Annotated in this window: 118 protein-coding genes, 1 tRNA gene and 2 pseudogenes (2 of these 121 cut by a window edge); 71 read left to right on the top strand and 50 right to left on the bottom strand. The window is 65.1% G+C overall.

Annotation, left to right across the window (positions count from 1 at the left end):
• The 3 genes from FSZ31_RS11980 to FSZ31_RS11970 all read left to right on the top strand — a co-directional run.
• Window positions 1-755: the 3' portion of a DUF5694 domain-containing protein gene (locus tag FSZ31_RS11980; RefSeq protein WP_236643805.1), read on the top strand. The gene continues 379 nt to the left of window position 1, outside the view; 755 of the gene's 1,134 nt are visible here — the last part of the coding sequence; the start codon falls outside the window, past its left edge; the stop codon is at window positions 753-755.
• A 229-nt stretch (window positions 756-984) separates the two neighbouring features.
• Complete coding sequence (locus tag FSZ31_RS11975; RefSeq protein WP_147123614.1) at window positions 985-1,437, top strand: DUF4279 domain-containing protein; 453 nt, start codon at window positions 985-987, stop codon at window positions 1,435-1,437.
• 99 nt (window positions 1,438-1,536) lie between these two features.
• Window positions 1,537-1,716: a hypothetical protein gene (locus tag FSZ31_RS11970; RefSeq protein WP_147123613.1), complete on the top strand. Its 180-nt coding sequence runs from the start codon at window positions 1,537-1,539 to the stop codon at window positions 1,714-1,716.
• On the opposite strand, the gene ubiA is transcribed toward FSZ31_RS11970, so the two are convergent.
• Window positions 1,713-2,621, bottom strand: coding sequence for a 4-hydroxybenzoate octaprenyltransferase (gene ubiA / locus FSZ31_RS11965; protein WP_147123612.1), 909 nt, complete (start codon window positions 2,619-2,621; stop codon window positions 1,713-1,715). The two genes, FSZ31_RS11970 and ubiA, sit on opposite strands and share 4 nt — an antisense overlap.
• 103 nt (window positions 2,622-2,724) lie before the next feature.
• Between ubiA and FSZ31_RS11960 the strand changes: the two genes are divergently transcribed.
• Both FSZ31_RS11960 and FSZ31_RS11955 read left to right on the top strand, forming a co-directional pair.
• On the top strand, window positions 2,725-3,468 hold the full coding sequence (locus tag FSZ31_RS11960; protein WP_147123611.1) for a 16S rRNA (uracil(1498)-N(3))-methyltransferase: 744 nt from the start codon (window positions 2,725-2,727) through the stop codon (window positions 3,466-3,468).
• 63 nt (window positions 3,469-3,531) lie between these two features.
• Window positions 3,532-4,920 (top strand): glutamate--cysteine ligase, encoded by a 1,389-nt coding sequence (locus FSZ31_RS11955; protein WP_147123610.1) that lies wholly within the window; start codon window positions 3,532-3,534, stop codon window positions 4,918-4,920.
• On the opposite strand, the gene FSZ31_RS11950 is transcribed toward FSZ31_RS11955, so the two are convergent.
• A complete protein-coding gene (locus FSZ31_RS11950; protein WP_236643804.1) occupies window positions 4,917-6,245 on the bottom strand; it encodes a methyltransferase family protein in 1,329 nt (442 codons plus the stop codon). The two genes, FSZ31_RS11955 and FSZ31_RS11950, sit on opposite strands and share 4 nt — an antisense overlap.
• A 331-nt stretch (window positions 6,246-6,576) precedes the next feature.
• On the opposite strand from FSZ31_RS11950, the gene FSZ31_RS11945 reads away from it, so the two are divergent.
• Both FSZ31_RS11945 and FSZ31_RS11940 read left to right on the top strand, forming a co-directional pair.
• Window positions 6,577-7,758 carry a M23 family metallopeptidase gene (locus FSZ31_RS11945; protein ID WP_236643803.1) on the top strand — a complete coding sequence of 394 codons (1,182 nt, stop codon included), beginning with the start codon at window positions 6,577-6,579 and terminating at the stop codon, window positions 7,756-7,758.
• Window position 7,759: 1 nt separating this feature from the next.
• Window positions 7,760-8,167 carry a bactofilin family protein gene (locus FSZ31_RS11940; RefSeq protein ID WP_147123608.1) on the top strand — a complete coding sequence of 136 codons (408 nt, stop codon included), beginning with the start codon at window positions 7,760-7,762 and terminating at the stop codon, window positions 8,165-8,167.
• Window positions 8,168-8,494: 327 nt separating this feature from the next.
• On the opposite strand, the gene FSZ31_RS11935 is transcribed toward FSZ31_RS11940, so the two are convergent.
• From FSZ31_RS11935 to FSZ31_RS11920, 4 genes and pseudogenes are all read right to left on the bottom strand, one after another.
• A complete protein-coding gene (locus FSZ31_RS11935; RefSeq protein WP_147123607.1) occupies window positions 8,495-8,827 on the bottom strand; it encodes a hypothetical protein in 333 nt (110 codons plus the stop codon).
• A gap of 113 nt (window positions 8,828-8,940) precedes the next feature.
• Complete coding sequence (locus FSZ31_RS11930; protein WP_236643802.1) at window positions 8,941-9,291, bottom strand: type II toxin-antitoxin system HicB family antitoxin; 351 nt, start codon at window positions 9,289-9,291, stop codon at window positions 8,941-8,943.
• A 25-nt stretch (window positions 9,292-9,316) separates the two neighbouring features.
• Window positions 9,317-9,508, bottom strand: coding sequence for a type II toxin-antitoxin system HicA family toxin (locus FSZ31_RS11925; RefSeq protein WP_147123605.1), 192 nt, complete (start codon window positions 9,506-9,508; stop codon window positions 9,317-9,319).
• Window positions 9,509-9,560: 52 nt separating this feature from the next.
• Window positions 9,561-10,442: pseudogene (locus FSZ31_RS11920) on the bottom strand (YifB family Mg chelatase-like AAA ATPase); the annotation flags it as partial.
• 49 nt (window positions 10,443-10,491) lie between these two features.
• Between FSZ31_RS11920 and FSZ31_RS11915 the strand changes: the two are divergent.
• From FSZ31_RS11915 to FSZ31_RS11905, 3 genes are all read left to right on the top strand, one after another.
• Window positions 10,492-12,045, top strand: a complete 1,554-nt coding sequence (locus FSZ31_RS11915; RefSeq protein ID WP_147123604.1) for a recombinase family protein — start codon at window positions 10,492-10,494, stop codon at window positions 12,043-12,045.
• A 595-nt stretch (window positions 12,046-12,640) separates the two neighbouring features.
• On the top strand, window positions 12,641-13,246 hold the full coding sequence (locus FSZ31_RS11910; protein ID WP_147123603.1) for a hypothetical protein: 606 nt from the start codon (window positions 12,641-12,643) through the stop codon (window positions 13,244-13,246).
• 693 nt (window positions 13,247-13,939) lie between these two features.
• Window positions 13,940-14,668 carry a recombinase family protein gene (locus tag FSZ31_RS11905; RefSeq protein WP_147123602.1) on the top strand — a complete coding sequence of 243 codons (729 nt, stop codon included), beginning with the start codon at window positions 13,940-13,942 and terminating at the stop codon, window positions 14,666-14,668.
• A 747-nt stretch (window positions 14,669-15,415) separates the two neighbouring features.
• Here FSZ31_RS11905 and FSZ31_RS11900 read toward each other — a convergent pair.
• A pseudogene (locus FSZ31_RS11900) lies at window positions 15,416-16,060 on the bottom strand (magnesium chelatase domain-containing protein); the annotation flags it as partial.
• Window positions 16,061-16,138: 78 nt separating this feature from the next.
• Complete coding sequence (locus tag FSZ31_RS11895; RefSeq protein ID WP_147123600.1) at window positions 16,139-16,825, bottom strand: winged helix-turn-helix transcriptional regulator; 687 nt, start codon at window positions 16,823-16,825, stop codon at window positions 16,139-16,141.
• A 106-nt stretch (window positions 16,826-16,931) separates the two neighbouring features.
• Here FSZ31_RS11895 and FSZ31_RS11890 point away from each other — a divergent pair, with 106 nt between their 5' ends.
• The 13 genes from FSZ31_RS11890 to FSZ31_RS11830 all read left to right on the top strand — a co-directional run bounded on the left by FSZ31_RS11890 (window position 16,932) and on the right by FSZ31_RS11830 (window position 24,863).
• Entirely contained in the window at window positions 16,932-17,360 is a 429-nt protein-coding gene (locus FSZ31_RS11890) for a VOC family protein (RefSeq protein ID WP_408021663.1), read from the top strand.
• A gap of 43 nt (window positions 17,361-17,403) precedes the next feature.
• Entirely contained in the window at window positions 17,404-17,763 is a 360-nt protein-coding gene (locus FSZ31_RS11885; RefSeq protein WP_147123598.1) for a DUF1428 domain-containing protein, read from the top strand.
• Window positions 17,764-17,767: 4 nt separating this feature from the next.
• Window positions 17,768-18,247 (top strand): VOC family protein, encoded by a 480-nt coding sequence (locus FSZ31_RS11880; protein ID WP_147123597.1) that lies wholly within the window; start codon window positions 17,768-17,770, stop codon window positions 18,245-18,247.
• Window position 18,248: 1 nt separating this feature from the next.
• Window positions 18,249-18,923, top strand: coding sequence for a dihydrofolate reductase family protein (locus FSZ31_RS11875; protein ID WP_147123596.1), 675 nt, complete (start codon window positions 18,249-18,251; stop codon window positions 18,921-18,923).
• Window positions 18,923-19,573, top strand: coding sequence for a glutathione S-transferase family protein (locus FSZ31_RS11870; RefSeq protein WP_147123595.1), 651 nt, complete (start codon window positions 18,923-18,925; stop codon window positions 19,571-19,573). The genes FSZ31_RS11875 and FSZ31_RS11870 overlap by 1 nt, the downstream gene beginning before the upstream one ends.
• A gap of 103 nt (window positions 19,574-19,676) precedes the next feature.
• On the top strand, window positions 19,677-20,384 hold the full coding sequence (locus FSZ31_RS11865) for an alpha/beta hydrolase (RefSeq protein WP_147123594.1): 708 nt from the start codon (window positions 19,677-19,679) through the stop codon (window positions 20,382-20,384).
• 62 nt (window positions 20,385-20,446) lie between these two features.
• Complete coding sequence (locus FSZ31_RS11860; RefSeq protein ID WP_147123593.1) at window positions 20,447-20,803, top strand: PGPGW domain-containing protein; 357 nt, start codon at window positions 20,447-20,449, stop codon at window positions 20,801-20,803.
• A gap of 98 nt (window positions 20,804-20,901) precedes the next feature.
• Complete coding sequence (gene rpmH, locus FSZ31_RS11855; RefSeq protein ID WP_147123592.1) at window positions 20,902-21,036, top strand: 50S ribosomal protein L34; 135 nt, start codon at window positions 20,902-20,904, stop codon at window positions 21,034-21,036.
• A 35-nt stretch (window positions 21,037-21,071) separates the two neighbouring features.
• Complete coding sequence (rnpA, locus tag FSZ31_RS11850; RefSeq protein ID WP_147123591.1) at window positions 21,072-21,518, top strand: ribonuclease P protein component; 447 nt, start codon at window positions 21,072-21,074, stop codon at window positions 21,516-21,518.
• The gene (gene yidD / locus FSZ31_RS11845; protein WP_147123590.1) at window positions 21,515-21,724 is read left to right on the top strand and encodes a membrane protein insertion efficiency factor YidD; all 210 of its coding nucleotides are present in this window, start codon (window positions 21,515-21,517) and stop codon (window positions 21,722-21,724) included. Before rnpA ends, yidD begins: the two co-directional genes overlap by 4 nt.
• A 46-nt stretch (window positions 21,725-21,770) precedes the next feature.
• Window positions 21,771-23,489, top strand: coding sequence for a membrane protein insertase YidC (gene yidC, locus FSZ31_RS11840; RefSeq protein ID WP_147123589.1), 1,719 nt, complete (start codon window positions 21,771-21,773; stop codon window positions 23,487-23,489).
• 59 nt (window positions 23,490-23,548) lie between these two features.
• Window positions 23,549-24,133 carry a ribosome biogenesis GTP-binding protein YihA/YsxC gene (yihA, locus tag FSZ31_RS11835; RefSeq protein WP_236643812.1) on the top strand — a complete coding sequence of 195 codons (585 nt, stop codon included), beginning with the start codon at window positions 23,549-23,551 and terminating at the stop codon, window positions 24,131-24,133.
• Window positions 24,134-24,182: 49 nt separating this feature from the next.
• On the top strand, window positions 24,183-24,863 hold the full coding sequence (locus tag FSZ31_RS11830; RefSeq protein ID WP_147123587.1) for a glutathione S-transferase: 681 nt from the start codon (window positions 24,183-24,185) through the stop codon (window positions 24,861-24,863).
• A gap of 6 nt (window positions 24,864-24,869) precedes the next feature.
• On the opposite strand, the gene FSZ31_RS11825 is transcribed toward FSZ31_RS11830, so the two are convergent.
• On the bottom strand, window positions 24,870-25,334 hold the full coding sequence (locus tag FSZ31_RS11825; RefSeq protein ID WP_201739180.1) for a cupin domain-containing protein: 465 nt from the start codon (window positions 25,332-25,334) through the stop codon (window positions 24,870-24,872).
• 122 nt (window positions 25,335-25,456) lie between these two features.
• Here FSZ31_RS11825 and dapE point away from each other — a divergent pair, with 122 nt between their 5' ends.
• Window positions 25,457-26,596 (top strand): succinyl-diaminopimelate desuccinylase, encoded by a 1,140-nt coding sequence (dapE, locus tag FSZ31_RS11820; RefSeq protein ID WP_147123585.1) that lies wholly within the window; start codon window positions 25,457-25,459, stop codon window positions 26,594-26,596.
• On the opposite strand, the gene FSZ31_RS11815 is transcribed toward dapE, so the two are convergent.
• From FSZ31_RS11815 to FSZ31_RS11805, 3 genes are all read right to left on the bottom strand, one after another.
• Window positions 26,577-27,161, bottom strand: a complete 585-nt coding sequence (locus FSZ31_RS11815; RefSeq protein WP_147123584.1) for a Smr/MutS family protein — start codon at window positions 27,159-27,161, stop codon at window positions 26,577-26,579. The two genes, dapE and FSZ31_RS11815, sit on opposite strands and share 20 nt — an antisense overlap.
• Window positions 27,158-28,309, bottom strand: a complete 1,152-nt coding sequence (mltA, locus tag FSZ31_RS11810; protein WP_147123658.1) for a murein transglycosylase A — start codon at window positions 28,307-28,309, stop codon at window positions 27,158-27,160. Before mltA ends, FSZ31_RS11815 begins: the two co-directional genes overlap by 4 nt.
• Window positions 28,310-28,409: 100 nt before the next feature.
• Window positions 28,410-29,045 carry a Tim44/TimA family putative adaptor protein gene (locus FSZ31_RS11805; RefSeq protein WP_236643811.1) on the bottom strand — a complete coding sequence of 212 codons (636 nt, stop codon included), beginning with the start codon at window positions 29,043-29,045 and terminating at the stop codon, window positions 28,410-28,412.
• A 253-nt stretch (window positions 29,046-29,298) separates the two neighbouring features.
• Between FSZ31_RS11805 and secB the strand changes: the two genes are divergently transcribed.
• The 4 genes from secB (at window position 29,299) to FSZ31_RS11785 (ending at window position 33,246) form a co-directional block, all read left to right on the top strand.
• Window positions 29,299-29,817 (top strand): protein-export chaperone SecB, encoded by a 519-nt coding sequence (gene secB, locus FSZ31_RS11800; protein WP_147123582.1) that lies wholly within the window; start codon window positions 29,299-29,301, stop codon window positions 29,815-29,817.
• A 19-nt stretch (window positions 29,818-29,836) separates the two neighbouring features.
• Window positions 29,837-31,423 carry a murein biosynthesis integral membrane protein MurJ gene (gene murJ / locus FSZ31_RS11795; RefSeq protein WP_147123581.1) on the top strand — a complete coding sequence of 529 codons (1,587 nt, stop codon included), beginning with the start codon at window positions 29,837-29,839 and terminating at the stop codon, window positions 31,421-31,423.
• 11 nt (window positions 31,424-31,434) lie between these two features.
• On the top strand, window positions 31,435-32,445 hold the full coding sequence (gene trpS / locus FSZ31_RS11790; protein ID WP_147123580.1) for a tryptophan--tRNA ligase: 1,011 nt from the start codon (window positions 31,435-31,437) through the stop codon (window positions 32,443-32,445).
• A gap of 117 nt (window positions 32,446-32,562) precedes the next feature.
• Window positions 32,563-33,246, top strand: a complete 684-nt coding sequence (locus FSZ31_RS11785; protein ID WP_147123579.1) for a DUF4136 domain-containing protein — start codon at window positions 32,563-32,565, stop codon at window positions 33,244-33,246.
• A gap of 79 nt (window positions 33,247-33,325) precedes the next feature.
• Here FSZ31_RS11785 and dnaA read toward each other — a convergent pair whose 3' ends face one another.
• From dnaA to mutM, 3 genes are all read right to left on the bottom strand, one after another.
• Window positions 33,326-34,687, bottom strand: coding sequence for a chromosomal replication initiator protein DnaA (dnaA, locus tag FSZ31_RS11780; protein WP_147123578.1), 1,362 nt, complete (start codon window positions 34,685-34,687; stop codon window positions 33,326-33,328).
• 543 nt (window positions 34,688-35,230) lie between these two features.
• Window positions 35,231-35,491, bottom strand: a complete 261-nt coding sequence (rpsT, locus tag FSZ31_RS11775; protein ID WP_147123577.1) for a 30S ribosomal protein S20 — start codon at window positions 35,489-35,491, stop codon at window positions 35,231-35,233.
• Between the two features lie 104 nt (window positions 35,492-35,595).
• Window positions 35,596-36,411, bottom strand: coding sequence for a bifunctional DNA-formamidopyrimidine glycosylase/DNA-(apurinic or apyrimidinic site) lyase (gene mutM / locus FSZ31_RS11770; RefSeq protein ID WP_147123576.1), 816 nt, complete (start codon window positions 36,409-36,411; stop codon window positions 35,596-35,598).
• 80 nt (window positions 36,412-36,491) lie between these two features.
• On the opposite strand from mutM, the gene FSZ31_RS11765 reads away from it, so the two are divergent.
• From FSZ31_RS11765 to FSZ31_RS11735, 7 genes are read left to right on the top strand one after another with little or no spacing between them, the layout of a single operon-like run.
• Window positions 36,492-37,223, top strand: coding sequence for a class I SAM-dependent methyltransferase (locus FSZ31_RS11765; RefSeq protein ID WP_147123575.1), 732 nt, complete (start codon window positions 36,492-36,494; stop codon window positions 37,221-37,223).
• Window positions 37,224-37,232: 9 nt separating this feature from the next.
• Window positions 37,233-38,780, top strand: a complete 1,548-nt coding sequence (gene ubiB / locus FSZ31_RS11760; protein ID WP_147123574.1) for a 2-polyprenylphenol 6-hydroxylase — start codon at window positions 37,233-37,235, stop codon at window positions 38,778-38,780.
• 46 nt (window positions 38,781-38,826) lie between these two features.
• Window positions 38,827-39,084, top strand: coding sequence for a type II toxin-antitoxin system CcdA family antitoxin (locus FSZ31_RS11755; RefSeq protein WP_236643800.1), 258 nt, complete (start codon window positions 38,827-38,829; stop codon window positions 39,082-39,084).
• Window positions 39,084-39,383 carry a CcdB family protein gene (locus FSZ31_RS11750; protein WP_147123573.1) on the top strand — a complete coding sequence of 100 codons (300 nt, stop codon included), beginning with the start codon at window positions 39,084-39,086 and terminating at the stop codon, window positions 39,381-39,383. Before FSZ31_RS11755 ends, FSZ31_RS11750 begins: the two co-directional genes overlap by 1 nt.
• Complete coding sequence (gene coaBC, locus FSZ31_RS11745) at window positions 39,383-40,666, top strand: bifunctional phosphopantothenoylcysteine decarboxylase/phosphopantothenate--cysteine ligase CoaBC (protein ID WP_147123572.1); 1,284 nt, start codon at window positions 39,383-39,385, stop codon at window positions 40,664-40,666. The genes FSZ31_RS11750 and coaBC overlap by 1 nt, the downstream gene beginning before the upstream one ends.
• Window positions 40,656-41,102 (top strand): dUTP diphosphatase, encoded by a 447-nt coding sequence (gene dut, locus FSZ31_RS11740; RefSeq protein WP_147123571.1) that lies wholly within the window; start codon window positions 40,656-40,658, stop codon window positions 41,100-41,102. The genes coaBC and dut overlap by 11 nt, the downstream gene beginning before the upstream one ends.
• The gene (locus FSZ31_RS11735; protein WP_147123570.1) at window positions 41,102-41,863 is read left to right on the top strand and encodes a HesA/MoeB/ThiF family protein; all 762 of its coding nucleotides are present in this window, start codon (window positions 41,102-41,104) and stop codon (window positions 41,861-41,863) included. The genes dut and FSZ31_RS11735 overlap by 1 nt, the downstream gene beginning before the upstream one ends.
• A 10-nt stretch (window positions 41,864-41,873) precedes the next feature.
• Here the strand turns inward: FSZ31_RS11735 and FSZ31_RS11730 are convergent, their stop codons facing one another.
• Window positions 41,874-42,218: a GFA family protein gene (locus FSZ31_RS11730; protein ID WP_147123569.1), complete on the bottom strand. Its 345-nt coding sequence runs from the start codon at window positions 42,216-42,218 to the stop codon at window positions 41,874-41,876.
• On the bottom strand, window positions 42,215-42,958 hold the full coding sequence (locus FSZ31_RS11725; protein ID WP_147123568.1) for an NAD-dependent deacylase: 744 nt from the start codon (window positions 42,956-42,958) through the stop codon (window positions 42,215-42,217). The genes FSZ31_RS11730 and FSZ31_RS11725 overlap by 4 nt, the downstream gene beginning before the upstream one ends.
• A 53-nt stretch (window positions 42,959-43,011) precedes the next feature.
• Here FSZ31_RS11725 and dapB point away from each other — a divergent pair, with 53 nt between their 5' ends.
• The 3 genes from dapB to nth are packed head-to-tail and all read left to right on the top strand — an operon-like array spanning window position 43,012 to window position 44,923.
• A complete protein-coding gene (gene dapB, locus FSZ31_RS11720) occupies window positions 43,012-43,740 on the top strand; it encodes a 4-hydroxy-tetrahydrodipicolinate reductase (protein WP_147123567.1) in 729 nt (242 codons plus the stop codon).
• On the top strand, window positions 43,737-44,261 hold the full coding sequence (locus tag FSZ31_RS11715) for a hypothetical protein (protein WP_147123566.1): 525 nt from the start codon (window positions 43,737-43,739) through the stop codon (window positions 44,259-44,261). The genes dapB and FSZ31_RS11715 overlap by 4 nt, the downstream gene beginning before the upstream one ends.
• A complete protein-coding gene (gene nth, locus FSZ31_RS11710; RefSeq protein ID WP_147123565.1) occupies window positions 44,258-44,923 on the top strand; it encodes an endonuclease III in 666 nt (221 codons plus the stop codon). Before FSZ31_RS11715 ends, nth begins: the two co-directional genes overlap by 4 nt.
• Here the strand turns inward: nth and FSZ31_RS11705 are convergent.
• Window positions 44,920-45,516, bottom strand: coding sequence for a TetR/AcrR family transcriptional regulator (locus FSZ31_RS11705; RefSeq protein WP_161596022.1), 597 nt, complete (start codon window positions 45,514-45,516; stop codon window positions 44,920-44,922). The genes nth and FSZ31_RS11705 overlap by 4 nt on opposite strands.
• Before the next feature lie 178 nt (window positions 45,517-45,694).
• On the opposite strand from FSZ31_RS11705, the gene FSZ31_RS11700 reads away from it, so the two are divergent.
• The 4 genes from FSZ31_RS11700 (at window position 45,695) to FSZ31_RS11685 (ending at window position 48,366) form a co-directional block, all read left to right on the top strand.
• A complete protein-coding gene (locus FSZ31_RS11700) occupies window positions 45,695-46,681 on the top strand; it encodes a hypothetical protein (RefSeq protein WP_147123563.1) in 987 nt (328 codons plus the stop codon).
• A gap of 22 nt (window positions 46,682-46,703) precedes the next feature.
• A complete protein-coding gene (locus FSZ31_RS13115; RefSeq protein WP_147123656.1) occupies window positions 46,704-46,862 on the top strand; it encodes a hypothetical protein in 159 nt (52 codons plus the stop codon).
• A 62-nt stretch (window positions 46,863-46,924) separates the two neighbouring features.
• Window positions 46,925-47,001: transfer RNA gene (locus tag FSZ31_RS11690), tRNA-Arg, on the top strand.
• A gap of 270 nt (window positions 47,002-47,271) precedes the next feature.
• The gene (locus tag FSZ31_RS11685) at window positions 47,272-48,366 is read left to right on the top strand and encodes an acyltransferase family protein (RefSeq protein ID WP_147123562.1); all 1,095 of its coding nucleotides are present in this window, start codon (window positions 47,272-47,274) and stop codon (window positions 48,364-48,366) included.
• Window positions 48,367-48,718: 352 nt separating this feature from the next.
• On the opposite strand, the gene FSZ31_RS13110 is transcribed toward FSZ31_RS11685, so the two are convergent.
• Together FSZ31_RS13110 and FSZ31_RS11680 are read right to left on the bottom strand one after the other, a co-directional pair.
• Window positions 48,719-48,877: a hypothetical protein gene (locus FSZ31_RS13110; protein ID WP_408021661.1), complete on the bottom strand. Its 159-nt coding sequence runs from the start codon at window positions 48,875-48,877 to the stop codon at window positions 48,719-48,721.
• A complete protein-coding gene (locus FSZ31_RS11680; protein WP_236643799.1) occupies window positions 48,822-49,349 on the bottom strand; it encodes a hypothetical protein in 528 nt (175 codons plus the stop codon). The genes FSZ31_RS13110 and FSZ31_RS11680 overlap by 56 nt, the downstream gene beginning before the upstream one ends.
• Window positions 49,350-49,712: 363 nt before the next feature.
• Here FSZ31_RS11680 and FSZ31_RS11675 point away from each other — a divergent pair, with 363 nt between their 5' ends.
• The 9 genes from FSZ31_RS11675 to FSZ31_RS11635 all read left to right on the top strand — a co-directional run bounded on the left by FSZ31_RS11675 (window position 49,713) and on the right by FSZ31_RS11635 (window position 58,915).
• Window positions 49,713-52,085: a VirB4 family type IV secretion/conjugal transfer ATPase gene (locus tag FSZ31_RS11675; RefSeq protein ID WP_147123560.1), complete on the top strand. Its 2,373-nt coding sequence runs from the start codon at window positions 49,713-49,715 to the stop codon at window positions 52,083-52,085.
• Complete coding sequence (locus FSZ31_RS11670; RefSeq protein ID WP_147123559.1) at window positions 52,085-53,305, top strand: type IV secretion system protein; 1,221 nt, start codon at window positions 52,085-52,087, stop codon at window positions 53,303-53,305. Before FSZ31_RS11675 ends, FSZ31_RS11670 begins: the two co-directional genes overlap by 1 nt.
• Window positions 53,306-53,390: 85 nt before the next feature.
• On the top strand, window positions 53,391-53,714 hold the full coding sequence (locus tag FSZ31_RS11665; RefSeq protein ID WP_147123558.1) for a TrbC/VirB2 family protein: 324 nt from the start codon (window positions 53,391-53,393) through the stop codon (window positions 53,712-53,714).
• A gap of 6 nt (window positions 53,715-53,720) precedes the next feature.
• The gene (locus tag FSZ31_RS11660; protein WP_147123557.1) at window positions 53,721-54,005 is read left to right on the top strand and encodes a type IV secretion system protein VirB3; all 285 of its coding nucleotides are present in this window, start codon (window positions 53,721-53,723) and stop codon (window positions 54,003-54,005) included.
• A 9-nt stretch (window positions 54,006-54,014) separates the two neighbouring features.
• Window positions 54,015-54,836, top strand: coding sequence for a virB8 family protein (locus FSZ31_RS11655; protein ID WP_236643798.1), 822 nt, complete (start codon window positions 54,015-54,017; stop codon window positions 54,834-54,836).
• Entirely contained in the window at window positions 54,833-55,513 is a 681-nt protein-coding gene (locus FSZ31_RS11650; protein WP_147123556.1) for a TrbG/VirB9 family P-type conjugative transfer protein, read from the top strand. The genes FSZ31_RS11655 and FSZ31_RS11650 overlap by 4 nt, the downstream gene beginning before the upstream one ends.
• Window positions 55,510-56,595, top strand: coding sequence for a TrbI/VirB10 family protein (locus FSZ31_RS11645; RefSeq protein WP_236643797.1), 1,086 nt, complete (start codon window positions 55,510-55,512; stop codon window positions 56,593-56,595). The genes FSZ31_RS11650 and FSZ31_RS11645 overlap by 4 nt, the downstream gene beginning before the upstream one ends.
• Window positions 56,592-57,587 carry a P-type DNA transfer ATPase VirB11 gene (virB11, locus tag FSZ31_RS11640; RefSeq protein ID WP_236643796.1) on the top strand — a complete coding sequence of 332 codons (996 nt, stop codon included), beginning with the start codon at window positions 56,592-56,594 and terminating at the stop codon, window positions 57,585-57,587. The genes FSZ31_RS11645 and virB11 overlap by 4 nt, the downstream gene beginning before the upstream one ends.
• Before the next feature lie 113 nt (window positions 57,588-57,700).
• Entirely contained in the window at window positions 57,701-58,915 is a 1,215-nt protein-coding gene (locus FSZ31_RS11635) for an amino acid aminotransferase (RefSeq protein WP_161596020.1), read from the top strand.
• Here FSZ31_RS11635 and FSZ31_RS11630 read toward each other — a convergent pair whose 3' ends face one another.
• From FSZ31_RS11630 to paaA, 7 genes are read right to left on the bottom strand one after another with little or no spacing between them, the layout of a single operon-like run.
• The gene (locus FSZ31_RS11630) at window positions 58,916-60,127 is read right to left on the bottom strand and encodes a dihydrolipoamide acetyltransferase family protein (protein ID WP_147123554.1); all 1,212 of its coding nucleotides are present in this window, start codon (window positions 60,125-60,127) and stop codon (window positions 58,916-58,918) included.
• Window positions 60,127-62,250: an alpha-ketoacid dehydrogenase subunit alpha/beta gene (locus tag FSZ31_RS11625; RefSeq protein ID WP_236643795.1), complete on the bottom strand. Its 2,124-nt coding sequence runs from the start codon at window positions 62,248-62,250 to the stop codon at window positions 60,127-60,129. Before FSZ31_RS11625 ends, FSZ31_RS11630 begins: the two co-directional genes overlap by 1 nt.
• An 18-nt stretch (window positions 62,251-62,268) precedes the next feature.
• The gene (paaE, locus tag FSZ31_RS11620; RefSeq protein WP_147123552.1) at window positions 62,269-63,387 is read right to left on the bottom strand and encodes a 1,2-phenylacetyl-CoA epoxidase subunit PaaE; all 1,119 of its coding nucleotides are present in this window, start codon (window positions 63,385-63,387) and stop codon (window positions 62,269-62,271) included.
• Window positions 63,388-63,401: 14 nt separating this feature from the next.
• A complete protein-coding gene (gene paaD / locus FSZ31_RS11615) occupies window positions 63,402-63,923 on the bottom strand; it encodes a 1,2-phenylacetyl-CoA epoxidase subunit PaaD (RefSeq protein ID WP_236643794.1) in 522 nt (173 codons plus the stop codon).
• Window positions 63,917-64,711, bottom strand: a complete 795-nt coding sequence (paaC, locus tag FSZ31_RS11610; protein ID WP_147123550.1) for a 1,2-phenylacetyl-CoA epoxidase subunit PaaC — start codon at window positions 64,709-64,711, stop codon at window positions 63,917-63,919. Before paaC ends, paaD begins: the two co-directional genes overlap by 7 nt.
• Entirely contained in the window at window positions 64,711-65,007 is a 297-nt protein-coding gene (paaB, locus tag FSZ31_RS11605) for a 1,2-phenylacetyl-CoA epoxidase subunit PaaB (RefSeq protein WP_147123549.1), read from the bottom strand. The genes paaC and paaB overlap by 1 nt, the downstream gene beginning before the upstream one ends.
• Complete coding sequence (gene paaA, locus FSZ31_RS11600) at window positions 65,004-66,005, bottom strand: 1,2-phenylacetyl-CoA epoxidase subunit PaaA (RefSeq protein ID WP_147123548.1); 1,002 nt, start codon at window positions 66,003-66,005, stop codon at window positions 65,004-65,006. Before paaA ends, paaB begins: the two co-directional genes overlap by 4 nt.
• Before the next feature lie 116 nt (window positions 66,006-66,121).
• Here paaA and paaG point away from each other — a divergent pair, with 116 nt between their 5' ends.
• The 9 genes from paaG (at window position 66,122) to FSZ31_RS11555 (ending at window position 75,523) form a co-directional block, all read left to right on the top strand.
• A complete protein-coding gene (gene paaG / locus FSZ31_RS11595) occupies window positions 66,122-66,913 on the top strand; it encodes a 2-(1,2-epoxy-1,2-dihydrophenyl)acetyl-CoA isomerase PaaG (RefSeq protein ID WP_147123547.1) in 792 nt (263 codons plus the stop codon).
• Between the two features lie 3 nt (window positions 66,914-66,916).
• Window positions 66,917-68,938, top strand: a complete 2,022-nt coding sequence (gene paaZ / locus FSZ31_RS11590) for a phenylacetic acid degradation bifunctional protein PaaZ (protein ID WP_147123546.1) — start codon at window positions 66,917-66,919, stop codon at window positions 68,936-68,938.
• A gap of 16 nt (window positions 68,939-68,954) precedes the next feature.
• Complete coding sequence (locus FSZ31_RS11585; RefSeq protein ID WP_147123545.1) at window positions 68,955-69,551, top strand: TetR/AcrR family transcriptional regulator; 597 nt, start codon at window positions 68,955-68,957, stop codon at window positions 69,549-69,551.
• Between the two features lie 83 nt (window positions 69,552-69,634).
• On the top strand, window positions 69,635-70,273 hold the full coding sequence (locus FSZ31_RS11580; protein ID WP_147123544.1) for a DUF4129 domain-containing protein: 639 nt from the start codon (window positions 69,635-69,637) through the stop codon (window positions 70,271-70,273).
• The gene (locus FSZ31_RS11575; protein WP_147123543.1) at window positions 70,270-71,355 is read left to right on the top strand and encodes a DUF4350 domain-containing protein; all 1,086 of its coding nucleotides are present in this window, start codon (window positions 70,270-70,272) and stop codon (window positions 71,353-71,355) included. Before FSZ31_RS11580 ends, FSZ31_RS11575 begins: the two co-directional genes overlap by 4 nt.
• Window positions 71,345-72,301 (top strand): AAA family ATPase, encoded by a 957-nt coding sequence (locus FSZ31_RS11570; RefSeq protein WP_147123542.1) that lies wholly within the window; start codon window positions 71,345-71,347, stop codon window positions 72,299-72,301. The genes FSZ31_RS11575 and FSZ31_RS11570 overlap by 11 nt, the downstream gene beginning before the upstream one ends.
• Window positions 72,298-73,605: a DUF58 domain-containing protein gene (locus tag FSZ31_RS11565; RefSeq protein ID WP_147123541.1), complete on the top strand. Its 1,308-nt coding sequence runs from the start codon at window positions 72,298-72,300 to the stop codon at window positions 73,603-73,605. Before FSZ31_RS11570 ends, FSZ31_RS11565 begins: the two co-directional genes overlap by 4 nt.
• Window positions 73,602-74,630, top strand: a complete 1,029-nt coding sequence (locus FSZ31_RS11560) for a stage II sporulation protein M (RefSeq protein ID WP_236643793.1) — start codon at window positions 73,602-73,604, stop codon at window positions 74,628-74,630. The genes FSZ31_RS11565 and FSZ31_RS11560 overlap by 4 nt, the downstream gene beginning before the upstream one ends.
• A complete protein-coding gene (locus tag FSZ31_RS11555) occupies window positions 74,627-75,523 on the top strand; it encodes an RDD family protein (RefSeq protein WP_147123540.1) in 897 nt (298 codons plus the stop codon). Before FSZ31_RS11560 ends, FSZ31_RS11555 begins: the two co-directional genes overlap by 4 nt.
• 66 nt (window positions 75,524-75,589) lie before the next feature.
• Here FSZ31_RS11555 and FSZ31_RS11550 read toward each other — a convergent pair whose 3' ends face one another.
• From FSZ31_RS11550 to FSZ31_RS11540, 3 genes are all read right to left on the bottom strand, one after another.
• A complete protein-coding gene (locus FSZ31_RS11550) occupies window positions 75,590-75,811 on the bottom strand; it encodes a hypothetical protein (RefSeq protein WP_147123539.1) in 222 nt (73 codons plus the stop codon).
• A gap of 118 nt (window positions 75,812-75,929) precedes the next feature.
• Window positions 75,930-76,379, bottom strand: a complete 450-nt coding sequence (locus FSZ31_RS11545) for a hypothetical protein (RefSeq protein WP_147123538.1) — start codon at window positions 76,377-76,379, stop codon at window positions 75,930-75,932.
• A gap of 104 nt (window positions 76,380-76,483) precedes the next feature.
• The gene (locus tag FSZ31_RS11540; protein ID WP_147123537.1) at window positions 76,484-77,362 is read right to left on the bottom strand and encodes an alpha/beta fold hydrolase; all 879 of its coding nucleotides are present in this window, start codon (window positions 77,360-77,362) and stop codon (window positions 76,484-76,486) included.
• A gap of 55 nt (window positions 77,363-77,417) precedes the next feature.
• Here FSZ31_RS11540 and glpD point away from each other — a divergent pair, with 55 nt between their 5' ends.
• Entirely contained in the window at window positions 77,418-78,956 is a 1,539-nt protein-coding gene (gene glpD / locus FSZ31_RS11535) for a glycerol-3-phosphate dehydrogenase (protein WP_147123536.1), read from the top strand.
• Here glpD and FSZ31_RS11530 read toward each other — a convergent pair.
• The gene (locus tag FSZ31_RS11530) at window positions 78,934-79,737 is read right to left on the bottom strand and encodes an arginyltransferase (protein ID WP_147123535.1); all 804 of its coding nucleotides are present in this window, start codon (window positions 79,735-79,737) and stop codon (window positions 78,934-78,936) included. The genes glpD and FSZ31_RS11530 overlap by 23 nt on opposite strands.
• A gap of 253 nt (window positions 79,738-79,990) precedes the next feature.
• Between FSZ31_RS11530 and FSZ31_RS11525 the strand changes: the two genes are divergently transcribed.
• Together FSZ31_RS11525 and FSZ31_RS11520 are read left to right on the top strand one after the other, a co-directional pair.
• Window positions 79,991-80,857, top strand: coding sequence for an NAD(P)-dependent oxidoreductase (locus FSZ31_RS11525; RefSeq protein ID WP_147123534.1), 867 nt, complete (start codon window positions 79,991-79,993; stop codon window positions 80,855-80,857).
• Complete coding sequence (locus tag FSZ31_RS11520) at window positions 80,854-82,596, top strand: amidohydrolase (RefSeq protein WP_147123533.1); 1,743 nt, start codon at window positions 80,854-80,856, stop codon at window positions 82,594-82,596. The genes FSZ31_RS11525 and FSZ31_RS11520 overlap by 4 nt, the downstream gene beginning before the upstream one ends.
• Here FSZ31_RS11520 and FSZ31_RS11515 read toward each other — a convergent pair whose 3' ends face one another.
• Window positions 82,597-83,517 carry a 1-phosphofructokinase family hexose kinase gene (locus tag FSZ31_RS11515; protein WP_147123532.1) on the bottom strand — a complete coding sequence of 307 codons (921 nt, stop codon included), beginning with the start codon at window positions 83,515-83,517 and terminating at the stop codon, window positions 82,597-82,599.
• A gap of 86 nt (window positions 83,518-83,603) precedes the next feature.
• Here FSZ31_RS11515 and FSZ31_RS11510 point away from each other — a divergent pair, with 86 nt between their 5' ends.
• Complete coding sequence (locus FSZ31_RS11510; RefSeq protein ID WP_147123531.1) at window positions 83,604-84,605, top strand: LLM class flavin-dependent oxidoreductase; 1,002 nt, start codon at window positions 83,604-83,606, stop codon at window positions 84,603-84,605.
• 105 nt (window positions 84,606-84,710) lie between these two features.
• Window positions 84,711-85,355, top strand: coding sequence for a PilZ domain-containing protein (locus FSZ31_RS11505; RefSeq protein WP_147123530.1), 645 nt, complete (start codon window positions 84,711-84,713; stop codon window positions 85,353-85,355).
• 30 nt (window positions 85,356-85,385) lie between these two features.
• On the opposite strand, the gene sdhA is transcribed toward FSZ31_RS11505, so the two are convergent.
• The 5 genes from sdhA to ald all read right to left on the bottom strand — a co-directional run bounded on the left by sdhA (window position 85,386) and on the right by ald (window position 89,517).
• Window positions 85,386-87,206 carry a succinate dehydrogenase flavoprotein subunit gene (gene sdhA / locus FSZ31_RS11500; protein WP_147123529.1) on the bottom strand — a complete coding sequence of 607 codons (1,821 nt, stop codon included), beginning with the start codon at window positions 87,204-87,206 and terminating at the stop codon, window positions 85,386-85,388.
• Window positions 87,206-87,643: a succinate dehydrogenase, hydrophobic membrane anchor protein gene (sdhD, locus tag FSZ31_RS11495; protein WP_147123528.1), complete on the bottom strand. Its 438-nt coding sequence runs from the start codon at window positions 87,641-87,643 to the stop codon at window positions 87,206-87,208. Before sdhD ends, sdhA begins: the two co-directional genes overlap by 1 nt.
• Window positions 87,643-88,038 carry a succinate dehydrogenase, cytochrome b556 subunit gene (sdhC, locus tag FSZ31_RS11490; RefSeq protein WP_147123527.1) on the bottom strand — a complete coding sequence of 132 codons (396 nt, stop codon included), beginning with the start codon at window positions 88,036-88,038 and terminating at the stop codon, window positions 87,643-87,645. The genes sdhD and sdhC overlap by 1 nt, the downstream gene beginning before the upstream one ends.
• A gap of 90 nt (window positions 88,039-88,128) precedes the next feature.
• Window positions 88,129-88,371, bottom strand: a complete 243-nt coding sequence (locus tag FSZ31_RS11485) for a hypothetical protein (RefSeq protein ID WP_236643792.1) — start codon at window positions 88,369-88,371, stop codon at window positions 88,129-88,131.
• Between the two features lie 30 nt (window positions 88,372-88,401).
• Window positions 88,402-89,517 carry an alanine dehydrogenase gene (gene ald, locus FSZ31_RS11480; protein WP_147123526.1) on the bottom strand — a complete coding sequence of 372 codons (1,116 nt, stop codon included), beginning with the start codon at window positions 89,515-89,517 and terminating at the stop codon, window positions 88,402-88,404.
• Between the two features lie 248 nt (window positions 89,518-89,765).
• Between ald and FSZ31_RS11475 the strand changes: the two genes are divergently transcribed.
• The 6 genes from FSZ31_RS11475 (at window position 89,766) to FSZ31_RS11450 (ending at window position 95,816) form a co-directional block, all read left to right on the top strand.
• Complete coding sequence (locus FSZ31_RS11475) at window positions 89,766-91,139, top strand: methyl-accepting chemotaxis protein (RefSeq protein ID WP_236643791.1); 1,374 nt, start codon at window positions 89,766-89,768, stop codon at window positions 91,137-91,139.
• A gap of 31 nt (window positions 91,140-91,170) precedes the next feature.
• On the top strand, window positions 91,171-92,502 hold the full coding sequence (locus FSZ31_RS11470; protein WP_201739176.1) for a methyl-accepting chemotaxis protein: 1,332 nt from the start codon (window positions 91,171-91,173) through the stop codon (window positions 92,500-92,502).
• 72 nt (window positions 92,503-92,574) lie between these two features.
• The gene (locus FSZ31_RS11465) at window positions 92,575-93,270 is read left to right on the top strand and encodes an SDR family NAD(P)-dependent oxidoreductase (protein WP_147123525.1); all 696 of its coding nucleotides are present in this window, start codon (window positions 92,575-92,577) and stop codon (window positions 93,268-93,270) included.
• Window positions 93,260-94,165 (top strand): subclass B3 metallo-beta-lactamase, encoded by a 906-nt coding sequence (gene bla / locus FSZ31_RS11460; protein WP_236643790.1) that lies wholly within the window; start codon window positions 93,260-93,262, stop codon window positions 94,163-94,165. Before FSZ31_RS11465 ends, bla begins: the two co-directional genes overlap by 11 nt.
• An 8-nt stretch (window positions 94,166-94,173) precedes the next feature.
• Window positions 94,174-95,133, top strand: coding sequence for a 50S ribosomal protein L11 methyltransferase (locus FSZ31_RS11455; RefSeq protein WP_328592399.1), 960 nt, complete (start codon window positions 94,174-94,176; stop codon window positions 95,131-95,133).
• Window positions 95,134-95,153: 20 nt separating this feature from the next.
• Window positions 95,154-95,816 carry a TIGR02117 family protein gene (locus tag FSZ31_RS11450; protein ID WP_147123523.1) on the top strand — a complete coding sequence of 221 codons (663 nt, stop codon included), beginning with the start codon at window positions 95,154-95,156 and terminating at the stop codon, window positions 95,814-95,816.
• 12 nt (window positions 95,817-95,828) lie between these two features.
• Here FSZ31_RS11450 and ligA read toward each other — a convergent pair whose 3' ends face one another.
• From ligA to nusA, 13 genes are all read right to left on the bottom strand, one after another.
• Entirely contained in the window at window positions 95,829-97,886 is a 2,058-nt protein-coding gene (gene ligA, locus FSZ31_RS11445; protein WP_147123522.1) for an NAD-dependent DNA ligase LigA, read from the bottom strand.
• A complete protein-coding gene (locus FSZ31_RS11440; protein ID WP_236643789.1) occupies window positions 97,883-98,362 on the bottom strand; it encodes an endonuclease domain-containing protein in 480 nt (159 codons plus the stop codon). Before FSZ31_RS11440 ends, ligA begins: the two co-directional genes overlap by 4 nt.
• Window positions 98,362-100,026 carry a DNA repair protein RecN gene (gene recN / locus FSZ31_RS11435; protein ID WP_147123521.1) on the bottom strand — a complete coding sequence of 555 codons (1,665 nt, stop codon included), beginning with the start codon at window positions 100,024-100,026 and terminating at the stop codon, window positions 98,362-98,364. Before recN ends, FSZ31_RS11440 begins: the two co-directional genes overlap by 1 nt.
• 72 nt (window positions 100,027-100,098) lie before the next feature.
• Window positions 100,099-100,887 carry an outer membrane protein assembly factor BamD gene (locus tag FSZ31_RS11430; protein WP_147123520.1) on the bottom strand — a complete coding sequence of 263 codons (789 nt, stop codon included), beginning with the start codon at window positions 100,885-100,887 and terminating at the stop codon, window positions 100,099-100,101.
• 63 nt (window positions 100,888-100,950) lie between these two features.
• On the bottom strand, window positions 100,951-101,607 hold the full coding sequence (locus FSZ31_RS11425) for a peptidylprolyl isomerase (RefSeq protein ID WP_147123519.1): 657 nt from the start codon (window positions 101,605-101,607) through the stop codon (window positions 100,951-100,953).
• 110 nt (window positions 101,608-101,717) lie between these two features.
• Entirely contained in the window at window positions 101,718-104,042 is a 2,325-nt protein-coding gene (gene pnp, locus FSZ31_RS11420) for a polyribonucleotide nucleotidyltransferase (RefSeq protein WP_147123518.1), read from the bottom strand.
• A gap of 183 nt (window positions 104,043-104,225) precedes the next feature.
• Window positions 104,226-104,495 carry a 30S ribosomal protein S15 gene (gene rpsO, locus FSZ31_RS11415; RefSeq protein ID WP_147123517.1) on the bottom strand — a complete coding sequence of 90 codons (270 nt, stop codon included), beginning with the start codon at window positions 104,493-104,495 and terminating at the stop codon, window positions 104,226-104,228.
• A 24-nt stretch (window positions 104,496-104,519) separates the two neighbouring features.
• Window positions 104,520-105,458, bottom strand: coding sequence for a tRNA pseudouridine(55) synthase TruB (gene truB, locus FSZ31_RS11410; RefSeq protein WP_147123516.1), 939 nt, complete (start codon window positions 105,456-105,458; stop codon window positions 104,520-104,522).
• Window positions 105,455-106,045, bottom strand: coding sequence for a thymidine kinase (locus tag FSZ31_RS11405; protein ID WP_147123515.1), 591 nt, complete (start codon window positions 106,043-106,045; stop codon window positions 105,455-105,457). The genes truB and FSZ31_RS11405 overlap by 4 nt, the downstream gene beginning before the upstream one ends.
• A 32-nt stretch (window positions 106,046-106,077) precedes the next feature.
• The gene (gene rbfA / locus FSZ31_RS11400) at window positions 106,078-106,479 is read right to left on the bottom strand and encodes a 30S ribosome-binding factor RbfA (RefSeq protein ID WP_147123514.1); all 402 of its coding nucleotides are present in this window, start codon (window positions 106,477-106,479) and stop codon (window positions 106,078-106,080) included.
• A gap of 50 nt (window positions 106,480-106,529) precedes the next feature.
• A complete protein-coding gene (gene infB / locus FSZ31_RS11395; RefSeq protein WP_147123513.1) occupies window positions 106,530-109,064 on the bottom strand; it encodes a translation initiation factor IF-2 in 2,535 nt (844 codons plus the stop codon).
• A 2-nt stretch (window positions 109,065-109,066) separates the two neighbouring features.
• Window positions 109,067-109,840, bottom strand: coding sequence for a DUF448 domain-containing protein (locus FSZ31_RS11390; protein WP_408021660.1), 774 nt, complete (start codon window positions 109,838-109,840; stop codon window positions 109,067-109,069).
• On the bottom strand, window positions 109,821-110,011 hold the final stretch of the coding sequence (gene nusA / locus FSZ31_RS11385; RefSeq protein WP_147123512.1) for a transcription termination factor NusA. Its footprint extends 1,441 nt past the window's final position; only the last 191 of its 1,632 coding nucleotides appear in the window; its start codon lies off the right edge, out of view — the gene reads right to left on this strand; its stop codon occupies window positions 109,821-109,823. Before nusA ends, FSZ31_RS11390 begins: the two co-directional genes overlap by 20 nt.

Below are 110,011 nucleotides of genomic sequence, written 5' to 3'. Positions count from 1 at the left end.
CATTTCGGACCACTGGGTTGGACGTTCCCGCGGCCAATGCCGAAGCCGAACGGCTACTTTCTGCGTGGCCTGTCACGCCATTGCCCGCTGATCGACGCCATCTGGCAGCGGTCTTTTTGGCAGCCGGAGAACGTGGCTCGGCGCTGGTCCAGTGGCTCAGGCTCACCGCGTCGGAACGACGCGCTGGCGAAGGCCTGGACGACGATTTGGTTGCTTTGCTCGATAAATACGCCAAGCGACGCAACGAGACGTCACTCCTGTCCGCCGTGCTCGCGGCCCGTCTGGGTTTGGAGCGGTTGTGGAGCGTCGACGATCATTCGGCCGACACGCCCGATAGCTCCGACCCAGCTGAGCGGGAGGCTGCCGCCAAGGCGATCGCACAGGCATGGGACAATCCTGCTACGCATGCCCGACAGACCGAATCCGACCGGTTAACGGAAGGATTGTCGAAACCGGATGGGCTGATGGCTATGTACCGCGCATATAATGCGCCGAGCGCGCCCGCCCTTACCTACCGATCCGATTTCGGTGCAGCTCTGGAAGAGCCGTCTCGTAAACGATACGGGAGAGGTTATGTCGGATATTGGGAGACCCGCAACTTGCGCATGGTCGCCAACATCCGGGACGTATTGGGCCAGCAACCCGGCATGCGCCTACTGGCGATCGTCGGTGCTTCGCACAAGGGATATTACGAGGCCTACCTCAACCAGATGCATGACGCGCGGCTTGTCGATCCCGCCACCGTTCTCGAATAACACGCGCTTCGGACAGTTAGTATCGCCGCCCCTCTCGGCGCGAGCCGCCGTTGCGCATGCAACTGATGCGCGATTAGAGTGACGATGGTCGAACAGGGCGTCAGCCGACTGGTGTCGGTCGATCTCGAAGCGGCGGAGGAGCTGGTCGCAGCGTGAGGACCTAGGTAGGTGGAGTTCGAGTGTCCGCTTTTGGGTGGAAAGCGGACACTCGGGCGCGCTATCTAAGGCTATGGCATTTTCCGAGTCAGAAGACGAACCCTCATACTTCGCTTACAGCGCAACGCTCCGTATCCACGGCAAGGACTTGCCATTCGAAGACATCGAGAGCGCACTGGTCGTAGCTCCTAGCCATAAACATAGGGCCGGTGATCGACGCCGCCCCGGCGCCCGTCCATACAAAGACGACGCTTGGCACTTCACTGCTCCGGTCGCCGAGGAAGCTGAGTTAACCGAGCACCTTCGAAGGCTATGGCAGACAGTAGAGCCTGCCGTTCACTATCTTAATCAACTCGACGCCACCGTGGATGTCTTTTGCGGCTATCGATCAAACCATGGCGCGGCTGGCTTGGCCGTCGAACCGGACGCGCTCCAGATTTTCACAGCGCTCAACGTGCCCTTTGGGCTGTCAGTGATTGTTGATAGCTGGCTCGGAGAGCGTCTATCGGAGCCAACGGCGCACTGAGCCAATGTCCGCAATTGGGTCGCTAGCGGTCACTTTTGCCGCCAAGATATAAAATTTCGCGTGGTTGAAATTTTCGGCTGACCATGCTACACAATGGCCATGACCAAACTCGACAACACCAAATTCTACATTTTCGACAAGTCGCAGGAAACCGCTTTGCGCGGCGGACTGCTCGACGACATCAAGACCGCCGGTCCTGTCGTCCCGACCGATTGCGGCCCGATGGTCCGCATCGAGGACGAGGCCGACGCGGCCTTCCTCGAAAAAGCGCTCGCTTAAGCGCTTCCCACCGCAAGGCAGGCCAATGCGATCAGCAGGCCCGCCGTCCGGTTCGAGCGAAATTTGGCCAGGGCATCGTCCCCGCTTGCGGGGTCGAGCGACGCTGTCTGCCAGAAAAGGTGCAGCGCGGCGGGGATGAGCGCGACGAGTGCGATCCAGTCGCTGCGAATCTGCCAGAACGCCAACAGCCAGAACGCCAGCGCGGCGGCGTAGCACGATGTGACGCCGAAGCGGACGTTATCGCCCAGCGCGCGTGCGCTTGATCGGATGCCGGCCAGCGCGTCGTCTTCGCGATCCTGCAGCGCATAGATCGTGTCGTAACCGATCACCCAGAAGATGCTGCCGGCATAAAGCAGGATCGCCGCGCGCGGCACACTGCCCGTGATCGCCGCCCAGCCGACCAGCGCCCCCCACGAAAATACCAGCCCGAGCCACGCCTGCGGCCACCAGGTGATCCGTTTCATGAACGGATAGGCGGCCACGAGCGCAAGGCTGCCCAGCGCGACGATCTGGGCAAAGCCGCGCAGCTGCAGCAGCACGACGAGGCCGATCGCGCACAATAACGCGAGCCAGATCCACGCATTCCTGACCCGCACCGCACCGCTCGCCAGCGGCCGGTTCGCGGTGCGCGCAACGCGCGCGTCGAGGTCGCGATCGACGATATCGTTATAGACGCAGCCCGCGCCGCGCATGGCAATCGCACCGAGCAGCATCCAGCCGAACAGCGGCCAATGCTCGTGCACGCCGCCCGCCAGCGCCAGCCCCCAGGCGCACGGCCAGTACAATAGCCACCAGCCGATCGGCCGGTCGAACCGGGCTAGCGAGGCATAGGGACGCGCGGCGCGCGGCAACAGGCCGATCAGCCCCTTGTGCTCGCTGTCGGGAAGGTCGGTATCTGCTGCCATGGCGCCTTCGTAGCCGCGCGCGCGACCTTGTCCAGCGTGGCATGCCCTGCACCGCCTATCGAGCGCGCTTGGATCGCGCGCGCAGCCGCGTTAGAGCGTCGCCATGCCCGCAACCCCCGCCTGGCCCCCGCTCAGCGCCCCGCGCCTGTTCGTCGATTCGGACCTGTCGGCGACGGCGAGCCTGACGATCGACGGCGCGCAGGCGCATTATCTGATCAACGTCATGCGCGTGAAGGCGGGCGATGCAATCAAGCTGTTCGACGATATTTCGGGCGAATATGCCGCGCGCGTCGTCGCCACCGGCCGGCGCGACCTGTCGCTCGCCATCGAGAGCAAGTTGCGGCCCCGCGAACCCGTCCCCGACCTGTGGCTGTGCGCTGCGCCGATCAAGCGCGCGCGATACGATTCGATGGCGGAAAAGGCGTGCGAGCTTGGCGTCGCGCGCTTCGTCCCCGTCGCGACCGCACGCGCCGTCGTCGACAAGATCAAGCCCGAACGGCTGCGGGCACGGATGATCGAGGCAGCCGAGCAATGCGAGCGCACCGCGCTGCCCGCACTCGACGATCTGACGAAGCTCGACGCGCTGCTCACCGGCTGGCCTGCGGCGCGCATATTGTTCTTCGCCGACGAACGCGGCGGTGCGAACTTTGCCGACGCCCTCGCCGCCCATTCCGGCCCCGCGGCGATCCTGATCGGCCCCGAAGGTGGCTTTACCGACGAAGAGAACGCCGCGATCCGCGCCTGTTCGGCAGCAGTGCCGATCTCGCTCGGCCCGCGCATCCTGCGCGCCGAAACCGCAGCAATCGCATCAATCGCGGTATGGATGGCGCACGCTGGCGACTGGTGAGCCTGCAGTCCTCGCACGCGAATGGGGCTGGTCGCTGCCCGTTTCGCATCCTAAAGCCTCGCCATGAGCACACGTGGCGCAGCAAGCGAATCCGACCCCGTCATCGAAACGCGCGAGCAACTGCTGGCGCCAATGATCGGCGGCGAAAAGCCCCCGATCGACTGGCGCATCGGCACCGAACACGAGAAGTTCGTCTATGACGTGAAGACGCATGCCGCGCCGAGCCACGGCGAGCCCGGCGGGATCCGCGACCTGCTCGTGGCGCTGACCGATTTCGGCTGGCAGCCGGTCGAGGAACGCGGCCCCGATGGCGCGTTCAACATCATCGCGATGAGCGGCCCCGACGGCACCGTCAGCCTTGAACCCGCAGGACAGCTGGAGCTATCCGGCGCACCGCTCGAGACACTGCACCAGACGTGCGCCGAGACGGGCCGCCATCTCGACCAGGTCAAGACGATCGGCGCGGCGACGGGCAAGGGCTTTCTCGGCCTCGGCATGTGGCCCGACAAGGCGCGCAGCGACCTGCCGATGATGCCCAAGGGGCGGTACAAGATCATGGCCGATCACATGCCGCGCGTCGGCACGCTCGGCCTCGACATGATGCTCAGGACCTGCACGATCCAGGTCAATCTCGACTATCAATCCGAAGCCGACATGGTGAAGAAATTCCGCGTTGGCCTCGCGCTGCAGCCGCTCGCCACAGCCCTGTTCGCCAATTCACCGTTCACCGAGGGCAAGCCCAACGGTTACCTTTCGTACCGCAGCCACATCTGGTCGGACACCGATCCGCAGCGCACGGGCATGCTGCCCTTCGTCTTTGAAGACGGCTTCGGCTATGATCGTTACGTCGATTACATGCTCGACGTGCCGATGTATTTCGTCTTTCGCGACGGTGTCTATCTCGATGCCGCGGGCCTCAGCTTCCGCGATTTCCTCGCCGGCAAGCTGTCGATCCTGCCCGGCGAATTGCCGACCGAGAGCGACTGGATCGACCATCTCTCGACCGCCTTCCCCGAGGTTCGCCTGAAGAGCTTCCTCGAAATGCGCGGCGCCGACGGCGGGCCGTGGAACAAGATCTGCGCGCTGCCCGCTTTGTGGGTCGGCCTGCTCTACGACCAGGGCGCGCTCGATGCGGCATGGGATCTCGTCAAGAACTGGAACATCGACGAGCGCGAGAACCTGCGCAACGCAGTGCCCAGGCTTGCGCTCGATGCCGACGTTCCGGGCGGGCGCAAATTGGGCGAGTTGGCCCGCGAAGTGCTCGCCATCGCCGACCGCGGTCTTGCCGCACGCAATCGCCTCAATTCGATGGGCGACAATGAAACCGGCTTCCTCAATCCGCTGCACGAGATCGTCGCCAGCGGCAAAGTCCCCGCGCAGCGCCTGCTCGATCGCTACCACGGCGAATGGAATGGCGATGTTTCGCGGATCTATGCCGAGGAAAGCTTCTAGCGTTCGGGGATTGCGGGCACCGTCGGTGCCAGCGCGACCAGCGGGCGCGGACGCCGCGTAATCCATGCAAACAGCCGCGGGACCGCCCCGTGCGCCTGCATCCATTCGTAATATTCGCGGTAGACCGGGTCGCCGAGCAGGTGTTTTTCCTCGGTCTTGGCGCGCCAGTAATAGATCGCGTTGACGCCGAGCAGCAGCACCGCGTTGCGCGCGCCATCGGCCCAGCTGCCCGTTACCGTCAGGAACGGGATCGTCGCCAGCCACCAGTACAGATTCTTCGACACGTAAGCGGGGTGGCGGCTGACGCTGTAGGGCCCGTGCGTCAGAATGCCGCGATGCGTCAGGTTCGAAAAGCGGATGCCGAATGACACCGTCGCCCAGCCGTAAACGCCGGTGAGAAATACCAGCGCGGCACCGACGCTCCACAGCAAGACGGGATAATTGGCGAACCAGAACGCCCAGTCGCGCGTATCGACCTGGTAGAACAGGGGATCGGTTGTCGCGACCATGATCTGGAACGGCGGATAGCACATCAGCGCCGCGACCCAGCCGACCAGATAGGGGTTGGCGGTGCGGATATGCGCGTCGAGCGGACGCATCGTCAAAAGGTATCCGACGGTGGCGAAGTGGACGTCGCACAGGAACATCAGCAGGATCGAATAATGCGCCAGCTCAACCGGGCCGCGCAGGACCTGGTCCATCGGCAGCTCGACGAGCTCCATGAAGCCCCACGGCACGATCGAAATCATGAACGCGAGGAAGAAGCCCTTGACCGCCCAGGCACGCAGGTGCCGCGCGATCGCCTGACGGTCGGCCTTGGCCGCCTGTCCGGTGAACAGCTGGCCGAACGACCAGGCGCCGTCGCGCGGATGGACGAGATAGCGGTCGAGCCATATGACATAGGGGATCGATGCGATCAGCAGCACCGGCGCGAGATGCGCGAAAATTTCCATCGAGACGAGATAGGCGCCGCTCCAGTACCAGCGACCGATCGCATAAATCAGTGCGATGATCCCCCAGGTGGCCCACAGGCCGGCGAGCTTGACGATGCTGATGTCGAGGATCTCGTGAACCGGGCGCGGGTTCGACCAGTCGATACCGGTCGAGGCGCGCAGATGGACCTTGTCGACCAATAGCGACCACAAGATCATCGGCAGGCCGCAGGCGATCAGGCTCCAATAGGCCGCGACCATCGCCGGGTCGGCATTGCCGATCGCCAGCATCGGCGCGATCGGCGACGTCGCGAGGTCGGTGCCGACGGTGCGCGCGAAGACGAGCCAGCCGAGCAGTCCGACCAATCCCGCAAGCCCGACGCCATGGCTCACCGCCGATCGGGGTCGAGCGGGCGGGACTGTCGGTGAAGGGGCGGTTTCAGGAAGCGTCGAACGGGTCACGCCCGACGCCATAGCCAAAAATGGTAAGCGGGTCGTAAACTTTAACGCACGTGTTCAGACCGCGTCAGAAGGGGATTACGACGAGAAATCGGCCAATAATATTACGCCAGATGAACCGCGACCAACGAAGCCGACTCACAAACGTTCCATCGACTCATCGCAAACTTGCTTCGACTCGTCATAATATTGCGGGTGCCGATTCGATATAACCCCCTTCACCTGCTACCCCCCGAGTCGAATTTCATCGGGTGGGTAGCAAAACGTGGCATTTTCCTTACGCGACACGGCGTTTCGCGAACGCTGGTCTGCGATGTTCCAGGATCGCGAGATTTTCGTGCGCACTGGCGGTCACGTCAAATTCGTCAAGCTGTCGGCAAAGCTGCAGCGCCGCATTGCAACCGCGTTCGCAGCGGCATTTCTCGTCCTTCTGACGATCACCGGTGTTGCCGTCGTGCGCGACATGCTCGGCGCGTCCGAGCGCGCCGAGCTGGCGCAGCAACAGGCGCAGGTCGATGCGGCGCAGGCACGGGTCGCGGCCTATCGTAACCGCGTCGGCGAAGTCGCCGCCGAGCTCGACGCGCGCCAGACCTATCTCGAACGACTGACCAGCGAAATTCGCGGCACGAGGGTCGCCGCGCCCAAGCCCGATGCCACCGCCGAGCAGACCGCCCCGCGCAAGATCGGCGCGCTCGGTGTCAAAGGTGTGCTCCGGAACCTCTTTACGCTGCGCGATCGCCAGAACGACTATGCCGTCGCGCTGACCGAGACGGTCGATCGCCGCGCGGCGCGCGCCGAGGCGGCGATCCGCAATTTCGGTATCGATCCGCAACGCCTGACGAAACAGCCCGCAGCACTCGGCGGTCCGTTTGTTGCGTTCCGCAGCGAAGGCCGCACGGTCGGCCAGATGGGCGCTTCGATCGTCCGCCTCGACACCGCTCTCATCCGCATGGAGCGACTTGAACGCGCACTCGTCGCGATGCCCTCGGCGCGACCGGCCAATGTCGACATGGTCACGTCGAGCTACGGCTATCGCCGCGATCCGTTTACCGGCGCCGCCGCGTTCCATTCGGGGCTCGATTTTCCCGGTGCACGCGGCACGCCGATCCATGCCGCCGCCGCCGGCCGCGTATCGTTCGTCGGACGCAAGTCGGGCTATGGCAATGTCGTCGAGATCGACCACGGCCAGGGCATCATCACCCGCTACGCGCATTTGTCGCGCTTCGATGTTAAGGTGGGCCAGCGAGTCGCGACCGGCTTCACGATTGCGGCAATGGGATCGACCGGCCGCTCGACCGGTCCGCACCTCCATTTCGAAGTCCGGTTGAACGGAACTGCCATGAACCCCCGCATTTTCCTGGAGGCAAAAAAAGATGTTCTCGAAACCAAAGCCGTCGCCGCACGCAGGATCGCCGAACTTGCCGGAACCCAGAACGGACAATCGTAAGATGGCGAGCAACACCACCACCTTCTCGGTTCTCGGCGCCGACGTCGTCGTCACCGGCAATATCAGCTCGACGGTCGACCTGCACATCGACGGTTGCGTCGAAGGCGACCTCAAATGCGCCAATTTCGTCCAGGGCGAAGGCAGCGCGATCAAGGGCGCGATCGTCGCCGAGACGGCGCGGATCGCAGGCACGGTCGAAGGATCGATCGAGGCACGCGACCTCGTCATCCAGCGCACCGCGCGGATCACCGGCGACGTCGTCTACCAGAACCTGACGATCGAGAATGGCGGCAAGGTCGAAGGCAAGTTCAGCCACAAGCGCAACGCGGGCGAACGCCGTGCCGAAAACGCCGCGGGCAAGACGCCGCTCGAACTCGTCGCCGACAAGCCACAGGGCATGGCCGGCTGACGCCAGACAGAGATACCGGACATCAGGTTCGGGAGAGGATGGGCGGCCTGCGGGTCGCCCTTTTTCTGTACGGAGGCATCGCAGATTCGCAGATCTACAAGAAAACTGTGACCTACGTGACCTATTCGCGTGGCATTGTGGCGTGGCTGCCGGTGGCGCGCGGAGGTCGGTTAGCGCTGCCGCACGAGCGGGCGAAATTGTCGATTGAGCGATCATCGCGCGAAAAGGCTAGCGGCGAACGATAAATGTAGGACAGCCCGAAATGGATAGGCGCGGTATAATTCGCGAGGAGATGCGTCCTATCGGCAACAGCGGCACCGGGCACGATCAGCGTTTCTTCTTCGCCGTAGTCGCGGTGAAATCGGGTTCCTTGTTGGCGACCCAGTCGACGAACTTGCGCACGTCAGGATTGGCGAGCAGCGCCTCGACGTCCATCGCGTGGCGCTGCAGCTCGGCATTGGTGAAATTCGCGATCAGCGTCTGCTGGCAGATCGGGTGCATCGGCACGACGTCGCGCCCGCCGCGACTCTTGGGGACGGGATGATGCCAGATGATCGTCTTGCCCGTCGGCCGCCCGCACAGCCAGCACGGCACCGCGACCTCCGCGGGCTCATCGGCGGCATCGAGGTCTCGATAGGGATCACGTTTCTTGCGCGCCATGGGCCTGCCTGACTTGTGAGAAGTTGCGCGGACCTCCGTAGGGCGGCGCGCACCGCAATGCCACAACGCGGTGATATTGTTGCGGGACGTTTGCGGAGCGGTTTGTCGATCGATCAGTCAGCCGCCAACTCATGCCGCGCGGCGCGCTCAAGAAAACCCGAGCGGTTATCGGTGACGGCGTCGATCGCGGCGAGCAGACCTTCGTCCAGCGACACATTAACCCGGCGTTTCCTGCCGGGGAGCGTGACGGGGACCATGGCGACCGCCACGATCGCGGGATCGCGCTGCGCGGGAAGCTTGCTCGCGGACGGGATGCGTTCCCCGTCCTCGATCATGCCCGAAATATGCAATGCCAGCGCTTCGCGTGCGGCCAACAGCGCATCGTCGATCGTCGTGCCCGCGCTGACGCAACCGGACAGGTCAGGAAACCAGACGCCAAAGCCGGTTTCGCTGTTTTCGATCATCGCGGGATAAAAGCGTTCCTGCATATCAAGATCCCAATGTCAGGCCGCTTTGGCGTTCGATGCTCTTGAGCGTGCCGGTCGGCAAATCGTGCTTCGGATGCGGAACGGTCACGCGGCCTTTGCGCGCCGGATGTTTGAATTGAACATGGCTACCCTTTTGGCCGACCTGTTCCCATCCTGCCGCTTTGAGCGCCCTGATAACGTCTCGACTTCTCATGCTTTATATACACACGGTTGTGTATATGTCAAGAATTTGCAAGTCCGCACGATCAATTCCGCGGCGCTTGTCGCCGATAACTCAACGCCTCGGCGACATGGATTCGACCGACGCCTTCGGCACCCGCGAGGTCGGCGATGGTGCGGGCGACGCGCAGCACTCTCGTATAGCCCCGCGCGCTGAGCCGCATTGCCTCGGCCGCCTGCGCGAGGAGCGCCCTGCCCGGCTCGTCGGGCGTCGCGTGCGCCTCGAGGATATCGCCGTCGATTTCGCTGTTGGTGCGCGGGCCGCCGTCGCCATAGCGCTCGGTCTGCCGTTGGCGCGCCGCCGCGACGCGCGCGGCGACGTCGGCCGATCCTTCGGCGGGTGGCGGCAGCGACAGGTCCGACGCGCTGACCGCCTGGACCTCGACATGCAGGTCGATCCGGTCGAGCAGCGGTCCCGACACCTTTGCCTGGTAATCGGCGGCGCAGCGCGGCGCGCGGCTGCATGCCAGCGCGGGGTCGCCGAGATGCCCGCAGCGGCACGGGTTCATCGCGGCGATCAGCTGGACCCGCGCGGGAAAGGTGACGTGCGCATTGGCGCGCGCGACGCTGACCTCGCCGGTCTCGAGCGGCTGGCGCAGGCTGTCGAGCACCGGGCGCTGGAATTCGGGCAGCTCGTCGAGGAACAGGACGCCGAGATGCGCCAGGCTGATCTCGCCCGGGCGGACGCGCAGGCCGCCGCCGACGAGCGCGGGCATCGAGGCCGAATGGTGCGGATCGCGAAACGGGCGCGTGCGGATCAGCCGCCCGCCCTCGAGCTGGCCCGCGACGCTCGCCACCATCGACACTTCGAGCGCCTCGCCCGGCGTCAGGTCGGGGAGTATCCCCGGCAGGCAGCTCGCCAGCAGCGACTTGCCTGCGCCCGGCGGCCCGATCATCAGGATGTAGTGCTCTTAGGGACCCCTTGAAGGAGCCCCTACAGTGCGCCATAACTTCCCCATGCCAAAGGTGTATAGCTACACTCGTTTCTCAACGCCCGAACAGGCGAAAGGCGATAGTTTTCGCCGCCAAACCGAGGCGGCCGAAGATTATGCAAAGCGACATGGCCTAGAGCTGGATGCAAACCTTGCGATACACGATGCGGGGGTGTCGGCTTTCAAAGGAGCGAACCTCGCCCCGGAAGCCGGACTGGGTCGCTTCATAACAGCAATAAAGGAAGGTTTGGTCGAGCCCGGGTCTATTCTGCTGCTGGAAAGCTTGGATCGGCTTAGCAGGGGCGTCCCGCGCCGAACCACCCGGTTATTGGAGGAGATAGTCGACGCAGGGGTCGTGGTCGTTACGCTTAGCGATAATCAACGTTACGATCAGGAACGCTTAGATAACGATCCGACCGGGTTGATTGTCGCGCTTCTAGTTGCCCAGCGCGGCAACGAAGAGAGCAAAACCAAAGCTGACCGCGTGGCTAATGGATGGGCTGAAAAACGGCGCAGGGTGCGTACAGGGGAAACCGCTAGGTTAACCCGGAGGGGTCCGGCTTGGCTGGTCGCCGCTGGCGATGGCTGGCAGATCGACGAGGCGAAGGCGGAGGTCGTGCGCCGAGTGTATTCACTCACCCTTGAAGGCGTGGGCGAGCATAAGATTGCGGAAACGCTCAACCGTGAAGGGGTCCCCCCGCTTGGGCGGGCTAACCTCTGGCACCGTTCCTCAATCGCCAAGTTGCTCTCCAATCGCGCTGTGATCGGAGACCTAACGCCGGGCCGGATCGTGTATGTTGGCGAAAGGAGGCGCCGGGAACTTGAAGAGCCAATCCCGGGCGCATTCCCCTCCATAATCTCGGAAGCCGATTGGCTCGCCGTAAGGTCACTTAAAGACGGACAAAGCGGGGCCGTTAGGGGCCGGGCGGCTGCCGCCCCGTTGGCCAATCTGCTAGCGGGCCTAGCGCGCTGTCCGCTCTGCGCGTCTGCCATGACACGGGTGAATAAGGGAAGCGGCCCCAAAGGCGGGCGGCCAAAGCTAGTCTGCACCAAAGCCAAGGCAGGGGCGGGCTGCCACTATCATTCCGTTCCGCTCGATGAGGTGGAAGGTGCGCTGGTACGCGGCGCGAGCCGCATAGTCGAAAACATACCCGCTGGCGAAGGCTCGGCGGGTCTCGATAGGCAGATACAAACTTTGGAGGGTAGCATCGCCGGGGCAACTCTGCACCTTGAGGACCTTGCGGACGCCTTAGAGGCGAGCCCCTCTGCCTCGGGCGCGAAGCGGCTGACAAAGCTTGAATGTGAGATCGACACTATGCGGGCTGAACTAGAGGCCCTTCAGGAGCGGAGTAGACAGCTTGACGGCGGCCTTATCCAAGCCCGTACGGTGAACCTTGCGGAGGCTCTTGAGGGAGCCTCTGAGATCGACCCGGAGGCGCTAGACAGGGGGCCAATCAATGCCGCCTTGCGTATATTGTTCTCAGGGATAACCGTTGATTATCGGACAGGGAATTTGCTGCTTCACTGGAAGCAAGGAGGGGAAACAGGCTTGCTCTATGCATGGGTCAAAACAGGCTGATTTGCGTGCCTTGCCCCCGTGTCCGTAAGTCTCTGATTTTACGGCAGGATAATATAAGCGGCACTCTTAGAGAAATTCAGACCTAAGAGGTCCCTTAGGGATGCTCTGAGAGAGGCCCAATGATTTTCGCTGAAGGTAAGAAGCAGAGAAAGATAAATCCTTCAGGATATCTTTAGGGTCACCTTGAAGGGTGAGCCCGTGGAAGTTTTCCTTCGCTGCTGCTGCCCTATGGGAGGTGGTCTCAACGCCTTAGGCGTTGGCTGGTCTGCCCGCCCTTGGGCCGGCCTTAGGGTTCCCTAACGTGTCCGCACGGCTGCCGCTAGCGAACAGCCAGCGAGCTTGCGGCGCACCGCTCCCGAGTCTCGAAACATATCCTATTTTGCCCTAAATGGCCCCTTAGAGCGCGAAGACGCATTCTAGGCCAGTCGGGTAGCCCAATTGCTCAGATGCCTCTTAGAGAGCGTCTCCGGGGCAAATTGGCAATCACTGCATTGTGCGGGCTGCCTGCCTTCGCACATGGCCGCTCCCCTGTTTGTCGGTTTCGTGGGGGAGCGGCCCCTCTTAACCGAAACCGCAATCTAATGGAAACCTACACATGAACGAAACCAACGACGAATTTACCGGCATTCCCGACATGCCGAGCGCCGATGCGATGCGCTCCGAACTGCTGCGGACCGGCGGTCCAAGTTTTTGGCGGCCCCATGGGACCCCTGACGGGACCGCCTCCAATCTCTCCGAGGCGGACCCCACGTTGGCCTATAAGGCGATGGAAGCGCGAATTGCGATAGGTCCGGGGCCGCATGGAAATCATTACCAATGGGCATTGTGGCACCACCACCAAGCGGTCGACAAGCTTGAGACCGAGCAGGATGCGCTACTCGCAAAAATCTCTGAGGTCCGGTACGATGCCGAGACAGGAGAGCCCGCCCCGGTTCTTACCCCCCAAGAGCGCGAGCGCATTGCCGTTCGGATAGCGGCATTGACCGGCGAACTTGAACGCAAGCAAGGCGAGCCCGGCAAAAAGGCTATGGCCGGGAAGCTGGAAGAAGCGGTCCGTAAGGAGCGGCAGAAGTATGCTGAGGTGTACATGCTGCGCGAAGCCGAGCGTCGCGCCGCTGCCAACGCAATGGAAGACAGGATCAATGACCTTGCCGAAACTGTCTTCAAGCAAGGCGCGGCCAAGCTGACGAACCGCAAGTGACGATCAAACGTCTCCGCAATGGGGCCCGGGTTTTTAGTCCGGGCTCCTTTGGCGGGGGTTCCCCCGTCCCGGCGTTCGACCCTTGGCAGGGAGTGCCAGCAAGCGCGCGCCTGACAGAGACAGAGAACCTTGGGAATGGCACCGTGCTGACGACCTACATCGGCACCCCTGAGTCCGATGGAGCGCATCGGAAACAAGCATCGGCTGCCCCTGCCGCGCCCGCTCCTATGCCGCCGCCTCTCGAACCGCTGAAGGTCCCTGAGGGCGGGATAGATCGTCTGGGGCGTTGGCGGCCAGTTGAGCTGCGGGTGCACTAGGATCAAATTCGCTACAAAATTCCGAGGCCCTAACACGTCCGTTTCTTCGGCCGCCTTCCCCCCATGGGGTAGGCCCTAGAGGGAGCCGAAGAGGGTTGAGCCGGGCCGCTATTCTCTCTTGGGTCGGCCCGGCTCCCCGCGCCGTGCCTTGCTCCAATTGCCGCGCACCCCATCTTGACAATACCGTTCCATATCGCCTAACGCTCGTTACGCCGTATGATACGGCAGGGAGAGCTGACGTGGTTAAAGAGGCAAACAACGTGATCGACGCGGCGGATCGCTTCCGGGCGCGGGCTGCTGCCCGGCGTGTCGATGCTGAGGAAGCGCGGGCGATTAAGATGCTCCGGCGGGTAGAAGAAGCGTTGGAGGGACGGCCATGAAGGCCGTTGCCTACTATCGGGTCTCCACGGCCTCACAGGGGCGGTCCGGTCTAGGTCTAGAAGCGCAGCGGCGAGACGTAGAGGCACTTTGCACCGCACGGGGTTTCGACATTATCGCGGACTTCACTGAGGTCGAGAGCGGCAAGCGAAATGACAGGCCGCAACTGACTGAGGCTTTGCGCCGCGCCAAGCTGACTGGCGCAACCCTTGTAGTGGCAAAGCTGGACCGCCTCTCGCGGTCACTCGCCTTCGTGTCGGCATTACAAGAGAGCGGTGCGCGTTTCATTGCGGCGGATATGCCTGAGGCTAACGAACTGACCGTCGGAGTGCTTGCGGCGGTCGCCAGACAGGAAGGCAAAGCTATCTCTCAGCGAACGCGGGATGGCCTTGCGATTGCCCGCGAACGGGCGGCGTCAGGTGGCACTAACAAGTGGGGCCAACCATACAAGGTTGCGCGGCTAGGCAATCCCAACGGAGCCGCTCCCCTCCGCCGTGCCGGTAAAGGTAACGCTGCTGCTATTGCAGCGAAGGCAGCCGCCGTGGATGCTAAGTGTGTCGAACTTGCGGGAGAGGTCGCTTCGCTCAGGAAGGCGGGAGCGGTGAGCCTCAGGGACCTAGCGGGCGGACTTAATGAGCGCCGCATCGAAGCGCCTCGCGGGGGTAATTGGCATCCGTCGGGGGTGAAGCGGCTCCTCTTCCGTTTAGATCGTTTGCGTTTGTCTTAGGCTCTGCTTTTTTTGGTTGATTAGGCCACTAGACTTGTTTGGTTAGACCCGGCAGGTTGGCAACTATGCCTGCCATTCCTCAATTTTGCTCGCAGTGCGGCCGCGCCAGTCCCGGGCCTATATTTGTAGGGACCGGCTCTAAAGTCATAATCAGAAATGCCACTTTAGAGTCACTTTGCCCATTTTGCGGAGGTCCTGCTTTCGTTCTTGAGGGCAGTTATACAAATCTTGTCGCTGGCGTGGTCTCCGCGATACGCGAAGGGGCCTCCAAAGCGAACCTTTTGGAGCTTCGCGATATCGCCGTAAGCGTCCGGAAGGGCCAAACGACGCCGCGTGAAGCTAAGGCTGAATCCGCAGCAATAAATCCGGCACTCGGAGCAATATGGTCCGGACTTGGAGCGCCACAGGCTGTGCTTCTGGTCGGCATTCTGACCATTATTCTCACGTTTTATTACGGGCAGTCCGGATCGGAAGAGGCGGCCCGGCAGACGCTTTTGGGCGAAAAATCTCTGCAAGTTCAGGAGAGAATTCTCAAGGAACTGCAAAAGGCCGTGCCCCCAGTGCCCAGTGGCGATGCGAATTCCGGGCGAGCACCTGACAGCGCCGCAGTTCTCCCTCCTAAGTCGATCCGCGGTCCCAGCACAGGAAAATCAAATCGCAAGGAGCGGCGGAAGCAGGCCGCGCTAAAACGCAGGTCAGGAACGGTAGTCGAATTACCCTAGCCTCGTCTCAGGGTCTTTACGTATCAACCATCAGCAGATTATGCCCGCCAGCCGCGGCGATTTCGAGCGCACGCTTGGCGGTCTCCTGCCCCTTGACCATCCTGAGGTCGGTCGCCCGTGCGGGTTCGCTCACCTCGCCCGGTTGCGGCGGCGACAGCAGCGCTGTTCCCTTGAAGTGGTTGAGCAGCGCGAGCAGGTCGGGCGCGGCGATCACCTCGACGCTGCCCGCCCATGCCGCTTCTGGTCCCTGAGCGGCAGGGCAGACCAGTCCTTTCCCTTCGCCGCCCGCATGGAGCGCGGCGAGCAGCACACCGGGCGACGACGCGACGCGTCCGTCGAGCCCCAGCTCGCCGACGACGACGTACTCGCTCAGCGTCTCGGCATCGATCACCCCCATCGCGCCCAGCAAGGCGAGCGCGATCGGCAGGTCGTAATGCGATCCTTCCTTGGGCAGGTCGGCGGGCGACAGGTTGACGGTGATGCGCTTGGGCGGCAGCGACAGGCCGATCGCGGCTATCGCGGCGCGGACGCGTTCGCGGCTTTCGGCGACCGCCTTGTCGGGCAGGCCGACGACGATGAAGGCCGGCACGCCCGGCGCGACCTGGCACTGGACCTCGATGACGCGCGCCTCGAGCCCCAGATAGGCCACCGTCGATACGATCGCGACCATGCCGCCCCCTTTCGTCCTGCCCCCCTTTTGTTCTGGACGAAAGCTTGCCGAATCAACGCGGAAGAGTCGAGCAGAGAATTATCGTGGGCGCGGCATCGGTGCCTTGGGCGGCAGCGTGAACATCGCATTGAACGCCGCAAACGCCTCGCGCGGTCCGGTCAGCGTCAGCAGCCCCGCCGCGGCGAGATCGTCGAGCGGCACGTCGCCATAGATCGCGGCGGCGAGGCCCGCGGGGTCGCCCGCCAGGACGATGTCGCCCGCGCCTGCATCGCCGCGCGCGATATCGATCGCGCCATCGGCGACATGCGCGACATATTCGTCCTCACCGAAGCGGAAACCGACGCGCAGATCCATGTCCCTAGCCAGCGTGCGATCGATCATCGTGCGAAACGACAGCAGGATCGATACCCCCGATATCGGCAGCGTCGCGTCGTGCATTGGCGATCGTGCAGCCCATCGGCCGAGCACCTGGACGATCTCCTCCGCCTCGTACCCCCATGGCGTCAACTCGTAGACCTGGACCGACGCGGGCGGCGCCAGCTTGCGCTTGACCAGCAATCCGCGCGCTTCGAGCTCGCCGAGCCGCTGCGTCAGGACATTCGCGCTGATTCCCGGCAGGTCGCTGCGCAGTTGCGAAAATCGCCGCGGTCCGAGCATCAGCTCGCGCAGCACGAGCAGCGCCCAGCGGTCGCCGACGAGCTCGAGCCCATGGGCGGTTCCGCAAGCATCGTCATAGCGTTTGGGGGTTGATCCGGTACTGGTCATATTTTTTGTGACTGCATGGTTGTTTTTTCTAACCAATAACGGCAGGATTGTCAAATCCCGAGTCGCGGCAAGCGGCCGTACCCCAGGAGACATTCCCGTGACCCAGATGATTTTCGTGAACCTGCCCGTTAACGACCTTGCTCGCTCGGTCGCCTTTTACGAAGCGATCGGCCTGCACAAGGAAACCAAGTTCAGCGACGACACCGCCGCGGCAATGAAATTGTCCGACACCATCAACGTGATGCTGCTGACCCACGACAAATGGCGCAGCTTCACCAGCAAGGCGATCGTCGATGCGAAAACCAGCGCCCAGGTGGCGCTGTGCATTTCGCGCGACAGCCGCGCCGGCGTCGATGCCATCACCGAGGCGGCGGCCAGGGCGGGCGGCGTCGCCGACGTCAGCCCGCCACAGGACCATGGCTTCATGTACGGACGCAGCTTCGAGGATCCCGATGGCCATGTCTGGGAACCGATGTGGATGGACCCCGTCGCCGCCGAACAGGGGCCCGGAGCCTTCGCGCAGCAGGACGCATGAGCGCGAACCAAGCTGCGCCAGCCGATCATCAAGGAGAACCGACATGAGCTATATCGATGGATTCCTGATCCCCGTGCCGCGCGACAAGCGGGCCGAGTACGAGGAACAGGCGCGCAAGGCGGCGCCGATCTTCATGGAGCTCGGCGCCACGCGCATCGTCGAGACGTGGAGCGACGATATCAAGCACGGCACCACCACCGACTTCTATCGCGCGGTCAAGGCCGAGGACGGCGAGGACGTCGTGTTCAGCTGGATCGAATATCCTGACAAGGCGACGCGCGATACGGCCAACGAAAAAATGATGAGTGATCCGCGTTTCGAGGAAATGGGCGAAATGCCATTCGACGGCAAACGCATGATCTTTGGTGGTTTCTCGCCGATCCTGGACACGGCGAAGGACTGAAACCATGGCCCGCAACACGATCTGCCTGTGGTACGACGGCACCGCCGAAGACGCCGCGCAATTCTACGCCGACACCTTCCCCGACAGCAGCATAGAGGCGGTCCACCGCGCGCCGGGCGACTATCCCTCGGGCAAGAAGGGCGAGGTCCTGACCGTCGCATTCACCGTCGTCGGCGTGCCGTGCCTCGGCCTCAATGGCGGGCCGGCCTTCCCGCAGACACAGGCGTTTTCGTTCCAGGTCGAAACCGCCGACCAGGACGAGACCGATCGCTATTGGAATGCCATCCTGGACAATGGCGGCGAAGCGAGCGCGTGCGGCTGGTGCAAGGACAAATGGGGGGTCAACTGGCAGATCACGCCCAAACAGCTGACCGATGCGATCAGCGACCCCGATCCGGCGGCCGCCGGGCGCGCGTTCGAGGCGATGATGGACATGGTCAAGATCGACATCGCGGCAATCGAAGCCGCGCGGCGGGGAGCCTGATATGGCACGCAAGATTACCGGCGCCGCCTTCGTCTCGCTCGACGGCGTGATCCAGGCCCCCGGGGGCCCGACCGAGGACCCGACCGGCGGCTTCGATCAGGGCGGCTGGGTCTTCAAGCTGTGGGACGAGGGCATCAACGAGACGCTCGGCACGCTGTTCGCAGGGGATTACGGCCTGCTGCTCGGGCGGCGGACCTACGACATTTTTGCCGCCTACTGGCCCTATGTCGAAGGCGAAGAGGCGGCGATGGGCGAAGCCTTCACCCGCGCGGACAAATATGTCCTGACGCGCTCGGACGCTTCGCTCGACTGGGACAACAGCCACCGCCTCGGCGATATCGATGCGGTCGCTGCACTCAAGCAGACCGACGACCCAGATCTCGTCATCCAGGGGTCGAGCACGCTTTACCCGCCGCTGCTCGCCGCGGGCCTGATCGACCGGCTGATCCTGATGACCTATCCGGTCGTGCTCGGATCGGGCAAGCGCCTGTTCGGCGACGACACGCGTGCGGGCCAACTGGAAATGACCGATCACCGGGTCACCGACAAGGGCACCGTGATCGCGACCTATCGACCCGGCGGCGCGCTGCCGCCCTATCCCCCCTTCGGCCCCAAACCGAGCACCAGCGATCGCGAAGCCGAACGCCAGCGCCGGATGAAACAAGGGACATGGTAATGCTGAAACTCTACGGCCACCCGTTCTCGTCGTACACGTGGAAGGCGCTGATCGCGCTCTACGCCAACGACACGCCGTTCACCTTCCATACGCTCGACGGCGACCAGCCCGAGGCGGCGGCGATCGTCGCGGCGGCAAGCCCGCTCGGCAAATTTCCGTTGCTCGTCGATGGCGACATCAAGATTTTCGAAGCAACCGCGATCATCGAATATCTCGCCGCGCTCAATCCGGGCTCCGCGTCGCTGATCCCCGCCGGCCTGCTGGCGGCCACGCAGGCGCGCATGTGGGACCGCGTGTTCGACAATTACGTCATGAACATCATGCAGATCGCAGTGAATGAGGCGATCCATTCGCCCGGCAATCTCGACGAAGTGCGGATTGCCGCGATGGAAGGCCAACTCGACCGCGTCTACGACTGGCTCGAGGCCTGGCTCGCCGATTACGAGCGCCCCGATCACATCACGATCGTCGAATGCGCTGCTGCGCCGTCGCTGTTCTACGCCGACTGGGTCTATCCGATCGGCCCGACACGCCCGCGCCTCATGGCATGGCGCGCGCATCTTCTCGCGCTCCCCGAAGTCTCGCGCTGCGTCGAGGATGCGCGCCCGTTCCGCCATTATTTCCCGCTCGGCGCGCCCGATCGCGACTGAACCCCAGACAAGGTAAACGATTCCCTAACTGCATCCGAACACCGCTGCGAAAGGCGGCGACGCGCAAGACCGTACCGGTATCTTCCGGAACGATCGGCATCGCATGGCCTTACGTCCTCAGTTTTCAACGATCATCGGCAGCGTCGCGACGCTGGCGCTGCTCTTCGCCGCGCCCGCCGGCGCCGATACCACCGTCGAAATCTATGTCGAAAACGGCGTTACCGTCACCGTCGAAACGACGTGGGAGACCGTCCCCGCAGCGACCGCACCCGAATTCGCGTCCGTTCCGGGCAACTACCTCGCCCGCTTCGGCCCGTTTTATGTCACCGCGCCCGATCGTGCCGCGATGGCGGGCATCGTCGACACGCCGACCCCGCGTCAGTTCGCCGCGATGATGAAGGCCTATCCGGGCATCCACACGCTCGATCTCATCGACCTGCCCGGCACCTATGACAGCGACGCCAACCTCGTCCTCGCGCGCATGGTCCGCAAGGCGGGCATCGATACGCACGTCCCCGCCGGCGGATCGGTCCGTTCGGGCGGCGTCGAGCTGTGGCTCGCGGGCGCGCACCGCAGCGCCGACGAAGGTTCGGAGTTCGCGGTCCATAGCTGGGAAGACGAAACCGGCCGCGAGGCAACCGATTACGCCGCCGACGCGCCCGAGCATCAGCCCTTCCTCGCTTTCTATCGCGATGTCGGGATGAGCGCGCTCGAGGCGAAGACCTTCTACGCGATGACCAACAGCGTGCCGTTCGAACAGGCGCGCTATCTCGGTCGCGCTGACATGGCCGCGCTGCACCTGCTCAACTGACCTCCAACAAAGCAAATAGCGCGGGCCGTCTTGCAGCGGCAATACAGTTTCCCCATATTGCCATGATGGACGAACCGCCCAAGACCTTGCTGTGGAAACACCCGGTTACGCGCGGCATTCTCGTTGCGACCGGCGTGTTGCTGATGATCGGCGGGGTCGTGATCGGCCCGCTGCCCGGCCCGGGCTTTCTCGTCCTGTTCCCGATCGGCCTTGCGCTGGTCCTCAAGAACGCAACGTGGAGCAAGCGCATTTACCTGCGCCTGCGCCGCCGCTATCCCGATTACGGCCGCTGGACCGACTGGGCGCTGCGCCGGCCGCGCCATCGCGCGATGCCGCCGCCGCCGCCGTGGCGCGAAGGCCTCGTTTCCTTGTGGCGCGGGATCAGGAAACCGCCCGAAAATCGCCCCCGCGATGATTGACATGCCGGGCCCCTTGGCCTATCGGGCCTGCCATACGGCGGCCGCCCAGCGATGGCGGCCCTTTTTATTCGAACCAGTTCATATTCGGGATATCAGCGATGAAGCGCACCTTCCAGCCAAGCAACCTCGTCCGCGCACGGCGCCACGGGTTTTTCGCCCGCAAGGCGACTCCGGGCGGCCGCAACATCCTGCGTGCCCGCCGCGCCCGCGGCCGCAAGAAGCTTTCGGCCTAACGCCGCCGCGCCCCCACCCGGGCGCGACTTCAGCCATGGCCGAAACCGAATCGGCATCCCCGACCCCCGCCCTTCGCAATCGAAGCGGCGGGGTTCGTGCGTCTGGTCCCGAATCGGTCGCCGTGTCGTCCGATGGGGACAAGCCCTCGGTTCGAAAGCTCCACGTCCGGCGCGAATTTCTCGCCGCCAATCGCGGCAAGCGCGCGCACGGTCCCGCCTTCGTCCTGCTCATCCATGACCGCCGCGACGATGACCCGGCGATCGGCATCGGCATCACCGTGACCAAGAAGGTCGGCAACGCGGTCGTGCGCAACCGGATCAAGCGCCGCTTTCGCGCGCTCGCCCGCGACGTCCTTCCCGACCACGGCATCGCCGGCGCCGATCACGTTCTGATCGGGCGCAAGGACGCGCTGACGCGCGATTTCGCGCATCTGCGCACCGACCTCGTCAAGGCGATCGCCAAGGCGAAGGGGCCGCGATGAAGCGCCTCCTCATCCTCATCGCGCGCGGCTGGCAGCTCGGTCCGTCGCGTATCCTGCCGCCCAGCTGCCGCTATGCGCCGAGCTGTTCGGAATATGCCATACAAGCGCTCGAACGCCATGGTGCGATCAAGGGTGGCTGGATCGCGGCAAAACGGCTAATGCGCTGCCATCCATGGGGTGGGCACGGATACGATCCGGTGCCCTGACGCGCTCCGACCTCCTCTTCACGCAGACAAACGGGAACTTTCAACGGTGGATGACAAACGCAACATGGTGCTGGCGGTGGTTTTCGCCGGCCTGATTCTGCTCGGCTGGCCGTACGTCGCCAACCATTTCTTCCCCACTGCGACCCCGCCATCGACGCAGATTTCGGGCGGCAAGCAGACCGCCCTGCCTGCGCCCGAAGCCGATCCCGCCGCCGACAGCCCGAAGGCGATCCGCGATCGCGCCGTGGTCATCGCCGAAACGCCGCGCATCCCGATCCAGACGCCGCGCATGACCGGCTCGATCAACCTCAAGGGCGCGCGCATCGATGACGTGGTCCTGACCGGGTACAAGGAAACCATCGCGCCCGATTCGCCGCCGATCCACCTGTTCTCGCCTGCCGGGACCAAGAACGCCTATTATGCCGGCCTCGGCTGGACCGGACAGGGGCTCAACGCACCCGACACCAACACCGTGTGGAAAGCGAGCGGCGCCAAGCTGACGCCCGAAACGCCGGTCACGCTGTTCCACGACAACGACCAGGGGCAGACCTTCACGATCGAGCTGTCGATCGACAAGAACTACATGATCAGCGCCAAGCAGACCGTGACCAACCGGGGCACGTCCTCGGTCGGGGTTGCGCCCTATGCGCTGGTCAACCGGATCGGCGCACCGACCGACAAATCGACCTGGACCAATCATTCGGGACCGATGGGTGTCATCGACGATGCCGCCGATTACAAATGGAACTACAAGGACCTGGCCGAACAGATGGGCACGCCCGAAACGCGTGCAACGACCGGCGGCTGGGTCGGCTTTACCGACAAATACTGGCTGAGCGCGGTCATTCCCGATCAGAAGACGCGCGTCGATGCAACGCTGCGCGCTGCCAAGGGCGACCTGTTCCAGGCCAACTGGGCGGCCAAGCAGGAAGTGCTCGCACCGGGCAAGTCGCTGACCACGACGAGCCGCATCTTTGCCGGCGCCAAGGAAACCTCGCTGCTCGAAGATTATGCCGACAGCGGCATCGTCAAGTTCGACCGGGCGATCGACTGGGGCTGGTTCCGCTGGTTCGAAAAGCCGATTTTCTACCTGCTCGACTGGCTGTTCAAACTGTTCGGCAATTTCGGCGTCGCGATCATCGCGCTGACCTTCATCATCCGCGGGCTGATGTTCCCGATCGCCCAGAAGGGCTTTCGCTCGATGGCGCAAATGCGCGTCGTCCAGCCCAAGATGAAGGCGATCCAGGACAAGCACAAGGACGACAAGCCGCGCATGCAGCAGGAGATCATGGAGCTCTACAAGCGCGAAAAGGTCAATCCGATGGCCGGCTGCCTGCCGATCTTCCTGCAGATTCCCGTCTTCTATGCGCTCTACAAGGTGTTGATGCTGACGATCGAGATGCGCCACCAGCCGTTCTTCGGCTGGCTCAAGGATCTGAGCGCGCCCGATCCCTTGCACGTCCTCAACCTGTTCGGCCTGCTGCCGTATCAGGTGCCGGGCTTCCTCGGCATCGGCGTCCTCGCGATCCTGCTTGGCGCCTCGATGTGGCTCCAGTTCCGCCTCAACCCGCAGCCGATGGACGACGTCCAGAAACAGATTTTCGGCTTCATGCCGTGGGTCCTGATGTTCGTCATGGCGCCGTTCGCGGCCGGGCTGCTGCTCTACTGGATCACCTCGAACGTGCTCACGATCGCGCAGCAGAAGTTCCTCTACAGCCGCTATCCGGGGCTGAAGGCGGAACCCAAGACCGCAGACGCGAAGTGACCGAGGAAGAAGCCCAGGCCGACCTGATCGAGCGCGCGCGCAAGCTGTTCGCGGGGCCGATGGCATTCCTGCTCTCGGCGCCCAAGCTCGAGTTCCTGCCCGAACCGACCGTCCCCGAGGTCGCCTTTGCCGGCCGCTCCAACGTCGGCAAGTCGTCGCTGCTCAACGCGCTGACCGGGCGCAAGTCGCTCGCGCGCACCTCGGTCACGCCGGGACGCACGCAGGAATTGAACTTCTTCGACATCGGCGATCCGGTCTCGTGCCGCCTCGTCGACATGCCCGGCTACGGCTTTGCCAAGGCGCCCAAGGATGTCGTCAAGAAATGGCGTTTCCTGATCAACGACTATCTGCGCGGCCGCGCGGTGCTCAAACGCTCGCTGGTGCTGATCGACGCGCGTCACGGGATCAAGGATATCGACCGCGAAGTGATGACGATGCTCGACGAGGCGGCGGTCGGCTATCGTCTCGTCATCACCAAGGCCGACAAGATCAAGGCGAGCGCGCTCGCCGAAGTCCAGGCGCGGACCGAGGCCGAGGCGCGCAAGCACCCCGCCGCGCATCCAGAGATCCTCGTCACCTCGAGCGAAAAGGGCATGGGCATCGCCGAGCTGCGCGCGGTCGTCCTCGACGCCTTCGAAAGCTAGATCGCCCCCTTGCGCTCGCGCCCGAGCGGAAACAGGATGAGATGATACGATGAAACTGTTTATCGGCAACAAGGCCTATTCGAGCTGGTCGATGCGCGGCTGGCTGGCGTGCAAGCAATCCGGCCTGCCATTCGAAGAGGTCGTCGTGCCGTTGTATTCGGACGAATGGGACCGGCGCCGCGAAGGCAACGAGTTCGCGCCCGGCGGCGGCAAGGTGCCGATATTGTGGGATGGCGAGGATTGCGTCATCTGGGACAGCCTGGCGATCATCGAGTATCTCAACGAAAAGACCGACAACAAACTCTTCTGGCCCGACGACGTCCACGCCCGCGCGATGGCGCGCTCGATGGCGGCCGAAATGCATTCGAGCTATGCCGCGCTGCGCCGCGAATGCACGATGAACATCCGCCGCATCTATCCCGACGCGAAGATCGGTCCCGAGGCGCAGGCCGACGTTGCACGCATCCTCCAGATCTGGGCCGAGGCGCGCGCGCGTTTCGGCGGCCTGGGCGGCGGCGACGGCGATTTCCTGTTCGGCGCGTTCGGCGCGGTCGACATCATGTTCGCGCCGGTCGTCACGCGCTTCATCAGCTATTCGATCCCCGTTCCGCCCTTTGCCGCTGCCTATATGAAAGCGGTCATCGAACACCGCTTCGTCCAGGACTGGATCGCATCGGCGCAGGAAGAGGAATGGGTCATCGACCAGTATGAGATCGCGCCCGAAGGCTGATCCCGCCTAGGCGATCCGGTTGGTCGGATAGGGCGTGCCGTCATTGTGGACATAGCCGTCCTTGGTGAAGCGCATGTCGATGTCCGAATAGCTCCCGCCGCCATCGCGGTCGCCCGCGCTGATCGCGACAAACGTGCAGTCGGCATCGCTCCGGTTGATCAGATGATGACCGTTCGGCGCGCCCTTGGCCCAGGCCGCGATGTCACCCGCGCGCATGATCGTTTCGCCCGTATCCTCGACCAGCACTGCTTCGCCGGCGATCATGATCACCATCTCGTCTTCGCCCTCGTGCCAGTGGCGCTGCGAGGACCAGGCGCCGGGCTTGAGCACGACGTGGCTCGCGCCCATTTCGCTGAGTCCTGCTGCCGGGGCGAGGCGGCGATGCCAGCGTCCCTGCACCGGCCCGTTAAAGGGCGGCGGATAGCCCGTCGTGTTGGTCTGTTCGATAGCGTCCAGTTCGATCTTGGGCACGGTCATTCCCCTCTTCGTCGTCACCCTGAACTTGTTTCAGGGTCGATATCCTCATAGGTCCGCCCGAACGCGCGGCGCCAGTGTCTTTAGCGTCGAGACGCGCTCAGATTGACGAGATTAGTATGACCCAGAGCACCGACCCCATCGACCTCGCCACCCGCCTCATCGCCGCAAAAAGCGTCACCCCCGCGACCGGCGCGGTGTTCGATGCGATTACGCCGATGCTCGAAGCGGCGGGCTTTGCCGTGACGCGCTTCATCGATGGCAGCGACGACCCCGATCCCGAAAACGGCGGCCCGGTCGAAAACCTGCTCGCCACGCGCGGCAGCGGCGGCCGTCACTTCGCCTTTGCCGGCCATCTCGACGTCGTCCCGCCAGGCGAAGGCTGGGAAAGCGACGCGTTCGCGCCCGAAATCCGCGGCGGCCTGCTCTACGGGCGCGGCGCGGTCGACATGAAGGGCGCGATCGCCTGCTTCATCGCCGCCGCCATGCGCGTCCCGGCCGATGCCGGCACGATCAGCCTGATCATCACGGGGGACGAGGAAGGCGCGGCGATCCACGGAACGCGCGCACTGATGCGGCACATGGCCGACGCGAGCTGCACGCCAGAAATGATCCTCGTCGGCGAACCGACCTCGGTCAACCGGCTCGGCGACACGATGAAGATCGGCCGGCGCGGATCGGTCAACATGTGGATCAGGGTCGACGGCACGCAGGGCCATGTCGCCTATCCGCACCTCGCCGACAATCCGATCGCGAAACTGGTGACGATCCTCAACGAGATCGCTGCGATCGAACTCGACCAGGGCACCGACTGGTTCCAGCCGAGCAATATCGAAACGACCGATATCGCGGTCGGTAATCCGGCTCACAACGTCATTCCCAAGTCCGCCTCTGCGCGGCTGTCGTGCCGCTTCAACGATCTCCACACGGGCACCGAAATTGCGGACCGCTTGCGCGCCATCGCCGAAAAGCACGGCGGCACGCTCAAGGGAGTCGTCTCGGGCGAGGCCTTCCTGACCCCGCCGGGCGAATTGTCGAACCTCGTCCAGGACGCGGTCGAATCGGTCACCGGCGTTCGCCCCGAAGCATCGACCAGCGGCGGCACGTCCGACGCGCGCTTCCTTTCGGCCTTGTGCCCGGTGGTCGAATTCGGCCTGATCAACGCGACGATGCACAAGCTCGACGAGGCGGTCGCGGTCGCCGACCTCGAAAACCTCACCGATATCTACGAAGCGATGCTCAACCGCGCCTTCGCCTGAGGATCAGGTACACCGCACCCGCCCCGCCATGGCGCGGGTGAGCGCCGCGAATCGAGGCAATCGACGATGCGTGGCGCGACGCGGCGATCCAGTCTTCGAGCTTGGCACGGATCATACCGCGCGGACGGATGACGCCCGCCGATGCGCGCCCCGCCGAGGGATCGGCAGCGCCGCGCCCGGTGACGACGAGCACCACGCGCGTGCCGATCGCATTTGCCTCTTCGAGTGCGAAGTCGAGCCGCCGCCACGCCTGGTCGAGCGTCAGGCCGTGGAGGTCGATCGTCGCATCGGCTGACAACCGCCCGCGTGCGATCTGCCGTTCCCAGCTGCCGTCGAGACCGCCATTGGGCGGCGCAACCTTGGCGGACGGCGCAGGGGGAGCGGGCGGCGGCACGCGGCCGATGCGCGGGCCGGCCTTGGCCTTGGGCGATGCGGTGGGCGGCGGCGCGGGCGCGGGATCGGCAAAGATGTGGCGTCCCGGCAGCGGATCGACCGAACGCGCGACGCGGTTCCACAGCGCGCGGCCATCTGCGTCGAGCGCGGCATCGCGCGATTTGCGGGTCATTGCGCTGGACGGGTGGCGAGCCGCTCGGCGGCAGCGCGCGGCAACAGGATCAGCGCGCTGCCATGGCCCGACATTCCGCCCGCGATTGTCCGCGCCTCGGCGCCGGCGCCCCAGAAGGTATCGAAGCGGTTGGCGCCCTTGATCGCGCCGCCGGTATCTTGCGCGATCCACAGGCCATCGGCGATATCGGCATCGAGATCGAGCAGCACGGGCGCACCGAGCGGAACGAATTTCGGATCGGCGGCAACGGTAGCGCGCGGCGTGACGGGCCGCCCGAGCGCACCGAGCGGACCGGCACCGGTCAGCTCCTGGAAGAAGATATAGCTGGGGTTTTCGCGCATTACCGCCGCGCCGCGCGCGGGGTCGGTACGGAGATATTCCATGATCCCCTGCATCGATCGCTTGTCCCTGGGCAATACGCCGCGATCGGCGAGGAGTTTGCCGATACCGACATAATCGCGCCCGTTCTGCCCGGCATAGCCGATCCGGATCACCGACCCGTCGGGCGCTTGCAACCGCCCCGATCCCTGGACCTGGAGGAAGAACAGTTCGACCGCGTCGGCGGCATAGCCGATCACCGGCGCATGCCCTGCTATCGCACCCGCCTCGATCGCCGCGCGGTCGTAATAGGGGACGAGGCTGTTGCCCTCGACCCGGCCCCGGATGCGTTTGCCCTTGAGCGTGTCGCTGAATTGACCGAGATCGACGTCAATCAGGTCGGTCGGTACGCCATAAACGGGGATCTGGTAGCCCGGCGCCTTGCTTCGCTGCCCGGCGATCTGCGGTTCGAAATAGCCCGTCGCAAAGGCGCTGCCGTCGCCGACGCGGACGGCGCGGAAATTTTCGGTGAAGAAGGTCCGTCCAGACGACGCTCCCGCCGCGGCCGCGCAGGCATCGTCCCAGTCGCCCGCACGCGTCAGGCCGCTCGAATCGCTGCGCTTGACGAGCGACGGGCAGCTGATCCGGAATGCCGCCAGCGCAGCATCGAGCCGCGCATCGGACAGGCGCGAAAGATCGGCTGAAGCGATTGCGATACCGGCCTCGCTGGCCGTTTCAGCTTCGGCTTTGGTCGGTGTGGGGACGGGCTGGGCGGTAGCCGGCGGCTCACTGCCCGCCTGGCGTTCGACCGTACACGATCCAAGCAGCATCAGCGCCGCCGATGCGGTCACAACCAGCGCGGCACGCGTCTGCCATAAGTGCGAATTGTCCGCGCGGCGGTGGCGTCGAAGGGTCACCGCCCGCGCCCCGTCAGGCGACGTCGGTTTCGTCGAGCACCCAGTTGGGATCGTTGCTCGCCAGGTCGCGGGTAAAGGTCCAGATGTCGTGCGTCTGGACGCCGTCGCTGAGCGATCCGGCGATAACCTGCTTGTCGGCGTCGCGCGTCACTGCCGAGATATCGGCGTCGAAGCGGACGATGACATCGGCGATCGACCCGTTGAGGCTTGCCCCGACGATCGTTGCTTCCTCGATCGCGACAAGCCGGTTGTCGAGCGTCTCGCCCGCTGCCTCGCGCGCGGTGATCGCGCCGTCGAAGGCGGCATAGACATCGTCGTCGCACAGGTCGCGCAGCGTCTCGCGGTCGCCCGCCCAGAACGCTTCCAGAACCATGCGATAGGCAGCCTGCGCACCGCCAAGAAACTTGCCGACATCGAAGCTGCGATCGGCATTGAGGATCTTGCGGATGCCCGTCTCGGCGGCGGGGTGATAGACCGTGTCGGGAATACCGACGGGATCGACCACGCGGCCTTCGATGACGTCGTCCTTGGGCGCCTGCGCGACCGCGCGGGGATGCTCGTCGGGACGGCGCAGCACGGGTTCCTGCTCGTGACCGGTCCGTTTGCCCAGCACCGAATAGAGCCTCAGGCCCAGAAAAGCGGCGATCATGGCCAGAAGGACGATGGTGATATTCACAGGCGCGCGGTTCCTCTTTGAATTGCTGTGTCCCCAACATAGGCGATCATGGTCGTGCTTTCAAACCGATAGCGCTCAGTTCGCCCCGGCAATGAGGGTGTGCCTACAGATTGTGCTTTGTCCGCAGGGCTGCTAATCGCGCCAACCAACGCCTTCCCGCGCGTCGCCGATGACCTCGCCGTGCGCCGGGATCGCTCCACTCACTCAAGCGAAAGTACCGATAGCAATGGCTGAAGACGCACCCAAGCACGACAGCATCGAGCCCATGGCCAATGGCGAAGACACGTCGCCTTCGGTCGGCATGATCACGCAATATGTCAAAGACCTGTCGTTCGAGAATCCGAGTACGCCCGAGGTCTTTCAGTGGACCGGCCAGCCGCAGATCGACGTCCAGTTCAACATCGCCTCGGCCCAGCATGGCGAGGACATGCACGAAGTTATCCTCAAGATCGACGTCCGCGCGACGATGGACCAGGGGACGCAGTTTGTCGTCGACCTGAGCTATGCCGGTCTGTTCGGCGCGCGCAACGTCAGCGAAGACCAGATGCACCCGTTCCTGTTCGCCGAAGCGCCGCGCATCCTGTTCCCCTTCGCTCGCCGAGTCCTGGCCGATGCCGTGCGCGACGGCGGCTATCCGCCGCTGCTGCTCGAACCGATCGATTTCGGCATGCTCTATGCGCAGCAGCGCGCCGCCCAGGCCGAAGCCGGCGAAACGCCGGGCGATCAGCCGGTCGGCACCGCCTAACCCTTAGGCAGAGACCGTCATGAAATTGGGGCGCGCATTCGGTTCGGTCGGGGGCCTCACCCTGATCAGCCGGGTGCTCGCGCTCGTTCGCGACACCCTCCAGGCGAGCTATGTCGGTGCGAATTTCGCGTCTGACGCGTTCCTTGTAGCCTTCCGCCTGCCCAACATGTTCCGCGCGCTGTTCGCCGAAGGCGCGTTCAGCGCGGCGTTCATCCCGATGTTCAACCGCCGGGTCGCCGAAGGCGGCGGCCTGGTGGCGGGCATCGATTTTGCCGAGCGCGCGTTGGCGATCCTGCTCCCGCTGCTGGTGATCTTCACCGGCGCGATGATGATCGCGGCCTGGCCGGTCACCTATCTGTTGTCGGGCGGGTTCAACGATCCGAGCGCCGACCAGTTCGCCTATGCGGTGACGCTGTCGCGGATCACTTTGCCCTATCTGCTCCTCATTTCGCTCGTCTCGCTGCTCGGCGGGATATTGAACTCGCTGCACAAGTTCTGGCTCAACGCCGCCGCGCCGATCCTGCTCAACGTTGCGATGGTCGGCGGATTGTGGTTCTTCCACGGCGCCAACCCGTACGAGACCGCGATGGTCCAGGCCGGATCGGTCACCGTCGGCGGCATCCTGCAACTCATGCTGATGGTCTGGGGCGTCCGCCGCGCGGGCGCATCTTTGCGCCTGCGCCGGCCGCGCATCGACCCCGAGATCAAGCGCCTCGCCAAGCTCATCCTGCCCGCTGCGATCGGCGCGGGTGCGGTCCAGGTCAATTTGCTGATCTCGACCGCGCTCGCCGGCCGCCTGCTCGACGAGGGCGCGATCAGCTACATCTACTACGCCGACCGCCTCAACCAGCTGCCGCTCGGCCTGATCGGCATCAGCCTCGGCACGATCCTGCTGCCGACGCTGTCGCGCATGCTTGGCGAGCGCAAGGATGCCCAGGCGCTCCATCTGCAAAACCGCGGCGTCGAACTGGCGCTGCTGCTGACGCTGCCCGCCACCGTCGCGTTCATCAGCATCTCGCTGCCGATCGTCACCGGCATTTTCCAGCACGGCCAGTTCACCCGCGAAGCAACGATCGCCACCGCCTGGACGCTGTCGGCCTTCTCGCTCGGCCTGCCCGCCTATGTCCTGATCAAGGTCCTGATCCCCGGCTATTACGCCCGCTCGGACACGCGCACCCCGCTCAATTTCGCGCTGGTCTCGGTAGCGGTCAACATCGTCGGCAACATCATCCTCATTCCGACGATCGGCTATCTCGGCCCGCCACTGGCGACCGCGGCATCGGCGCTGGTCAACCTCACCTTGCTGTGGCGCACGCTGTCCAGGCGCGGCCATTTTCATATCGATGCCAAGCTGGCACGCCGCCTCCCGCGGCTGACGCTCGCGGCGCTGGCGATGGGCGTCGCGCTCTATGTCCTCGCGCCCTATTTCGGCACCTTCACCGGACCGCTGGTCGGTCGCGCGATATCGCTGGCCGGCCTTGTCGCTGTCGGTGTCGCGGTTTATGCCGTGGCTTGCGTCGTGCTTGGCGCTGTCAGCCTGGCCGAGCTGCGCGCATTGGTAAAACGCGCGCCGGTCGCGCCGACCGCAAATCCAGATACCCTCTGAAGGACATAGTCATGCGTACCGTTTCGGGCATCCAGCCCTCCGGCAATCTTCACCTCGGCAACTATCTCGGCGCGATCGTGCAATGGGTGAAGATGCAGGACGATCCCGGCGACAGCCTGTTCTTCCTCGCCGATCTCCATGCCGTCACGGTGTACCACGAACCCGCGCAGCTGCGCGCCAATGTCCGCGAGCTGACCGCCGCGCTGATCGCCAGCGGGCTCGACCCCGACAAGGCGATCCTGTTCAACCAGGCGCGCGTGCCCGAGCATGCCGAGCTTGCCTGGCTGTTGTTCTGCGTCGCGCGGATCGGCTGGCTCAACCGGATGACGCAGTTCAAGGAAAAGTCGGGCAAGAATCGCGAGGGCGCGAGCGTCGGCCTCTATGCCTATCCGGTGCTGCAGGCGGCCGACGTGTTGCTTTACAATGCGACGCACGTGCCCGTCGGCGACGACCAGAAACAGCATCTCGAGCTCGCCCGCGACATCGCTGTCAAGTTCAATGCCGATTACGGCGCCGACATTTTCGTCGCGCCCGAACCGCTGATCGCCGGGCCGATGCGGCGCGTGATGAGCCTGCGCGACGGCAGCGCCAAGATGTCGAAGTCCGACCCCAGCGACATGAGCCGGATCAACCTGACCGACAGCGACGACGCGATCGCGCAGAAGATCCGCAAGGCACGCACCGATCCCGAACCGATCCCCGCCGAACCAGAGGGACTCGACGGGCGCGCCGAGGCGAAGAACCTGATCGACATCTATGCCGCGCTCGAAGGATGCGATCGCCAGGCGGTGCTCGACCAATTCGCGGGGCAAGGCTTCGGGGCGTTCAAACCGGCGCTCGCCGATCGCATCGTCGCGACGCTGTCGCCGATCCGCACGCGCTTCGAAGCGCTCAAGGACGACGCCGCGACGATCGATGCCGCGCTCGAAAAAGGCGCTGCACGTGCTCGCGAACTCGCCCGGCCGCAGATTGCTGCGGCGACCGCGGCGATGGGTTTGTTCGGGCCTAAGCCGGTCAACTAGCCCCCTGTTCGCAAAGGCGTTTTTGCTTTCGTTCAAGCAACGTTCAGCGATCGCGCGATACTGTGGCTGTCCGTTATGGTATGAAGAGCGCCGTGCTGCGCTAACGAGGACCCCAAGATGACGATCAAGACTTTCCTCAAATCGGCGATGGTGGCGGGCGCAATGCTCGGCCTCGGCGCCTGTGCCCAGGGCTTTCAGGCCGACGTGTCGCGCTTCCAGCAGATGCCCGCGCCGCAGGGCCAGACCTTTGCGATCGTCGCCAGCGATCCGGCGCTGTCGAACAGCCTCGAGTTCGCGCAATATGCCAGCCTGGTGCGCGGTGAGCTTGCCCGGGTCGGCTATATTCCCGCAACGAGCGATCAGGCCGACCTCGTCGTCCACCTCGATTACGGTGTCGACAACGGCCGCGAGCGCATTCGCCCGTCGACCAATTTCTACGATCCGTTCGGCTATGATCCGTTCTATTACGGAACCCGAGGCGGCTTCTATCGTCCGCAGATCGTTCGTACGCGTCATGGCTATCGCTATGTCGGCGGCTTCTATGATCCGTTCATGTGGGGCCCGGGCTATGGCGGCTTCAACGACGTCACCGCGTACACCGTCTATACCGGCCGGCTCGACATGACGATCGATCGCCGCGCCGACGGCCAGCGCCTGTTCGAAGGCAATGCGATGGCCCAGTCGCGCGACAACGACCTCACCTATCTCGTCCCCAACCTGGTCGATGCGCTGTTCACCGGCTTCCCCGGCAACAATGCGGAGAAGGTGCGGATCACGCTGCCGCCGCGCCAGACGCGCTGACGCACACGACAACCGACACGAAAAAGCCCGGCGTCCGATGTGGACGCCGGGCTTTTCCTTGCCCCCTGGCAATCTCGATCTAGCTTTCGAGCGCGCGGCGAATGCGCGCGATATCGGCGTCGATATCGGGGTCGCGCTGGCGCATCGCGTCGATCGTGCGGAATGCGTGGATGACGGTCGAATGATCGCGCCCGCCGAACTTGCGACCGATCTCGGGATACGAACGCGGGGTCAGCGTCTTGGCGAGGTACATCGCGATCTGGCGCGGGCGGGCGACGACGCGCGTCCGGCGCTTCGAACTCATCTCGATCCGGTCGAGCTTGAAATGCGCGCAGACGGCTTTCTGGATATCGTCGATCGAGATACGCGCCCGCGCCCCGCGCAGCGTCTCGGCGAGCCGGTCGCGCGCGAGATCGAGCGAGATGTCGGTGCCGGTCAGCGAAGCGAAGGCGACGAGCTTGTTGAGCGCGCCCTCAAGCTCGCGGATGTTGCGCGTGAAGTTGCGCGCGAGGAAGTCGACGACATCGTCGGGCACCGCGACATGGTGAACCGAGTCGCGCCGGTGTTCGAGGATCGCCTTGCGCAGTTCGAACGACGGCGCGTCGATCTCGGCGACGAGGCCACCCGACAGGCGCGACAGCAGGCGCGGATCGATCCCGTCAAGCATGTGCGGGCTGCGGTCGGCGGCGACCACCAGCCGCTTGCCGGCGGTCAGGATGTAGTCGATCGTGTGGAGCAGCTCTTCCTGCGTCGAGGCGCCCTTGCCGACGATGAACTGGAGATCGTCGATCATCAGCAGGTCGGCGACGCGCAGCCGCGCCTTCATCGCGAGCATGTCGTTCGACCGAATCGCATGGACGAATTCGAGCATGAACTTTTCGGCCGACATGATGACGACATTGGCGTTGGGCGCGACGCGCAGGTGCGCGTGGCCCATCGCGTGAAGCAGGTGCGTCTTGCCCTGGCCCGTCGCCGAACGAAGGTAGAGCGGGTTGAATTCGGGGCTCTCGGCCGCCGCCATGCGGATCGCCGCGCCGCGGGCGAGCACGTTCGACTGGCCGGCAATGAAATTGTCGAAGGTCAGCCGTTCGTCGAGCGTCGGCAGCGGCAAGGTGCGGACGGGTTCGGCGGGCACGTCGCTCGTCGCGGCATCCTTGGCGAACAGCGTCGTCGGCTGGATCGCGGCGCGCTCGGGATCGGCGATGACGCGGACCGCCTGGACAGCGCAGCGCGTCTTCCACGCGAGCAGCAGACGATCGAGAAAGCGTTCGGAGATCCAGCTGGCGGAAAAATGCGTCGGCGCATGCAGCGTCAACGTCCCCGTCACCGCACAATAGTCGCCAAAGCTTACTGGTTTCAGCCAGTGATCGAAGGCGCGCGCGCCGAGGTCCTTGCGCAGGCCCGCGGCAACCGCAGTCCACGCCGCAGCATCGGGCGTCATCGCCAATGCTGTGTCATCGCCCCCATCCTGCGCCATACCGCCCCACCTCTTCAAATCGACCACCCGCCACGCCGCCCTGTTGAGCGTGCGCCGACCCGATGATCGTCGCCAGGACCCGAAATACGCGGCCCACCCAGGCCACAGAAATCCCGTCTTCGGAAAAAGCGGTTTCCGGCTCGAGAATTCGATTTTTTCAGGACACCGGCAGCGACAGCCACGGGTCGAAACACCTGTCTAGGCAGGCGCACCCGAGTCGATCAACCCGACGACTGCAAAAAAACTGAAATAAACCGCCTTGACTCACGACGCGCTGGAGAAAAGCGTTAGCAACCCGTTAATCGCTTGTTTTTGTTGGCTTTATCTCGAAGGCCGATTGTTCACCTGCGGGCGAATCGCGGACCTAGCGTCATTGCACCATTATGACATTGAACAGGCGATCGGCGTCGTCCCGCGTCACGCCAGAGCGCGCACAGCAAAATGGCCCGCCGAACCGGCAGGCCATTTGGTGGTGCAGGACGACCGGGCCGCGCCGGCGCGAAAATTCTACAGCGCGGCGACGCGCTTGGTCAGGCGCGAGAACTTGCGCGCTGCGGTGTTCTTGTGGAGCACGCCCTTGGCGACGCCCTTGGCCATTTCGGGCTGAACCGCCTTGAGCGATTCGCTTGCAGCGGCCTTGTCGCCGGCGAGCGCTGCGGCCTCGACCTTCTTGACGAGCGTGCGGATGCGCGAGGTGCGCGCTCCGTTGACTACGGCGCGCGCATTGTTGCGGCGGATACGTTTCTTGGCTTGCGGCGTATTGGCCATGCGTCAGGGAACCTTCGGGTTGTTCTTTAAAAAAATGGGGCCCGGAATCACGTCCCGGCCCTCTTCGGAGGCGGCATATAAGGCTAACCGCTCGCGCGGTCAACTCACCGCTGGCAACTGGCGCAGTAAAAGGTCGATCGGCCGCCGTCGACGCGGCGCCGGACGCGCCCCTCGCCGCACGGACATGGCTCGCCCTCGCGGCCATAGACGCGAAAGCTCTTCTTGAAATAGCCCAATTGTCCGTCGGGCGCGGCAAAATCGCGCAAGCTCGAGCCGCCCGCCGCGATCGCGTCGAGCAGCACCGCCTTGATCGCGGCAACGAGTCGTTCGAGCCGCGCCTGCGAGATCGATCCGGCGGCGCGACCGGGGTGGATGCGCGCGATGTTGAGCGCTTCGCAGACGTAGATGTTGCCCAATCCGGCGACGATTCGCTGGTCGAGCAGCAGCGGCTTGATCGGCGCCTTGCGGCCGGCCAGCGCGGCCGCGAGCGCACGCGCATCGAAGGCGTCGGACAGGGGTTCGGGGCCGAGATCGACAAAGCCGGCAAAGTTCGCCTCGGGGTCGCCGTCGACGAGGTCGACCGACCCGAATCGGCGCGGATCGTTGAGCGCGACCCGCCGCCCCTCGCCCGTCGTCAGGACGAGATGGTCGTGCTTTTCGAGTGTGTCGGGATCGACTCGCCAACGCCCCGACATGCCGAGATGGAAGATCATCGCGCAATCGCGATTCGTGTGGATCAGCCCGTATTTGGCGCGCCGCGACAGGTCGATGACCGTTGCGCCGGTCAGTCGCTGGACGAACCCTTGCGGAAACGGTCGGCGCAGCCCCTCGCGGCGGAGCTCGATTCGCGCGAGGCGCTGGCCCTCGAGGACCGGCGCCAGGCCGCGGACGGTGGTTTCGACTTCGGGAAGCTCGGGCATGGCGGAGGAGATGTGCGCGGCGCGCGCGACTTGCAACCATGGCCTTTGCGCGCGCCGCGCCAGCGGCTAAGGCGCATGCCATGAACGACACCGTATCCTTCGGCTATCAACAGGTCGATCCCGCAGAGAAAACGCGCCGCGTCGGCGGCGTATTCTCCAATGTCGCGCGTCGCTACGACGTCATGAACGATGCCATGTCGGGCGGCATGCACCGTCTGTGGAAGAACCGCTTCGTCCGCCGGGTCAAGCCGCGCGCCGGCGAGGACATCCTCGACATGGCCGGCGGCACCGGCGACATCGCCTTTCGCATGGCCGATCTCGGCGCCAGCGTCACCGTCGCCGACATCAATCCCGACATGCTCGCCGTCGGCATGGAACGTGCCGCCGACCGGGCACAAACCGGGCTCGTCTGGACCGAGCAGAATGCCGAGACGCTGAGCTTCGATGCGGCGATGTTCGACGCCTATACGATCGCCTTCGGCATCCGCAACGTCACCGACATTCCCGCCGCGCTCGCCGAGGCGCACCGCGTCCTGCGCTATGGCGGGCGGTTCTTCTGCCTCGAATTCTCGACCACCTTGTGGCCCGGCTTCGGCGAGATCTACGACGCCTATTCGCACAAATTGGTCCCGCAGCTCGGCAAATGGATCGCCGATGACGAGGACAGCTATCGCTATCTCGTCGAATCGATCCGGCGCTTTCCCGACATGGCGCGCTTCGAGGCGATGATCGCCGAGGCCGGCTTCGTCCGGACAAAGGTCGAGCCGATGCTCGGCGGCCTCGTCGCGATCCACAGCGGCTGGAAGGTCTGAGCGGACCACATGGCACGCCCACGCACCCACCTCTGGCGACTCCTCAAATGGGGCCGCACGCTCGCCCGTCACGGCGCGTTGCGCGGGATCGAGCGCGATCCGCTGACCCCGCCGCCGGTCGCGCGGCTGATCCGCATTGCGCGCTTCGGTACGATCCAGCCGCGCGAGCCCGATTACGCCGCCGCCTTCCAGGAGATCGGCCCCGCCGCGATCAAGCTCGGCCAGACGCTCGCGACGCGCCCCGACCTTGTCGGCGAACTCGCCGCGCGCAACCTGCTGACGCTGCAGGACAGCCTGCCGCCGCTGCCCTATTCCGACATCGAACCGCAGATCGAGCGCGGCCTCGGCCAGCCGATCGCCAATTTGTTCGCCTCGATCGATCCGGTGCCCGTCGCCGCAGCGTCGATCGCGCAGGTCCATCGCGGCATCACCACCGACGGCCGCGAAGTCGCGATCAAGGTCGTCCGGCCGGGCATCGCGACCAAGCTCGCTGCCGATATCGAGACCTATGAATGGGCCGCAGCGCATGTCGAGGCGATGGGCGGCGAAGCCCAGCGCCTGCGCCCTGCGCTCGTCATCGCCAACTTCAAGCGCTGGACGATGCGCGAGGTCGACCTGCGGCGCGAGGCAGCGTCTGCATCGGAACTGGCCGAATCGATGGCCGCGACGCCCGATTACATCGTCCCGGCGATCGATTGGGACCGCACTTCGCGTTCGGTCATGACGATGGAGTGGATCGACGGGATCAAGATCTCCGACCGCGACGCGCTGATCGCCGCGGGCCACGACGTCAAGGGAATCGCCGGACGGCTGGTCAACGCCTTCCTGCGCCAGGCGATTTCCGAAGGATTCTTCCACGCCGACATGCACCAGGGCAACCTGTTCGTCTGTCCCGACGGCAAGATCGCGGCGATCGACTTCGGCATCATGGGGCGGATCGACCGGCGCGCGCGGACCTGGCTCGCCGAGATCCTCTACGGCCTCATCACCGGCAACTACCGCCGCGTCGCCGAAATCCATTTCGAGGCGCAGTACGTCCCCGCGCACCACAATGTCGCCGAGTTCGCGACCGCGTTGCGCGCGGTCGGCGAACCGATGCGCGGCAAGCCCGTCAGCGAGCTCAGCGTCGGGCAGATGCTCGACGGACTGTTCGCGATCACGCGCGATTTCGACATGCAGACGCAGCCGCACCTGCTCCTGCTGCAAAAGACGATGGTGATGGTCGAAGGCGTCGCCACCGGGCTCGATCCCGATATCAACATGTGGGACACGTCGGGGCCCTTCATCCAGGAATGGATGCGCACCGAACTCGGCCCCGAAGCGCAGCTCGCCGACAAGATCGTCGAGAATGTGCGCACGTTGCGCCGCCTGCCCGATCTCGTCCGCCGCATCGAGGACGCCTTCCCCGCCAAGGGCGCCGCCCCGCCCCCGCCGCCGATCCCGACGATCCCGATCATCTGGGAACGCCGCAAGCGTCCGTGGGTGGGTTATGCGGCGGTCGCGATCCTCGCTGCCTTGGCAGGAGGAGCGGGCACGTGGGCACTGCTGATCTATTAGCTATGCTGCATTTGACGTGTCACGATAATGCGCATATGATATGCGCATGAACCATAGCCCCAGGATGTCGCGCGTATCGGGCGCCATGAAGCGCGCCACCAACGTCTCGCTGAATGCAGAGTTGATCGTCCAGGCCAAGGAGCTGGGCATCAACATCTCGCAAGCGTGCGAAGCCGGGCTCGAGCAAAGCATTCGCGCAACGACCGCCGAAGCCTGGTTGGCGGCCAATCGCGACGCGCTCGAATCCTCGAACGATTTTGTCGCGCAGAACGGGCTTCCGCTGGCACGGCACCGCCAGTTCTGATGGCGCGATTCGACGTTTTCGAGCGGCAAGGCGAGCCGGGCTATCTGCTCGACTGCCAGGCCGATATCCTGTCACAGCTCACGACCCGCTTCGTCGTTCCCCTGCTCCCGCCCGATCGGGCTCCGCATCCCGCCGAGCGTCTCAATCCGACCTTCGAGGTCGCGGGTGCGCCGATGGTCATGGTGACGCAATTCGCCGCGGCGGTGCCGATGCGCGAAATCGGAGAGGTAACGACTTCGCTCGACGATCAGCATATAACGATCATGAACGCGCTCGACATGCTGCTGACGGGATATTGATGACCGATAAACACATTCTCCTGATCGTCGGCGGCGGGATTGCCGCTTACAAGGCGTGCGAGCTCGTCCGGCTGATCCGCAAGGCGGGGATGACCGTGCGCTGCGTCCTTACCGAGGGCGGATCGCATTTCGTCACGCCGATGACGCTCGCCGCCCTGTCCGAAAACGAGGTCTTCACCTCGCTCTGGGACCTCAAGGACGAGGTCGAGATGGGCCATATCCAGTTGAGCCGCGAGGCCGACCTGATCGTCGTCGCGCCCGCCACCGCCGACCTCATCGCCAAAATGGCGGCGGGGCACGCCGACGACCTTGCCACCACCTTGCTGCTCGCGACCGACGCGCCGGTGCTCGCCGTACCCGCGATGAACGTGCGCATGTGGCAGCACGCCGCGACGCAGCGCAACGTCGCGCAGCTGCGCCACGATGGCATTGATGTCATCAACCCCGATGAGGGCGAGATGGCGTGCGGCGAATACGGCCCCGGCCGCCTGCCCGAACCCGCCGCGATCTTTGCCGAGATCGAGAGCGCGCTCGCCAATCGCGGCAAGGACGTGCTCGCCGGACAGCCCGATTTCGCGCCCGGTGAGCATCGCCCGCTGCACGGCTCCCGCGTCCTCGTCACCGCCGGGCCGACGCACGAACCGATCGACCCGGTGCGCTATATCGCCAACCGATCGTCGGGGCGGCAGGGCTTTGCGATCGCCGCCGAGGCCGCGCTCGCGGGCGCCGACGTCACGCTGATCGCGGGTCCGGTCCACCTGACGACGCCCGCAGGCGTCACCCGGATCGACGTCGATACCGCCGAGGAGATGGCGCAAGCGGTCGAGGACGCGCTGCCCGCCGACATCGCCTTCATGGTCGCCGCGGTCGCCGACTGGCGCGCCGCCAGCACCGACGCGCAGAAGATCAAGAAGTCGGGACAGAAAGATGGGGGGCCTGCCCCGCTCGAGCTCACCGAAAATACCGACATTCTTGCGCGGCTCGCGACCTCGGATCGGCGCCCTTCGCTGCTGATCGGCTTTGCCGCCGAAACGCAGAAGGTCGTCGAGCACGCACAGGCCAAGCGCACGAAGAAAGGCGCCGACTGGATCGTCGCCAACGACGTATCGGGCGGCAAGGGCAAGAGCGTCATGGGCGGCGCGACCAACGCGGTCCACCTCGTCACCGCCGACGGCGTCGAGAGCTGGGACAGCCTGCCCAAGATCGAGGTCGCACGGCGACTGGTGGCGCGCGCCGCGCAGGCATGGGACGACAAACATGGAGACCGCGGCGATGGCGAATAACGTGAGCGTCAGGATCAAGCGCCTGTCGAACGGCGGCAACCTGCCGCTGCCGGCGTACAAGACGCCCGGAGCGGCGGGGATGGACATCGTCGCGGCCGAATCGCTGACATTGAAGCCCGGCCGCCGCCATGCGGTCAGCACCGGCTTCGCGGTCGCGATCCCCGAAGGCTATGAAATCCAGGTCCGCCCGCGCTCGGGCCTCGCGATCGAGCATGGCATCACCTGCCTCAACACGCCCGGCACGATCGACAGCGACTATCGCGGCGAGGTGAAGATCATCCTCGCCAATCTCGGCGAGGAATATTTCGAGGTGAAACGCGGCGACCGCATCGCGCAGCTGGTCGTGGCCCCGGTCACGCTGGCGCAATGGGACGTCGTCGAGGAACTGTCCGATACCGAGCGCGGCAACGACGGCTTCGGCTCGACGGGGCGCTGATGCCGCTCAGCGACGACGAGCTCGACCGCTATGCGCGCCAGATTGTCCTCAAGGAGATCGGCGGCGCGGGCCAGGTCGCACTGACCAGCGCGCATGTCGTCGTGATCGGCGCGGGCGGCATCGGCGGCCCGGTCCTGCTCTATCTCGCCGCTGCCGGGATCGGCCGGCTGACGGTGATCGACGACGACGCGATTTCGCTGAGCAACCTGCAGCGCCAGATCCTGTTCGACAGCGCCGAGGTCGGCGCGCCCAAGGTCGACGGCGCGGCCAAGGCGATCGCGCGGATCAATCCCGGTGTCTCCTTCATGCCCGTCGAAACGCGCGTGACGCGCGACAATGTCGATGCATTGCTGGCGGGCGCCGACGTCGTCGTCGATGGCAGCGACAATTTCGCCACGCGGCTGGTCGTGTCCGACGCGACCGTGCGGCTCGAAATCCCGCTCGTTTCGGCAGCGATCGGCCAGTTCCAGGGCCAGATCGGCACCTTTTCCGGCTGGCGTGAAGGCGCGCCCTGCTACCGCTGCTTCGTCGGCGATGCGCACGACGCCGACGATTGCGACAGCTGCTCCGAAGTCGGCGTGCTCGGCGCGCTGTGCGGGATGATGGGCAGCTGGGCGGCGATGGAAGCGATCCGCGTCATCGTCCCCTTCGGCGAGGACCAGACGGGCAAGCTCCACATTTTCGACGGCCTCACCCCCATGATGCGCACGATGCGCATCCCCAAGGACGCCGATTGCAGAGCATGCGGAACGCCGAAATAATAAGCCGCGCCTAGAAGCTCGCCCCATCGACCAGTTCGCGCGGCAGGGTCTCCCAGATTTCGGGCGCAAACATGCGCATGTTGACCGCCATCCGGTCGTAATCGGGATCGATCGCGGTCCAGTGCGTCGTGCAGCCGCAGGTCGGGCAATGCCAGTTGGTCAGCATGCAGTCGCCCTGGACATAGCCTTTCGCCTCGCCCGTGACCGCAACCTCCGCCGGCGTCAGATAATGCCAAAATCCGCCGATCCTGCGGCACAGCGAACAGTTGCACTCGGACACCGATGTCGGCGCGCGTGCGATACGGATCGTGATCGCGCCGCAATGGCAGCTGCCTTCGATCGTCGGTTCACTCATCGCAATACCTCCTCGACCCATTGGGGGACCAGCTGCGTTGCCGGGCCGTGGCGCGCCTCGTCGAACCAGTCGCTGCCCTGGCTCGGCTCCATGTTGAGCTCGAGCGTCGCCACGCCGAGCGCACGCGCGTCGCGGACGAAGCCGGCGGCGGGATAGACCGCGCCCGACGTGCCGATCGACACGAACAGGTCGGCGGCGCGCAACGCGTCGTAGATTCGCTCCATCTCGTATGGCATCTCGCCGAACCAGACGACATCGGGTCGCAGCGCGCTCACGCCGCATTCGGGGCAAGGCGGCCGGTCGCTCAGCGGATCGCGCCATACGGGCCGCGCGTCGCAAGCGGTGCACCACGCGGTCAGGTGCTGGCCGTGCATGTGGAGGACGCGCGTTTTCTCCAAGCCGAATTGGACCCCCGCGCGCTCGTGCAAATCGTCGACATTCTGCGTGACGATGAGGAGATCGTGACCATCTCTTTTGGTCCATTCACACTCGAGCCGCGCGAGCGCATCGTGCGCCGCATTGGGCAGCGCCTGCTGGATCGCCGCGCGGCGCATGTCATAGAAGCGGTGGACGAGATCGGGATCGCGCGCGAAGGCCTCGGGCGTCGCGACATCCTCGACGCGATGCTGCTCCCACAGCCCATTATTGTCCCTGAACGTGCCGATGCCGCTTTCGGCGCTGATCCCCGCGCCGGTCAGCAGGACGATGTTGCGGATTGGGCGGTTGCGTATCGTGGCCATGAACGCCAACATGGCCGCAGCGCGCAGCGCGCTCAACAGGGAAAGCACGCGTCATGACGAGCATCGGCATATTGGGCAGCGAAGGCCGCATGGGCCGCGCGATTGCGAGCCTGATCGAAGACGCTGGCCTGCGCCTCGCGGGTGGGATTGATCGCGGTGGCGACGCAGAAGCTCTTGCCGAGAAAAGCGACGTGCTGATCGATTTCTCGACCCCTGATGCACTCGAAGCACATCTTGCCGCCGCGGTGGCGAACGCCACGCCGATCGTCATCGGCACCACCGGACTCGAGGAGCGCCATCACTGGCTGATCGACGAGGCGGCCAGCGAGATCGCGGTGCTGCAGACGGGCAACACCTCGCTCGGCGTGACGATGCTCGCGCATCTTGTCCGCGACGCCGCCGCGCGGCTCGGCAACGACTGGGATATCGAGATCGTCGAAACGCACCATCGCGACAAGGTCGATGCGCCTTCGGGGACCGCGCTGTTGCTCGGCGAGGCCGCCGCCGCCGGTCGCGGCATCGCTCTCGCCGACGCCTCCGAGCGCGGCCGCGACGGCCATACCGGTGCGCGCACGCGCGGGGCGATCGGCTTCGCATCGCTGCGTGGCGGGACCGTCGCGGGCGATCACAGCGTCGCGCTGCTCGGCGATGGCGAACGCATTGTCCTCAGCCATGTCGCCGAAAGTCGCGACATCTTCGCGCGCGGCGCGTTGCGCGCGGCGGCGTGGCTCGTCGGGCGTCCGGCGGCTCGATACGACATGCAAAGCGTCCTCGACCTGTGAGCAGCGTCACTGCCGACGCGTGCCGCTGGCATGAGGAAGGCGGAGGTGCCGCAGCCGCCGAGCGCTGCCTCGCCTTTCTCGCCACCGTCGGGATCGACGTCGACTGGATCGGCGATGCCGAGGTCCAGCTGCTCGACGGTCTGGCGATCGTCGGGGGCCGGTTGCTGATCGATCCGGAGGTGCCCGTCTGGCCCGGCGACCTGCTCCACGAAGGCGGCCATATCGCCGTGGCCGATCCCGCGATCCGCCCGACGCTCGGCCCGCTCGAACCCGATCCGACCGACGAGATGATGGCGATCGCCTGGTCGTATGCCGCGGCGGTCGAGTGCCGACTGCCCCCCGCCCAGCTGTTCCATGGCGGCGGCTATCGGGGCGACAGCAAGTCGCTGATCACGAGCTTCGCGACCGGTCGCTATGTCGGCGCGCCGATGCTCGGCTATTACGGCATGACCGCCGACCTGCGCACCGCGCTCGAACAGGGCCTGCCCTCCTATCCCCGCCTTAGCCGCTGGCTCCGATGAAGCGCGCCGACATCTTCGAATTCTTCTCGCGGCTGGCCGAGGCGAATCCCGACCCGGTCACCGAGCTCGAATTCTCGAACCATTTCCAGTTGCTCGTCGCGGTCGTCCTGTCGGCGCAATCGACCGATGTCGGCGTCAACAAGGCGACGCGCGCGCTGTTCGACGAGGTCAGGACCCCCGCCGAGATGGTCGCGCTCGGCGAGGCTGGCCTCAAACAGCACATCAAGACGATCGGGCTGTTCAACACCAAGGCGAAGAACGTCATCGCGCTGTCGCAGGCGCTGATCGTCCATCATGACGGCGAAGTGCCGCACGATCGCGGCGCGCTCGTCGCGCTGCCCGGGGTCGGGCGAAAGACCGCCAATGTCGTGATGAACTGCGCCTTCGGGGCCGAAACCTTCGCCGTCGATACGCACGTCTTTCGCGTCGCCAACCGGACGAAGCTCGCGCCGGGCAAGACGCCCGAGGCGGTCGAGGCCAAACTCGACAAGCTTGTCCCGCCCCCCTTTCGCCGCGACGCGCACCACTGGCTGATCCTGCACGGTCGTTATACCTGCAAGGCGCGCACCCCCGAATGCTGGCGCTGCCCGGTCGACGACCTGTGCCCCTATAAACCCAAGACGCCGCCGCCAAGGACCACGACGCCCAAGACCGTCGCCTAGCGGTCGGCCGCGACCGGGTCCGGGGTCCGAACCAGCTGGGCCCGCAACCCCGCCGCCACGAAATTCGCGACGAGGTCGCCGTAATCGACCGGCCTGCCGACGAGCCTTCCTGCCAGCCATTGCCGCGTTACCGCTTCGGCCGGCCCCAGCGTCAGCGCCTGGAACAGCGAAGGCGCCAGGAGCGGCAATCTAGCCGCGGCGAAATGCGGCACCGCCCAATCGACAACGGGCTGTTGCAGGTCGCCGGCAAGTTCGATCCACAGCTCGGCATTATCGTGCATCCAGTCGGAAATATTGAACTCGACGATGAGCCGCTGATACCGCTGCCGGTGGTCGGTGTGATAGCGCAGCGCAGCCCGCGCGCCCTCGCCGAACGCCCTCACGGGGTCGCCGTCATAGCCGAGGATCGCCTCCCCCACGGCACCCAGATAGGCACGTCTTTCGGCGACGAACAGCTCACGCAAGATCCCGTCTTTCGAACCGAAATGGTGGAAAATACTGCCGTTAGAGACGCCCGAATGCTTTTCGATGTCCTTCAGCGAGACCGCGGTGAAGCCGTGTTCGAGCGTCAGCTCAGTCGCCGAATCAATCACCTTTTGTCGAGTCGTACGGGCGGTTTTGGGTTGCATGAGAGCTCCATTCCAGGGGGTGGTCCGACCGGCGCGTTAGCATAAAATCCGCATAGAACAACCCTCTAGATTGTTGCTCTAGACTTATAATCTAATACGTCCTATCGAGAGACTGTCAATGTGTTTCAAAGGGAGAATGTTCATGAAGAAAATCGTGTATCTATCCGCCGCCACAATTGCGCTGGGCCTCTCGGGCGCGGCGCTCGCCAACGTCTCGCTAAGCTCGCACGGCACCGCCGGATCGCGCGCCGAGGGCATCGGCATCGCCGTCGATGCGGGCATCATCATCATCAATGTCGCCAATTCGTCGCAAAGCACCGCACCCGCCAAGCGCAAGCTGGCGCATGACAGCAAGGGCTTCGACATCGATGTCGAAGGCGGCGTGCGCTGCAAGTTCGGCAGCGGCATCACCCGCGCCGGGGCCTTTATCGGCGGGACCGACGCGGGGGCCCACACCCCGTCGGGCAAGCCGCGCGAGCGCTATTACGCCGACACCATACCAATCCCCGCCAAGGCGCTTCACGAAGGCACCGGCGGCATCGCTCTCGATCCGGTCGCCATCGTCGAGCGTGCACTGAAGGACCATGTCGCCAAGGGCGGCGATGCCGCCGCGTTCCTGCGCCACGACCATGCGTTCAGCATCAACGTGCCCGCCGAGTTCAAGGGCGTGTGCCGCAAGAAGATCGGCGGTGGACCCGATACCGGCGGCTATTGGTACCAGGCCGCGACCGCCGCAACGACATTCAAGGTGACCGTCAACTATGTCGGCGATCCCGATATCGGCAAGGCCAAGGGTGTCGCGGCGAGGCCATCGGCTGCGCCCAAGCCGGGTCAGCGCGTCGCGCCCCCCGCCAAGGAACCGCAGGCTGCCGTTTATATGAAGTACGACGGCATCAAGGGTGAGGCCGCAGCAGACGATCACGACATCGACAGCAGGGGCGACGGCGACGATGGCGACGTCGCAACCCGGCGCGTCAGGCCGCCCGAAAACGACGCGGCGCAGCCCGAAGCCGGCGGCGGCCTGCTCCGCGGCGCCAAATCGCTGTTCGGCGGGATCCTCCGTGGCAAAAAGGTCAAGGACGCCGTCATCGACGCGGCGCTCGGCGAAACCGAAAATTCCGACGGTTGATGGTGCGATAGAATAAGGCGCGCTGCTTGCGGGCAGCGCGCCTTGTCATGCCCGGCGCAACAACCCCCGAAGCGATCGCGGCGAAACGCCCAATGCGCGCAGTCCCGAATGTGGACGCTGCCGGGTCACTGACTTGTGCCCCTACAAACCCACGACACCGCCGCCAAAGACCGAGACGTAAGCAACCGCCGATTCGCGCTGGCGAACCGCGACGCCCTTTGCTAAGCGCCGCACGGCACGGATGCACCCGTAGCTCAGCTGGATAGAGTGCTGCCCTCCGAAGGCAGAGGCCACTGGTTCGAATCCAGTCGGGTGCACCATAATATCAAATACTTGCGCGGCGTGGCGAGCGCCAGTATGGAATCGGTACGTAAAACAGGGGGTCGACATCTCTTCGATCTTGCCTCACGACCGCCTGAGATTCGCCGGAGCAATTTTTGCGATGGTTTGATCAAATGTGAGACCTCCCACAGCAAAAGGGGGCGCAACTGCAGAGAGGCCCCAAGAATGCGATGGCCAGTAGGTAACTGTTGCAGAGCCTGCATCTCTTGGTTGGCGCCATCCGCCTGGGGTAGGGCGATGCGGTTCGCGTGGGTTCTGTGAGCGATCAACTTCACGGGGCAACGCACGTAATCGTCCCGAGAAGAACCTTTCACGTTTTGAACGGCCTCCGAGGGGTGGCGGCCATTGCGGTCGTACTGTTTCATTCTTCCGTGGTGCTTCGAATCGATCTAATCCCGAACGGCGCGCTCGCCGTCGACTTCTTTTTCCTGTTGAGCGGCTTCGTAGTGGCACATGCCTACGATCGGCGGCTGGAGGCGGGGCTCACCCACACTGAATTCTTCAAGTTGCGAATCAATCGCTTCTATCCGATCTACCTGATCGGCGTACTCATCGGTTGCTTCATCGTCGCCGGCCTCTACCTAGCGGGCGATCCCGAGTTCCATCTTTGGGAGCCCGCACTCGCACTCGCCCTCGCTCTGCTTTTCTTGCCGATGATCCCGAGCGGTTATAGCGGCTCGAACGTCTATCCCATGAATGGCCCTTCGTGGTCATTGGCCGTCGAGCTAGTCGTGAATTGGGTCTACGCGGTCTTTCAGCGGCACCTCACCGTCAGGCGGCTAGCGGCCATAAGCGGCGCTGCGGCGGTCGCCCTGGTCGTTGCCACGGCCTTGAGAGGCTCTCCCCTGGGCGGCCCCCTGTGGGAAGATATTGAGCTCGGCTACATTCGCGCACTCTTCTCGTTCCCTATTGGGGTAATCATCTACCGAGTACGGGACCGCATCGGGAGCGCTGGTTTGCCGTTCCCGATCGTCGCGGCACTTCTGACGGTTGCGCTTTGTGTCCACGCTGGCACTTGGAACGGGCTCTACCAGCTCGGCTTCATATTCCTGATCTCGCCAATGCTCGTTGCCGTAGGTCTCGGCGAAGTATCGGACAGATCGAGGTCACTCTGCCAGTTCCTCGGCCGCACATCCTATCCGATCTATGCGATCCACTTCCCTCTGATCATCCTCCTAAACGCAGGAGCTCCTTTGTTCGGGATCGATCCGATGATCGCCGTCGCTGCCGGTTTGGCCGTACTACTGCTAGTGAGCGCTCCGCTCGACGCGATCGACGAACGCCGAAGAAAAGGGCAGCTTTCTTGGCGAGCGCCGACATGGCCATTGCGCAGTGCTCCTTAGCAGCGGTCGGGGGTGAAGCTTAACAAGCCCTTTCATCCAAACCCGCCCGGGCCACGATTCCGTCGCTGTTGAATTTGGTTTAGCTTCCGCAGTAATGTGCTCGCTTGCTTCTTTAGTGCCACCGCTTCGTTAATGTCGCCTCAGTTGTGCGAAACTTGGAGCTTTCAGACTAAGAATAACGTCCCGCAAGAATCTCTATTTGATTTGGAAGTCGAGCAATGTGAACTGAGGCGGTCCCGTCGCATAGCTTTTTCATGCGATCGGCATATGCCGCCAGCGCTTGCAGACGACTGAGACTGTCGGTTGGCTCTGCTTCATCTTTCGCAACCCTACGAACTGCCGCCGAACCTTGCTAATCGCCGAAGCGGTCACACCGCGCTAATTCTCGTAGAAAGCGAGCCGCTGCCATCGCTTCGGCTGATCGCCCGCCATGCTTCCAAGCGTTTCGATTAGCTCTAGGTGCGCCGGGATTCGTCCCGCCGTGCATCCTGCATCGCCGTCTCCCCTCCACGGCTGGCGATTGGCACTCCGTTCCCGAGCGGGTCCGGGCTAGGCAGCGTGGCGCTTGCGCCAGCCGCTCCGGTTGCATGGGATTGTTTGACTGATTTGCCATTTTTGGCAGCCCCCGTGTGATTGTGAAAATGATCCGCGACAACGGCCTGCCCACCCTCGTTTACGTGGACATGGCGCACGGTTTGCTCACGCGGTTGGTGCAGCTTGGCCAGCGCCTCAAGGGTGGTTCGGCAATTGCTCTGGGCCTTGAGCGCAAGCCGTCCGTAACGCTCGGCGGCATTGATGTAGTCGCCCATGTTCATGGCGGCGCGCCGGGCCAGTTCCGCAAACATACTATCGAGGGTGACTGCCTGAGCGGCGAGGATCTTGCTGGCCATGGCAATGTCGCCGCCCGCCGCCGCATGGGTCACGGCATGGATATGATCCGCGTAGTCTCCGATGCCCGGCAGTTCCACGTCGCTGCCGATCATCTTGTTCGTGTAGGCCGATGCTGCCGCCGCATTTTTAAAGGTCGGCTGGAGTAGCTTTCTCGCCAATGCCTGACGGGCCGACAGCTTTCCCGACCTGCTGATCGCCCGCGCCCGCCGGCCCCATTCTGGACCGCGCGCGAACGTGCCGGGGTTGGCGCCGTGTTCCGCGCCAACTAGCGCTTTCGTTACATCTGCTTATTTGGCACAGTCGCCCGGGCGGGTTTGGCGAGTCCATCGCTGACCGCTTGGGGGAGGGCTGATGCCAAGTTCTCAAAATGCGAACCATGGAGTCGCCGCCGCAGGTTCGCGCCGATCTTCGATCGCCGGCTTCGCGGTGCGGGCAACGCGCGGGCAAACGCCCTGATGAACCTATCCACCGCGAACGCCAGCGACGCCAGGACGATCGCGCGCGAAGCGTCGGCGGGGCGGCATTTGCCCTATGCGCGCCACGTCGACGATGCGACGATCGCGACGCGCGACGGGCTTTTGATGCAGGTCATCCAGCTGCGCGGGTTGCTGTTCGAAACCGCCGACAGCGAGGAGCTCAATTACCGCAAGCGGCTGCGCGACGCGATGTTGCAGACGATCGGCACATCGCAGTTCGCACTCTATCATCATATCATCCGGCGCGAAGTCTCTCCCGAACTCGGCGGCGACCATCGCGACGATTTTTCACGGCGGCTCGACACCGCATGGCAGGGACGGCTCGCGTCGAAGCGTCTCTATGTCAACGACCTCTATCTGACGCTGGTCCGCCGCCCAATGAAGGGCCGCGCCGGATGGCTCGACATGGCCCGCCAGCTCGTCGGGCGCGCAGGCGAGGACGATGCCGGCCACGCGGCGCATGACCTGCGCCAGCTCGATGTCGCGCGCGAGGCGCTGGTCGCATCGCTGGGCAGCTACGAGCCGCGCCTGCTGGGCGTATACGAAACGCGCGACGGCGTCTGTTCCGAACCGCTCGAATTCCTCTCGCGCCTGTACAATGGCGCATCGCGTCCGGTGCAGCTGCCGATGCAGGATCTCGGCGAATACCTGCCGTATCGCCGCGTCAGCTTTGGCCAGGAGACGGTCGAACTCGGCGCGTCGGGCGACCTTCCGCGCAGCTTCAGCGCGATGATTTCGATCAAGGACTATGCCGGGCAGACCAGCGCGGGCATGTTCGACGAGCTGTTGCGCCTGCCCTTTGAACTGACCGTCAGCCAGTCGTTCGGCTTCGTCGATCGCCAGGCAGCGCTCGGGCGGATGAACCTCGCGCTCAGGCGGATGCGCTCGGCCGAGGACGAGGCGCTCAGCCTGCGCGCCGAACTGGGCCAGGCAAAGGACGAGGTCGCCGCCGGGCGCGCGGGCTTCGGCGAACATCACATGAGCATCGCGGTTCATGGGACAAGCCCCGGCGAGGTCGACCAGGGCGCCGCCGAGGTCCAGGCGTCGCTGGCCGATCTCGGCATCGTCGCGGTGCGCGAAGAGATCGCGATCGAACCAACCTTCTGGGCGCAGTTTCCGGGCAATTTCAAATATATCGCGCGACGCGGCCTTGTTTCGACGGGCAATTTCGCAGGACTGGCGAGCGGCCACAATTTCCCCGTCGGCAAGCGCGACGACAATCACTGGGGCGACGCGGTGACGTTGCTCGAAACGACCGCCGCGGGCCCCTATCATTTCAATTTCCACCAGGGCGATCTTGGCAACTTTACCGTCATCGGTCCGTCGGGGTCGGGCAAGACGGTGGTGCTCAACTTCCTGCTGGCCCAGGCGCGCAAGTTCGCACCGCGGATCATATTTTTCGACAAGGATCGCGGTGCCGAGCTGTTCATCCGCGCGATCGGCGGGCGCTATGATGTCCTGCGACCGGGCGCGCCGTCGGGGCTCAACCCGCTGCTGCTGCCCGACAGCGCCGCCAACCGCCAGTTCCTGATCGACTGGCTGGCGCAGCTCGCCGGCGGCGCCGATGTCGAGGAGCTCGACCAGATCCGCGACGCGGTCGATGCCAGTTTCGCCCAGCCCGCCGAGCACCGGCAGCTGCGCCATCTCGTCGCGCTGTTCCGCGGTGGGCACAAGGCGCACCCGCACGACCTGTGGTCGCGAATGGCTCCGTGGTGGGGCGACGGCACGCGCGCCTGGCTGTTCGACAACGCTGCCGACCATACCGATCTCGAGGCCGAGACGGTCGGGTTCGACATGACCCAGCTGCTCGACGATCCGGTCCTGCGGACGCCGGCGATGATGTACCTGTTCCACCGCGTCGAGGAACGGCTCGACGGCAATCCCGCGATCATCGTCGTCGACGAGGGGTGGAAGGCGCTCGACGACGAGGTCTTCGTCACGCGGATCAAGGATTGGGAAAAGACGATCCGCAAACGCAACGGCATCGTCGGCTTTGCGACGCAAAGCGCGCAGGACGCGCTCGAAAGCCGGATCGCCAGCGCGATCATCGAGCAGGCGGCGACGCAGATCTTCATGGCCAACCCCAAGGCGCGCGCGGTCGATTATATCGACGGCTTCGGCCTGTCCGAGCACGAATACGAACTCGTTCGCGCGCTGCCCGACAATGCGCATTGCTTCCTCATTCGCCACGGCAATGAAAGCGTCGTCGCGCGGCTCGATTTGTCGGGCGAGCGCGATCTGCTGACCGTCCTGTCGGGACGCGAATCGAGCGTCCGCCTGCTCGATGCGATCCGCGCCGAAACCGGCGATGACCCGGCCGACTGGCTGCCCGTGCTGCTCGAGCGCGGCTGATGTTCGCGGCGTGCCCGACGCTCGAAACCGGCAGCCCGTTCCTCGCGAACATGCTGGGCCAGGTCGATTGCCAGGCGCAGAATCTCGGCAGCTTCGGCTATCAGGCGCTGGCCTCGCCCGGATCGCCGCTGTCGTCGCTGCTGACGCTGGCGCTGACGATCTTCGTCGCGCTGATCGGCTATCGCCTGCTGATCGGCAGTCCGCCGCAGGGGCGCGAGCTGGTGCCGACCGCGATCAAGGTCGGGATCGTCCTGTTGCTCGCGACCAGCTGGCCGGCGTTCAACATCGTCGTTTACGACGTCGCGATGCGCGGGCCCGCAGAACTCGCCCAGTCGATCGGCGAGCCGGCGGGGATTCCGGGCGCGACCGGGGGGCTCATCGACCGGCTGCAGCGGGCCGACGATGCGATGGCCGAACTGCTCGTGCGCGGCCCTGGCCAGATGAACGGGGTCGCCGGGACCAACCCGTCGCCGACGGGGGCCTGGGTGCCGTTCGACAGCCTGCGCGCGGGCAACCGGCTCGAACAGAGCCGGACGCTGTTCCTGACATCGAGTATCGCGGCATTCGGTTCGGTCCGGCTGGTGGCCGGGCTGTTGCTGGCACTGGGGCCGCTGTTTGCGCTGTTCCTGCTGTTTGACGGTACGCGCGGCCTGTTCGAAGGCTGGCTGCGCGGGCTGGTCGGCGCCGCGCTGGGCGCGACCGGCACCGCGATCGTGCTCGGCATCGAGCTGTCGCTGATCGAACCCTTGCTCGCCGGTGCGCTGGCGCTGCGTCGCGCCAACGCCGTGGCGGCATCGGTTCCGGTCGAACTGCTGGTCGTGACTTTGGTCTTTGCGCTTGTCCTGCTCGCGGTGCTCATCGCAAGCGCCAAGGTGGCCTATGGCCTGCGCTTGCCGGTACGGTTCGCCCAGATTGCCGATCGCTGGAGCCGGCCGCGCGCGTTTTCGCCGGAGCAACGCGAACGCATTGGAACCGGCGGCGCGGTCGCGCTCGACGATCGATCGCGCGCGCTCGCGGTCGCCGATGCGGTTTCCGCGACCCAGCGGCGCGAACAGCAAGCGACGACGGCTAGCGCGGCGAGCGGGGTGAGCCGCGCAACCATGGTTTCGTCGCGCCTACAGCAGGGCGAGCGGCCAGCGGCGATGGCAGCGGGGCAGTCAATGCAGCGCCGGACGCGCGGGCGCGTTTCGGCGAGTGCCAACCGCCGCAGCCTGCGATGACGGTCACATCTGCGCATCGCGCGACTGGCCTTGGCAAGCGGCGCGACGGGCGTATAGTTAAGAACGGTTAAGGGGAATTCTTGAGATGCGGGGATCAAGACTGAAAAAATTCTTTGGCGCAGGTGCGCTGATGACGCTGGTCTGGCCAGCGATCGCGCAGGCGCAGGATGCGTTCGGCGATCCCGAAGGATCGGGCGTGCTGGTCGGCGCGGTGCGCTGGGTGCAGGGCACGCTGCTCGGCACCTTCGCCACCGTCGTCGCGGTCATTGCGGTGGCGGTCGTCGGGTTCATGATGCTGACCGGCCGGATCAACTGGCGCTATGGCGCAACGGTGATCCTGGGCTGTTTCATCCTGTTCGGCGCTGCCAGCATCGTCGCGGGGATCCAGTCCACCGCGGGCATGGGCTGACCGGGCATGGCGGGCATCGAACGCGATCCGTTGTTCGTGGCGCTGACGCGGCCGCAGATGTTCGCCGGCGTGACCTACAGCTATTTCATCGCCAACATGATCATCGCGACCGAACTGTTCCTGGTCTTCCATTCGTTCTGGGCACTGGTCATCGCCGTCGTCATCCATGTCGTCGGCATGGCGCTATGCCTGCGCGAGCCGCGCTTTTTCGACCTCTGGCTGACGCGCGTCGGCCGCTGTCCGCGAGTCAAGAATTACGGCTTGTGGCAATGCAATTCGTACCTTCCGTGATGGTGCGGCATGGCTGAACGCGATCCCATCGGGGCCAAGAGCCGCAAGGCGCTCGACGCGCATTTCGCCGCGGCGGGGAGCTGGGCCTATGACCGCGACCAGGCGCTCATCCGCTCGCGCCGCATCGCCTGGATCGTCGCCGGCGTCGCGGTGGCCATCGCCTTTTTCGTCGCACTGGCACTGATCTTCGTCACCCCGCTCAAGACCGTCGTGCCGTACACGTTGATGGTCGACCGGCAGACCGGCTATGTCGAATTGCTCAAACCGCTCGAACCGCGCGCCGTGACCGCCGACAGCGCGCTGACGCAGTCGTTCCTCGTCCAGTATGTCATCGCGCGCGAAGGCTTCGATGTGAACTCGCTGCAGTCGGACTATCGCAAGGTCGCCTTGTGGTCGACCGGCGGTGCGCGCGCAGCCTATCTCGCCGCAGTCCCCGCTTCGAACCCGACGAGCTACCTCGCGACGATGCCGCGCAATAGCGTGATCGATGTCCAGGTGAAGAGCGTCACCCCGATGGCCGACGATGTCGCGATGGTGCGCTTCGATACCGTCCGGCGCGACGTCGGCGGGCAGGTTTCGGCGCCGCAGCCATGGGTCTCGGTAATCCGCTATCGCTATTCGGGCGAGCCGATGAAGATCGAGGACCGGTTCGTCAATCCGCTCGGCTTCCAGGTCGTCACGTACCGCCGCAGCCAGGAGGCCTTGCCCGTCGTCGAGCCGGTACCTCAGCCGGTGGTCGAACCGGCAACCGGCGCGCGCCCCGGCGACACGCCGCCTGCGCCTGGACGACGCGGTGCAGTGGTCGCTCCCTCGGTCGAGGTTACGCTGTGACCCTGACTGCCGGCTGGGTCGCCGCGTTGGCGATCATGCTGCAGGGGCCGGTGCCGCCGGGCTATGGCGACACGCGACTGCAAACGATCGACTATCGGGCCGAGCAGGTGGTGCGGGTCGAGACCGCGCCGGGCTATCAGGTCACCGTCATGCTGTCGCCCGACGAACGGATTGAAAGCATCGCGGTGGGCGACGGCGGCGGCTGGCAGGTCACCGCCAGCAAGGGCGGCAACATCCTGTTCGTCAAGCTGACCCAGCCGGGACTTGCGACCAACATGACCGTCATCACCGATGTGCGCATCTACGCGTTCGACCTCGTGCCGCTCGATTACGCCTCGACGGCGATGCCCTATACGCTCGAGTTTTCCTATCCGCGTCCCATCGACAATGGCGGCGAACCGCTCGCGATCGTCGCCGAATACCGCATGTCGGGAAGCAAGAGCCTGTGGCCCGACGCGATCGGCGACGATGGCGCGAAAACCTACATCGAATGGCCGCGGAACGCGGACTTGCCCGCAGTATATGCGCTCGACCAGAGCGGCCATGAAGTCCTTGCCGACGGCATGATCCGCGACGATCGCTATGTCATCGACAGTGTCGCCGCGCGGCTCGTCTTCCGCATCGACAAGCGCGTCGCACGGGCGCAGCGGCGGCCGATCGCACCGAGCGCGCCATGAGCGCCGCGACGGTCGCGCCCGCACCTGCCCCGCCGCCCGATCGGGACGGCGAACAATCGGTCATGCCGCGCGTCACCCGGCCCCGTCGCGGTCTTTCGGGGCTTGCCATCGCGATCATCGCGGTGGTTCTCGGCGCGATCCTGTTCGCCGCGCTCGACGCGCGTCGCCGGGCCTATCTGGCGCCGGCCGTATCGCCTCAGGCGCTGTCGTCGGCACGGATGCCGGGCGCCCCGCCTCCGCTCGACATTCCGCCGCCGCCCGAACCGATCGCTCCCGTCGTGATCGAACCCGTTAACCCGCCGCCGCCTGCCGCGATGTCCTATCCCCGTCAGCCGCCGCAACCGGTCCAGCAATATCCGTCGCCGCCGCAACAGGTCTATGCTCCACCCCCCGAGCCGGTCCGCGCGAGCAGCGGCCCCGCGGTGGTCTTCGACAGCAGCGCCAATAGCCCGGCGGACTCGCCGACCGCGATCGGCAACAGCAAGGCGACCACCGACAATACCGCGCGGGCGCGCGCCGCGATGATTTCCAACCGCGCAACGACGGTGGCGCAAGGCACGATGATCCGCGGCGTGCTCGAAACCGCGCTCGATTCAACGCACCCCGGCTTCGCCCGTGCGATCGTGTCGCGCGACGTGATGGGCTTCGATGGCACCCGCGTCCTTATTCCGCGCGGCAGCCGCCTGATCGGCGACTATTCCTCGGACGTCGCGCAGGGGCAAAAGCGTGCGCTGATCAACTGGACGCGGCTGATCCGGCCCGACGGCGCGACGATCGCGATTGGTTCACCCGCGACCGACCCGGTCGGCCGCGGCGGGGTGAAGGCCGATGTCGACGGCCATTTCTGGCAACGATTTTCTTCGTCGATCCTCCAGTCGGTGCTCGACCTCGGCGTCAATCTCGCGTCGCGCAAGGCGGGGGGAACGGTGATCTATTCGCTTCCCGGCAGCACGGTAAGCGGGGTTGGCGAACCCAGTGCGTCCGATCGGATCGTCCCGACACTCAAGGTCAAGCCTGGCGCCAGCATCTCGATCTTCGTCGCGCGTGACCTCGATTTCTCGTCGGTCGAGACACGCCGGTGAGCCTGGCCCGGCAGCGCGACGACACCGTCTATCTGCTGAGCTACCTGGCCCCGCTTTCGCCATGGCTGACGCGCGACGACGTCACCGATATCTATGTCAATCGCCCCGGTGAACTGTGGGCCGAAACGCTGGGCGGCGAAATCGAGCGGCACGAAGTCAGTGCGCTCGACGAAAAGCTCGTCATGCGGCTCGCGCGGCAGATCGCGGCATTCAGCCACCAGGGCGTCAGCCGCGAACACCCGTTGCTTTCGGCGACGCTGCCCGACGGTGCGCGCGTCCAGATCGTCGCCCCGCCGGCGACGCGCGATTTCCCTGCGCTGGCGATTCGCAAGCACGTTTCGGCCGACCTGACGCTGGCCGACTACGCTGCCGCCGGCGCGTTCGATGCCACTGCGGTCGGCGCGCTCGATGCCGCGCAAGGCACGCGCGACGCGCTGCGCAAGCAGCTCGAGGCAGGCGATATCACGGGGGCATTGTCGGCGGCGGTCCGCGCGCGCCTGACGATCCTCGTCTCGGGCGGGACGTCGAGCGGCAAGACGACCTTCCTCAACAGCCTGATCCGCGAAATCCCCGAGGACGAACGGCTGATCCTGATCGAGGACACGCCCGAGCTCAAGATTCACCACGCCAACGTCGTCGGCCTGCTCGCCGCGCGGAGCGGCCTTGGCGAAGCGGAGGTCACCGCCAACGACCTTGTCGCCGCCTCGCTGCGCATGCGGCCCGACCGCATCATTCTCGGCGAGCTGCGCGGTGATGAGGCCTATGCCTTCCTGCGCGCGGTCAACACCGGCCATCCCGGATCGATGACAACGGTCCATGCCGACAGCCCGACCAGCGCGATCGAGCAGATCGTCCTGCTCGTCATGCAGGGCGGTACCCGGCTGAGCAGCGATGATGTGCGCAATTATGTGCGCAACGTCGTCGGCCTCTATGTCCAGCTGGGCCGAAAAGGCGGCAAACGGATCATCGAAGAGGTACGATTGGCGGATTAGTCGGCCGGCGCGGCCAATCGGGCATTTGCGAAAAATGACGATTTGCTGGTAAGGGAGTGCAGCCCCCCTTCGTCAGGAGGGCTTCCTCGTTTTTTGCCGGAGAGACCCCGCCCTTGTTCGCCAACCTCCCTTTGTTGCCCGCCGACCCGATTCTCGATCTCGGCCGGGTCTTCGCGATCGACAATCGCCCGCACAAGATCAATCTCGGGATCGGCGTCTATCTCGACGAACAGGGCGTCACGCCGATCATGGCGGCGGTGGCCGAAGCCGAAGCGCGCGTCGAGACCGCCGAAGATACCAAGGCCTATCTGCCACCGCGCAGCGTTCCCGGCTTTGCCGATAACATCGCGCGCCTTGCGCTCGGTCAGGACAGCGACCTGCCTGGCAGCGGCCGGCTTGGCGTCATCCAGACCCCGGGCGGCTGCGGCGCGCTCGGCGTATCGGGCGGACTGATGCGGCGATCGGGGATCAAGACCGTCGTCATGGGAACGCCGACATGGTCGAACCACCGGCCGGTCTATACCGCCGCCGGCCTTGCCGTGCGGATGATCCCCTATCTCGATCGCGCGACCGGCGGCGTCGATTTTGCCGGCTATCGCGCCGCGGTCGAACAGCTCGGCCCCGACGATGTCCTGCTGCTCCACGGCGCCTGCCACAACCCGACCGGCGTCGACCTGTCGCCCGAACAGATCGACATCATCGCCGACATTGCCGCCGCGCGCGGTTTCCTGCCGATGATCGATACTGCCTATCACGGGCTGGCGCACGGTCTCGACGCCGACGCCTATATCCTGCGCAGCTTTGCCCAGCGCGTGCCCGAACTGCTGATATCCTATTCGTGTTCGAAGAATTTCGGCCTGTACCGCGAACGGACCGGCGCGCTGATCGCGATCGGCAAGAGCCCCGACCGCGCCGCCGTGCTCGAATCGCACATGCTCGACCTCGCGCGCGAATTCTATTCGATGGCGCCCGCGCACGGCGCGCTGATCGTCGCCGACATCCTCGGCTCGCCCGAGCTCGAGGCCAACTGGCGCAGCGAACTGGCGACGATGCAGCGATCGATCCAGGCGCGCCGCAACCTGCTCGCCGATGCGCTCGAGAAAACCGAAGTCGGCGACAGCCTGTCGTACGTCCGCGACCAGAACGGCATGTTCTCGCTGCTGCCATTGAGCCCCGAACAGACGCAGCGGATGCGCGACACGCACGCGGTCCACATGGCCGCATCGGGCCGGATCAATGTCTGCGGTATTCGCGCCGACAATGTCGATTATCTTGCCGGCGCGCTCGCCAGCACGATGATCGAGGACCGCGAGATGCTCTCGGCCTGATCAGTCGCGCGGCCAGCCCTCGAGCACCTCGACGAAGCGCGTCAGCCAGCCATTGGTCTGCGCGCCGTCGAGCACGCGGTGATCGATCGTCAGAGAGACATAGGCCATCGGCCGGATCAGCATCGCGTCCTGCCCGCCCGCCGTCCGCACGACGACACGCTTTTCAAGCTTGCCGACGCCGAGGATCGCCGATTGCGGCTGGTTGATGATGATCGGGCTGGCGAGCAGCGATCCCGACGTGCCGTGGTTCGATATCGTGAAGGTGCCGCCGCGCACCTCATGCGCGTCGAGCGCGTTGTCGCGCGCCTTGGCGACCAGTCCGTCGAGCCGCTGTGCGATACCGAACAGGTCGAGCGCCTGCGCCTTGTGAACGACAGGCACGATGAGGCCCTTGTCGCCGAGCGCCGTCCCCACGCCGATATTGACGTCGCCGAACAGGTCGAGCCGGTCGTCGTGCCAGCGGCTGTTGACGCTCGGCACCTTTTTCATCGCCTCGACGCACGCGGCTATCAGATAGGCGGTATAGGTGAGCTTGACGCCTTTGGCCGCAAAGGCCTCCTTGTGGCGCTTGCGGTGGGCGATGATCGCGCTGAAATCGGCTTCGAACACCGCGGTGACGTGCGGCGCGGTGGCGACCGAATGGCTCATGTGCTCGGCAATGCGCAGCCGCATGCGGTCGTGCGGGATGCTGCGATCGGATAGCACGGCGTCGGCGGATCGCGCCGGGGCCGACGCGGACCCGCCCGAAGCGACATGCGCCTCGACATCGGCCTTGGTCAGGCGCCCCGATTTTCCGCTGCCGGCGATGTCTTCGACCGCGATGCAATGTTCGCGCACCAACCGCCGAACCGCGGGCGAAAGGCGGCGCTCGGTCTGCTTGTCGGCGGGCTGTGCGCGCTTGGCGGTCACTTCGGGTTCGGCGACCGGCCTCGGCGCCGGGCGTTCGGTAGCGACTGCCGCGTCGGCCCCGCCTGCGCTGAGCCGCCCCAGCACCTCGCCGGGGATCGCCTCGCCGTCGGCTGCGACGAGGATCTCGGTCAGCACGCCGCTCGCCGGCGCGGGCACCTCGACCGAGACCTTGTCGGTTTCGAGCTCGACCAGCGGGTCGCCTTCGTTCACCGATCCGCCGACCTCGACATACCAGGCAAGGACGACCGCCTTGGTCCCCTCCTGCTCGATCGGCGCGATTACGTCGGTCACTGTCTCGCTCATCAGAAATCCACCAGTTCGTCGATCTTAGCCGCGATTTCCTCGACGCTCGGCACCACCGCGTCAAGCAGGACCGCGTTATGCGGGCTCGGGATATCGGGCATGGTGAGCCGCGCGACGGGCGCGTCGAGGTCGAGGAACGCCTCGTCGGCGACCACCGCGGCGATCTCCGCGCCAAAGCCCGCGCTGCGCAAATCCTCATGGACGATGAGGCAGCGGTTGGTTTTGGCGACCGATGCGAGCACGGCATCCTTGTCCCACGGCATCAGCGTGCGCAGGTCGATCACTTCGACGCTCTTGCCCGATGTGTCAGCGGCCTCCTCGCAGCGTTCGACCATCGCGCCCCAGGTGACGATCGTCAGCTCGTCGCCCTCGCGCGTCGTCTTCGCCTTGCCGAATTCGAGCACGTAATCGTCGCCCGGATAGGGCCGCCGCGCCCACACCGCATCGAGCATCGCGCGATGCTCGAGAAACATCACCGGATCGTCGCCGCGCAATGCCGCGCGCAGCAAACCAACCGCATCCTCGGCGTTCGACGGCACCGCGACCTTCCAGCCGGGCGAGTGAACGAACTGCACCTCGTTGGTCTGGCTGTGCCACGGATCGCCGCATTTGAAGAAGCCGACGGGCATCCGCACGACCATCGGCGCAGCGAAGCGGTTGTTGGTCCGCCAGCGCATCGTGCCGCAATCGTTGATCTGCTCCATCGCCGGATCGGCGTATTTGCGGAACTGGATCTCGGGCACGGGGAGCAATCCGTTGACCGCCATGCCGACCGCGCGGCCGATAATGCCTTCCTCCGACAACGAGGTATCGAATACGCGATCGTCGCCGAATTTCTCCTGCAGGCCGAGCGTGACGGCGTGAACCCCGCCCTTGGGTCCGATGTCCTCGCCGAAGATCAGCATCTTGGGATTGATCTCGAGCTCGGCTTCGAGCGTGCGGCGGACCGCGGTGACCATGTTGATCCGGCTGCCCTCGGGCGCGGGCTCGCTCGATCCGCTCGGCAGGTCGATCGATCCGCGCACGCCGCCCATCGCCTGGGGCTGGTCGCCCGAAAAGACGTTGGTCGCGACGGTGGCGGGGTCGGCAATCGCGATTCCCTCGGCCTTTTCGCGCACCGCCTCGACCTCGGCGGTGGCATCGGCCTCGATCGTATCCCACTCGGCCTCGTCGAACAGCGCGGGGACGAGATGCGCCTTCAACTTGGGCAGCGGATCGCGCGCCCATTCCTTGGCGACCTCGGCCTCGGACTTGTAGGTCTGCGTATCCTGGAAGCTGTGCCCCTGGAGGCGCGGCACGGTCAGGCGGATGAGGCACGGCCCCTGCCCGCTGCGCACATGCGCGACCGCATCCTTGATCATCGCGGCGGCCTCGACCGGCTCGGTGCCGTCGCCGTTGAGGACCTTTAGCCCAGAGAAGCTGGCGAGGTTGGCGGCGATGTCGGCACCGGGCGTCTGGAACGTCGAGGGGACCGAGATGCCGTAGCCATTGTCCTCGATATAGAACAGCATCGGCAGCTGCTGCGTCGTGGCGATCGTCAGCGCCGACCAGAAACCGTTGGTCGCAACCGACGCCTCGCCGCCCAGCACGACGCCGATCGCGCCGTCATAGTCGGGATCGCCCAGCGTCTCGGCGCGGTACTTGACCGCCTGCGCCCAGCCTGCGGTCGGGGTATATTGCGCGCCGACACCGCCGCACATCGGCAGCGCCGACGGTCCGTCGGGATTGGGGTAATTGAACACGACGCCGATATCGCGACCGTCCGAATAGCCGCCCGATCGCGCCATCGACGATCGCAACGCCTCGACCAGGTCGACGCCGAGCGACAGCAGGATCGGGCGCGAACGGTAATAGCCGCAAATCGCGTCGTGCTTGTGCGTCAGTTGTGATCCCAGCAGGACCTGCGCCATGTCGTGGCCGCGCGCACTGAACTGGTAGAGCACCTTCTTTTCGGGGACGAGCCGTGTTTCCTCGAGATGGTCGAGCTGGCGCGACAGCTGGACAAAGCGCGCAACGCCGCGCCAGTCGATATCGGTATCCACGTGGTTCTGGCCCGCCTGTTTCGGATCCTGCGTCTTGCTCTTCACGGCGGTTTCGCTTCCCATCATATCCTCGTTCGTCATCGCCTTAGCATGGCATGATTACTGATCGTAATCGACCTTCACCGTGTCGGTCACCGGGTGCGCCTGGCAGGTCAATATATAGCCCGCCGCGACCTCGTAATCCTCGAGCGCGTAATTGGCCTCCATGTCGACCTCGCCTTCGATCAGCTTCGCGCGGCAGGTCGAGCAGACACCCGAGCGACAGGCATAGGGTGCCTCGATATTGGCGAGCCGCGCGGCCTCGAGGATCGATTGCCCGCTGCGCGGCATCGGGAAGCTGCGCGTGACACCATCGATCACCACCGTCGCTTCGACAACGTCACCGGCGGCGATCTCGGCGTCGGACATTGCCTGTGGCTTGGGCGTCCCGCGCTGCGCCGACTTGAACAGCTCGAGCTTGATCTTCTTGTGGTCGAGACCGTGGTCCTGGAGCGATTCGGACACTGCCAGCATCATCGGTTCGGGGCCGCAGACAAAGGCGAAATCGGCGTTGTCGACGTCGATCCAGTTCGCGAACAGCGCCTCGCACTTGGCCTTGTCGACGCGGCCATGGAACAGCTCGATATCGGCGGCATCGCTCTCGAGGATATGCGTCACCGAAAATCGGCCCATATAGATGTTCTTGAGGTCGTCGAGCTCTTCGCGGAACATGATCGAACTGGTCGAGCGGTTGCCGTAGATCAGCTGGAAGGTCGATTGCGGCTCGCGCGACAACACCGTCTTGGCGATCGAGATCATCGGCGTGATCCCGCTACCGCCAGCAAAGGCGAGGTAATTGCGCCCGCCCTCTTCGAGGATCGGCACGTGGAAATTGCCCATCGGGCGCATCGCCTCGATAGTGTCGCCGATCTCGATTTCGTCATTGGCATAGGTCGAGAACCAACCGCCATCGACCTTCTTGATCCCGACGCGCAGCACGCCTTCGTCCAGCCCTGCGCTGATCGAATAGGAGCGGCGCACCTCCTCGCCGTCGAAATCCTTGCGAAAGGTCAGATACTGGCCCTGGACGAAGTCGAACTCGTCGGCGTGTTCAGCGGGCGGTTCGAGCGTCAGCACGACCGAATCGCGCGTGTCGCGACGGATGTCGACGACCGTCAGCGGCAGGAACTGCGATTTCGCCACCTGCGCGGGATCCTGTGCGATTGCCGCCCCCGTCATGCTTGAATTCCCCATCAGATGCTCTTGAAATAATCGAACGGCTCGAGACAGTCGGTGCAGCGATAGCTCGCCTTGCACGGCGTCGATCCGAACTGGCTGATCCGCTCGACCGCCTTCGACGCGCAGCGCGGGCACGCGATATCCGCCGCCGCAGCGCCGGTCATCTTGAGCGCGCCGACGCATGCGCTGCCATCGACCGGCGGGACGATGCCGTAATCGTGGAGCTTGCGCCTGCCCTCCTGGCTGATCCAGTCGGTCGTCCAGGCGGGCGAAAGCTGCGATTCAACGCGCACCTTCTCGACACCATTTTCAAGCAAGGTCGTTTCGACATCGATCGCGATCACCGCGGTCGCGGGACAGCCCGAATAGGTCGGCGTGACGGTGACGACCAGCGTGTCGTCGTCCCAGGCAAAGCCGCGCACGATGCCCAGATCGACGAGCGATACGACCGGAATTTCGGGATCGGGCACGGTTTCGAGCCACGCCTGCACCTGCGCGTCGGAGGGTCGGTCGGTTACCGCTGCCATCGTTACCATTTCACCCCGGGATGCGTGCGTTGCAGCACCTGCATCTCGGCGAGCATGAAGCCGAATGCCTCGCTGTGCACCCCCGCCTTGCCGCCCTTGCGCGGGACGGCATCGGTCGGCGCGGTCAGCGTCGCCTGCGACAGCGCCTCGCTGCGATAGGCCAGCGCCTTTTCGGCAACGCTCGCGAGGTCGGGGCCTATCCCGGCGGCGGCGATGGCGCGGTCGGCGTCGTCGGCGACGTCGAGTTCGCGGGCGAACGGCCAGAGATAGTCGAGCGCGTCCTGCATCCGCTTGTGGCTCTCGTCGGTGCCATCGCCCAAACGAATAACGAGATCGGTCGATCGTTCGAGATGATAGGCGACCTCCTTGGCCGATTTCTCGGCGATCTCGACGATGCGTTCGTCGCTCGATGCCTTGAGGCCTTCGAGCATGAAATGGTGCCAGCTATCGTAAAGCCACTGGCGCATCGTCGTCTGGCCGAAATCGCCATTGGGCGTCTCGACGAGCAGGACGTTGCGAAACTCTCGCCCGTCGCGCAGGAAGGCGAGATCGTCGGCGCTGCGTCCTTCACCTTCGAGTTCACCGGCATAGCCGAGCCACAATTTGGCCTGGCCGATCAGATCGAGCGCGACGTTGGCGAGCGCGATATCCTCTTCGAGCGCAGGCGCATGGCCGCACCAGGCGGCGTTGCGCTGTGCCAGGATCAGCGCATTGTCGCCCATCCGCAACGCGAGATCGAACGCAGGCTTCACCGCGACGCGCGTATCGGCAGGTTTCCTGATGGTCTCGACGCCCATCACATATGCCCGATTTCGTCGGGAATGTCGTAGAAGGTTGGGTGGCGATAGACCTTGTCGTTGGCGGGTTCGAACAACGGCTCCTTGTCGCCGGGCGACGTCGCGGTGATCGCGTCGGCGGGAACAACCCACAGCGACACGCCCTCGCTGCGCCGCGTGTAGACGTCGCGCGCATTGTTGATCGCCATTTCGGCATCGGGCGCGTGCAGGCTGCCGACGTGGCGGTGGCTGAGGCCGTGCTGTCCGCGGACGAACACCTCCCACAAGGGCCATTCCTTGCGCTTGTGCTCGCTCATGCCGCGATCTTCCTTGCTGCCTGCTTGTCGGCGTGCGCCATCAGCCCGTCACGGAACCAGGCGCCGTCTTCCCATGCCTTGACCCGCGCGCCGAGGCGTTCGGCGTTGCACGGGCCGTTGCCCGCGAGCACGTCGAAAAACTCGTCCCAGTTCACTTCGCCAAAGTCGTAGCCGCCCTTGCCGTCGTTCTTCGCCTCGTTCCAGACGATATCGTCGTCGGGCACTTTCAGCCCCAGATATTCGGCCTGCGGCACGGTCTGGTCGACGAATTTCTGACGCAAATCGTCGTTGCTGTCCTGCTTGATGCCCCACGCCATCGACTGCGCGCTGTGGACCGATTCGGCGTCCGACGGGCCGAACATCATCAGCGACGGCCACCACCAGCGGTTGAGCGCGTCCTGCGCCATCGCGCGCTGCTCTTCGCTGCCCTTCGACAGCACCATCATGATGTCGTAGCCCTGGCGCTGGTGGAAGCTTTCCTCCTTGCAGACGCGGATCATCGCGCGGCTGTAGGGGCCGTAGGAACAGCGCTGCAGCGGCACCTGGTTCATGATCGCCGCACCATCGACGAGCCAGCCGATTGCGCCGATATCGGCCCAGGTCAGCGTCGGGTAATTGAAGATCGACGAATATTTCGCCTTGCCCGAAAGCAGTTGCTCGGTGAGCTGGTCGCGCGTCACGCCGAGCGTTTCGGCGGCGCAATAGAGGTAGAGCCCATGGCCCGCCTCGTCCTGCACCTTGGCGAGCAGGATCGCCTTGCGGTCGAGCGTCGGCGCGCGCGTGATCCAGTTGCCCTCGGGAAGCTGCCCGACAATTTCCGAATGCGCGTGCTGCGAAATCTGCCGGATCAGCGTCTTGCGATAGCCCTCGGGCATCCATTCCTTCGGCTCGATCTTGATGTTGGCGTCGATCCGCTCCTGGAAGGCGCGTTCCTGCGGATCCATCTCGTCGAGCGATTTGGGCCTGGCGCCGGTCGATTCGACCTTTTGTGCGTACATATCCGTCTCTCCGTTCTGCGTGGCAGAATAGAATAAATTGACCGATCGGTCAACGAATTCTATTGTATGTATCAACCTCGGTCCATCCTCCATACCGATATCCGAAAGGCCTCCGAATGACCTTCGAAACGATCGAATATTCCAGCCAGAACGGTCTTGCGACGATCACGCTCAACCGGCCCGACCGGCTCAACAGTTTCAACGTCCGGATGCACGAAGAGGTCCGTGCCGCGTTCGACACGATCAAAGCCGACGACACCGTTCGCGCCGTTCTCCTGACCGGAGCCGGGCGCGGTTTCTGCGCCGGACAGGATCTCGGCGACCGCGCGGTTTCGGCCGATAATGCCGCGCCCGATCTCGGCCACTCGGTCGAAACCTACTACAACCCCCTGATCCGCCGCATCGCCGCATTGCCGATGCCCGTCGTCTGCGCAGTCAACGGCGTCGCCGCAGGTGCCGGCGCAAACATCGCCCTCGCCTGCGACGTCGTCATCGCGGCCAGGTCGGCGAAGTTCATCCAGTCGTTCGCCAATATCGGCCTGATCCCCGATTCGGGCGGGACATGGATCCTGCCGCGGCTGATCGGCCAGGCGCGCGCGATGGGCCTCGCGCTGACGGGAGAACCGCTGATGGCAGAGGCCGCCGCCGAATGGGGACTGATCTGGAAATGCGTCGATGACGAGGCGCTGATCGCCGAAGCGACCGCGCTCGCCGAGAAATTCGCCGCCGGACCGACGCGCGGCCTCGCCGAGACCAAGAAGCGCGTTCGCGCCGCCTGGACCAACGACCTCGACACCGAACTCGACGAAGAGCGCGATGCGATGCGGATGCTCGGCGGGACGCACGATTATGCCGAGGGCGTCGCCGCCTTCACCGAAAAACGCAAACCCAGCTTCACGGGACGCTAGATTATGAAAACGCAGGACCTCCTCAATTACGCGCGTGGCGAATGGATTGCCGGAACCGGCGACCGGCCCCAACTCGTCAGTGCGATCGACGGCGCGCCGGTCGCGACGACCGGATCGGGCGGGATCGATTTTGGCGCGATGCTCGACCACGCCCGCACCGTCGGCGGCCCAGCCCTGCGCGCGATGACCTTCCACGAGCGCGCCCACATGGTGAAGGGCCTCGGCCTTGCGATCCTTGCCGCCAAGGAGGAGCTCTACGCGCTCAACTACCTGACCGGCGCGACGCGCAAGGACGGCTGGATCGATATCGAGGGCGGCGCGGGCACGATGCTGTCGATTTCTTCGAAGGCGCGGCGCGAACTGCCCGATGCGCATGTCCTGCTCGACGGCGCGGTCGAACCGCTGAGCAAATCGGGCAGCTTCATCGGCCAGCATATCTACACGTCGCTGCAGGGTGCGGCGGTGATGATCAACGCGTTCAACTTTCCCGTCTGGGGCATGCTCGAAAAGCTCGCTCCGGCGCTGGTCGCGGGCGTTCCGGCGATCGTCAAGCCGGCCAGTTCGACCGCCTATCTGACCGAGGCGGCGGTGCGCGTGATGATCGATAGCGGCCTGCTGCCCGATGGCGCGCTGCAGCTGATCGTCGGCGGCGTCGGCGATCTGTTCGACCATCTGACCGGTCAGGACATGGTGAGTTTCACCGGTTCGGCGGCGACCGCGCGCAAGCTGCGCTCGCATCCCTCGATCGCGCGCGAATCGGTCAGGTTCGTCGCCGAACAGGACAGCCTCAACTCCGCGATCCTTGGCCCCGATGCCGCGCCCGGCACGCCAGAATTCGACCTGTTCGTTGCCGAGGTCGTCAACGAGATCACGGTCAAGGCGGGGCAGAAATGCACCGCGATCCGGCGTGCGATCATCCCCGCCGCGTATCTCGACGCGGCGCAGGACGCGATCGCCGGGGCTCTCGAAGCCAAGACGGTCGGCGACCCGCGCGACAAGGCAAGCGGCATGGGCGCGCTGGTCAGCTGCGCGCAGCGCGACGACGTACGCGCGCAAATCGCCAAGCTCGTTGCATCGGGCGCGCGCGTCGTGTCGGGCGATCCTGCCGCAGCGACGGGCCCCGAAGGCGGCGCCTTCATGCCGCCGGTGCTGCTGCGCGCGGACGATCCCTGGGCGGCGACCGCGATCCACGATATCGAGGCGTTCGGCCCCGTGGCGACGATCATGCCCTATGACGACATCGCCGATGCGGTCGCGCTGGCCAATCGCGGCATGGGCAGCCTGGCGCTGTCGATGTTCACCCACGACCCGCAGGCCGCGCGCGACTTCGTCGTCGGCGCGGCGGCCTATCACGGCCGCATGCTCGTCATAAACCGCGACAATGCCAGGGAGTCGACCGGCCACGGCTCGCCGCTCCCCGTCCTTGTCCATGGTGGTCCGGGCCGCGCAGGCGGCAGTGAGGAACTGGGCGGCACGCGCGCGGTAAAACATTACATGCAGCGCACCGCGATCCAGTCGACACCGGCGATGATCGCGGCGATATCTGAGCAATATGTTCCCGATGCGCCGAAGCATTTCGTCGACACCCATCCGTTCCGCAAACGCATGCGCGACCTGAATATCGGCGACACGCTCAAGACCGCGAGCCGCACCGTGACGATCGCCGATATCGAGCATTTTGCCGAGTTCACCGGCGACAATTTCTATGCCCACATGGACGAAGAAGCGGCCAAGGCATCGCCGATCTTCGAAGGCCGCGTCGCGCACGGCTATCTCATCCTGAGCTTCGCCGCGGGCCTGTTCGTCGATCCCGATCCGGGTCCGGTGCTCGCCAATACGGGCCTTGAAAACCTGCGCTTCCTGACCCCGCTTTACCCCGACGATGCGATGCGCGTCGAGCTGACGGTCCGATCGAAATCATTGAAGTCCGACGACGAGGGCGTCGTCAAATGGGCGGTCGAGATCTTCAACCAGAAGGACGAACTCGTCGCGACCTACGATCTGCTCACTCAGAACGAGGCCTAGGCCGGAAGGACCAGCGATGGCGCGAATCCAGGCCGCCGATTACGATGCCAAGCGCGCGGCGATCACCGCGCATGCCGCGCATCTGTTTGCGGCACGCGGGTTCGGCGGCGCCTCGATCGCCGATCTCGCGGCGGCGGGCGGCTTCTCCAAGTCGCTGATCTATCATTATTACGCCGCCAAGGAGGATATCCTCTACGACGCCATGCGCAGCCATATCGATGCGCTGCTGGCGGTGAAGGACGCCGTTGCCGCAAGCGCAGATCCGCCCGAAACGCGGCTGCGGAAATTGGCGCGCGCCTTGCTCGATCACTATGTCGGCGCGTCGGACAGCCAGAAGGTGCTGCTCTACGAACTCAACCATCTGACCGCGGCACAGCGCGATGATATCGTCACCAAACAGCGCGCCATCGTCGATTTCACCCAGTCACTGTTCACCGTGATCGATCGCCACGCCAGTGATCGCGACGCGCTGCGCGTCAAGGTCATGCTGTTTTACGGAATGCTCAACTGGACGCACAACTGGTTCCGGCCCGACGGCCCGATCGGCCGCGACCGGATCGCCGACCAGGCGGTCGACGCCATTCTCGGCGACCTTGGCCACCCCGGCACCTGACGCCTTGCACGTCCGCCGACTTGCGCTAAACCATGGAAACAGCGACGAACACTGTCGCTGGTCGCAGGGGGCGGTGACGGCTGATGAGCGCTGATGGCGGAGCAATCGACGCAGCAACGCTGGCGCGCGCGCATGCCGAATTGATTGCCGATCGGTCGATCCAGTTCAGCCTCGCCCCGCCGCCCAAAATCGAGCCGTCGGGCCTCGCCAAGATGATCGCCGAATTCATCGCCGCGCTCGCACCCTTCGCAACCTATATCTTCTGGGCCGGGGTTGCGCTGATCGCCGCCTTCGTCGCCTATCTCGTGATTGCGCAACTCGGCGGATATGGCTGGGCATCGCGGTGGAAACGCGAGCATATCGAGGATGACGATGCGGACTGGCGACCCGAAGCGCGCGTCGCACGCACGCTGCTCGCCGAAGCCGATGCGCTGGCCGAAGCCGGCGATTACGAAGCGGCGGTCCACCTGCTGCTGGTGCGCAGCGTCGAGGACATTGCACGCCGCCTGCCCGATTTCCTCCAGCCCTCTCTGACCGCGCGCGATATCGCCGTCGACGCGCGCCTTCCGGCGCGGCCACGCGATGCGTTTTCAAGGATTGCGGGCATCGTCGAACGCGCGCTCTTCGCCCGCCGCAGTGTTGGCAGTGACGGCTGGCACGAGGCGCGCCAGGCCTATGAAAACTTCGCCTTCGCCGAAGGATGGCGGAGGCACGTGGCATGAGTGAGAGCCAGCCATTCTCGCCCCGGGCGGTCGCCTGGGGCATCGCCGCGAGCATCATCGCGCTTGCCGGGTTTATCGTGCTGGCGACCTATGCCCCCGATTTCCGGTCAAGCCCGCCGGGCGCGGCAACCGCCGATGCCAAGGGCGGCAATGGCTATGCCGGGATCGTCAAACTGCTCGAACTGGCGGGCGAAGATGTCGAACTGCGCTCGATCCCCGCGACCGACGCCGATCTTCTCGTCGTTCCGATCGACGCCGGTTTCGACATCGACCGGCTGGCCGAACTGGCCGAGCTGCGCCGGTTCAAGTCGACCCTGTTCATCCTGCCCAAATGGCAGGTCGCACGCTATCCGAACAAGCCGGGCTTCGTCTACAAGGCCGGGCGGATCAACCGCAAGCGCTTGAACGAATTCGCCGCGGCGCTCGACGCACCGCTCCCGACCGAAGGCAACAGCGCGGCTGCGCAACGGCCGATTGCCACCAAGGGGCAACCGCACTGGATGCTGGTCGATGCCGACATGCTCAACAATGCAGGGCTGGCGAAGCGCGCCAACGCCGTCGCCGCGGTCGCGCTGCTGCGCGGCCTCAAGACCGACCCGAAGAGCAAGATCCTGTTTGATCTCAGCCTGGCGCGCGCGCCCGTCTCACGCAGCCTCGGGAAGCTGATGCTCGAACCGCCCTTCCTGGCGCTCACGCTCAGCCTCGTCTTTGCCGCCTTGCTCGCCTTTCTCGGTGGGCTGGGACGCTTCGGCGAAGCCGCCCGGCCCGAGCGCGTGCTGCGTTTCGGCAAGCGCGCGCTGGCCGATGCGACCGCGCGGCTGATGCGGCGCGGCGGCAAGATCGGCGGGCTGGGCGACCATTACGCCGATATCGTCGAAATGCGCGCCGCGAGCCGGTTGCGCGCGCCCGCCGGCCTGCACGGCGAAGCGCTGTTACAGTGGCTCGACCGCCGTGATGAAGAGGGCGGACAAGGCTTCAGCGCCAAGCTGGCGGCGTTGCGCGCGACCACGAATGAACCGTCAATGCTCGCTGCGAGCGACGACCTGTATCGCTGGATAAAAGGGAAAACCCGTGAAAATTGAAGAGATCAAGCCGCTCGCCGATGCCATCCGGGGCGAGGTCGCGCGCGTCATCACCGGCCAGGACGACATGATCGCCCTGATGCTGACAGCGCTGTTTGCCGGCGGGCACATCCTGCTCGAAGGCCCGCCGGGGACCGCCAAGACGATGACCGCGCGCGCGTTCGCCGCTTCGCTCGGCCTCGATTTCGGGCGCATCCAGTTCACCCCCGACCTGATGCCCGGCGACATCATCGGATCGAACATCTACAATTTCCAGTCGGGCGAATTCGCGATGACCAAGGGGCCGATCTTCTGCGATCTCCTTCTCGCCGACGAGATCAACCGAACGCCTGCTAAAACGCAGGCCGCGTTGCTCGAAGCGATGCAGGAACATGCGGTCACGTTCGATGGCGAGACGCATCGACTGGGTCGCACCTTCATGGTGGTGGCGACGCAGAACCCGATCGAACACCAAGGCGTCTATCCGCTGCCCGAAGCGCAGCTCGACCGCTTCCTGTTCAAGCACAGCGTCGACTATCCGACCGAGGCGCAGGAAGAGATGATCATCAAGACGCATGGCGGCGGGGCGATGCGCGACGATCCGGCGAAGTGGGAAATTACCCCGCAAGCATCGCGCGAGACGATTGAAGCGGCGATCGACGCGGCAAGTTCGGTGACGCTGATCGATGAAGTCGTCACCTATATCGCCAGCCTGGTGCGCGCGACGCGCATGAGCGGCGATCTCGAGGTTGGCGCCAGCCCGCGTGCAGGCGCGATGCTGGCGCGCGGCGCACGCGCTCGCGCCGCGCTCGACGGACGCGATTATGTCCTGCCCGACGACGTGAAGGCGCTCGCGGTGCCCGCGCTGCGCCACCGCGTCATCCTGTCGGCGACCGCGCAGATCGACGGGCGCGAGGTCGAACCGATCGTCGCCGCGCTGGTCGAAGCGGTCGAGGCACCGCGGTGATCTATCCTGCGCGACGTGCGGCGTGGCTGGCGGCGGCCGCCGCCCTGCCCGCGCTTGGCGTCGCGCTGTTGCTGCCGGCGTCGTGGTATCTCGGCCTGCTGCCTTTGTGCCTGCTCACCGCGTTCATCGTCGTTGATGCGGTCAGCGGCGTCGCCCCGGTCAGCGTCGCGCCGCGCGTCGCCTTGCCCGCGATGATCGGTGTCGGGACGCACGGGCGCGTGATCCTGGGGGCCGATTTCGCGCGCGGCGTTCCGCGCCGGATCGAAGGGCGGATCGCGACCGACGCGCGCTTGCGCACGATCGGCGACAGCGACGCGATGACGATCGACGACCGGTCGGCGACGCTGGCGATCCCGTTCGAGGCGGTACGGCGCGGACAGGCAGCGGTGGCGCGGCTGTGGCTGCGCTGGCCGGGCGCGTTCGGACTGGTGTGGAAACAGACATCGGCGCCGGTCGATCGCGCGATCGCGGTCATCCCCGATCTCGAGACATTGCGGTCGCAGGCGCTGCGCTATTTGCAGGAAGCCGCGCCCGGCGAGCAGGACCGGCGGCGGCGCGGCCAGGGACGCGAGTTCGAGGCGCTGCGCGAATATCAGCCGGGCATGGGACGCCGCAGCATCGACTGGAAACGCAGCGCGCGCCACGGCGAGCTGCTCGCGCGCGAATATCGCACCGACCACAACCAGTCGGTCGTGCTGGCGATCGATAGCGGGCGGTTGATGTGCGAACCCGTCGCGGGCATGCCAAAGGTCGATCGCGCGGTCGGCGCGGCGCTGCTGACCGCGTTCATGGCGTTGAAGGGCGGCGACAGCGTGCGCCTGTTCGGCTTCGATTCGCGCCCGCGCGTCGCCAGCGGGGCGATGAGCGGGGTCGCCGGATTTTCGCTGCTGCAACAGCGCGCCGCCGAGATCGACTATTCGCCCGAGGAAACCAATTTCACGCTCGCGCTGACGACGCTCGGCGCGCGGCTCGAACGGCGTTCGCTCGTCGTCATCTTCACCGATTTCGTCGACAGCATCTCGGCCGAATTGATGCTCCGCAACGTCGGCGCGCTGACGCGCCGCCACCTCGTCTTGTTCGTCCTGATGCGCGATGCCGAGCTCGAGGCGATGGCCGACGCCGAACCTGCAAGCGGCGAAGACGTCGCGCGTGCGGTCACTGCGGGCGCGCTGTTGCGCGAACGCCAGCTGGTGATCGAACGCCTGCGCCTGCTCGGCGTCGAGGTGATCGAGGCGACGCACGACGAGATCGGCCCGGCGCTGCTCGAACGGTATCTGACGCTCAAGCGCGAGGACCGATTGTGAACAGCAGCGGCGAAATCAGAAGCAATATCGGTGCAGTGCGCCAGTCGCTCGCCAGCTTTCGCGCCGAGCGCGAGGACCAGTGGGCCGCATTCGAAGCGCTGCTCGACCACGCCGAGAAGAAATCGCCGCGCAAGCTGAGCGAAGAGGAACTCGTCCAGCTGCCGTTGCTCTATCGCGCGACGCTCTCGTCGCTCGCGGTTGCGCGCAGCGCGGTGCTCGACGCGCAATTGCTCGCCTATCTCGAGGCGCTGTCGCTGCGCGGCTATCATTATCTCTATGGCGCGCGCGGACAATTGGGGCCGCGGATCGGGCGTTTCTTCCTGACCGACTGGCCCGCCGCGATGCGCAGCCTATGGAAAGAGACGCTGGTCATGTTCGCAGTGCTGGCGATCGGCATCATCGCGGGATGGCGGCTGGTCGCGCTCGATCCGGTCTGGTTTGCCGCGATCGTCGGCGAGATGGCGCAGGGGCGCGGGCCCGAGGCGAGCGCGGCATCGCTGCGCGAAATTCTCTATGGCGGCGGCGACTTCCTCTCGGGTTTCGCCGCCTATCTGTTCGTCCACAACGCGCAGATCGCGATCCTCGCCTTTGCGCTCGGCTTCGCCTTCGCCGTCCCGACGGTGTTGCTCGTGGCGACCAACGGCGCGCTGATGGGGGCGATGGCACAAGTCTATTTCGCCAAGGGGCTGGGCTGGCAGTTCGTCGGCTGGCTGTCGATTCACGGGACGACCGAACTGTTCGCGATCGTGCTGGCCGGCGCGGCGGGCCTTCGGATCGGTACCGCGGTCGCCTTTCCCGGCGAATCGAGCCGGATCGACGCGGCGGCGCGCGCGGGGCGCACAGCGGGCGTCGCGATGGTCGGGGTAATCATCATGCTGCTGATCGCCGGACTGCTCGAAGGCATCGGACGCCAGACGATCACGAGCGATCTTGCCCGCTATGTGATCGGCGGCGGCATGTTGGTCCTTTGGTGCGGTTATTATTACGGCCTGCGCATCCGTCCGAAAGAGGAAGTGCCGCAATGAGCAGCGCGCGGGTCGCCACCACCGACGGCAAGCGCCGCCGTGCACTCGTCACGCCCGAGGGGTTCGACCTCGGCGTAACGATCGGCAGCGCCGGCGCTCGCCTCGCCGCGCTGACGGTCGATCTCGGCCTGTTGCTGCTGATGTTTATCGCGGTGATCCTGCTCGCGGTATTCGGCGTGATCTCACTGGGGTTCGAACGCGGCGAGCCGCTGATGATCGGCGTGATGATCGCGATGTTCCTGTTGCGCAATTTCTGGTTCATCGGGTTCGAGGCGGGCAAGCGCGCGGCAACGCCGGGCAAGCGCCTGCTCGGCCTGCGCGTCGTCTCGCGCGACGGCGACGCGCTCAATGTCGACCAGGTCATCGCGCGCAACCTGATGCGCGAAATCGAACTGTTCCTGCCGCTGACGATGCTCAGCTTCCGCGGTGCAGGCGGCGGGCTCGACGGCTGGGTCGTCCTGTTCGGGGTCGGCTGGGCGCTGCTCTTCACCCTGTTCCTGTTGTTCAACCGCGACCGCATGCGCGTCGGCGACCTGCTCGCGGGGACGTGGGTGATCGAAACGGGCAAGCAGAAGCTCGGCGAGGACCTGTCGGCACCGCAATATGATGCGCATCGCTATGTCTTCACCCGCGCGCAGCTGGCGGCCTACGGCGTCGCCGAACTGACCCGGCTCGAAGAGGTGCTGCGATTGAAGGACGACGCGCAGATGTGGGTCGTCACCGACGCGATCGTCGGGCGGATCGGCTGGGCTGAGCATGTCTCCGACGCCGAGGGGTTCCTCAGCGCATACTATGCCGGCCTGCGCGGCCACCTCGAGCGCGACCTGCTGTTCGGCTGGAAACGCGCCGACAAGCACGACAGCGTGGCGCCAGGGATGCCGAGCATCGGTTAGCGGTCGTGAAAACCACATTGCTTCGTTTGCAAACTTCGATGTCTGCAATTGGGTGGGGAGCGGACTTCACCAGCGCCGCTTGAAGACTGTCCTGCCGAGCCAGATGGCCGCTGCGCCGAGTGTAAGCAGAATTATGGGAATAACTCCGCCGAACAGAATGGCGGCTGGCATAGCCATCTCCGTGTCTGGCACACTCGCCGTAAGATAGACGTAGGTCCAGTAGCTCTCCCAGAGAATTAGAGCTGCAAAAGCCAATTTGCCCTTGGCCATCTTCATCTCGGCGATCATAGTCCCTCGCGACAATGTCGGCAATTGGGTCGTTAGCCCTCCGACAGATCCTCGCGTTGCTGCCGCACCTCGCCGCCGGCCGAAATTGGGTGGGAAGCCCGCATAGATTACTTCAAGTCTAAATAAGTTCGGTATTGATGTAATGGACTTCGATACGTTCCACACGGCCATCGCTAAAATGAATTGTCATCCCTCCAAGCAAGTCCGCTTCGTCGTGAAAATTCAGATGCGTCTGTCTGAGCATGGTCGCAAGAAGGTTTGGTCTCTCGTAAAGGCTTGCGCCTCCCGCTCGGTTATCCCCCCATCCGCTTGGCTCTACCGTTAGGCCCGCAAGTTCCGCCGCTTGAATTGCGTCAGCTTTTGTTGAGCCGACGGCCACTCCCAGCACCGAGCCACTGACGTAGGTTTCGAAGAAATTGAACAAGGGCGGGCGATACTTTGCGGCCTGCTTTGGATCGCTCCTTCCGATCTTTGGCACGTCGATCAATGCCAGCACAAGCGACACCGCCAACATTATGACAAGTCCCGTCGTAACACTCCCGAGAAATACTTTGGCGCGAGTCTCCATTTTCTGAGCGTAGCGAGATTACAAACGTCCGCAAGTGGGTCGTTACTGGTCATTCATCCTTTCCTTGGCCCACATGGTGCGCCTTGGATCACCCAATACCGTGATCACTCGATAAACGCGCGCAGATCCGACATGAATGCATCGAACGCGTCGTGGTGGAGCCAGTGGCCCGCGTCTTCGTAGAGCGTGACGTGCGCGTTGGAGAAATAGGCATCGCGGCCGTCTTCGGCGGGGTTCGAGGCCCAGCTCTTGCCGCCATAGGCGAGCCAAGTCGGGCAGGCGATCTTGCCCCACAGGCCATGGATTTCGTCCTGCGTGATGTCGAGCGGGCACCAGGCGCGGATCATCGGGTCGAACTTCCAGCGCCAGCCGCCCTCACCTTCGCCATCGCTTTGCTGCCGCAGCCCGTGTTCGGTCAGGTGGCGGACCTGGTCTTCGGACAGGTGCGCGTTGGCGGCGCGCATCCGCGCCTCGGCATCGGCGACGCTGCCATAGGCACGATGGCTCCGCCCCGAGGCGGTGCGAACATCGTCAAACCAGTCGCGCAGCCGGTTCTCGATGCCTTTTTCGACGCGCTTGGCGAGCATGTCGGGCGACGGGCCGAGCCCCTCGATCGAGACGAGGCGCTCGATCCGGTCGGGAAACAGCCCCGCATAGCGCAGCGCGATATTGCCGCCGAGCGAATGGCCGATCAGCGTGAAGCGATCCCAGCCGAGCTGGCGAACGATCTCGCCGAGATCATAGACGAAGTTCATCATCGGATAGCCGCTACTGCTCGCCCAGTCGCTATCGCCATGACCGCGCAGGTCGGGCGCGACGACGTGCCAGTCGGCGGCAAGCTCTCGCGCGATCCAGTCCCAGCTGCGCGCATGGTCAAGCCCGCCATGAACGAGCAACAGCGGCGGGTTGGCGGGATCGCCCCAGTGCCACGCGTTGAGCGAGAGGGTCTGGGACGAATAGGTGGAGCGGGTTGGCTGGATCATGGTGTCACGCCTAACGCGCTTCGCAAGCGCGTGTCATCATGCAATAGCTGCGCCCATGGAAAACGCGTTCGACCTGATCGTCATCGGCGGCGGCATCAACGGCGCAGGCGTGGCGCGCGATGCCGCGGGCCGCGGGCTCAAGGTGGCGTTGGTCGAGCGCGACGACCTTGCCGCGCATACGTCTTCGGCGAGTTCGAAGCTGGTCCATGGCGGCATCCGCTATCTCGAACAGTACGAGTTCAGCCTCGTCCGCAAGGCACTGAAAGAACGCGAAGTGCTGTTGCACATCGCGCCGCACATCGTCTGGCCGATGCGGTTCGTCTTGCCGCACGATGCGCGGCTGCGTCCGGCGTGGATGATCCGCATCGGGCTGTTGCTCTACGACTGGCTCGATATGCGCCGCAGCCTGCCGGGGTCGAAAGGCGTGCGGCTCGACCGCCCGCCGTTCGCGGGGCTGCTCGCGGGTGATTATACGCGCGGGTTCGAATATTCGGATTGCTGGGTCGACGACGCGCGGCTCGTCGTGCTCAACGCGGTCGATGCCAAGGCGCACGGGGCAACGATCCTGACGCGGCACGCATGCGTCGGGATTGCGCGCGACGGCGATCTCTGGCGCGTTGCCGTGCGCGGCGATGGCGAAGACTTCACGCTGACCGCACGCGCCGTCGTCAATGCGGCGGGGCCATGGGTCGAACAGGTCATGGCGCTGACCGGAAGCGCAATGGCGTCGAGCGCGCCGGCTGGCCACGTCGTTCGGCTGGTCAAGGGCAGCCATATCGTCGTTCCGCGGATCCACGACCTCGACCGCGCCTTCATCTTCCAGAACGACGACCGGCGGATCGTCTTCGCACTGCCCTATGAGCAGGATTTCACGCTGATCGGGACCACTGATGCAGACCCGCCGCCGCTCAGCGAAATGGGCGAGGTCGCGATATCGGATGGTGAGACCGACTATCTGATCGATGTCGCCAACCGCCATTTCGCCAAGGCGATCGATCGCAGTGACATCGTCTGGACCTACGCCGGCGTGCGATCGCTCTACGACGACGGCAGCACCGATGCCGCCGATGTGACGCGCAACTATGTCCTCAAGCATGACGGTGGCGGCGACGTTCCACAGGCCGTGCACATCATCGGCGGGAAGATCACCACCTATCGCCGCTTGGCCGAGGATGTGCTGGCGCTGCTGGCGCCCGAAATCGACGCAGGCCGCGGAGACTGGACAGCGGACTCACCTCTGCCTGGTGGAACGATCGGGGCGGGTGGGCCCAGTGCCTATGCCGCGGTGCTGGCGAGCCAGTACCCCGCCCTGCCGCCTGCGATGCTCGCCCGATATGCGCGCAGCTATGGTAGCGCGAGCAACGCGATCCTGGGCGATGCGAAACGGCCGTCCGACCTCGGCCAGCATTTCGGCGCCGACCTCTACGAGGCCGAGGTACAGCACCTGATCGACAATGAATTCGCGCGCACCGCCGACGATGTCCTCTGGCGGCGAACCAAGCTCGGCTTGCGATTATCAGCGGGTGAGGTCGAACGGCTCGGCGACCATATCGCCGGGGCATTGGCGCAAATCAGGCGTCCTGCAGCGCCCTGACCGTCGCGCGCAGCTTGGCGCAGGGCGTCGGCGCGGTCTTTCCCGCGCTCACCACCATCCGCGACCAGCCGTCGGGGCCGAGACGTTCGAGCGGCTGGTAGCGCGTCTTGTACTGCATGCGTGGGCTGCCCTCGACCCAATAGCCGAGATAGACGTAAGGCAATGCGCCCTCGCGCGCCTTGGCGATGTGGTCGAGGATGATGTACGTGCCCAGCCCGTCAAAGGCGGGATGGTCGGGTTCGAAGAAACTGTAGACCATCGACAGGCCGTCGGCCTGGCGGTCAGTCAGGCAGGCGCCGATCAGCTGCCCCGGCACGTCGCCGACACCGGGTTCGCGATATTCGATCATGAAGCTGTCCACCGGGCTCAGCTCGACCATGTCGGCGAAATCGCTTTCGTCCATCTCGGTCATCCCGCCGTCGGGATGGCGAGCGGCAAGATAGCGACGCAGCAGCGCGAACTGTTCCTCGGTCGCCCATGGCTTGCACATCGTCGTGGTGATCGCCCGGTTGCGCTTGATCGTCCGCCGCTGGCTGGAGGAAGCGGTAAAATCGTCGGCGACGATGCGCACCGATACGCACGCGGTGCAATCGATGCAGCTCGGCCGGTAGGCGACATTCTGGCTGCGACGAAAACCGATCCGGCCCAGCGCGTCGTTCAAATCGTGCGCCTGATCGCCACCCAGCTCGGTGAACACCTTCCGCTCGGTCTTGCCCGGCAGATAGGGGCACGGACCAGGCGTGGTGACGAAGAACCGGGGAAATTTAAAGGGCGCAGTCACCGCGTTTGTTAACCTCTTTGCATCGATCACCCTCTGGGCAGAGCCGGTGTTATGCACCCAGCGGCCCGTCGCGCAAACCCTCTTTACCACGAAATAGTGCAGTCTGCGCGCCCCGATCGGCTTTGACTCGCCAAGGTGAATCAGAACGGGACAGGCAAGGGCCAAACGTTAACGGCCCGGCGCGAAATCGACTCGCCTCGCCGCATTGTTCGCATCTCTGGCGTCGGGGCACCGGCTTGGCTAAAGACCCCCCATGGCAAAAATAGCATTTATCGGTACCGGCGTGATGGGCGCTCCCATGGCGCGGCACCTCGCGACCGCGGGCCACACGCTCGCTTTGTTCAATCGCTCGCGCGACAAGGCCGAACGCGCGGCGGGCACGTTCGCCGCAACCGTCCATGACAGTCCGGCCGACGCGGCGCGCGGATGCGACATCGTCATCAGCTGCGTTGGCAATGACGACGATCTCGCCGAGGTCATGCTCGGCAGCGACGGCGCGCTAAGCGCAATGGCGAAGGGCAGTCTGGCGATCGATCATACGACGGTCTCGGCCGACCTCGCGCGGCGAATCGAGCGCGAAGCCGGCGACCATGGCGTACTGGCCCTCGACGCGCCCGTGTCGGGCGGCCAGGCGGGCGCCGAGAACGGCAGCCTCGCGATCATGTGTGGCGGCAGCGACGCCGCCTTTACCGCCGCCGAACCGGTGATGGATGCCTATGCATCACGCATCGTCCATGTCGGCGCGGCGGGTGCGGGGCAGACCGCCAAGATGGTCAACCAGATCGCCATCGCCGGGGTAATCGAGGGCCTGTCGGAAGCGATCGCCTTCGCGCAGGCGGCGGGCCTCGACATGGACAAGACCTTCGAGGCGGTCTCGGGCGGCGCGGCCGGCAGCTGGCAGATGAGCAATCGCTGGGCAACGATGGCCAAGGACGAATTCGATTTCGGCTTCGCGGTCGACTGGATGCGCAAGGACCTCGGTCTCGCGCTCGACGAGGCGCGCCGCAACGGCGCCTCGGTCCCGGTCGCGGCGCTGGTCGACCAATTTTATGCCGACGTGCAGGCGATGGGCGGCGCGCGGCAGGACACAAGTTCGCTGATCCGGAGACTGAAACGATGATGATGACCCGTTTTGCCCGCGCCGCGCTGGTCGCGCTGCTTGTAACGACAAGCGCACCCGCATTTGCCGACGGGCTGGTCGACAATGTCGATGGGTTCACGCTCGACGATGCCGGTCAGGTCGTCCGCTTCACCGGCATCGTCGTCAGCGACGACGGCCACGTCAAGAAGCTGCTGGCTAAAAAGGACAAGCGGCCCAAGGACGGGCTGACCTATCGCTATGACGGCGAAGGCCGCCACCTGATGCCGGGGCTGATCGACGCGCACGGCCATGTCATCGGGCTCGGTTTCCAGGCCCTTCTACTCGACCTGTCGGACACCAGTTCGCTCGCCGAAGCGCTCGACCGGATCGCCAAATATTCGGCCGCAAATCCCGATGTGCCGTGGATCCTCGGGCGCGGCTGGAACCAGGAGAAATGGGGCCTCGGCCGCTATCCGACCGCCGCCGAACTCGACGCCGTGACGGGCAATCGTCCCGCCTTTCTCGAACGCGTCGACGGCCATGCCAGCTGGGCCAACAGCAAGGCAATCGCCGCCGCGCAGGTAACTGCCAAGACGCCGACGCCAGAGGGTGGCCGCGTCGAGATGGCGAACGGCAAGCCCGCCGGGGTGTTTGTCGACAATGCCCAGTCGCTGGTCCAGCGCGTCGTGCCACAGCCGCTGCCGCGCGATTACGACCGCGCGCTCGCCGCAGCGCAGGCGATCCTGCTCGAGAACGGCATCACGGCGATTGCCGACATGGGCACCGACATGCCCGCCTGGCAGGCATTCCGCCGCGCCGGCGATCTCAACCGGTTGAATGTACGGATCATTTCCTACGGCATGGGGATCGAAAACATGGTCGCGATCGCCGGGCCGCACCCGACGCCGTGGCTCTATGAAGACCGCCTCAGGATGGTTGGGGTTAAGCTGTACCTCGACGGCGCACTGGGATCGCGCGGCGCATGGCTCAAGGCGCCCTACGCCGACGCACCCGACCAGACCGGCCTGCCGATGCTGAGCTATTCGGAGCTGCGCAACAAGCTGGTGCGCGCCTCGATGGACGGGTTCCAGGTCGCGGTCCACGCGATCGGCGACCGTGCCAACCAGGAAGTGCTCGACGCGATCGACAGCGTCGTCGATCGCTTCGGCGGCGACCGGCGCTGGCGGATCGAACATGCCCAGATCGTCGATCCCGCCGACCTGCCGCGCTTTGGCAAGAACGGCATCGTCGCCTCGATGCAACCGGTCCACCAGACCAGCGACTGGAAAATGGCGACGGTGCGGATGGGTCCCGACCTTTCGCCGACCGGGCGGCTTGGCGGAGCCTATGCCTGGGGTTCGATGCTGCGCAACGGCGCGCATCTCGCATTCGGCTCCGATGTGCCGGTCGAAAGCCCCAACCCCTTCCCAGGAATTGCCGTGGCGATGACCCGGCTCGACGCCGAAGGTCAGCCGCTCGGCGGCTGGATCCCCCGCGAACGCGTCACGCGCGAACAGGCAATTGCAGCATTCACGACGGGCGGTGCCTATGCCGGCTTTGCCGAGGATCGGCTGGGATCGCTGACCCCGGGCAAGCGCGCCGATTTCGTCCTGCTCGACATCGACCCGCTGACCGCCGACCCCGAAACGATCCGCAATGCCAAGGTCGCCGAGACCTGGATCGGCGGACAGCGCGCATACGTTCGCGGCAACACCCCACGACCCGCCGAAGAAACCAAGGCGGTACGTGGCGCGAACGCGGCCCCCGAGGGCCGCTGACTAACCGTTTTCGCCGAGCAGCCGCTCGACATCGGCCCTGTGGACCAACTCGGTCGCAGGGGTGAGCAACGCTGCCGAACCGACGATCGTGCCGTAATGCACTGCCTCGTCGATACCCATGCCGCGCTGTGAGGCGAGGACGATACCCGCGACCATCGCATCGCCGGCACCAACCGCGCTGTCGGCCTCGACCGGCGGCGCGGCGAAGCGTCGATGACGATCGGCTGTGACGAGCAAGGCGCCGTCTGCGGCGAGCGAGACGACGACCATATCGCTGATGCCAGCTTCGATCAGGCAGGCACGCGCCGCCGTCGCGATCGCATCGTCCCCCGCTAGGCTGCGCCCGGCCATCGTTTCGAGCTCGAGCAAATTGGGCTTGGTCAGCCAAACGCCGCGGATCGCCTCGAGCGCGGCTCCCGATGTGTCGGCCACGACGCGCACGCCGAGTTCCTTCGCCCGCTCCAGCAGCGGTCCGAGCAACGCGGCATGCGCCTGGGGAACGCCGCCGCCGAGCACCAGCCAGCCGCCCGGTTCGAGCGCATCGACCGCCGCTGCGACCAGCGCCTCGGCTTCGACCTCGCTGAGCACCGGCGCGGGCATGACGAAGCGGAACTGTTCGCCGCTTTCGGTCGCGTTGACGGTGATGTTGCGCCGGGTCCCTTCGCGCATGGCGATGGCGCGGCATTGCACGCCGCGTTGCTCGATCATTTCGGTCAAGAGTTGCCCGGTCGGGCCGCCGGCGGGAAAAACCGCGAGCGCCTCTCCACCCAGTTCGGTGACGACGCGGGCAACGTTGATGCCGCCACCGCCGGGATCGCGCCGTGGCTTGGTGCAGCGCAGTTTGTCGGTCGGGACAACGCGCGGAGTTGTGGTCGTCATGTCGACGGCTGGTTCGAACGTCAGGGTGATGATGCGGTTCATCGCGCGGGGCTAGCCGATCCGGCGCCGTGTGGACAGATGGCGAAGACGCCATTGCGATTTGCTGCGCCGACAACCATCTGGTGGCCATGACCAAATTTGCCCTGCTCGACCTCGTCCCCGTCACCGAAGGCGGCAGCCTCGCCCAGGCCTTTGCCAATGCCGCCGATATCGCCCGCCATGTCGAGGATCTCGGCTTCAACCGCTACTGGGTGGCCGAGCATCACGGCATGGCGGGGATCGCGAGCGCGGCGACGAGCATCGTCATCGGCCATGTCGCCGCCGCGACCAAGACCATCCGCGTCGGCGCGGGCGGGATCATGCTGCCCAACCACAGTCCGCTCGTGATCGCCGAACAGTTCGGCACGCTCGACGCGCTATATCCAGGCCGGATCGACCTTGGCCTCGGTCGTGCACCGGGCAGCGATCAGCGTGTCGCGCAGGCGTTGCGCCGCACGCTGGCAAGCGACGCGAGCGAGTTTCCCCGCGACGTCCTGGAGCTGCAGTCCTATTTCGCCGGCCCTGATACTGATTTGGGGGGCCAGACGGGGATCAGCGCGACCCCCGGCGCGGGCGCCGATGTGCAGCTCTATATCCTCGGATCGAGCCTCTACGGCGCGCAGGTCGCCGCCGCGCTCGGCCTGCCTTATGCCTTTGCCAGCCATTTTGCACCGCAGGCGCTCGACGATGCGCTCAAGGTCTACCGCGACCAGTTCCGCCCCTCGGCGGTGCTCGACAAACCTTACGCGATGGCGGGGTTCAACATCATCGCCGCCGACACCGACGACGAGGCCGAATATCTGGCGACATCGATGCAGCAAAGCTTTGTCCGGCTCCGGACCGGCAATCCGGGCAAAATGCCGCCGCCAGTACGTGGCTATCGCGACACGTTGGGCGACCAGGGCAATGCGTTGCTCGACGGCGTGCTGTCGGCGAGCGCGATCGGTTCGCCCGACACGGTGCGTGAAAAAGTCGCGGCGTTCATCGCGCGAACCCAGGTCGACGAGCTGATCGTCGCCAGCTCGGTGTTCGACCATGCGGCGCGCAAACGCAGCCTGGAGATCGCGGCCGTAATCGCCAAATTCGCGTAACCGGCGGTGGGCCGTTTACCGAATTTTTCGGCTTTACCGCATAAAGGTCCTCTATCCGCCAATTGGGCGTTTACTGGAACGCACTTGTTCGACAAAGACGTTAACATGGATAAACCTTTTCCGTCTCCCGGCCGCGAAGCGCGATTGCAGCCCCGGTCGAGCATGTTTGTCGCCGCCGTGCTACAGGCTGGGGGCGAGCATGCTCCGGTCAAGGTCCGCAACATGTCGGCCAATGGCGCGATGATCGATTCGCCGATGGTCCCACCGCCGGGGACCAACGCGCACCTCATCCGCGGTGCTCTGCGCGCACACGGGACGGTGGTGTGGAGCCGCAACAACAAATGTGGGCTGCATTTCTCATCCGAGCTTTCGGTGCGCGAGTGGCTTGCGCCCCCGTCGAACGTCGAACAGCAGCGGATCGACGACATCGTCGCGCTCGTCAAATCGGGCGCTTCGGTCCCTACGACGCTGGGCGTCACGCCCGAGCCGGCGTTCCTGCCGCGATCCGATACCCCGCTGGTCGATGATCTCGAGACGGTGATCAAGCTGATGGACGATCTCGAGAGCGAGCTGATCTCGTCCGAAGAGACGGTCGCACGTCACGGGATGAAGCTGCAGAACCTCGACATCGCGATGCAGATGGTCCGCGCCATCGCGCGCGAGATAGCGCCCGCCGGCAGCGGCGATACATCCAGCCTGGCCAAGCTGAAGGACCTTCGCGTCGCCTGCGCCCAGGCGCTGGGCACGTAAGAAACCTCGCAACGCCTGCTCAGCGAGCGATCAATACACCCGCTTCTTGGGCTCGATATATTTGATATCGTCGCTCAGCGTGTATTCGTGGACCGGGCGATAGTCGATCTTGACCGATCCGCCCTTGCCGCCCCAGCCTTCGAACCAGATCGCAGTGTGCTTCATCCAGTTGGCGTCGTCGCGCTCGGGATAATCCTCGTGCGCGTGCGCGCCGCGGCTTTCCTTGCGATTGGCGGCGCCTTCGATCGTGCAGATCGCCTGGCCCATCAAATTGTCGAGCTCTAGCGTCTCGACGAGGTCGGTGTTCCAGATCAGGCTGCGGTCGCTGACCGAGACGTCCTTGAGGCGATCGTTGACGCCCTGCATCTGTGCCTTGCCCTCGGCGAGCGTCGCGGTGTCGCGGAAGACGGCGCAGTGTTTCTGCATCGTTTTCTGCATGTTGATGCGGATATCGGCGGTCGGCGATGCGCCTTTGGCATAGCGGAAATGGTCGAGGCGACCGAGCGCAAGCTCTTCCGAACCCTTGGGCAGCGGCTTGTGCGGCGCGCCGGGCTTGTTGATCTCGGCAAGTCGATGGCCGGTCGCGCGGCCGAAGACGACGAGATCGATCAGGCTGTTCGAGCCAAGGCGGTTGGCGCCGTGGACCGAAACGCACGCTGCTTCACCGACCGCGAACAGGCCGGGGACAACCGCATCGGGATCGCCGTCGCGGATCGTCACGACTTCGCCGTGATAATTGGTCGGGATACCGCCCATATTGTAATGCACCGTCGGCGTGACGGGCAGCGGCTGGCGCGTCAGGTCGACGCCGGCGAAGATCTTGCCGGTCTCGGTGATGCCCGGCAGGCGCTCAGCGAGTACTTCTGGCGCGATATGGTCGAGGTGGAGGAAGATGTGATCGCCCTCCTTGCCGACGCCGCGGCCTTCGCGCATTTCCAATGCCATCGCGCGGCTGACGACGTCGCGGCTGGCGAGGTCCTTGGCCGAAGGGGCATAGCGTTCCATGAAACGCTCGCCTTCGGAATTGGTGAGATAGCCGCCCTCGCCACGCGCGCCCTCGGTGATGAGGACGCCGGCGCCATAGACGCCGGTCGGGTGGAACTGGACGAACTCCATGTCCTGCAGCGGCAGGCCGGCGCGCGACACCATGCCGCCGCCGTCACCCGTTACGGTGTGCGCCGAAGTCGCCGAGAAGAACGCGCGGCCGTAGCCGCCGGTGGCGAGGACGACCGCGTGGCTGCGGAAGCGGTGGATCGAACCGTCGTCGAGGCACAGCGCAATGACGCCGCGGCACTCGCCGTTTTCCATGATCAGGTCGATCGCGAAATATTCGATGAAGAAATCGGCGTCGTATTTCAGGCTCTGCTGGTAGAGCGCGTGAAGCATCGCGTGGCCGGTGCGGTCGGCCGCGGCGCAGGTGCGCTGCGCCGGCGGGCCTTCGCCCATGTTCTGCATCATGCCGCCGAACGGGCGCTGGTAGATCGTGCCCTCGTCGGTGCGGCTGAACGGTACGCCGGCATGCTCGAGTTCATAGACCGCTGCAGGCGCCTCGCGGCAGAGATATTCGATCGCGTCCTGGTCGCCGAGCCAGTCGGAACCCTTGACGGTATCGTACATGTGCCAGGTCCAGTGGTCGGGACCCATGTTGCCGAGGCTGGCAGCAATGCCGCCCTGCGCCGCGACGGTGTGGCTGCGCGTCGGGAACACCTTGGTGATGCACGCGGTCTTGAGACCCGATTCGGCGCTGCCCATCGTCGCGCGCAGGCCCGATCCGCCCGCGCCGACGACGACCGTGTCGTAATCGTGATCGATGATCTTGTAGGCGGGCGTGGCAGTCTTGCTATCGGCCATCAGGCGGGAACTCCAGTCACGGCGGCGGTGGCGGTAAAGGCGATCTTGGCGACCGAGAAGATGCCAAACGCGGCCCCGGCCACACAATAGAAATTGACGATGACGAGCGCGAGAATGCGCGGTGCATCGCTATGGACGTAATCCTCGATCAGCGTCTGCAGGCCGAGACGGATGTGCCAGAAGACGCTGATGATCAGCAGGATCATCGGCACCGCGGCAAGCGGCGAACCAAGCCATTCGCGCATCGTCGCGAAATCGGCGAGCGGCAGGCGCACGAGGCTGACGATCAGCCACAGGAAGAGCGCGAGGTTGCCGACCGCGGTCAGCCGCTGGTGGATGAAATGGCCGGTGCCTTCGCGCGCCGAGCCGAGGCCGCGAACGCGACCCAGTTCGGTTCCGCCCGAGGCGACTTTCGCAATGCCGGTACGCTCGCTCATCAGATCGTCTCCATGAAGATAAAGCCCCACAGCGCCGCGGTCGCGACGATCGCGGCGACGAAGACGAGGATCGAGAACATCTTGTTGGTCTTGAGTTCGTACCCTGCACCGGTGTCGAGGACGAGGTGGCGCAGACCCGAAAAGAGATGCTGGAAGAACGCCCAGCTGAGGCCAACCAGGATCACCTTGCCGACGATCCCGCCGGCGCAGGCGATAAACGCCCCATAGGCATCGGCACCACTCGCCATTGCACCGAGCCACCACAACAGCGCCAGCGTGCCGACGATCGCCAGGCCATCGCCCGTTGCGCGATGGAAAATCGAGACCGCCATGTGCGGTCCCCATTTGTAAACGCTCAGATGCGGTGAAAGCGGTCGGTCGGGATGGTGCGCCATAAAGTGTCCAGTCAGGATGTCGGGGCCGCCGGGCGGCAGGTCCAGCGGTCGTTTAGCGCAAAGCGCGTGCCATGCAAATGCGCCCGCGCGCTATTTTCGCCCGCTTTTGGCGTAAAGCAGTGCGGCAATGATCGCCGCCGAGCCGACGCCGAGGCCGGCGGCGGTCTTCCAGCCCATTCCGCCGACCTTATCGGCCGCGGCATCGCGCAACGACGCGGCGAGGCGGCTCGCCCGAAGCACTTCATTCTCTTCGCCCCCGTTCTTCTCGCGACGCCCGGCGTCCTTTTCGAGTTCGGACACGGGGTCGGGGACGCGCGGTGTTTTATCGGCCAAATTGACTTCCTCGGCGGTTGAGACGTTCGTTCAGGCGAGCGCCTGCTCGACAGGAACATGCGGCAGATCGAGCGCTTCGGCAACCGGCGCGCAGGTGATGTGCCCGTCCCATACGTTCAAACCCGCAGCAAGGTGCGGGTCCCGGCGCAACGCCTCTTTCCAGCCGAGCCGCGCGATCCGCAACGCATGCGGCAGCGTGACGTTGTTGAGCGCGTAGGTGCTCGTGCGCGCGACCGCACCGGGCATGTTGGCGACGGCATAATGGACGATGCCATCGACGACATAGGTCGGATCGGCGTGCGTCGTCGCGTGGCTGGTCTCGAAACAGCCGCCCTGGTCGATCGCGACGTCGACCAGCACCGCGCCCGGCGACATCGTCTTGAGCATGTCGCGCGTGATGAGCTTGGGCGCGGCGGCGCCGGGGATCAGCACCGCGCCGATGACGAGATCGGCCTCGGCGATCGCCTCGGCGAGATTGGCCTTGCTCGAAAAGCGGGTCGATGCGCGGTTCTCGAAATGGGTGCCGACGCGTTCGAGCACTTCGGGATTGCGGTCCATGATCGTGACGTGACCGCCGAGCCCGACCGCCATCTGTGCCGCATTGAAACCGACGACGCCGCCGCCGATGATAACGACCTTGCCGGGCATGACGCCGGGAACGCCGCCAAGCAGGACGCCGCGACCGCCATGGGCTTTTTCCAGCGCCGAGGCGCCGGCCTGGATGCTCATCCGCCCGGCAACCTGGCTCATCGGCTTGAGCAACGGCAGGCCGCCATGGGCATCGGTAACGGTTTCATAGGCGATGCAGACCGCCTTCGACTTGATCAGGTCGCGCGTCTGTTCGGCATCGGGCGCGAGGTGGAGATAGGTATAGAGGATCTGCCCCTCGCGCAGCATCGCGCGCTCGCCGGCCTGCGGCTCCTTGACCTTGACGATCATGTCGGCGCGTTCGAACACCTCGGCAGCGGTATCGACGATCTCGGCGCCCTGCGCGCGATAATCGTCGTCGCTTGCGCTGATGCCTTCGCCCGCGCCGCTTTCGATGATCACCTGATGGCCGTGAGCGACGAGTTCGCAGGCGCTTTCGGGCGTCAGGCCGACGCGATATTCATGATTCTTGATTTCCTTGGGGCTGCCGACCAGCATCATATTCTCCTGTGAGCCTCGAAAATATCCGCGCGCAGCACATGCCGTCGGCGGCACCTCGTCGTCAGTCGTGTTCGATCCTGACGTAGGCGACGCCCCTGAACCAACGTCACGCGAAGGGCAAGGGGCTATCGCGCCGCTGCGGCGGACCGGAATACGGTACAAAAATCCTTCCAAAAACTAACGCGCTTTTAACCAGTTTCCTTCTAGCACGGCGGCATGAGCGTAGTCAGAAAAGGGTTTTAGGCGTGTCGGCACTATCGCAAACACCGGCGGCGGCCGCAGAATCTCCGATTGATCTTCGTTCGCTCATCGATCTCGACCGGCGGATCGCCGCGTTCGACCACCGCGACATGCTCGTCGCCAACGCCAAGAAGCTGTGGATATTTGTCGAGCCGCATGCCGACCGAGTCGCGACAATTTATCGCGATGCCTGGCTCGCCCACCTCGAAGGCGCCGATCTCAGCGCCTATGGCGATTCCGCGAGTATACACAAGATCGCGATGGTGTGTCTCGAACAGTTGCTGTCCAACATCGACGACTATCGCTGGGTCGAAAGCATGTATGCGGTCACCAGCTTTGGCTTCGCCCATGGCTGCAGTTCACACGAGGCGCTCGATCCAATTGCGAAGCTGACCAGCGCGATGCTGGCCCTCGCCCGCGAACATCGCGACGATGATCGCGACCTGTTCGTCGATCTCGCCGAAACGATCTGCCGCGTTTCGATGCTTGCCGGTGACGTCACTTCGACACTCTATGCCGCGACGCTCGAACATCGCGACAAACGCATCCGCCGGGATGCCGCCGCCGCCTATCAGCGCCGCTTCGAAACGACGGTCAAGGCGATGGCTCGCGCCGGCGCACCTTTGCGCACAATCGCTGCTTCGGCCGCCGAATCGGCGCGCGGCATGATGGGCAAATCGTCCGAAGTCGCTGCCGCCGCCGAACAGTCGGCGCTGGCGATGCGCGAAGCGGCATCGACCGCGGCCGGCCTGATCCGGACGATCGACGAAACCCGCAACGAAGTCGACGGAGCCGCCGACATTGCCGAACAGGCAGCGAGCCAGGCGACAGCTGCGGTCGCAACGTCGGAAAACCTGTCGCAGCACGCCGAATCGATCGAATCGATCCTCGGCCTGATTCGCGACATTGCCGGCCAAACCAATTTGCTCGCGCTGAACGCGACGATCGAGGCGGCGCGAGCGGGCGACGCGGGCCGCGGCTTCGCCGTGGTCGCGCAAGAGGTCAAGAGCCTCGCCAACCAGACTGCGCGGGCGACCGACGACATCGCCAACAAGATCGCTGCAATCCAGGCGGCAACGCTGGAAACAGTCGAAACCAACGGTTCGATTCGTGATACGATCGTTGCCGTCCAGGGGTCGGCCAATCGCATCCGCGACGCGATGGAGCGGCAGGCGCAGACCGTTACGATGATCACATCGGCGGTCGACGAGACCGCGCTCGCAGCCGATTCGATGGCCGCGACGATCGCTTCGATCAGCAGCGATACCGATCTGGTCACCAGCGAGATCGACGAACTCAATCATCATTACGACGAAGTCGAAAAACAATTCACTGCGCTGCGCGGCTCTAACGCCCGCTTTACCAGTGAGGTCGCATGATGACGCGACGCGAACACGGTGGAACACGACGATGAACGAACCTTTTGTAATCGACAAATATGCCGAAGTGCTGCGAATCAACGACAGCCGCGGGACGCTGGCGGACAATTGTCGCGAGCTGTGGGAGGTCATCCAGGACCAGATCGACCGGGCCAACACGATCTATTGGCAGGTTCTCGACAAGGAATATCTCCAGAAGCGCGGAGACGGCCTCGTCGTCAACGACGAGTTGATCGCCAAATCTGCAGAGGTCATGCGGCAGCGTTACACCCACCTTGAATCGCCCGAATGGTTTGCCGGGATGCTGGAAAATGCGCGCGGCAACCTTGGCTCGGGCGAGATGATCCTTGCGGTGATCGCGGCCAGCTCGATCCGCACGCGCGAGCTTTCGCAGATTCTCATCGAGACGCTGGGCGACGAGCCCGAACGCCTCACCAGGATGATCGATACGCTGATCGCGCTCAGCAACGTCGAATCGAACATGATCACCTATTGCTACGAACGCGCGCTCGCCGAACGGACCGAGCTGACCAATCGCGAACGCCGCGCGCAATTCGAAACCGACATTTCGAGCACTGTTTCGCGCCTCAGCGATGAGGGCGGCTCGCTGCGCAGCCAGGCGGCTGCCGCATCGCAGTCGACCCGGGGCATGCTGGGCAAGACATCAGAAGTCGCCGCAGCGGCCGAACAGTCGGCGCTCGCAATGCGTGAGGCGGCATCGACCGCGGCGGGCCTGATCCGTGCGATCGAGGACGCGCGCGGCGAGGTCGACAAGGCTACCGAGGTCGCCGAACTCGCCGCCAACCAGGCGGGCGAGGCATCCGAAATGTCCGAAGCGCTGTCGCAACATGCCCAGTCGATCGAATCGATCCTCGGCCTGATTCGGGACATCGCCGGACAGACCAACCTGCTCGCATTGAACGCGACGATCGAGGCGGCCCGCGCAGGCGATGCGGGGCGCGGCTTTGCCGTCGTCGCACAAGAGGTCAAGAGCCTCGCCAACCAGACCGCGCTCGCCACCGATGATATCGCGGCCAAGATCGGCGCGATCCAGTCCGCCACGCGCGGTGCGGTGTCAGCCAATGGATCGGTCCGCGAAACCGTCGCCGAAGTCCAGCAATCGGCGGCGCGCATCCGTGCGGCGATGGAGTTGCAGGCGCAAACCGTGACGATGATCACCGCAGCGGTCGACGAAACCGCGCTGGCAGCCGATTCGATGTCGTCGACGATCGCGTCGATCCGGCAGGATACCGGCGATGTCGCGAGTGAGATCGACCAGCTCGAAAAGGGCTTCCTCGACGTCGATTCGAGCCTTGGACAGCTGCGCGAGAAATCGATCGAGTTCATCCAGGCCGTCGCCTGATCGCCACCGTCCCGCGGCACGGACATCAAATCGACCGTTTCCGGCGCGCGCAGCGTGCGCTAGAGGCGACGCATGACGATCAACATCCTGACCACCGGGGCGACCCGCGGCATTGGCCGCGCGATCGCCGACCTGTTTTCCGCATCGAACGACGTCCGCCACTGGGGTAGCGGCAGCGCCGATGCCGACCTTTCGCAGCCCGACGGCGCCGACCGCCTGTGGCAGGCTGCGCTCGACCAACTCGACGGCCGGATCGACATATTGGTCAACAATGCCGGCGTGTTCGAAGCCGAGCCGCTCGATGGCGACGATGCCGACTGGCTCGCCGGATGGCAGCGGACGATGGCAATCAACCTCACCGCCTCGGCGCAACTGTGCCGCCACGCGGTGCTCCACTGGCAGCAGCGGCAATCGGGCGGGCGGGTCGTCAACGTCGCCAGCCGCGCCGCGCACCGCGGCGACAGCCCGGCGCACTGGCATTACGCCGCGTCGAAGGGCGGCATGGTCGCGATGACCAAGACGATCGCTCGCGGCTATGCCGGCGAAGGCATATTGGCCTTCGCGGTCAGCCCCGGCTTCACGATGACCGGCATGGCCGAAGATTATCTCGCCAGCCGCGGCGGCGACAAGCTGCTCGCCGATATCCCGCTCGGACGCGTCGCGAGCCCTGAGGAAATCGCGCGGATCGTAGGCTTTTGCGCGCTCGAGGCGCCGCCATCGATGACCGGCGCGGTGATCGACGCCAACGGTGCGAGCTATGTCCGCTAAACCATTCACGATGCTCGCGGCGCTGGCCCTGGCCGGATGCATCGCCGGCCTTCCCGAGCCCGTCTCGTTCGCCACACCTGCCCCCTTTTCTGCGCTTCAAGAGCAATGCGAGGGGAAGGACGGATGGAGCGATCCGGCGCCGCCAGTCCGGATCTACGGCAACGTCTATGATGTCGGCACGTGCGGAATCGTCGTATTGCTCATCACGTCCCCCGACGGCCATGTCCTCATCGACGGCGCCACCGCCGAAGCCGCTCCCGCAATCGCCGCCAATATCGAGCGCCTGGGGTTCGCTTTGGGCGATGTGCGCTTCATCGCGGCGAGCCATGAGCATCTGGACCATGTCGGCGGGCTGGCCGATCTGCAGCGCCTGACCGGCGCCGAAGTCGTCGCGCGCGCACCGGCCAAGCGCGTGCTGGAGAGCGGCGTCGTCGCGCCCCAAGACCCGCAAGCTGGCCTCCATCCCCCCTTTACAGCGCTTCGCGTCGAACGCGTTATCGGCGATGGAGAGCAGGTCCGTCTTGGGTCGCTGGTCCTGACGGCACACGCGACGCCGGGCCATTCGCCGGGTAGCACCAGCTGGTCCTGGCGATCATGCGCCGACGCGGTTTGCCTGATGATCGTCTACGCCGATAGCATCAGCGCCGTATCGAGCGATGCATATCGCTTTCTCGACCATCCCGATTACGTCGCACCATTCCGTGCCAGCCTCGACAAAATCGCCGCGCTCGATTGCGACTTGCTGATCACACCGCACCCGGGTGCCAGCAATCTTTACGCGCGTCTGGCGGGCAAGGCGCCGCTGATCGATCGCTCCGCATGTCGCAACTACGCTCAAAAGGCGCGCCAAAACCTCGACAGGCGACTGGCGACAGAAGCAGCGGACCGTCGATGAGCTGGAAAATGACCCTGCCCTGCACGCGGCACGAGGCAGAGCGGCTCGACGAGGATCTAAGCGCATTCGTCGAACTCGATCCGCTGCCGGTGCTGGTGACAAGCGAAATCGATGAGGCGCGCGACGCGTGGCGGGTCGATGCCTATTTCGAAAGCGCGCCCGATGCAGCGACGATTGCCAGCCTGGTCGCGCTGATTCCCAGTGCAAACGCTGCCCACGCGCAGGTCGAGCGGATCGCCGACGAGGACTGGGTGACGGTCAGCCAGCAAGGCATCGAACCGGTTCGCGCCGGACGCTTCTTCGTCCACACCGGCACCAACGCCGATCGCATCCCCGACGATGCAACCGCCTTCCGCATCGACGCCGGGCTCGCCTTCGGCACCGGCACGCACGAAACCACCGCCGGCTGCCTCGCCGCGCTCGACCGGCTCAAGCGCTCGGGTCGGCGCTATGACGCGATCGCCGATATTGGCACCGGCACCGGGCTGCTCGCCTTTGCCGCGCTGTCGCTGTGGCCGCGCGCCTATGCGCTGGCGAGCGATATCGATCCGGTCAGCATCGACGTCACGCGAGAGAACGCCGCGTTCAACGGCGTGGCAGTGGGGCATGGCACCGGCGCGCTGACGCTCGTCGTCGCGAGCGGCACCGACCATCCCGAGATCGCCGCGCGCGCGCCATACGACCTCCTCATCGCCAACATCCTCGCGGGGCCGCTGATCGAGCTTGCCCCCGCCTTCGCCGCGGTCAGCGCGCCGGGTGGGACGCTGATCCTCGCCGGGTTGCTCGACCACCAGGCGCGCCGCGTCGCCGCAACCTATCGTCGTCACGGCTATCGGCTCGACCGCCAGATCGACAACGGCGCCTGGCCGACGCTGATGCTGACGATGCGCCAGCGGCTCGGCTGGCGGCGACCGAGCCGCGGCAGCGGCGGCACGACACAGCCGCCGGGCGATTTCGGTACGTGGTGAAGGCCCGACGCCTCGCGATCATGCGCGGCGTTCTGGGCTGGCTGGCGGCAGCGGTTGGCGCAGCGTTTCTGATCGCTGCGGCGGGTGCGCTGATCCCCGTCAATCGCGACTGGGTCGAACCCGATCACGGCATTGCGATCTACGTCGAGAGCAATGGCATCCATACCGGCCTCGTCCTGCCGATGCGCGCCGCCGGGGTCGACTGGAGCGAGTTGGTGCGGCCCGACGATCTTGCCGATCCGCGCTATTACGGCACGCACCTGCTGTTCGGCTGGGGCAATCGCGACGTCTATCTCAACGTACCGCGCTGGCGCGACCTGACACCCGGTGTCGCGCTGGCGGCGGTGTTCGGCGGCGGCGATGGCCTGGTCCATGTCGATCACGAATATGATCCCAAGCCGACCGCGACGCGGCGGCGGATCATCGTCAGCCCGGCGCAATATCGCATCATCGCCGATCATGTCCGGGCGAGCTTCGTGTTCGACAAGCAAGGGCACGCCCAGCCACTGCGCGGGCGCGGCTATGGCCCTGCCGATAGCTTTTACGAAGGCACCAGCGGCTATACGCTGTCCAATAGCTGCAACGAATGGACTGCGCGCGGTTTGCGCAAGGCGGGGATCCGTACGGGACTGTGGACGCCGTTCGCCGACGGGGTCATGCGCTGGGTGCCGACCGACGATTGAAGCGCGATACGCTTAGCCCGCCGCCGCGACGATTGCGGCCCAATCCTCTTCGGTAGCGGTGCGCACGCCGAGCTCGGCGGCTTTCTTGAGCTTCGATCCCGCGCCCGGCCCAGCAACGACGAGGTCGGTCTTGGCGCTGACCGATCCGGCAGCGCGCGCGCCCAGCCGTTCGGCCTGCGCCTTGGCCTCGTCGCGGCTCATCGTTTCCAGCTTGCCGGTGAAGACGATCGTCTTGCCGGTCCACTCGGTCTCGCGCGCGGTCGAGACATAGGGCGCGGGTGCCACTTCGCCGAGCAGGTCATCCCACGCGACGCGGTTGTGTTCTTCATGGAAGAAATCGCCGAGCGCCTCTGCGACTGCACCGCCGATCCCGTCGATCGCGGTGACCTCGGCAATCGCGTCTTCGTCGCCCACGGCCAGCCGCTTGCCGGTCTCGGCGACTGCCTCGATGGTCGTGAAGCGCTTCAGGAGATCGCGCGCAGTGACGCTGCCGATGTGGCGAATGCCGAGACCGAAGAGGAAGCGCGCCGGGTCGGGCGTGCGCTTCGCCTCGATCGCCGCGAACAGGTTGTCGACCGATTTGTCCTGCCAGCCCTCGCGCCCGATCAGCTCGGTGCGGTGCGTCTTGAGGCGAAAGATATCGGCGGGCGAATGCAGCCAGCCGAGTTCGATAAACTCGGCGATGCTCTTTTCGCCGAGCCCGTCGATGTCGAGCGCGCCGCGTGCAACGAAGTGCTTGAGCCGCTCGAAGCGTTGTGCCGGACAGACCAGCCCGCCGGTGCAGCGAACGTCGACCTCGCCCTCTTCGGCGACCGCCTCGCTGCCGCATTCGGGGCAGTGATCGGGAAACACATAGGGTGCGCGGTCGTCGTCGCGGGTCAGATTCTCGACGATCTGCGGGATCACGTCGCCCGCGCGCTGGATCACGACGCGGTCTCCGGGTCGCACGCCAAGCCGCTGGATTTCATCACGATTATGGATCGTTACATTTGAAACGATCACACCGCCGACCGACACGGGGGTCAATCGACCGACCGGGGTCAGCTTGCCCGTGCGACCGACCTGGATGTCTATCCGCTCCAGGGTCGTCTGTGCGCGCTCGGCGGGGAATTTGTGCGCGATCGCCCAGCGCGGGGCCTTGGCGACGAAGCCGAGCCGGTCCTGCCAGTCGAGCCGGTCGACCTTGTAGACGACGCCGTCGATGTCGAACGGCAGGTCGGCGCGCTCGGCCTCGATCTCGGCATACTGCGCCAGCGCGTCCTCGACGCCCTCGCAGCGGATGAGCATCTCGCTGACCGGCAGGCCCCATGATGCGATTGCCGCCATCACGCCTGCCTGCGTGTCGGACGGCAGTTCGGACACCTCGCCCCAGCCGTGCGCGAGGAAGCGCAGCGGACGCGCCGCGGTGATCGCGGGGTCCTTCTGCCGCAGCGAGCCGGCGGCGGCGTTGCGCGGGTTGGCGAAGAGCTTGTCGCCTGCGGCCTCCTGGCGTGCATTGAGCGCGGCGAAATCGGATTTGGCCATGTACACTTCGCCGCGGATTTCGAACACGGCGGGCGCGTCGCCCGCGAGCCGCTGGACGATATCGCCGATCGTCGCCACGTTGGCGGTGACGTCCTCGCCGGTCGTCCCGTCGCCGCGCGTCGCCGCCTGGACGAGCGCACCGTTCTCGTAGCGCAGCGAGCATGACAGGCCGTCGATCTTCGGCTCGGCGGTCAGCGCGACGGGCTGGTCGTCGCCCAGCTTGAGGAAGCGCCGCACGCGCGCAACGAATTCGCGCACCTCGTCGCCGTCGAACGCATTGTCGAGGCTCATCATCCGTTGCGCGTGTTTGACCTTGGCGAGATGGCCCGCAGGCGCCGCGCCGACCGCCGCATTGGGGCTGTCGGGGCGGACAAGATGCGGGAACGCCGCCTCAAGCTCAGTATTGCGGCGAACGAGCGCATCGTATTCGGCGTCCGAAATCTCGGGTTCGTCGTGCGTATGATAGAGCCGGTTGTGCTTGGCGATAGTCTTCGCCAGCCGCATCAGTTCGTTGGCGGCATCGGCTTCGATGATGTCGTTGCTCATCCGCCACCACCCCAGCGATCGGGTTTTTCGTTCAATGCGGATTTCAACGCGCTCAGCACCCCGTCGATGTTGTGCATCACTTCGCGGTTGGTGAAGCGAATGGTGCGAAAGCCGGTTTGACATTCGACCATTGCATCGCGCTTCAAGTCTGCGTCTCGATCATGCGTGTCGCCATCGATTTCGACTATCAGCCCTTTGCCAGGGCAAAAGAAATCGGCGATCCGATTGCCGATAGTCGCTTGGCGGCGAAATTTGTGTCCGAAAAAACCGCTATTGCGCAGCTCGTTCCACACCCGACGCTCGGGTTCGGTTGGCTCACGACGCATTTTAGCAGCGCGTGTGAGCAGAAATTTGCGCGTCGCACTACCACCCCCAACCCCCTCCTCTGAAGAGGAGGGGGCTATTACGCCGCGTACCTTCTCCCCCTCCTCTTCAGAGGAGGGGGTCGGGGGGTGGTGCAGGCCGGAGGCGGTCATCACACTACCTCCAGCAACCGTTCTGCCTGCGCCCGCGCCTCGTCGGTCACACTCGCACCCGAGAGCATGCGCGCGATTTCTTCGCGGCGGGCCTTGGCGTCGAGCGGGGTGACGCCGGTGCGGGTGACGGTGCCGTCGTGGCTCTTGGCGATCAGCAGGTGGTGCGCGCCGCGCGCCGCGACCTGTGGGCTATGCGTGACCGCGAGCAGTTGCTTGCCCTGGGCGAGCCGTGCGAGCCGGTCGCCGATCGCACTTGCCACCGCGCCGCCGACGCCGCGGTCGATCTCGTCGAAGATGATCGTGTCGGCCCCGCCCTCTTCGGCGAGCGCGACCTTGAGCGCGAGGATGAAGCGCGACAGTTCGCCGCCGCTGGCGATCTTGATCAGCGGCGCGAAAGGCGCGCCCGGGTTGGTCGATATCTCGAACGCGATCCGGTCGATTCCCGCCGGGCCCCAGGCCTCTTCGGGCAGTCGGTCGATCGCGGTACGGAATTTGGCGGCGTCGAGCTTGAGCGGCGCAAGTTCGCTTGCCACGCGCGCGTCGAGCCGCGTCGCCGCCTCGGTACGCGCATCACTCAGCGCCCCGGCAACGGCGCGATATGCCGCCACAGCGCCCATGGCGGCATCTTCAAGCCCCTTGAGGCTGATCGCGCCCTGGTCGAGCGCATCGCGCCGTGCGGTCAGCGTCGCGAGCAGGTCGGCGAGGCCCGACGCCTCGACGCGGTGTTTGCGGGCGAGCGCGCGCAGGTCGAACAGGCGCGTCTCGGCGTTTTCGAGTTCGGCGGGATCGAAGCGCATCGCCTCCTTCGCGCGCGCCAGCGCTTCCTCGCCCTCGCTCGCCTCGATCACCGCGCGGTCGATCGCCGCCAGAGCCTCGGCGAGCAGCGGGTGATCCTCCGCGATCCGGTCGAGCCGCCGCGCCGCGCCGCGCAATTGCGCAGGGCCGCCCTCGCTGCCGCCGAGCAACCGGTCGAGTTCGGCGAGTTCGTCGGCGAGCCGCTCCCCCTTCTGCATGTCGCTGCGCAACCCCGCGAGCCGTTCTTCCTCGCCGTCCTCGGGCGCGAACGCCTCGATTTCCTCGATCGCATGGTCAAGCCACTCGCGGTCGGCAGCGTCGGCTTCGAGCGCGGCACGTGCGGCCGATAGCGCGGCCTGTGCAGTGGCCATCGCGGCATGCGCGTCGGCAACCGATCGGGTCGCGAGACCGCCGAAGCTGTCGAGCAACGCGCGGTGGCCGCTACGGTCGAGCAGGCCGCGGTCGTCGTGCTGGCCGTGGATTTCGACGAGGTCGGTGCCGATCTCGCGCAGCAACCCGGCAGAGACCGGCTGATCGTTGACGAACGCCTTGCTGCCGCCACTGGCATCGACCTGGCGGCGGACGATCAGCGGTTCGCCTGCGTCGATCTCAACCCCGGCATCGTCGAGCGCGCTGCGCGCGGGGTGGTCGGCGGGGAGCGGGGCGAAGGTGGCGGTGACGCGGGCGCGGGCGCAGCCGTGGCGGACGAGGCCGCTATCGGCGCGCGCGCCGAGCGCGAGGCCGAGAGCGTCGAGCAGGATCGACTTGCCCGCGCCGGTTTCGCCGGTGAGCACGCCCAAACCACCCGAAAATTCGAGGTCCAGCGCCTCGATAATCACAAGGTCACGAATGGAAAGCGCGGTCAGCATCGTTTTGCGTCTTAACGCGAAACTATGCGATTAAGAAGCACCGAGCGGATCAGCCCGTGCCGCGAAATGCGATCAGGCGTCGGGGGCGTGCTTCTGCATCAGATCGAAGGCACGCTTGTACCATTTCGAGCCGGGATAATTGGCGCCGAGAACCGCCGCCGAAGCCTTGGCCTGGTCCGGGATGCCGAGCGAGAGATAGCTTTCGGTCAGGCGGAACAACGCCTCTGCGGTGTGGCTGGTTGTCTGGTAATTGTCGACGACCTCACGGAAGCGCAGCGATGCCGCAAGCCAGTCGCCGGCGCGTTCGTAATAGCGGCCGACTTCCATTTCCTTACCTGCGAGATGGTCGTTGACGAGGTCGATCTTGAGCTTCGCATCGGCGGCGTAGCGCGTGTCGGGATAGCGCCGCATGACCTCCCCGAGTGCATTGAGCGCGTCGCGCGTCGTCTTCTGGTCGCGCTTGATATCGCTGATCTGCTCATAATAATTGAGCGCGACGAGATACGATGCATAGGGCGCATCGCGGTTGCCCGGATGGATCGACAGGAAGCGGTTGGCCGCGTCGATCGATTTGGTGTGATCCTGCGCCAGCCAGTAGCTATAGGCGCTCATCAGCTGGGCGCGGCGGGCCCAGGGTGAGTAGGGATGCTGGCGCTCGACCTCGTCGAACAGCGCGGCGGCCACCTTGTACTGACCGCGTTCAAGCCGGTTCTGCGCAGCCAGATAGAGCGTGTCGACGTCGCGCGCGACATAGCTGGTATCCTTCACGCCTCCGCCTTTTCCGGCACAACCGGCAAGCAGGCTGGGAACGAGGAGGACAGCCGCGGCAAGGCGAAGCGAACGGGTAAGGTGCATGGTCATGACGGTCGCTATAGACACCGGCAAATATGAACGCAAAGCGAATGATGCGGGCGCGTCCGCGTCTTATTCGGGCACTTCGGCAGCAGGCGTCACGCGCGCGGTGCGGATCGTGATCTTGGGCGCGAGCATCTGCCCGATCATCGCGCCCTCACCTGCAGTGGGCGACGTCGGCGCGGCGAGGATGCGGTGGACGACGTCCATTCCCGACACGACATGGCCGAACGCGGCGAAGCCCAGCGTGTCGCCGGTGCCCGCGGTATCGGTCGAGCCGGCATCGAGGCTGGTGAGATTTCCGACGATGATGAAGAAATCCCCGGTCGCACTGCCCGGTGCGGCGCGCGCCATCGATAGCGTGACATCGGTGTGTGTCAGGCCCGTCTGCGTCGTCGGTTCGTGCGCGATCGGCGGCAGCGTCTTTTTCGGATCGCCCTGCGTCCCGCCCTGGACCAGGCCATAGCCGTCGGCGACGTTGACCGCGCGATAGAAGCTCATCCCGTCGAAGCGCTTTTCCTTCACGTAGCGCAGGAAATTGCCCGCCGTGACCGGCGCGTGGACGGTATCTAGCTCGACGACAACGGGGCCGAGATCGGTGTCGAGAGTCACCTGCGGCAGTTCCACCGCGACGACGGGCGAAGGCGGCACTTCGGCCTGGCTCTGGGCGGCAGTGGGCGCGGCGGCGAGAAGCGCGGCAGCGATGGCGATCAGCGGGTGCAAGGTCATGCGGGCGTTATAGAAAACCGTGCCGCGATGAAAAGGGCCGACGGCGCGGACCCAAGAAAAAGGGGCCGCCGAAGCGACCCCTTTTCCGTATCGATTATCGGATGCGCCGATTATTCGGACTTGAGGAAGTCGGGCACATGGCCCTGATCTTCGTTGCTGTCCTTGGCACCGCCGTCGGCATTGCCGCTTTCGCGACGCGGACCCCGATTGCCGTCGCGGCCGCCATCGCGTCCGCCGCCGTCACGGCGTGGGCCACGCCCACGATCACCGCCGCCTTCACGACGCGGGCCGCGATCGGGACGATCGCTGCGCGGTTCGCGTGCGGGACGCGTGTCCTCGAGCTCTTCGCCGGTTTCCTGATCGACTACGCGCATCGACAGGCGAACCTTGCCGCGCGGATCGATCTCGAGAACCTTGACCTTCACTTCCTGCCCTTCGGACAGGACGTCGGAGACCTTCTCGACGCGCTCGTTCTTGATTTCGCTGACGTGGACGAGACCGTCCTTGCCACCCATGAAATTCACGAACGCACCGAAGTCGACGAGGTTGACGACCTTGCCGTTGTAGACCTTGCCGACTTCGGCCTCTTCGACGATGCCCTTGATCCAGTCGATCGCGGCAGCGATCTGGGCGCGGTCCGAAGACGACACCTTGATCATGCCTTCGTCGTCGATGTCGACCTTGGCACCGGTCTCTGCGACGATCTCGCGGATCACCTTGCCGCCGGTGCCGATAACGTCGCGGATCTTCGACTTGTCGATCTGCAGCGTTTCGATGCGCGGAGCATGGTCCGAAAGCTCGCCCGACACTTCGCCGAGTGCCTTGTGCATCTCGCCGAGGATGTGCGCGCGGCCTTCGCTCGCCTGGGAGAGCGCTTCACGCATGATTTCCTGCGTGATGCCGGCAACCTTGATGTCCATCTGCAGCGAGGTGATGCCTTCGCTCGTGCCGGCCACCTTGAAGTCCATGTCGCCGAGGTGATCCTCGTCGCCGAGGATGTCGGACAGCACGGTGTAGTCGTCACCTTCGAGGATCAGGCCCATCGCGATGCCCGAAACCGGACGCTTCAACGGAACGCCCGCGTCCATCATCGACAGACAGCCGCCGCAGACGGTCGCCATCGACGACGAACCGTTCGATTCGGTGATGTCCGACAGAACGCGGATCGTGTACGGGAAGTCTTCCTTGCTCGGCAGCATCGGACGCAGCGCGCGATAGGCGAGCTTGCCGTGGCCGGTCTCGCGGCGGCTGGTGAAGCCGAAGCGACCCACTTCGCCGACCGAATAGGGCGGGAAGTTATAGTGCAGCATGAAGGGCGTGTACGACAGGCCGTCGAGGCCGTCGATCATCTGCTCGGCGTCCTTCGTGCCCAGCGTGGTGGTGCAGATCGCCTGCGTCTCACCACGGGTGAACAGCGCCGAGCCATGCGTGCGCGGCAGGAAGCCGGTCATGCATTCGATCGGACGGATTTCGTTGGTCTTGCGACCGTCGATCCGCTGGCCGTCCTTGAGGATGGCGCCGCGAACGATCTCGGCTTCGAGCTTCTTGACGAGCTTCATGCCCGCCATCTGCGTCTGGCCGTCGGCGTCGGCGAAATGCTCTTTCGCCTTGGCGCGGACGAGGTTGAGTGCGTCCGAACGCTTCGACTTGTCGGTCAGCTTGTAGGCAGCGGCAATGTCGTCGCCGACGACGTCGCGCAGCTGCGCCTTCATCCCCGACAGATCGGCACCGGTGTCGACTTCCCAAGGATCCTTGGCAGCCTGTTCGGCCAGCTCGATGATCGCATCGACGACGGTGCGCGATGCGTCATGCGCGAACATGACGGCGCCGAGCATTTCCTCTTCGGAAAGCTCCTTGGCTTCCGATTCGACCATCATCACGGCATCGCGCGTGGCGGCGACGACGAGGTCGAGACGGCCTTCAGCGCACTCTTCCATGCTCGGGTTGAGGCTGTATTCGCCGTCCTTGAAGCCGACGCGTGCGGCGCCGATCGGGCCCATGAAGGGAAGACCCGAAATGGTCAGCGCAGCCGATGCGGCAATCATCGCAACGATATCGGGCTCGGTCTCGCCGTCATACGACAGGACCTGGCAGATCACGTTGATTTCGTTGTAGAAACCTTCGGGGAACAGCGGGCGAACGGGGCGATCGATCAGGCGGCTGGTCAGCGTTTCCTTTTCGGTCGCGCGGCCTTCGCGCTTGAAGAAGCCACCCGGAATGCGTCCGGCGGCGGAGAATTTTTCCTGATAGTGGACGGTGAGCGGGAAGAAGTCCTGCCCCTCGCGGACCGACTTGGCAGCGGTCACGGCGCACAGCACCACGGTTTCGCCGAGCGTGGCGAGTACCGCGCCGTCGGCCTGGCGGGCGATGCGCCCGGTTTCGAGCGTCAGCGTCTTGCCGCCGAGCTCGGTCGTTACAGTCTTGATATCGAACATTTGGTTTCCTTCCACCCGGCCGCCCAATGCGTGTCCGGGGTCGTGTCGGCAGGCGAGACCGGCCTGCGAGCGGTACGGGGCCGACTTGCCGGTCCCTTGAATGACGCCGACGCACCGGATTGTGCGCGACATCGTTGATAAACGAACGGCCCCGGAAGCCCGGAGCCGTTCATTCGACGAAGCTTACTTGCGCAAGCCCAATTTGGCGATGAGGTCGGTATAGCGGCCTTCATCCTTTTTCTTGAGATAGTCGAGCAGCGAGCGACGCTTGTTGACCATCATCAGGAGACCACGGCGGCTGTGATTGTCCTTGTGGTTGTCCTTGAAATGGCCGGTCAGGTTGTTGATGCGCTCGGTAATGATCGCGACCTGGACTTCGGGAGATCCCGTATCGCCTTTTTCGCGGCCATGTTCCTTGATCAGCGCTTCCTTGCGCTCTGCGGTAATCGACATGCAATTCGTTCCTTCGACATCGAGTCAGTGATTGAAATTGAAGCCTCGAACGACACGGACATTCCCGCGGCTTAACTCGACCAACGCTACCGGACCGTTATCGTCCTTCGCGCAATAGAGCCCGTCTTCGGCTTGCATTCCGGCCAACACGCGACCCTGTCGGATCGCCCCTGCGTCGCCGGAAGAAAGGGTTAGGGCCGGGATGTCGTCCAGCCCCGCCTCGAACGGCAGGATAAGCGTGTCTAGGGCGCGCGCATTAGCGGCATCGGCCCAATTGTCCAGTGAAATCGCGTTTTCGAGATCGAACGGACCCGCCTTCGTACGGCGTAACATGGTGACGTGACCGACGCTATTCAAGGCAAGGGCAATGTCGCGCGCGAGGCTGCGGATATAGGTCCCCTTGGAAACGTGAGCGGTCAGCGTGACGCTATCGAGCCGTTCGCCCGCCCCCGCCGGCATGATGATATCGAGCGAATGGACCGTCACGCCGCGCGCCTTCATCGCGACGTCCTGGCCCGCGCGGGCGAGATCATAGGCGCGCTGGCCATCGACCTTGATCGCCGAATAGGCGGGCGGCGCCTGTTCGATCGGGCCGGTGAAGGATGGGAGGACGGCGGCGATGTCGGCCAAATTCGGGCGAACGTCGCTGGTCGCGATTACCGCGCCTTCAAGATCAAGCGTATCGGTCTGCGTGCCGAATTCTATCGTGAAATCGTAGGTCTTGCTCGCATCGAGCATCCGCCCGGTCAGCTTGGTCGCCTCGCCCAGCGCGATCGGCAGCACGCCGGTCGCGAGCGGGTCGAGCGTGCCGCCATGACCGACCTTGATCCGGTTCGCCTTCGATCCGCGCCCGCTCGTCATCAGCCCCGCATCGCGCAGCCCGCGCTTTATCGCGCCGACCGCCTGCGTCGAGCCGAGGCCGAGCGGCTTGTCGAGAATGACCCAGCCGTGGACGGGGTTCACGCCGCACCCGTCCCCGCCAGCTTTTCCATGAAATGGCGGCGACACAGTGCCTCGTAGCGATCGTTGCCGCCGATCTCGGTCTGCGCGCCAGCCTTGACCGCGTTGCCGGCCTCATCGACGCGCAGGTTCATCGTCGATTTGCGCCCGCACGTGCACACCGCTTTCAGTTCGACCAGCGAATCGGCGATCCCGAGCAAGGCAGCCGAACCGGGAAACAGCTCGGCCTGGAAATCGGTGCGCAGGCCATAGCAGAGAACGGGAATACCGAGATCGTCGGCGATCCGCGCCGCTGCAAACGCCTGCTCCTTCGACAGGAACTGCGCCTCGTCGATCAACAGGCAGGCGAGCGGGCGCTTGGCATGTTCGGCCGCGACATCGGCAAACAGGTCGGTCTCGGGGCGGAATTTGTGCGCTTCGGCGGTCAGGCCGATGCGGCTCGTCACGACGCCCGTGTCGTAACGATCGTCGAGCGCGGCGGTCCACAGCATCGTTTCCATGCCGCGTTCGCGATAGTTGAAATCCGCCTGGAGCAGCGTCGTCGACTTGCCCGCATTCATGCTGGCATAATAGAAATAGAGCTTGGCCATGCGGCTGTCCTAGCGAGGCAGCGCAGACCCTTCTAGTCGTCGCCGACAATATCCTGTGCGACCTTGGGCTGCTTGAGCAGCTTTTCGACGTGGGTCGCCTCGTCGAAGCTATCGTCGGACAGGAATTTGAGCTTGGCGGCGTATTTCATCTGGACGCGGCTGGCGACTTCACGCTGGAGGAACGCGGTGTTGGTCCGCAGCGCCTTCAGCACCGCCTCCTCGTTCTGGCCGAGCAGCGGTTTGACGAAGACGGTGGCGTGCCTGAGGTCGGGCGACATGCGCACCTCGGTCACGCTGACCAGGTGCGATTGCAGCAAATCGTCATGGACGTCGCCGCGCATCAGGATTTCGGACAGGATATGGCGCATCTGCTCGCCAACGCGCAGCAGGCGAACCGAGCGTCCTTCGGACGAGGTGTCGTTGAATTTGGCCATGTCTGTTCCTCAACCGTAACCCGGTGAAAGCGCCGCTTTCACCGGCAGTGTTACAGCGTCCGTTCGCGTTCCTCGACCTCGAACACCTCGAGCATGTCGCCCGCCTTGATGTCGTTGGTGTCTTCGAGGACCACACCGCATTCCATGCCGGCGCGCACTTCGGCGACGTCGTCCTTGAAGCGGCGCAGCGAGGCGATGACGGTCTTCGACACGATGACGTCGTCGCGGGTAAGACGGGCGTGGAGGCCCTTCTTGATGACGCCGTCGGAGACGAGCAGGCCGGCAGCCTTGTCCTTCTTGCCCGCGGGGAAGACTTCCTTGACCTCGGCGCGGCCGACGACGGTCTCGATGAACTCGGGACCAAGCTCGCCCGCCATTTCCTTGCGGATGTCGTCGGTGAGATCGTAGATCACGTCGAAATACTTCAGGCGCGTCTTCTCGCGCGCGACAAGCTGGCGCGCCTTGGGGTTGGGACGGACGTTGAAGCCGATGATCGGCGCGTTCGACGCCGACGCCAGCGTGACGTCGCTTTCGGTGATCGCGCCGACGCCCGAATGGAGCACGCGGACCTTGATGTCGTCGGTCGATATCTTGTTGAGCGCGTTGACGATCGCCTCGACGCTGCCCTGGACATCGGCCTTCACGACGACCGGATATTCGATCACCTTGGCCTTGTCGGCCAGCGCGGAGAACATCGTGTCGAGATTGGCGGGAGCGATCGCGGTGCGGCGCGACGTCGCCTGTTCCTGGCGGTACGACGCGACTTCGCGCGCGCGCGCCTCGTTCTCGACGACGCTGAGCGTTTCGCCCGCCGAAGGAACGCCCGACAGGCCGAGCACTTCGACCGGCGATGCCGGGCCGGCGGTCTTCACCTGCTTGCCCTTGTCGTCGATCAGCGCGCGGACCTTGCCCGATTCGGTGCCGACAACGAAAACGTCGCCGACCTTCAATGTGCCACGGTTGACGAGGATCGTCGCAACCGGACCGCGGCCCTTGTCGAGCTTGGCCTCGACCACGGTACCTTCGGCAGCGCGATCGGGATTGGCCTTGAGTTCGAGCAATTCGGCCTGCAGCGCGATAGCATCGAGCAGCTTGTCGAGATTGAGCTTCTTGAGCGCCGATACCTCGACGTCCTGCACGTCGCCCGACATCGCCTCGACGATGACTTCGTGTTCGAGCAGGCGTTCGCGGATCTTCTGCGGATTGGCGCCGTCCTTGTCGATCTTGTTGATCGCGACGATCATCGGAACGCCCGCCGCCTTGGTGTGATTGATCGCCTCGATCGTCTGCGGCATCAGCCCGTCGTCGGCCGCCACCACGAGAATGACGATGTCGGTGACGTTGGCGCCGCGCGCGCGCATTTCGGTGAAGGCTTCATGGCCCGGCGTATCGAGGAAGGTGATCTCTGCGCCGTCCTTGGTCGTCACCTTGTAGGCGCCGATATGCTGCGTGATGCCGCCGGCTTCGCCCGCCACGACATCGGTGCCGCGCAAGGCATCAAGCAGGCTGGTCTTGCCGTGATCGACATGGCCCATGATCGTGACCACAGGCGCACGCGGCTTCAGCGTCTCTTCGGGATCGACGTCCTTGTTGGTATCGATCTCGACATCGGCTTCGCTGACGCGTTTGACGATGTGGCCGAATTCCTCGACGAGCAATTCTGCGGTGTCGGCGTCGATCGTCTGGTTGACCGTTACCATCATGTCCATCTTGAACAGCGTCTTGACGAGATCGGCGCCCTTTTCGCCCATCCGCTTCGACAGTTCCTGGACGGTAATCGCTTCGGGCACGACGACTTCGCGCGTCTGCTTGGGCTGCGCAACGCGCGGGCCCATGTGCGAACGCTTTTCCTTTTCGCGGGCGCGCTTGAGCGCTGCGAGGCTGCGGGCTCGCGCGCCGCCATCGCCGCCTTCGAGCGCGCGCGTGACAGTCAGCTTGCCCGACTGGCGACGCTCGTTGCGATCCTTGGCGGGCCGCTCGGCGCGCTTGGGTTCGGGACGCTTGCTCTCGACCGGCGTGAACTTACGCGCGGGCGGGAACTTGTCGCCGGCGGGCTCTGCCGGCTTGCTGTCGTCACCCGAGATATCGGGTTCGGCGCGCACTTCGACCTGCGGATTGGCTTCAGCTGCGGCCTCGGCCTGCTGCTGCGATTCCTCGGCCTTGCGGTTTTCCTCGGCGCGGCGCTTTTCCTCGTCGACCGCGGAGCTGCGCTCGCGATCCTCGCGGCGGCGCGCTTCCTCGAGCTGGTTGAGACGCGATTCCTCGGCCTCGCGGAGCAGCTTTTCCTGCAATTCCTTGCGCGTCAGCGTGGCGTCGGCCTCGCTCTGGCGGCGCGGCGCGGGTGCCGGGGTCGGCGCGGGCGCGGGCGCCTTGGCGACCGGTTCGGGAGTCGGCTCGGGCGCAGGCGCAGGCGCCGGCGGGGCCTCGCCGGGCTTGCCGATCATGCGACGGCGCTTGACCTCGACCACGACGGTGTTCTTGCGCCCGTGGCTGAAGCTCTGCTGGACCTGGCCGGCATCGACCGTGCGCTTAACGCCCAGTGGTTTGCGGGCCAAGGTCGGTTTTTTGTTATCGCTGTCGCTCATCTTTAGCTTCTATCGTCCTTAAAAAACTCATCGGCCCCGGGTGCATCGACACCGGACGCATCAATCGGTCCGGCTCCGGCGACGTCCGGGGTCGGTCCCGAATTTCGCGTATCCTTACCGCATCCTAGATAATTTCGCCAGCGATCGAGGATCGCCGCCACCCGTGCCGCCGCGCGATCGTCAACCAAGGCGACGTGCACGACATTATCGCGGCCCAATGCCATAGATAGGGCGTCGCGGTCCACCGGCAAGATTTGCCCGGCAAGCCCGCTGCCTTCGGCGCCGCGCCCGACGCGCCATGACTGGTCGCGTTTCGAGCGGCCATCGGGTGAGGCATCGGCGGCATGAAGCAGCATCGCAACCTGGCCGCCGCGCGCCGCGCCGTCGACGCGATCGGCGCCGGTTAGCAACGTGCCCGCACGCGCCTCAAGACCCAGCCGGTCAAGCATCGCGGCCTGCAGGCGGGTGGCGATATCGTCGGCCAAACTCTCGGGAACGATCACCGGTTCGCCCTTGAAGGCGCGCGCGAGCGCACCCTTGAGCTTGCCGTTGAGCCGCGCGGTTTCGAGTTCGTCGCGCGTGACCGCGATCCACGCGCCGCGTCCGGGCGCCTTGGCAAGAACGTCGGGCGCAAGACGGCCGTCGGGGCCGAGCGCGAGGCGAATCATCGCGCCGCGCTCGTCCCGTTCACCGGTCAGGATGCAACGCCGCTCGGGCGGCGTCGCGATCTTGCCCTTACGCGTTACGCGTTGGGTGTCATTGGGAAGGGTCCGCAACCGCGTCCTCCCCTTCGGCCTTGGCTGGCACGTCCGACGACTCTTCGTCCTCGAACCAGTGTGCACGCGCCGCCATGATCGTCTCGTTGCCCTGCTCTTCGGTCAGGCCGTACTCGCCGAGCACTCCGCCCTTGTCCTCGGGGCGCGAACGCTGGTCGGGACGGCGGCGCG

The organism is Flavisphingopyxis soli, from assembly GCF_007995095.1.
Taxonomy (GTDB): domain Bacteria; phylum Pseudomonadota; class Alphaproteobacteria; order Sphingomonadales; family Sphingomonadaceae; genus Flavisphingopyxis; species Flavisphingopyxis soli.
This window is presented reverse-complemented; position numbering and strand designations above follow the sequence as displayed.

Excerpts from the sequence above, each read along its gene's own strand:
- FSZ31_RS11975 (WP_147123614.1), top strand. The coding sequence starts at position 985 with ATGGCATTTTCCGAGTCAGAAGACGAACCCTCATACTTCGCTTACAGC.
- FSZ31_RS11970 (WP_147123613.1), top strand. The coding sequence starts at position 1,537 with ATGACCAAACTCGACAACACCAAATTCTACATTTTCGACAAGTCGCAG.
- ubiA (WP_147123612.1), bottom strand. The coding sequence starts at position 2,621 with ATGGCAGCAGATACCGACCTTCCCGACAGCGAGCACAAGGGGCTGATC.
- FSZ31_RS11960 (WP_147123611.1), top strand. The coding sequence starts at position 2,725 with ATGCCCGCAACCCCCGCCTGGCCCCCGCTCAGCGCCCCGCGCCTGTTC.
- FSZ31_RS11955 (WP_147123610.1), top strand. The coding sequence starts at position 3,532 with ATGAGCACACGTGGCGCAGCAAGCGAATCCGACCCCGTCATCGAAACG.
- FSZ31_RS11940 (WP_147123608.1), top strand. The coding sequence starts at position 7,760 with ATGGCGAGCAACACCACCACCTTCTCGGTTCTCGGCGCCGACGTCGTC.
- FSZ31_RS11935 (WP_147123607.1), bottom strand. The coding sequence starts at position 8,827 with ATGGCGCGCAAGAAACGTGATCCCTATCGAGACCTCGATGCCGCCGAT.
- FSZ31_RS11930 (WP_236643802.1), bottom strand. The coding sequence starts at position 9,291 with ATGATCGAAAACAGCGAAACCGGCTTTGGCGTCTGGTTTCCTGACCTG.
- FSZ31_RS11925 (WP_147123605.1), bottom strand. The coding sequence starts at position 9,508 with ATGAGAAGTCGAGACGTTATCAGGGCGCTCAAAGCGGCAGGATGGGAA.
- FSZ31_RS11915 (WP_147123604.1), top strand. The coding sequence starts at position 10,492 with ATGCCAAAGGTGTATAGCTACACTCGTTTCTCAACGCCCGAACAGGCG.
- FSZ31_RS11910 (WP_147123603.1), top strand. The coding sequence starts at position 12,641 with ATGAACGAAACCAACGACGAATTTACCGGCATTCCCGACATGCCGAGC.
- FSZ31_RS11905 (WP_147123602.1), top strand. The coding sequence starts at position 13,940 with ATGAAGGCCGTTGCCTACTATCGGGTCTCCACGGCCTCACAGGGGCGG.
- FSZ31_RS11895 (WP_147123600.1), bottom strand. The coding sequence starts at position 16,825 with ATGACCAGTACCGGATCAACCCCCAAACGCTATGACGATGCTTGCGGA.
- FSZ31_RS11890 (WP_408021663.1), top strand. The coding sequence starts at position 16,932 with ATGATTTTCGTGAACCTGCCCGTTAACGACCTTGCTCGCTCGGTCGCC.
- FSZ31_RS11885 (WP_147123598.1), top strand. The coding sequence starts at position 17,404 with ATGAGCTATATCGATGGATTCCTGATCCCCGTGCCGCGCGACAAGCGG.
- FSZ31_RS11880 (WP_147123597.1), top strand. The coding sequence starts at position 17,768 with ATGGCCCGCAACACGATCTGCCTGTGGTACGACGGCACCGCCGAAGAC.
- FSZ31_RS11875 (WP_147123596.1), top strand. The coding sequence starts at position 18,249 with ATGGCACGCAAGATTACCGGCGCCGCCTTCGTCTCGCTCGACGGCGTG.
- FSZ31_RS11870 (WP_147123595.1), top strand. The coding sequence starts at position 18,923 with ATGCTGAAACTCTACGGCCACCCGTTCTCGTCGTACACGTGGAAGGCG.
- FSZ31_RS11865 (WP_147123594.1), top strand. The coding sequence starts at position 19,677 with ATGGCCTTACGTCCTCAGTTTTCAACGATCATCGGCAGCGTCGCGACG.
- FSZ31_RS11860 (WP_147123593.1), top strand. The coding sequence starts at position 20,447 with ATGATGGACGAACCGCCCAAGACCTTGCTGTGGAAACACCCGGTTACG.
- rpmH (WP_147123592.1), top strand. The coding sequence starts at position 20,902 with ATGAAGCGCACCTTCCAGCCAAGCAACCTCGTCCGCGCACGGCGCCAC.
- rnpA (WP_147123591.1), top strand. The coding sequence starts at position 21,072 with ATGGCCGAAACCGAATCGGCATCCCCGACCCCCGCCCTTCGCAATCGA.
- yidD (WP_147123590.1), top strand. The coding sequence starts at position 21,515 with ATGAAGCGCCTCCTCATCCTCATCGCGCGCGGCTGGCAGCTCGGTCCG.
- yihA (WP_236643812.1), top strand. The coding sequence starts at position 23,549 with ATGGCATTCCTGCTCTCGGCGCCCAAGCTCGAGTTCCTGCCCGAACCG.
- FSZ31_RS11830 (WP_147123587.1), top strand. The coding sequence starts at position 24,183 with ATGAAACTGTTTATCGGCAACAAGGCCTATTCGAGCTGGTCGATGCGC.
- dapE (WP_147123585.1), top strand. The coding sequence starts at position 25,457 with ATGACCCAGAGCACCGACCCCATCGACCTCGCCACCCGCCTCATCGCC.
- FSZ31_RS11815 (WP_147123584.1), bottom strand. The coding sequence starts at position 27,161 with ATGACCCGCAAATCGCGCGATGCCGCGCTCGACGCAGATGGCCGCGCG.
- mltA (WP_147123658.1), bottom strand. The coding sequence starts at position 28,309 with ATGCTGCTTGGATCGTGTACGGTCGAACGCCAGGCGGGCAGTGAGCCG.
- FSZ31_RS11805 (WP_236643811.1), bottom strand. The coding sequence starts at position 29,045 with ATGATCGCCGCTTTTCTGGGCCTGAGGCTCTATTCGGTGCTGGGCAAA.
- secB (WP_147123582.1), top strand. The coding sequence starts at position 29,299 with ATGGCTGAAGACGCACCCAAGCACGACAGCATCGAGCCCATGGCCAAT.
- murJ (WP_147123581.1), top strand. The coding sequence starts at position 29,837 with ATGAAATTGGGGCGCGCATTCGGTTCGGTCGGGGGCCTCACCCTGATC.
- trpS (WP_147123580.1), top strand. The coding sequence starts at position 31,435 with ATGCGTACCGTTTCGGGCATCCAGCCCTCCGGCAATCTTCACCTCGGC.
- FSZ31_RS11785 (WP_147123579.1), top strand. The coding sequence starts at position 32,563 with ATGACGATCAAGACTTTCCTCAAATCGGCGATGGTGGCGGGCGCAATG.
- dnaA (WP_147123578.1), bottom strand. The coding sequence starts at position 34,687 with ATGACGCCCGATGCTGCGGCGTGGACTGCGGTTGCCGCGGGCCTGCGC.
- rpsT (WP_147123577.1), bottom strand. The coding sequence starts at position 35,491 with ATGGCCAATACGCCGCAAGCCAAGAAACGTATCCGCCGCAACAATGCG.
- mutM (WP_147123576.1), bottom strand. The coding sequence starts at position 36,411 with ATGCCCGAGCTTCCCGAAGTCGAAACCACCGTCCGCGGCCTGGCGCCG.
- FSZ31_RS11765 (WP_147123575.1), top strand. The coding sequence starts at position 36,492 with ATGAACGACACCGTATCCTTCGGCTATCAACAGGTCGATCCCGCAGAG.
- ubiB (WP_147123574.1), top strand. The coding sequence starts at position 37,233 with ATGGCACGCCCACGCACCCACCTCTGGCGACTCCTCAAATGGGGCCGC.
- FSZ31_RS11755 (WP_236643800.1), top strand. The coding sequence starts at position 38,827 with ATGAACCATAGCCCCAGGATGTCGCGCGTATCGGGCGCCATGAAGCGC.
- FSZ31_RS11750 (WP_147123573.1), top strand. The coding sequence starts at position 39,084 with ATGGCGCGATTCGACGTTTTCGAGCGGCAAGGCGAGCCGGGCTATCTG.
- coaBC (WP_147123572.1), top strand. The coding sequence starts at position 39,383 with ATGACCGATAAACACATTCTCCTGATCGTCGGCGGCGGGATTGCCGCT.
- dut (WP_147123571.1), top strand. The coding sequence starts at position 40,656 with ATGGCGAATAACGTGAGCGTCAGGATCAAGCGCCTGTCGAACGGCGGC.
- FSZ31_RS11735 (WP_147123570.1), top strand. The coding sequence starts at position 41,102 with ATGCCGCTCAGCGACGACGAGCTCGACCGCTATGCGCGCCAGATTGTC.
- FSZ31_RS11730 (WP_147123569.1), bottom strand. The coding sequence starts at position 42,218 with ATGAGTGAACCGACGATCGAAGGCAGCTGCCATTGCGGCGCGATCACG.
- FSZ31_RS11725 (WP_147123568.1), bottom strand. The coding sequence starts at position 42,958 with ATGGCCACGATACGCAACCGCCCAATCCGCAACATCGTCCTGCTGACC.
- dapB (WP_147123567.1), top strand. The coding sequence starts at position 43,012 with ATGACGAGCATCGGCATATTGGGCAGCGAAGGCCGCATGGGCCGCGCG.
- nth (WP_147123565.1), top strand. The coding sequence starts at position 44,258 with ATGAAGCGCGCCGACATCTTCGAATTCTTCTCGCGGCTGGCCGAGGCG.
- FSZ31_RS11700 (WP_147123563.1), top strand. The coding sequence starts at position 45,695 with ATGAAGAAAATCGTGTATCTATCCGCCGCCACAATTGCGCTGGGCCTC.
- FSZ31_RS11680 (WP_236643799.1), bottom strand. The coding sequence starts at position 49,349 with ATGATCGGCAGCGACGTGGAACTGCCGGGCATCGGAGACTACGCGGAT.
- FSZ31_RS11675 (WP_147123560.1), top strand. The coding sequence starts at position 49,713 with ATGAACCTATCCACCGCGAACGCCAGCGACGCCAGGACGATCGCGCGC.
- FSZ31_RS11670 (WP_147123559.1), top strand. The coding sequence starts at position 52,085 with ATGTTCGCGGCGTGCCCGACGCTCGAAACCGGCAGCCCGTTCCTCGCG.
- FSZ31_RS11665 (WP_147123558.1), top strand. The coding sequence starts at position 53,391 with ATGCGGGGATCAAGACTGAAAAAATTCTTTGGCGCAGGTGCGCTGATG.
- FSZ31_RS11660 (WP_147123557.1), top strand. The coding sequence starts at position 53,721 with ATGGCGGGCATCGAACGCGATCCGTTGTTCGTGGCGCTGACGCGGCCG.
- FSZ31_RS11655 (WP_236643798.1), top strand. The coding sequence starts at position 54,015 with ATGGCTGAACGCGATCCCATCGGGGCCAAGAGCCGCAAGGCGCTCGAC.
- FSZ31_RS11645 (WP_236643797.1), top strand. The coding sequence starts at position 55,510 with ATGAGCGCCGCGACGGTCGCGCCCGCACCTGCCCCGCCGCCCGATCGG.
- FSZ31_RS11630 (WP_147123554.1), bottom strand. The coding sequence starts at position 60,127 with ATGAGCGAGACAGTGACCGACGTAATCGCGCCGATCGAGCAGGAGGGG.
- FSZ31_RS11625 (WP_236643795.1), bottom strand. The coding sequence starts at position 62,250 with ATGACGAACGAGGATATGATGGGAAGCGAAACCGCCGTGAAGAGCAAG.
- paaE (WP_147123552.1), bottom strand. The coding sequence starts at position 63,387 with ATGACGGGGGCGGCAATCGCACAGGATCCCGCGCAGGTGGCGAAATCG.
- paaD (WP_236643794.1), bottom strand. The coding sequence starts at position 63,923 with ATGGTAACGATGGCAGCGGTAACCGACCGACCCTCCGACGCGCAGGTG.
- paaC (WP_147123550.1), bottom strand. The coding sequence starts at position 64,711 with ATGGGCGTCGAGACCATCAGGAAACCTGCCGATACGCGCGTCGCGGTG.
- paaB (WP_147123549.1), bottom strand. The coding sequence starts at position 65,007 with ATGAGCGAGCACAAGCGCAAGGAATGGCCCTTGTGGGAGGTGTTCGTC.
- paaA (WP_147123548.1), bottom strand. The coding sequence starts at position 66,005 with ATGTACGCACAAAAGGTCGAATCGACCGGCGCCAGGCCCAAATCGCTC.
- paaG (WP_147123547.1), top strand. The coding sequence starts at position 66,122 with ATGACCTTCGAAACGATCGAATATTCCAGCCAGAACGGTCTTGCGACG.
- paaZ (WP_147123546.1), top strand. The coding sequence starts at position 66,917 with ATGAAAACGCAGGACCTCCTCAATTACGCGCGTGGCGAATGGATTGCC.
- FSZ31_RS11585 (WP_147123545.1), top strand. The coding sequence starts at position 68,955 with ATGGCGCGAATCCAGGCCGCCGATTACGATGCCAAGCGCGCGGCGATC.
- FSZ31_RS11580 (WP_147123544.1), top strand. The coding sequence starts at position 69,635 with ATGAGCGCTGATGGCGGAGCAATCGACGCAGCAACGCTGGCGCGCGCG.
- FSZ31_RS11575 (WP_147123543.1), top strand. The coding sequence starts at position 70,270 with ATGAGTGAGAGCCAGCCATTCTCGCCCCGGGCGGTCGCCTGGGGCATC.
- FSZ31_RS11555 (WP_147123540.1), top strand. The coding sequence starts at position 74,627 with ATGAGCAGCGCGCGGGTCGCCACCACCGACGGCAAGCGCCGCCGTGCA.
- FSZ31_RS11550 (WP_147123539.1), bottom strand. The coding sequence starts at position 75,811 with ATGATCGCCGAGATGAAGATGGCCAAGGGCAAATTGGCTTTTGCAGCT.
- FSZ31_RS11545 (WP_147123538.1), bottom strand. The coding sequence starts at position 76,379 with ATGGAGACTCGCGCCAAAGTATTTCTCGGGAGTGTTACGACGGGACTT.
- FSZ31_RS11540 (WP_147123537.1), bottom strand. The coding sequence starts at position 77,362 with ATGATCCAGCCAACCCGCTCCACCTATTCGTCCCAGACCCTCTCGCTC.
- glpD (WP_147123536.1), top strand. The coding sequence starts at position 77,418 with ATGGAAAACGCGTTCGACCTGATCGTCATCGGCGGCGGCATCAACGGC.
- FSZ31_RS11525 (WP_147123534.1), top strand. The coding sequence starts at position 79,991 with ATGGCAAAAATAGCATTTATCGGTACCGGCGTGATGGGCGCTCCCATG.
- FSZ31_RS11520 (WP_147123533.1), top strand. The coding sequence starts at position 80,854 with ATGATGATGACCCGTTTTGCCCGCGCCGCGCTGGTCGCGCTGCTTGTA.
- FSZ31_RS11515 (WP_147123532.1), bottom strand. The coding sequence starts at position 83,517 with ATGAACCGCATCATCACCCTGACGTTCGAACCAGCCGTCGACATGACG.
- FSZ31_RS11510 (WP_147123531.1), top strand. The coding sequence starts at position 83,604 with ATGACCAAATTTGCCCTGCTCGACCTCGTCCCCGTCACCGAAGGCGGC.
- FSZ31_RS11505 (WP_147123530.1), top strand. The coding sequence starts at position 84,711 with ATGGATAAACCTTTTCCGTCTCCCGGCCGCGAAGCGCGATTGCAGCCC.
- sdhA (WP_147123529.1), bottom strand. The coding sequence starts at position 87,206 with ATGGCCGATAGCAAGACTGCCACGCCCGCCTACAAGATCATCGATCAC.
- sdhD (WP_147123528.1), bottom strand. The coding sequence starts at position 87,643 with ATGAGCGAGCGTACCGGCATTGCGAAAGTCGCCTCGGGCGGAACCGAA.
- sdhC (WP_147123527.1), bottom strand. The coding sequence starts at position 88,038 with ATGGCGCACCATCCCGACCGACCGCTTTCACCGCATCTGAGCGTTTAC.
- ald (WP_147123526.1), bottom strand. The coding sequence starts at position 89,517 with ATGCTGGTCGGCAGCCCCAAGGAAATCAAGAATCATGAATATCGCGTC.
- FSZ31_RS11470 (WP_201739176.1), top strand. The coding sequence starts at position 91,171 with ATGAACGAACCTTTTGTAATCGACAAATATGCCGAAGTGCTGCGAATC.
- FSZ31_RS11465 (WP_147123525.1), top strand. The coding sequence starts at position 92,575 with ATGACGATCAACATCCTGACCACCGGGGCGACCCGCGGCATTGGCCGC.
- bla (WP_236643790.1), top strand. The coding sequence starts at position 93,260 with ATGTCCGCTAAACCATTCACGATGCTCGCGGCGCTGGCCCTGGCCGGA.
- FSZ31_RS11455 (WP_328592399.1), top strand. The coding sequence starts at position 94,174 with ATGACCCTGCCCTGCACGCGGCACGAGGCAGAGCGGCTCGACGAGGAT.
- FSZ31_RS11450 (WP_147123523.1), top strand. The coding sequence starts at position 95,154 with ATGCGCGGCGTTCTGGGCTGGCTGGCGGCAGCGGTTGGCGCAGCGTTT.
- ligA (WP_147123522.1), bottom strand. The coding sequence starts at position 97,886 with ATGAGCAACGACATCATCGAAGCCGATGCCGCCAACGAACTGATGCGG.
- FSZ31_RS11440 (WP_236643789.1), bottom strand. The coding sequence starts at position 98,362 with ATGACCGCCTCCGGCCTGCACCACCCCCCGACCCCCTCCTCTGAAGAG.
- recN (WP_147123521.1), bottom strand. The coding sequence starts at position 100,026 with ATGCTGACCGCGCTTTCCATTCGTGACCTTGTGATTATCGAGGCGCTG.
- FSZ31_RS11430 (WP_147123520.1), bottom strand. The coding sequence starts at position 100,887 with ATGACCATGCACCTTACCCGTTCGCTTCGCCTTGCCGCGGCTGTCCTC.
- FSZ31_RS11425 (WP_147123519.1), bottom strand. The coding sequence starts at position 101,607 with ATGACCTTGCACCCGCTGATCGCCATCGCTGCCGCGCTTCTCGCCGCC.
- pnp (WP_147123518.1), bottom strand. The coding sequence starts at position 104,042 with ATGTTCGATATCAAGACTGTAACGACCGAGCTCGGCGGCAAGACGCTG.
- rpsO (WP_147123517.1), bottom strand. The coding sequence starts at position 104,495 with ATGTCGATTACCGCAGAGCGCAAGGAAGCGCTGATCAAGGAACATGGC.
- FSZ31_RS11405 (WP_147123515.1), bottom strand. The coding sequence starts at position 106,045 with ATGGCCAAGCTCTATTTCTATTATGCCAGCATGAATGCGGGCAAGTCG.
- rbfA (WP_147123514.1), bottom strand. The coding sequence starts at position 106,479 with ATGGCCAAATTCAACGACACCTCGTCCGAAGGACGCTCGGTTCGCCTG.
- infB (WP_147123513.1), bottom strand. The coding sequence starts at position 109,064 with ATGAGCGACAGCGATAACAAAAAACCGACCTTGGCCCGCAAACCACTG.